The 114479-nt window shown below is 72.0% G+C and carries 100 protein-coding genes and 2 riboswitches (1 of these 102 running past the window's edge); of the genes, 35 read left to right on the top strand and 65 right to left on the bottom strand.

What is annotated here, in order from left to right; all coding sequences use genetic code 11:
• On the bottom strand, nt 1-1211 hold the 5' portion of the coding sequence (locus FHS34_RS36040) for an NYN domain-containing protein (RefSeq protein WP_184973533.1). Its footprint begins 13 nt before the window's first position; 1211 of the gene's 1224 nt are visible here — the first part of the coding sequence; the start codon lies at nt 1209-1211; the stop codon falls past the left edge of the window.
• Between the two features lie 223 nt (nt 1212-1434).
• Here FHS34_RS36040 and FHS34_RS36035 point away from each other — a divergent pair, with 223 nt between their 5' ends.
• The gene (locus FHS34_RS36035) at nt 1435-1605 is read left to right on the top strand and encodes a hypothetical protein (RefSeq protein ID WP_184973531.1); all 171 of its coding nucleotides are present in this window, start codon (nt 1435-1437) and stop codon (nt 1603-1605) included.
• 72 nt (nt 1606-1677) lie between these two features.
• Here the strand turns inward: FHS34_RS36035 and dnaE are convergent, their stop codons facing one another.
• Entirely contained in the window at nt 1678-5217 is a 3540-nt protein-coding gene (gene dnaE, locus FHS34_RS36030; RefSeq protein ID WP_184973528.1) for a DNA polymerase III subunit alpha, read from the bottom strand.
• A 248-nt stretch (nt 5218-5465) separates the two neighbouring features.
• Here dnaE and FHS34_RS36025 point away from each other — a divergent pair, with 248 nt between their 5' ends.
• The 4 genes from FHS34_RS36025 to FHS34_RS36010 all read left to right on the top strand — a co-directional run bounded on the left by FHS34_RS36025 (nt 5466) and on the right by FHS34_RS36010 (nt 10231).
• Nucleotides 5466-6791 carry a DUF2252 domain-containing protein gene (locus tag FHS34_RS36025; protein WP_184973526.1) on the top strand — a complete coding sequence of 442 codons (1326 nt, stop codon included), beginning with the start codon at nt 5466-5468 and terminating at the stop codon, nt 6789-6791.
• Between the two features lie 68 nt (nt 6792-6859).
• On the top strand, nt 6860-7546 hold the full coding sequence (locus FHS34_RS36020; protein ID WP_184973524.1) for a hypothetical protein: 687 nt from the start codon (nt 6860-6862) through the stop codon (nt 7544-7546).
• 120 nt (nt 7547-7666) lie between these two features.
• The gene (locus tag FHS34_RS36015; protein WP_184973522.1) at nt 7667-8479 is read left to right on the top strand and encodes a DsbA family protein; all 813 of its coding nucleotides are present in this window, start codon (nt 7667-7669) and stop codon (nt 8477-8479) included.
• Between the two features lie 81 nt (nt 8480-8560).
• Nucleotides 8561-10231 (top strand): alkaline phosphatase D family protein, encoded by a 1671-nt coding sequence (locus FHS34_RS36010; protein WP_184973519.1) that lies wholly within the window; start codon nt 8561-8563, stop codon nt 10229-10231.
• Between the two features lie 12 nt (nt 10232-10243).
• Here FHS34_RS36010 and FHS34_RS36005 read toward each other — a convergent pair whose 3' ends face one another.
• Nucleotides 10244-10813, bottom strand: coding sequence for a dienelactone hydrolase family protein (locus tag FHS34_RS36005; protein ID WP_184973517.1), 570 nt, complete (start codon nt 10811-10813; stop codon nt 10244-10246).
• A 105-nt stretch (nt 10814-10918) separates the two neighbouring features.
• On the opposite strand from FHS34_RS36005, the gene FHS34_RS36000 reads away from it, so the two are divergent.
• Complete coding sequence (locus FHS34_RS36000) at nt 10919-12025, top strand: mechanosensitive ion channel family protein (RefSeq protein WP_184973515.1); 1107 nt, start codon at nt 10919-10921, stop codon at nt 12023-12025.
• A gap of 25 nt (nt 12026-12050) precedes the next feature.
• On the opposite strand, the gene FHS34_RS35995 is transcribed toward FHS34_RS36000, so the two are convergent.
• Together FHS34_RS35995 and FHS34_RS35990 are read right to left on the bottom strand one after the other, a co-directional pair.
• Nucleotides 12051-12791, bottom strand: coding sequence for an SDR family NAD(P)-dependent oxidoreductase (locus FHS34_RS35995; protein WP_184973512.1), 741 nt, complete (start codon nt 12789-12791; stop codon nt 12051-12053).
• A gap of 151 nt (nt 12792-12942) precedes the next feature.
• The gene (locus FHS34_RS35990; RefSeq protein WP_184973510.1) at nt 12943-14529 is read right to left on the bottom strand and encodes a Na+/H+ antiporter; all 1587 of its coding nucleotides are present in this window, start codon (nt 14527-14529) and stop codon (nt 12943-12945) included.
• Nucleotides 14530-14771: 242 nt separating this feature from the next.
• Between FHS34_RS35990 and FHS34_RS35985 the strand changes: the two genes are divergently transcribed.
• Together FHS34_RS35985 and FHS34_RS35980 are read left to right on the top strand one after the other, a co-directional pair.
• A complete protein-coding gene (locus FHS34_RS35985; RefSeq protein ID WP_184973507.1) occupies nt 14772-15083 on the top strand; it encodes a trypco2 family protein in 312 nt (103 codons plus the stop codon).
• An 8-nt stretch (nt 15084-15091) separates the two neighbouring features.
• The gene (locus FHS34_RS35980) at nt 15092-20269 is read left to right on the top strand and encodes a S1 family peptidase (RefSeq protein ID WP_184973504.1); all 5178 of its coding nucleotides are present in this window, start codon (nt 15092-15094) and stop codon (nt 20267-20269) included.
• A 64-nt stretch (nt 20270-20333) separates the two neighbouring features.
• On the opposite strand, the gene FHS34_RS35975 is transcribed toward FHS34_RS35980, so the two are convergent.
• The 4 genes from FHS34_RS35975 to FHS34_RS35960 form a co-directional block, all read right to left on the bottom strand.
• Entirely contained in the window at nt 20334-20807 is a 474-nt protein-coding gene (locus FHS34_RS35975) for a GNAT family N-acetyltransferase (protein ID WP_184973502.1), read from the bottom strand.
• Complete coding sequence (locus FHS34_RS35970; protein WP_184973500.1) at nt 20798-21742, bottom strand: RluA family pseudouridine synthase; 945 nt, start codon at nt 21740-21742, stop codon at nt 20798-20800. The genes FHS34_RS35975 and FHS34_RS35970 overlap by 10 nt, the downstream gene beginning before the upstream one ends.
• 62 nt (nt 21743-21804) lie before the next feature.
• The gene (gene lspA / locus FHS34_RS35965; protein WP_184973497.1) at nt 21805-22449 is read right to left on the bottom strand and encodes a signal peptidase II; all 645 of its coding nucleotides are present in this window, start codon (nt 22447-22449) and stop codon (nt 21805-21807) included.
• A 67-nt stretch (nt 22450-22516) separates the two neighbouring features.
• Nucleotides 22517-23521, bottom strand: coding sequence for a TraR/DksA family transcriptional regulator (locus FHS34_RS35960; RefSeq protein WP_184973495.1), 1005 nt, complete (start codon nt 23519-23521; stop codon nt 22517-22519).
• Between the two features lie 606 nt (nt 23522-24127).
• On the opposite strand from FHS34_RS35960, the gene ileS reads away from it, so the two are divergent.
• On the top strand, nt 24128-27271 hold the full coding sequence (gene ileS, locus FHS34_RS35955) for an isoleucine--tRNA ligase (RefSeq protein ID WP_184973493.1): 3144 nt from the start codon (nt 24128-24130) through the stop codon (nt 27269-27271).
• A 246-nt stretch (nt 27272-27517) separates the two neighbouring features.
• On the opposite strand, the gene FHS34_RS35950 is transcribed toward ileS, so the two are convergent.
• The 16 genes from FHS34_RS35950 to rsmH all read right to left on the bottom strand — a co-directional run bounded on the left by FHS34_RS35950 (nt 27518) and on the right by rsmH (nt 45312).
• The gene (locus FHS34_RS35950; RefSeq protein WP_184973491.1) at nt 27518-28684 is read right to left on the bottom strand and encodes a DivIVA domain-containing protein; all 1167 of its coding nucleotides are present in this window, start codon (nt 28682-28684) and stop codon (nt 27518-27520) included.
• A 52-nt stretch (nt 28685-28736) separates the two neighbouring features.
• Nucleotides 28737-29027, bottom strand: a complete 291-nt coding sequence (locus FHS34_RS35945; RefSeq protein WP_161298001.1) for a YggT family protein — start codon at nt 29025-29027, stop codon at nt 28737-28739.
• Nucleotides 29028-29088: 61 nt separating this feature from the next.
• Nucleotides 29089-29730 carry a cell division protein SepF gene (locus FHS34_RS35940; protein ID WP_184973489.1) on the bottom strand — a complete coding sequence of 214 codons (642 nt, stop codon included), beginning with the start codon at nt 29728-29730 and terminating at the stop codon, nt 29089-29091.
• Nucleotides 29731-29858: 128 nt separating this feature from the next.
• The gene (locus tag FHS34_RS35935) at nt 29859-30578 is read right to left on the bottom strand and encodes a YggS family pyridoxal phosphate-dependent enzyme (RefSeq protein ID WP_184973487.1); all 720 of its coding nucleotides are present in this window, start codon (nt 30576-30578) and stop codon (nt 29859-29861) included.
• Nucleotides 30579-30584: 6 nt separating this feature from the next.
• Nucleotides 30585-31313, bottom strand: a complete 729-nt coding sequence (pgeF, locus tag FHS34_RS35930; protein ID WP_184973485.1) for a peptidoglycan editing factor PgeF — start codon at nt 31311-31313, stop codon at nt 30585-30587.
• Nucleotides 31310-32518, bottom strand: coding sequence for a cell division protein FtsZ (ftsZ, locus tag FHS34_RS35925; RefSeq protein ID WP_184973483.1), 1209 nt, complete (start codon nt 32516-32518; stop codon nt 31310-31312). Before ftsZ ends, pgeF begins: the two co-directional genes overlap by 4 nt.
• 279 nt (nt 32519-32797) lie before the next feature.
• On the bottom strand, nt 32798-33592 hold the full coding sequence (locus tag FHS34_RS35920) for a cell division protein FtsQ/DivIB (protein WP_184973481.1): 795 nt from the start codon (nt 33590-33592) through the stop codon (nt 32798-32800).
• Nucleotides 33593-33618: 26 nt separating this feature from the next.
• Nucleotides 33619-34707, bottom strand: a complete 1089-nt coding sequence (gene murG, locus FHS34_RS35915; RefSeq protein ID WP_184973479.1) for an undecaprenyldiphospho-muramoylpentapeptide beta-N-acetylglucosaminyltransferase — start codon at nt 34705-34707, stop codon at nt 33619-33621.
• Nucleotides 34708-34713: 6 nt separating this feature from the next.
• On the bottom strand, nt 34714-36075 hold the full coding sequence (gene ftsW / locus FHS34_RS35910) for a putative lipid II flippase FtsW (protein WP_184973477.1): 1362 nt from the start codon (nt 36073-36075) through the stop codon (nt 34714-34716).
• A 68-nt stretch (nt 36076-36143) separates the two neighbouring features.
• On the bottom strand, nt 36144-37580 hold the full coding sequence (gene murD / locus FHS34_RS35905; RefSeq protein ID WP_184973475.1) for a UDP-N-acetylmuramoyl-L-alanine--D-glutamate ligase: 1437 nt from the start codon (nt 37578-37580) through the stop codon (nt 36144-36146).
• Complete coding sequence (mraY, locus tag FHS34_RS35900; RefSeq protein ID WP_184973473.1) at nt 37562-38635, bottom strand: phospho-N-acetylmuramoyl-pentapeptide-transferase; 1074 nt, start codon at nt 38633-38635, stop codon at nt 37562-37564. Before mraY ends, murD begins: the two co-directional genes overlap by 19 nt.
• A complete protein-coding gene (locus tag FHS34_RS35895) occupies nt 38632-40047 on the bottom strand; it encodes a UDP-N-acetylmuramoyl-tripeptide--D-alanyl-D-alanine ligase (RefSeq protein ID WP_184973471.1) in 1416 nt (471 codons plus the stop codon). Before FHS34_RS35895 ends, mraY begins: the two co-directional genes overlap by 4 nt.
• A 4-nt stretch (nt 40048-40051) precedes the next feature.
• Nucleotides 40052-41572, bottom strand: coding sequence for a UDP-N-acetylmuramoyl-L-alanyl-D-glutamate--2,6-diaminopimelate ligase (locus FHS34_RS35890; RefSeq protein ID WP_184973469.1), 1521 nt, complete (start codon nt 41570-41572; stop codon nt 40052-40054).
• 164 nt (nt 41573-41736) lie between these two features.
• Complete coding sequence (locus tag FHS34_RS35885) at nt 41737-43698, bottom strand: peptidoglycan D,D-transpeptidase FtsI family protein (RefSeq protein ID WP_308288330.1); 1962 nt, start codon at nt 43696-43698, stop codon at nt 41737-41739.
• A gap of 5 nt (nt 43699-43703) precedes the next feature.
• A complete protein-coding gene (ftsL, locus tag FHS34_RS35880; protein WP_184973465.1) occupies nt 43704-44288 on the bottom strand; it encodes a cell division protein FtsL in 585 nt (194 codons plus the stop codon).
• Nucleotides 44289-44355: 67 nt separating this feature from the next.
• Nucleotides 44356-45312: a 16S rRNA (cytosine(1402)-N(4))-methyltransferase RsmH gene (rsmH, locus tag FHS34_RS35875; RefSeq protein WP_184973463.1), complete on the bottom strand. Its 957-nt coding sequence runs from the start codon at nt 45310-45312 to the stop codon at nt 44356-44358.
• 353 nt (nt 45313-45665) lie between these two features.
• Here rsmH and FHS34_RS35870 point away from each other — a divergent pair, with 353 nt between their 5' ends.
• From FHS34_RS35870 to FHS34_RS35855, 4 genes are all read left to right on the top strand, one after another.
• A complete protein-coding gene (locus tag FHS34_RS35870) occupies nt 45666-46214 on the top strand; it encodes a beta-class carbonic anhydrase (RefSeq protein ID WP_184973461.1) in 549 nt (182 codons plus the stop codon).
• 242 nt (nt 46215-46456) lie between these two features.
• Nucleotides 46457-47497: an AAA family ATPase gene (locus FHS34_RS35865; protein WP_184973459.1), complete on the top strand. Its 1041-nt coding sequence runs from the start codon at nt 46457-46459 to the stop codon at nt 47495-47497.
• Complete coding sequence (locus FHS34_RS35860; protein WP_184973456.1) at nt 47497-48858, top strand: DUF58 domain-containing protein; 1362 nt, start codon at nt 47497-47499, stop codon at nt 48856-48858. Before FHS34_RS35865 ends, FHS34_RS35860 begins: the two co-directional genes overlap by 1 nt.
• Complete coding sequence (locus FHS34_RS35855) at nt 48855-51239, top strand: transglutaminase TgpA family protein (RefSeq protein WP_184973454.1); 2385 nt, start codon at nt 48855-48857, stop codon at nt 51237-51239. The genes FHS34_RS35860 and FHS34_RS35855 overlap by 4 nt, the downstream gene beginning before the upstream one ends.
• Before the next feature lie 142 nt (nt 51240-51381).
• Here FHS34_RS35855 and FHS34_RS35850 read toward each other — a convergent pair whose 3' ends face one another.
• The 3 genes from FHS34_RS35850 to FHS34_RS35840 all read right to left on the bottom strand — a co-directional run bounded on the left by FHS34_RS35850 (nt 51382) and on the right by FHS34_RS35840 (nt 53638).
• The gene (locus tag FHS34_RS35850; RefSeq protein WP_184973452.1) at nt 51382-51765 is read right to left on the bottom strand and encodes an SCO2097 family morphological protein; all 384 of its coding nucleotides are present in this window, start codon (nt 51763-51765) and stop codon (nt 51382-51384) included.
• A gap of 276 nt (nt 51766-52041) precedes the next feature.
• Entirely contained in the window at nt 52042-52812 is a 771-nt protein-coding gene (locus tag FHS34_RS35845; RefSeq protein ID WP_184973450.1) for a methyltransferase, read from the bottom strand.
• 247 nt (nt 52813-53059) lie between these two features.
• The gene (locus tag FHS34_RS35840; protein WP_184973448.1) at nt 53060-53638 is read right to left on the bottom strand and encodes an SAV_6107 family HEPN domain-containing protein; all 579 of its coding nucleotides are present in this window, start codon (nt 53636-53638) and stop codon (nt 53060-53062) included.
• 161 nt (nt 53639-53799) lie between these two features.
• Here FHS34_RS35840 and FHS34_RS35835 point away from each other — a divergent pair, with 161 nt between their 5' ends.
• The 5 genes from FHS34_RS35835 (at nt 53800) to FHS34_RS35815 (ending at nt 59941) form a co-directional block, all read left to right on the top strand.
• Nucleotides 53800-54645: an ATP-binding cassette domain-containing protein gene (locus tag FHS34_RS35835; RefSeq protein WP_184973446.1), complete on the top strand. Its 846-nt coding sequence runs from the start codon at nt 53800-53802 to the stop codon at nt 54643-54645.
• Nucleotides 54617-56701 carry a YhgE/Pip domain-containing protein gene (locus FHS34_RS35830; protein WP_184973444.1) on the top strand — a complete coding sequence of 695 codons (2085 nt, stop codon included), beginning with the start codon at nt 54617-54619 and terminating at the stop codon, nt 56699-56701. The genes FHS34_RS35835 and FHS34_RS35830 overlap by 29 nt, the downstream gene beginning before the upstream one ends.
• A gap of 47 nt (nt 56702-56748) precedes the next feature.
• Nucleotides 56749-57378, top strand: a complete 630-nt coding sequence (locus FHS34_RS35825) for a TetR/AcrR family transcriptional regulator (protein WP_184973441.1) — start codon at nt 56749-56751, stop codon at nt 57376-57378.
• Nucleotides 57379-57774: 396 nt separating this feature from the next.
• Nucleotides 57775-58377, top strand: a complete 603-nt coding sequence (locus FHS34_RS35820; RefSeq protein ID WP_184973439.1) for a DUF4126 domain-containing protein — start codon at nt 57775-57777, stop codon at nt 58375-58377.
• Nucleotides 58378-58435: 58 nt separating this feature from the next.
• Complete coding sequence (locus FHS34_RS35815) at nt 58436-59941, top strand: phytoene desaturase family protein (RefSeq protein ID WP_184973437.1); 1506 nt, start codon at nt 58436-58438, stop codon at nt 59939-59941.
• A 61-nt stretch (nt 59942-60002) separates the two neighbouring features.
• Here FHS34_RS35815 and FHS34_RS35810 read toward each other — a convergent pair whose 3' ends face one another.
• From FHS34_RS35810 to FHS34_RS35785, 6 genes are all read right to left on the bottom strand, one after another.
• Nucleotides 60003-60938, bottom strand: coding sequence for an SCO2102 family sporulation regulator (locus FHS34_RS35810; RefSeq protein WP_184973435.1), 936 nt, complete (start codon nt 60936-60938; stop codon nt 60003-60005).
• Nucleotides 60939-60994: 56 nt separating this feature from the next.
• Nucleotides 60995-61918 (bottom strand): methylenetetrahydrofolate reductase [NAD(P)H], encoded by a 924-nt coding sequence (gene metF, locus FHS34_RS35805; RefSeq protein WP_184973433.1) that lies wholly within the window; start codon nt 61916-61918, stop codon nt 60995-60997.
• Nucleotides 61919-62044: 126 nt separating this feature from the next.
• Nucleotides 62045-62692: a thiamine phosphate synthase gene (gene thiE / locus FHS34_RS35800; protein WP_184973431.1), complete on the bottom strand. Its 648-nt coding sequence runs from the start codon at nt 62690-62692 to the stop codon at nt 62045-62047.
• A 91-nt stretch (nt 62693-62783) separates the two neighbouring features.
• Entirely contained in the window at nt 62784-63149 is a 366-nt protein-coding gene (locus tag FHS34_RS35795) for an Rv2175c family DNA-binding protein (protein WP_184973429.1), read from the bottom strand.
• Between the two features lie 64 nt (nt 63150-63213).
• Complete coding sequence (locus FHS34_RS35790) at nt 63214-64446, bottom strand: NAD(P)/FAD-dependent oxidoreductase (protein ID WP_184973427.1); 1233 nt, start codon at nt 64444-64446, stop codon at nt 63214-63216.
• 32 nt (nt 64447-64478) lie between these two features.
• The gene (locus tag FHS34_RS35785) at nt 64479-64829 is read right to left on the bottom strand and encodes an avidin-fold protein (RefSeq protein WP_184973425.1); all 351 of its coding nucleotides are present in this window, start codon (nt 64827-64829) and stop codon (nt 64479-64481) included.
• A gap of 53 nt (nt 64830-64882) precedes the next feature.
• A riboswitch (TPP riboswitch) is annotated at nt 64883-64994 on the top strand.
• On the opposite strand from FHS34_RS35785, the gene thiO reads away from it, so the two are divergent.
• The 6 genes from thiO to FHS34_RS35755 all read left to right on the top strand — a co-directional run bounded on the left by thiO (nt 64992) and on the right by FHS34_RS35755 (nt 70986).
• Nucleotides 64992-66170, top strand: a complete 1179-nt coding sequence (gene thiO / locus FHS34_RS35780; protein ID WP_184973423.1) for a glycine oxidase ThiO — start codon at nt 64992-64994, stop codon at nt 66168-66170. Its footprint overlaps the riboswitch before it by 3 nt.
• Entirely contained in the window at nt 66167-66379 is a 213-nt protein-coding gene (thiS, locus tag FHS34_RS35775; RefSeq protein ID WP_184973421.1) for a sulfur carrier protein ThiS, read from the top strand. Before thiO ends, thiS begins: the two co-directional genes overlap by 4 nt.
• Nucleotides 66380-66382: 3 nt before the next feature.
• On the top strand, nt 66383-67177 hold the full coding sequence (locus FHS34_RS35770) for a thiazole synthase (protein WP_184973418.1): 795 nt from the start codon (nt 66383-66385) through the stop codon (nt 67175-67177).
• 302 nt (nt 67178-67479) lie between these two features.
• On the top strand, nt 67480-69414 hold the full coding sequence (gene pknB / locus FHS34_RS35765) for a Stk1 family PASTA domain-containing Ser/Thr kinase (protein ID WP_184973402.1): 1935 nt from the start codon (nt 67480-67482) through the stop codon (nt 69412-69414).
• Nucleotides 69415-69471: 57 nt separating this feature from the next.
• A complete protein-coding gene (locus FHS34_RS35760; protein WP_184973400.1) occupies nt 69472-70350 on the top strand; it encodes a deoxyribonuclease IV in 879 nt (292 codons plus the stop codon).
• A gap of 78 nt (nt 70351-70428) precedes the next feature.
• Nucleotides 70429-70986 (top strand): DUF4396 domain-containing protein, encoded by a 558-nt coding sequence (locus FHS34_RS35755; RefSeq protein ID WP_184973655.1) that lies wholly within the window; start codon nt 70429-70431, stop codon nt 70984-70986.
• Nucleotides 70987-70998: 12 nt separating this feature from the next.
• On the opposite strand, the gene FHS34_RS35750 is transcribed toward FHS34_RS35755, so the two are convergent.
• A complete protein-coding gene (locus FHS34_RS35750) occupies nt 70999-71631 on the bottom strand; it encodes a sulfite oxidase-like oxidoreductase (protein ID WP_184973398.1) in 633 nt (210 codons plus the stop codon).
• A 172-nt stretch (nt 71632-71803) separates the two neighbouring features.
• Here FHS34_RS35750 and bfr point away from each other — a divergent pair, with 172 nt between their 5' ends.
• Nucleotides 71804-72289, top strand: coding sequence for a bacterioferritin (gene bfr, locus FHS34_RS35745; RefSeq protein ID WP_184973395.1), 486 nt, complete (start codon nt 71804-71806; stop codon nt 72287-72289).
• Nucleotides 72290-72305: 16 nt separating this feature from the next.
• On the opposite strand, the gene FHS34_RS35740 is transcribed toward bfr, so the two are convergent.
• Nucleotides 72306-72530 (bottom strand): (2Fe-2S)-binding protein, encoded by a 225-nt coding sequence (locus tag FHS34_RS35740; protein ID WP_184973392.1) that lies wholly within the window; start codon nt 72528-72530, stop codon nt 72306-72308.
• A gap of 151 nt (nt 72531-72681) precedes the next feature.
• The gene (locus FHS34_RS35735) at nt 72682-74034 is read right to left on the bottom strand and encodes a class II 3-deoxy-7-phosphoheptulonate synthase (protein ID WP_184973390.1); all 1353 of its coding nucleotides are present in this window, start codon (nt 74032-74034) and stop codon (nt 72682-72684) included.
• A gap of 106 nt (nt 74035-74140) precedes the next feature.
• Here FHS34_RS35735 and FHS34_RS44230 point away from each other — a divergent pair, with 106 nt between their 5' ends.
• Both FHS34_RS44230 and FHS34_RS35725 read left to right on the top strand, forming a co-directional pair.
• A complete protein-coding gene (locus FHS34_RS44230; protein ID WP_107440922.1) occupies nt 74141-74197 on the top strand; it encodes a trp operon leader peptide in 57 nt (18 codons plus the stop codon).
• A gap of 126 nt (nt 74198-74323) precedes the next feature.
• On the top strand, nt 74324-76237 hold the full coding sequence (locus FHS34_RS35725; protein ID WP_184973385.1) for an anthranilate synthase family protein: 1914 nt from the start codon (nt 74324-74326) through the stop codon (nt 76235-76237).
• A gap of 47 nt (nt 76238-76284) precedes the next feature.
• Here the strand turns inward: FHS34_RS35725 and FHS34_RS35720 are convergent, their stop codons facing one another.
• The 4 genes from FHS34_RS35720 to FHS34_RS35705 form a co-directional block, all read right to left on the bottom strand.
• Nucleotides 76285-77313 (bottom strand): 6-phosphofructokinase, encoded by a 1029-nt coding sequence (locus tag FHS34_RS35720; RefSeq protein ID WP_184973383.1) that lies wholly within the window; start codon nt 77311-77313, stop codon nt 76285-76287.
• Between the two features lie 108 nt (nt 77314-77421).
• Nucleotides 77422-78099, bottom strand: a complete 678-nt coding sequence (locus tag FHS34_RS35715) for a response regulator (protein WP_184973380.1) — start codon at nt 78097-78099, stop codon at nt 77422-77424.
• The gene (gene macS, locus FHS34_RS35710) at nt 78096-79379 is read right to left on the bottom strand and encodes a MacS family sensor histidine kinase (protein ID WP_372478617.1); all 1284 of its coding nucleotides are present in this window, start codon (nt 79377-79379) and stop codon (nt 78096-78098) included. The genes FHS34_RS35715 and macS overlap by 4 nt, the downstream gene beginning before the upstream one ends.
• A gap of 35 nt (nt 79380-79414) precedes the next feature.
• Nucleotides 79415-80152 carry a lysophospholipid acyltransferase family protein gene (locus tag FHS34_RS35705; protein ID WP_184973377.1) on the bottom strand — a complete coding sequence of 246 codons (738 nt, stop codon included), beginning with the start codon at nt 80150-80152 and terminating at the stop codon, nt 79415-79417.
• Nucleotides 80153-80254: 102 nt separating this feature from the next.
• On the opposite strand from FHS34_RS35705, the gene FHS34_RS35700 reads away from it, so the two are divergent.
• Together FHS34_RS35700 and FHS34_RS35695 are read left to right on the top strand one after the other, a co-directional pair.
• Nucleotides 80255-81034: an alpha/beta hydrolase gene (locus FHS34_RS35700; RefSeq protein WP_184973375.1), complete on the top strand. Its 780-nt coding sequence runs from the start codon at nt 80255-80257 to the stop codon at nt 81032-81034.
• Complete coding sequence (locus FHS34_RS35695; protein WP_184973373.1) at nt 81027-81710, top strand: hypothetical protein; 684 nt, start codon at nt 81027-81029, stop codon at nt 81708-81710. Before FHS34_RS35700 ends, FHS34_RS35695 begins: the two co-directional genes overlap by 8 nt.
• Before the next feature lie 78 nt (nt 81711-81788).
• Here the strand turns inward: FHS34_RS35695 and FHS34_RS35690 are convergent, their stop codons facing one another.
• From FHS34_RS35690 to FHS34_RS35665, 6 genes are all read right to left on the bottom strand, one after another.
• The gene (locus FHS34_RS35690; protein ID WP_184973371.1) at nt 81789-82535 is read right to left on the bottom strand and encodes an endonuclease/exonuclease/phosphatase family protein; all 747 of its coding nucleotides are present in this window, start codon (nt 82533-82535) and stop codon (nt 81789-81791) included.
• A 122-nt stretch (nt 82536-82657) separates the two neighbouring features.
• The gene (locus FHS34_RS35685) at nt 82658-83611 is read right to left on the bottom strand and encodes an ROK family glucokinase (protein ID WP_020939526.1); all 954 of its coding nucleotides are present in this window, start codon (nt 83609-83611) and stop codon (nt 82658-82660) included.
• A 67-nt stretch (nt 83612-83678) separates the two neighbouring features.
• A complete protein-coding gene (locus FHS34_RS35680; RefSeq protein ID WP_184973368.1) occupies nt 83679-84158 on the bottom strand; it encodes a DUF5304 domain-containing protein in 480 nt (159 codons plus the stop codon).
• Nucleotides 84159-84215: 57 nt separating this feature from the next.
• A complete protein-coding gene (locus tag FHS34_RS35675; protein WP_184973366.1) occupies nt 84216-85388 on the bottom strand; it encodes an ArsA family ATPase in 1173 nt (390 codons plus the stop codon).
• 206 nt (nt 85389-85594) lie between these two features.
• Complete coding sequence (locus tag FHS34_RS35670) at nt 85595-86035, bottom strand: SRPBCC family protein (protein WP_184973364.1); 441 nt, start codon at nt 86033-86035, stop codon at nt 85595-85597.
• A 122-nt stretch (nt 86036-86157) separates the two neighbouring features.
• On the bottom strand, nt 86158-86955 hold the full coding sequence (locus tag FHS34_RS35665) for a metallophosphoesterase family protein (RefSeq protein WP_184973362.1): 798 nt from the start codon (nt 86953-86955) through the stop codon (nt 86158-86160).
• A 297-nt stretch (nt 86956-87252) separates the two neighbouring features.
• Between FHS34_RS35665 and FHS34_RS35660 the strand changes: the two genes are divergently transcribed.
• Nucleotides 87253-89049 carry an AMP-dependent synthetase/ligase gene (locus FHS34_RS35660; protein ID WP_184973359.1) on the top strand — a complete coding sequence of 599 codons (1797 nt, stop codon included), beginning with the start codon at nt 87253-87255 and terminating at the stop codon, nt 89047-89049.
• A gap of 13 nt (nt 89050-89062) precedes the next feature.
• Here FHS34_RS35660 and FHS34_RS35655 read toward each other — a convergent pair whose 3' ends face one another.
• Both FHS34_RS35655 and FHS34_RS35650 read right to left on the bottom strand, forming a co-directional pair.
• Complete coding sequence (locus FHS34_RS35655) at nt 89063-90685, bottom strand: GMC oxidoreductase (RefSeq protein ID WP_446697041.1); 1623 nt, start codon at nt 90683-90685, stop codon at nt 89063-89065.
• A gap of 66 nt (nt 90686-90751) precedes the next feature.
• Nucleotides 90752-91894: a glycosyltransferase family 4 protein gene (locus tag FHS34_RS35650; protein WP_184973357.1), complete on the bottom strand. Its 1143-nt coding sequence runs from the start codon at nt 91892-91894 to the stop codon at nt 90752-90754.
• Between the two features lie 134 nt (nt 91895-92028).
• On the opposite strand from FHS34_RS35650, the gene FHS34_RS35645 reads away from it, so the two are divergent.
• Nucleotides 92029-93264: a glycosyltransferase 87 family protein gene (locus FHS34_RS35645; protein ID WP_184973356.1), complete on the top strand. Its 1236-nt coding sequence runs from the start codon at nt 92029-92031 to the stop codon at nt 93262-93264.
• Here FHS34_RS35645 and FHS34_RS35640 read toward each other — a convergent pair.
• Nucleotides 93225-94550: an MATE family efflux transporter gene (locus tag FHS34_RS35640; RefSeq protein ID WP_184973354.1), complete on the bottom strand. Its 1326-nt coding sequence runs from the start codon at nt 94548-94550 to the stop codon at nt 93225-93227. The genes FHS34_RS35645 and FHS34_RS35640 overlap by 40 nt on opposite strands.
• 87 nt (nt 94551-94637) lie before the next feature.
• Between FHS34_RS35640 and FHS34_RS35635 the strand changes: the two genes are divergently transcribed.
• Nucleotides 94638-95171: a PadR family transcriptional regulator gene (locus FHS34_RS35635; protein WP_184973352.1), complete on the top strand. Its 534-nt coding sequence runs from the start codon at nt 94638-94640 to the stop codon at nt 95169-95171.
• Here FHS34_RS35635 and FHS34_RS35630 read toward each other — a convergent pair.
• The 5 genes from FHS34_RS35630 to FHS34_RS35610 all read right to left on the bottom strand — a co-directional run bounded on the left by FHS34_RS35630 (nt 95152) and on the right by FHS34_RS35610 (nt 100495).
• The gene (locus tag FHS34_RS35630) at nt 95152-96339 is read right to left on the bottom strand and encodes a hypothetical protein (protein ID WP_225817738.1); all 1188 of its coding nucleotides are present in this window, start codon (nt 96337-96339) and stop codon (nt 95152-95154) included. The two genes, FHS34_RS35635 and FHS34_RS35630, sit on opposite strands and share 20 nt — an antisense overlap.
• Before the next feature lie 27 nt (nt 96340-96366).
• Complete coding sequence (locus FHS34_RS35625) at nt 96367-97380, bottom strand: C40 family peptidase (RefSeq protein WP_184973350.1); 1014 nt, start codon at nt 97378-97380, stop codon at nt 96367-96369.
• Between the two features lie 236 nt (nt 97381-97616).
• Nucleotides 97617-98651: a C40 family peptidase gene (locus FHS34_RS35620; protein WP_184973348.1), complete on the bottom strand. Its 1035-nt coding sequence runs from the start codon at nt 98649-98651 to the stop codon at nt 97617-97619.
• A gap of 212 nt (nt 98652-98863) precedes the next feature.
• Nucleotides 98864-100207: an NYN domain-containing protein gene (locus FHS34_RS35615; protein ID WP_184973346.1), complete on the bottom strand. Its 1344-nt coding sequence runs from the start codon at nt 100205-100207 to the stop codon at nt 98864-98866.
• A 48-nt stretch (nt 100208-100255) separates the two neighbouring features.
• Nucleotides 100256-100495: a hypothetical protein gene (locus FHS34_RS35610; RefSeq protein ID WP_184973344.1), complete on the bottom strand. Its 240-nt coding sequence runs from the start codon at nt 100493-100495 to the stop codon at nt 100256-100258.
• A gap of 153 nt (nt 100496-100648) precedes the next feature.
• Between FHS34_RS35610 and FHS34_RS35605 the strand changes: the two genes are divergently transcribed.
• Both FHS34_RS35605 and FHS34_RS35600 read left to right on the top strand, forming a co-directional pair.
• Entirely contained in the window at nt 100649-101440 is a 792-nt protein-coding gene (locus tag FHS34_RS35605) for a rhomboid family intramembrane serine protease (RefSeq protein ID WP_184973342.1), read from the top strand.
• Nucleotides 101437-101718 carry an Lrp/AsnC family transcriptional regulator gene (locus FHS34_RS35600; RefSeq protein WP_019522004.1) on the top strand — a complete coding sequence of 94 codons (282 nt, stop codon included), beginning with the start codon at nt 101437-101439 and terminating at the stop codon, nt 101716-101718. Before FHS34_RS35605 ends, FHS34_RS35600 begins: the two co-directional genes overlap by 4 nt.
• Nucleotides 101719-101781: 63 nt before the next feature.
• Here the strand turns inward: FHS34_RS35600 and FHS34_RS35595 are convergent, their stop codons facing one another.
• The 7 genes from FHS34_RS35595 to ctaE all read right to left on the bottom strand — a co-directional run bounded on the left by FHS34_RS35595 (nt 101782) and on the right by ctaE (nt 111292).
• Nucleotides 101782-104079, bottom strand: a complete 2298-nt coding sequence (locus FHS34_RS35595) for a serine/threonine-protein kinase (RefSeq protein ID WP_184973340.1) — start codon at nt 104077-104079, stop codon at nt 101782-101784.
• 113 nt (nt 104080-104192) lie between these two features.
• Complete coding sequence (locus FHS34_RS35590; protein WP_184973337.1) at nt 104193-105566, bottom strand: aminotransferase class V-fold PLP-dependent enzyme; 1374 nt, start codon at nt 105564-105566, stop codon at nt 104193-104195.
• A 161-nt stretch (nt 105567-105727) separates the two neighbouring features.
• A riboswitch (SAM riboswitch) is annotated at nt 105728-105844 on the bottom strand.
• A 77-nt stretch (nt 105845-105921) separates the two neighbouring features.
• Nucleotides 105922-106986, bottom strand: coding sequence for an anthranilate phosphoribosyltransferase (gene trpD, locus FHS34_RS35585; RefSeq protein ID WP_184973335.1), 1065 nt, complete (start codon nt 106984-106986; stop codon nt 105922-105924).
• A gap of 121 nt (nt 106987-107107) precedes the next feature.
• A complete protein-coding gene (gene qcrB / locus FHS34_RS35580) occupies nt 107108-108745 on the bottom strand; it encodes a cytochrome bc1 complex cytochrome b subunit (protein WP_184973333.1) in 1638 nt (545 codons plus the stop codon).
• Entirely contained in the window at nt 108742-109800 is a 1059-nt protein-coding gene (qcrA, locus tag FHS34_RS35575) for a cytochrome bc1 complex Rieske iron-sulfur subunit (protein WP_184973331.1), read from the bottom strand. The genes qcrB and qcrA overlap by 4 nt, the downstream gene beginning before the upstream one ends.
• Nucleotides 109797-110609, bottom strand: a complete 813-nt coding sequence (qcrC, locus tag FHS34_RS35570; RefSeq protein ID WP_184973329.1) for a cytochrome bc1 complex diheme cytochrome c subunit — start codon at nt 110607-110609, stop codon at nt 109797-109799. Before qcrC ends, qcrA begins: the two co-directional genes overlap by 4 nt.
• A 62-nt stretch (nt 110610-110671) precedes the next feature.
• Entirely contained in the window at nt 110672-111292 is a 621-nt protein-coding gene (gene ctaE / locus FHS34_RS35565; RefSeq protein WP_014672235.1) for an aa3-type cytochrome oxidase subunit III, read from the bottom strand.
• 154 nt (nt 111293-111446) lie between these two features.
• Here ctaE and FHS34_RS35560 point away from each other — a divergent pair, with 154 nt between their 5' ends.
• Nucleotides 111447-111848, top strand: a complete 402-nt coding sequence (locus FHS34_RS35560; protein WP_184973327.1) for a response regulator — start codon at nt 111447-111449, stop codon at nt 111846-111848.
• 80 nt (nt 111849-111928) lie between these two features.
• Here FHS34_RS35560 and FHS34_RS35555 read toward each other — a convergent pair whose 3' ends face one another.
• The 3 genes from FHS34_RS35555 to FHS34_RS35545 form a co-directional block, all read right to left on the bottom strand.
• Entirely contained in the window at nt 111929-113191 is a 1263-nt protein-coding gene (locus tag FHS34_RS35555) for a L,D-transpeptidase (protein ID WP_184973325.1), read from the bottom strand.
• Nucleotides 113192-113354: 163 nt separating this feature from the next.
• Nucleotides 113355-113753 carry a cytochrome c oxidase subunit 4 gene (locus tag FHS34_RS35550; RefSeq protein WP_184973324.1) on the bottom strand — a complete coding sequence of 133 codons (399 nt, stop codon included), beginning with the start codon at nt 113751-113753 and terminating at the stop codon, nt 113355-113357.
• The coding region (locus FHS34_RS35545; RefSeq protein WP_184973322.1) for a cytochrome c oxidase subunit I at nt 113750-114479 on the bottom strand (730 nt) is incomplete at its 5' end. The genes FHS34_RS35545 and FHS34_RS35550, both read right to left, overlap by 4 nt.

Here is a 114479-nt window from a genome sequence, read left to right as displayed (position 1 = left end):
GGCGCGTGCGGTTCGGCGGTCGCCGGGACGTCGAACTCCCGCCAGAAGCCCGCCCGAATGGCGTAACGGTCGTGCTCGTCGATCTGGTCGTCCTTGTGTGCGAGCAGCCCGAACCGTGCCGCGTACCGCAGCAGCTCCCCGTCGATCCGGTGCGGGACGCGCGGATACATCTGCGACAGCCGCTGCAGATGGCCCTGGTCGCCGAGCCGGGACATCCAGCGGCGGGCGAAGACCTGCCCCACCTCGTACGGGTCGCCGCCGACGGTGGTGATGTCCTCCTCCCGGTCCGCCCAGCGCTGTTCGGCGGTGGTGAGCTGGGCCAGCGTCGGCATGGAGGCCACCTCCGGCGGCTCGGAGACCGCGCCCGGCCGGTCGACCCAGCCCTTGTCGGAGGACCAGCGCAGGGTCGCGGTCGCCGGGTGCTGCACGGGCGGGGCACCGGGTGCGCGCAGGGCGGCCAGGTCCTTGGGGGTGGGGACGCCCTTGGGGGCGGGGACCCGCTCCGCGGCGCCGTTCTCCGCCGCCGGGGCGGCCGGCGGGTGCGCGGGCTGCTCGGCGGGCCGCTCGGGCGACGTGGTGGGCGCGGACTCCGGCAGCGGCGCGGAGAGGATCGCGGCGATCTCGGGGCGGGGCGCGGGCGGCGGGGCGCAGACGCCGGTCAGCTCCTTGGCGCGGACGGCCTGGGTGATCCAGGCGCGGTCGAGCACGCGCCGCTCGTCGGCCTCGGCGACCAGGTCCTCGGACTGGTTGTAGTCGCCGTCGGCGGCCTGGACGGCCCACAGGTGGACGGCGACGCCGTGCTCCTTGGCGGCCATCATGCCGGGCAGCAGATCGCCGTCGCCGGTGACGAGGACGACGTCGGAGCAGGCGCGGTTGCGGGCCAGCTCGGTCAGCTCGGCGTGCATGGCGGCGTCGACGCCCTTCTGGGCCCAGCGTCCGTCGCTGCGGGTGAGGGCGCCCAGCCGGACGGTGACCCGGGGCATCACGCGCAACCGGCGGTGCTCCGGCTGGGGGACCCGGTCGGGGGCGCCGTCGAACCAGTAGATGCGCAGCAGCGGGCGCTCGGTGTCGGACTCCGCGCGATCCCGCAGTGCCTGGATCAGCGCGGCGTGGTCGACGGTGATCCGGGATCGCGAGGGCTCACCGGCGAGGAGGCTGGCGGCGGCACCCAGCAGATACCCGGCGTCCACCAGGACGATGCAGCGGTCCACGCGACTCACCCTCTTCCCGGGAGGTTTTGCTTCGGACTTCCTTCGAGTCTGCCCGACCGCGCGGGGGTTAACGGCCCGAACTCGATCTTCGGCGTGGCGTTTCCGGTTCCCGTCCGCCCAGCCGCCCTGTCACACACGGTAATTATCCGAAATGCGCCTGTTGTCAGCGTATGTGAATCTGGTCCCGGCCCTGGCCCCTAGATCCCCCACAGGAGGCATCACCATGGCCAAGAACAAGAACCGTAAGCAGGCCGGCCCGCAGAACCGCGCTCAGCAGCCGGAGCACGCACAGCGTCCTTCGGCCGAGGAGCACGAGCCGCAGATGGCGCACGTCCCGGGCAGCCCTTCGGACGGTGCTCGCGGCAAGAAGCAGAAGAGCTTCGGCCACAACTAAAGGGCAGTTGAAGCCCAGGCACACGCAAGGGGCGCACCCGTCTCGGGTGCGCCCCTTCATGCCGTGGCGGGCTCAGCCGGCCAGGCAGGACGGGCCGAGCAGCACCTTCAGGTCGCCGAACAGGGCGGGGTCGGGCTTGACCCGGTGCCGGTCCAGGCGCAGCACGGTGGTCTTGCGCGGGCCCTGGAGCCTGATCCGGACCTCGCTGTCGCCCTTGTGGTGGCTGAGGATCTCGCCGAGGCGGCTGACCATCGGCGGAGTCACCTTCACCGCGGGGATGGTGAGGATCACGGGGGCGTTGGTGCCCGCGTTGGAGAGGTCCGGGACCATCAGCTCCATGGCGACGAGGCGGGGCACGTCCTCCCGCTTGTCGAGCCGGCCCTTGACGAACACCACGGCGTCCTCGACGAGTTGGGTCGACACCAGCTGGTAGGTCGCGGGGAAGAACATGCACTCGATGGAGCCCGCGAGGTCCTCCACGGTGGCGATCGCCCAGGCGTTGCCCTGCTTGGTCATCTTGCGCTGGAGGCCGGAGATGATGCCGCCGATGGTGACCACCGCGCCGTCGGCGTGCTCGCCGCCGGTGAGCTGGGCGATGCCCGCGTCGGCCTTGTCGGACAGCACGTGCTCCAGGCCGAAGAGCGGGTGGTCGGAGACGTACAGACCGAGCATCTCCCGCTCCTGGGCGAGCAGATAGGTCTTGTCCCACTCCTCGTCGGTGAACTGCACGTCGAGCCCGAAGCCGGGCTCGTCGCTCTGTTCCTCCCCCATGCCGCCGAAGAGGTCGAACTGGCCCTCGGCCTCCTTGCGCTTGACCGCGACCACGTTGTCGATCATCGGCTCGTACTGCGCGGTGAGCCCCTTGCGGGTGTGGCCCATGGTGTCGAAGGCGCCGGCCTTGATCAGCGACTCCGTGGTGCGCTTGTTGCACGCGACCGCCTCGACCTTGTCGAGGTAGTCGGGGAAGGAGGTGTACTTGCCCTTCGCCTTGCGGCTCTTGATGATCGACTCCACCACGTTGGTACCGACGTTGCGCACCGCTTCGAGGCCGAAGAGGATCACGTCGTCGCCCTGGGCGGCGAAGTTGTGCACCGACTCGTTGACGTTCGGCGGGAGCACCTTGATGCCCATGCGGCGGCACTCGTTGAGGTAGATCGCCGACTTGTCCTTGTCGTCCTTGACCGAGGTCAGGAGCGCGGCCATGTACTCGGCGGGGTAGTTCGCCTTGAGATACGCGGTCCAGTACGAGACCAGGCCGTACGCGGCGGAGTGGGCCTTGTTGAAGGCGTAGCCGGCGAACGGGACCAGCACGTCCCACAGGGCCTGGATCGCCTCGTCGCTGTAGCCCTTCTTCCGGGCGCCTTCCTGGAAGAGGACGAAGTTCTTCGCCAGTTCCTCGGGCTTCTTCTTGCCCATCACGCGGCGGAGGATGTCGGCCTCGCCGAGCGAGTAGCCCGCGATGATCTGGGCGGCCTTCTGCACCTGCTCCTGGTAGACGATCAGGCCGTAGGTGACGGCCAGGACCTCTTCGAGGGGCTCCTCCAGCTCCTTGTGGATCGGGGTGATCTCCTGGAGCTTGTTCTTGCGCAGCGCGTAGTTGGTGTGCGAGTCCATGCCCATCGGGCCCGGCCGGTACAGGGCCGACACGGCGGAGATGTCTTCGAAGTTGTCGGGCTTCATCAGACGCAGCAGCGAGCGCATGGGGCCGCCGTCGAACTGGAAGACGCCGAGGGTGTCGCCGCGCTGGAGCAGTTCGAAGGTCGTCGGATCGTCGAGCGGGAGGCTCAGCAGATCGATGTCGACGTCCTTGTTGGACTTCACCATCTTGACGGCGTCGTCCATGATCGTGAGGTTGCGCAGGCCCAGGAAGTCCATCTTCAGCAGGCCGAGCGACTCGCAGCTCGGGTAGTCCCACTGCGTGATGGTCACGCCGTCGGTGTGCCGGACCCAGACGGGGACGTGCTCGGTGATGGTCTCGCTGGACATGATCACGCCGGCGGCGTGCACGCCCATCTGCCGGACCAGGCCCTCGACGCCCTTGGCGGTGTCGATGACCTTCTTCACGTCCGGCTCGTTCTCGTACATCCCGCGGATCTCGCCCGCCTCGCCGTAGCGCGGGTGCGAGGGGTCGGTGATGCCGTTCAGGTCGATGCCCTTGCCGAGGACGTCGGCGGGCATCGCCTTGGTGAGCCGGTCGCCCATGGCGTACGGGTAGCCCAGCACGCGCGCGGAGTCCTTGATCGCGTTCTTGGCCTTGATCTTGCCGTAGGTGCCGATCATGGCGACCTTGTCGGCGCCGTACTTCTCCGTCACGTACCGGATGACCTCGACGCGCCGGCGCTCGTCGAAGTCGATGTCGACGTCGGGCATGGAGACGCGCTCGGGGTTGAGGAAGCGCTCGAAGATCAGGCCGTGCGGGATCGGGTCGAGGTCGGTGATGCCCATGGCGTAGGCGACGATCGACCCGGCCGCGGAGCCTCGGCCGGGGCCTACCGCGATGCCGTTGTTCTTGGCCCACATGATGAAGTCGGCGACGACGAGGAAGTAGCCCGGGAACCCCATCTGGATGATGACGTCCATCTCGTACTCGGCCTGCTTCTGGCGGTCGTCGGGGACGCCGCCGGGGAAGCGGCGCTCCATGCCGCGGCGGACCTCCTCCTTGAACCAGGTCACCTCGGTGTAACCGTCGGGGATGTCGAACTTCGGCATGAGGTTCTTCGCCTCGAACATGCCGGTGGTGTCGACCATCTCGGCCACCAGGAGCGTGTTGGCGCAGCCCTCCTGCCAGGCGTCCGAGGAGTCGATGGCGTACATCTCGTCCGTGGACTTCAGGTAGTAGCCGGTGCCGTCGAACTTGAAGCGGTCCGGGTCGGAGAGGTTCTTGCCGGTCTGGATGCAGAGCAGGGCGTCGTGGGCGCCGGCCTCGTGCGCGTACGTGTAGTGCGAGTCGTTGGTGACCAGCGGCGGGATGCCGAGCTTCCGGCCGATCTCCAGCAGGCCGTCGCGGACCCGGCTCTCGATCTCGATGCCGTGGTCCATCAGCTCCAGGAAGTACTTGTCCTTGCCGAAGATGTCCTGGTACTCGGAGGCGGCCTTCAGGGCCTCGTCGAAGTGGCCGAGGCGCAGCCGGGTCTGCACCTCGCCGGAGGGGCAGCCGGTGGAGGCGACGATGCCCTCGGACCACTGGGCGATGGTCTCCTTGTCCATCCGGGGCCACTTCTGCAGCCAGCCCTCGGCGTAGGCGTCGGAGGAGAGGCGGAAGAGGTTGTGCAGGCCGGTCCTGTTCACGGCCCACATCGTCTTGTGGGTGTAACCGCCGGAGCCGGAGATGTCGTCCCGCTTCTGGTGCGGCTGGCCCCAGAGGATCTTGCGCTTGTTCCGCCGGGACTCGGGGGCGACATACGCCTCGATCCCGATGATCGGGGTGATTCCGGCCTTCTTCGCGGAGTGGAAGAAGTCGTACGCGCCGTGGAGGTTGCCGTGGTCGGACATGGCGATGTGCGACATGCCCATCTCGTTGCAGGCCTCGAACATGTCCTTGAGCCGCGCGGCACCGTCCAGCAGCGAGTACTGGGTGTGGACGTGCAGGTGCGTGAAGGGCGGCTTCGACACGGTTTCGGCCTCCAAGGAAAACGGGCGTCGACGATCTTCCGACCGGCTGTGGACCGATTGCGGACGGTCTGGGGGACAGCGTCGAAGTCTATGCCCCGGCACTGACACTCGCGGGCGCCGGACGCGTACCTTCATCCGGGAACCGGGCACTCCCGCGCGGCGTCGCCCGTTGAAGACGGCGGAAGCGCTGTCGTACCCATTCACGCACATTCACGCACCACCCGTCCCGCACCAGGAGGCACCCCGCGATGTCGGTCCCCCAGCTCAACGACGAGCAGCGCGACGAGGAGATCCTCGCCGTCTTCGACACCGCCTTCGGCCGGCTCCTGGCCGCCGACCCGGCCGCGTTCCGGGTCAAGTTCCGCAAGATGGCGGCCTCCGCGTTCGCGTTCTACCGGGGCACGGCGTGCCTCTTCTACCACGACCTCGACGCCGAGAAGCGCGGCGGCCCGTACCTGGACGACCGCACCTCGCGCGTGTGGATCCACGGCGACCTGCACGCCGAGAACTTCGGCACGTACATGGACTCCAACGGCCGCCTGGTCTTCAACGTCAACGACTTCGACGAGGCCTACGTCGGCCCCTTCACGTGGGACCTCAAGCGCTTCGCGGCCTCCGTCGCGCTGATCGGGTACGCGAAGGCGCTCAGCGACGAGCAGATCACCGAGCTGGTGACGGTGTACGCCGCCGCCTACCGCGAGCGCGTCCACGCCCTGGCCACGGGCGCCAAGCGGGACGAGGTGCCGCCGTTCACGCTGGACACCGCGCAGGGTCCGCTGCTGGACGCGCTGCGTGACGCCCGCTCCATGACCCGCTTCGGGCTGCTGGAGTCGATGACGGAGATCCGCGACTTCGAGCGCCGCTTCGCACCGGGCGGCGGCTCCATCGAGCTGGACGCGGCCACCCGCTACAAGGTCCTCGCGGCCTTCGACGGCTACCTGGAGACGCTCCCGGACTCCTCCCTGGCCCGCCCGGACTCCTACCGGGTGAAGGACGTCGTGGGCCGCCGGGGCATCGGCATCGGCTCGGCGGGCCTGCCGTCGTACAACATCCTTCTGGAGGGCCACAGCGACGCCCTGGAGAACGATGTCGTGATCTACATCAAGCAGGCCCAGACCCCGGCGGTCTCCCGGCACATCACGGATCCGGCCATCGCGGAGTACTTCCAGCACGAGGGCCACCGCACGGTGATCTCCCAGCGCGCCCTGCAGGCGCACGCCGACCCGTGGCTGGGCTGGACCGAGCTGGACGGCGCGGGCCAGCTGGTCGCCGAGGTCTCGCCGTACGCCGTGGATCTGGACTGGGGCGACATCGACGACCCCGAGGAGATCGCCGCGGTCGTCGCCGACCTGGGCCGGGCCACCGCCACCATGCACGCGGCGGCGGACGACACCTCCGGCGAGTCCCTGGTGCCGTTCTCCACCGAGCGGGCCATCGACGCGGCGCTCGCCGCCGACGAGGAGGGCTTCGCGTCCCTGCTGGTGGACTTCGCGCACGGCTACGGCGCACGCGCGCGTGCGGACCACCAGATCTTCCTCGACCTGTTCCGCAACGGCCGGATCCCGGGGCTGTAGACCCCGCCGGTTCACAGGCACCCTTTAGGGGTCCCTTACCCGCGTACGTGACAGACTCTGCTCTCGCTATGGACATATCCGGGACTCCGCTCAGAGCCGTGCGCGCGGCGCTGTTCACGGCCTTCGTCGTGACGCTCAGCACCGCGTCGCACGTGCTGCTGTCCCGTGCCCCGCTGCCGGCGGCGACCGTGGGCGCCGTCGCCGCCGGGGTGTTCCTGACCGCGTACGCGCTGGCGGGCCGCGAGCGCGGCTTCGGCCGGATCGCGGCCCTGCTGGTCCCGCTGGAGCTGGCCGCCGACACGGTGTTCACCACCGGCCAGCACACCTGTTACGGCCGGGCGGGCGGCCCGGTCGCCGGACCGCTGCGCGCGGTCGGCCTGGACGTGCTGTGCGAGGGGCAGGTGGGCACCCCGCTGGCCCAGGTGACCAGCGATCCCGGGCACACCGGGGCGCTGCTCGCCCACGCCAGCCCGGCCGCCGCCTGGCTGCTGCTCGCCGCGCACGTCGGGGTGGGCCTGCTCGCCGCCGCCTGGCTGCGCCGGGGCGAGCGGGCATTGGCCCAGCTGCTGAGCGCGGTCGCCGCCGCCACCTTCCGGCCGCTGCTGCTGATGGTGGCCGTGGTCGCCGTGCCGCCGCTGCCGGCCCGCCGGCTGCCCCGTCCGGCTCCGCGCCGCGCCGCCACCCGCGACCGGCTCCTCGCGCACTCCCTGGGACGGCGTGGACCGCCCTGCTCCGCTGCCGCCGTCCTCGGCTGAGCGACGACCGCTCCCGGGGGAGCGACCACCGCTCCCCCACGGTCGGCGGCACTGAGCACAAGCAGTCCCCCACACGTATCCGCGTACGACGTGTGCGCGTCCCATATGGAGAACACCACTATGAGCAAGCGGAACAGCCAGGCGGCGAAGACGGCGGCCCGGGAGCGGCTGCGCGAGGAGCGCGAGCGGCAGGCCAAGCGCGACAAGGTCAAGCGGCAGCTGGTCGTCGCCGGCTCGGTCGTGGCCGTGCTCGCCGCGGCCGGCGGAATCGGTTACGCCGTCGTCCAGATGAACAAGCCCGCCTACTGGGAGGCCGCGAAGGACCACAAGCTCGTCAAGCCGGCCAACACCTCGGGCAAGGACGGCACGACGATCGTCCTCGGCAAGAGCAGCGCCGAGAAGACCCTGGTCATGTACGAGGACCCGCGCTGCCCGGTCTGCGCGACGTTCGAGCAGGCGGTCGGCCCGACGGTCAAGAAGGACCTCGACGCCGGCAAGTTCAAGATCCAGTACGTCGGTGCCACCTTCCTCGACAACAGCCTGCCGGGCGAGGGCTCCAAAAACGCGCTCAGCGCCCTCGGTGCCGCGCTGAACGTCAGCCCCGAGGCGTTCTCGGAGTACAAGTCCGCGATGTACTCGGCGAAGTGGCACCCCGCGGAGACCGACGACAAGTTCAAGGACGACGCCTACCTCATCAAGATCGCCGACACGGTCCCCGCCCTGAAGGGCAACGCGGCGTTCCAGAAGGCCGTGAAGAACGGCACCTACGACCGGTGGGCGCTGGAGGAGTCCAAGATCTTCGACAAGGACGGCGTCAGGGGCACCCCGACCCTGAAGATGGACGGCAAGAACCTGACGGGCGCCGACGGCAAGAACGCGCCGATGTCCGTCGCGGAGTTCAACACCGCGCTGGAGGCGGCCCTCAAGGGCTGAAACCGACATCACGTCGAACGGCGGGCGAACTTTTGCGGGTTCGCCCGCCTTGACGCGTACCGATCAGTAACCTGATCGTCCGTGACCAGTCGATACAGATCAGCCGAGGCCTCCAACGGCCTCGTTCCGTCCTCGCCCCGCCGCCGTACGGTCGTCAAGGCCGCGGCGGCGACCGCTGTCCTGGCCGGCCCGCTGGCCGCCGCGCTGCCGGCCCGCGCCGCCACGGACACCCCCGCCTTCCTGCACGGTGTCGCCTCCGGCGACCCGCTGCCCGACGGTGTCCTGCTGTGGACCCGGGTGACCCCGACCCCGGAGTCGATACCCGGCTCCGGGGCCGGCCCGGACACCGAGGTCAGCTGGGTCGTCGCCCGGGACAAGGCGCTGACGAACGTCGTCGCCAAGGGCTCCACCACCGCCACGGCCGCCTCGGACCACACCGTGAAGGCCGACATCCGCGGCCTGGCGCCGGCCACGGACTACTGGTTCCGTTTCTCGGCCGGCGGTACCGACTCCCCGGTGGCGCGCACCCGTACCGCGCCGGCGGCGGACGCGGCCGTGTCCGGACTCCGGTTCGGCGTGGTCTCCTGCGCCAACTGGGAGGCGGGCTACTTCTCGGCCTACCGGCACCTCGCCGCCCGCAACGACCTCGACGCCTGGCTGCACCTCGGCGACTACATCTACGAGTACAAGTCCGGCGAATACGCGGCCCGGGGCAAGGTCGTCCGTCCGCACGCCCCCGCCAACGAGATCCTCACCCTCGCCGACTACCGGATCCGGCACGCCAAGTACAAGACGGACCCCGACCTCCAGGCGCTGCACCTGAAGGCGCCGGTCGTCGCGATCTGGGACGACCACGAGTTCGCCGACAACGCCTGGTCGGGCGGCGCGGTCAACCACACCGAGGGCGCCGAGGGCACCTGGGCGGCCCGTCAGGCCGCCGCCAAGCAGGCCTACTTCGAGTGGATGCCGGTCCGCCCGGCCGTCGCCGGCACCACCTACCGGCGCCTGCGCTTCGGCAAGCTCGCCGACCTGTCGCTGCTGGACCTGCGTTCGTTCCGCTCCCAGCAGGCGTCCACGGCGAGCGGTTCGGTGGACGACCCGGACCGCACGCTCACCGGGCGCGCCCAGCTGGACTGGCTGAAGGCCGGCCTGAGGGCCTCCGACACCAGGTGGCGGCTGGTGGGCAACTCGGTGATGATCTCGCCGTTCTCCTTCGGCTCCCTCTCCGCCGACCTGTTCAAGCCGCTCGCCAAGCTGCTCGGGCTGCCGCAGGAGGGCATCGCCGCCAACACCGACCAGTGGGACGGCTACACCGACGACCGCCGCGAACTGCTGGCCCACCTGCGCTCCAACGCCATCGGCAACACCGTCTTCCTGACCGGTGACATCCACATGGCGTGGGCCAACGACGTGCCGGTGGACGCGGGCACCTACCCGCTGTCGGCGTCGGCGGCCACCGAGTTCGTGGTGACCTCGGTGACCTCCGACAACCTGGACGACATCGTGAAGGTGCCCGAGGGCACCGTCTCCGCGATCGCCTCCCCGGTCATCCGGGCCGCCAACCGGCACGTCCACTGGGTGGACACCGACCGGCACGGCTACGGCATCCTGGACATCACCGCCGACCGGGCGCAGATGGACTACTACGTCCTGGCCGACCGCACCGACCCGCAGTCCGGCTCCAGCTGGGCGCGCTCGTACCGCACCCGCTCCGGCACGCAGAAGATCGAGCGGACCTACGACCCGGTCTAGGGGGTTTCGCCGCTAGAGGCTGTCGAGGAAGCCGAGCGCCACCCGCCAGGTGGCCTCGGCGGCCTCGGCGTCGTAGTCCGGCAGTTCGGGGTCGGTGTAGAGGTGCCCGGCCCCGGCGTACCGGTAGACCTCCACGTCGGCCCCGGCCCGGCCCATCTGCAGATACCAGGCGCCGAGCCAGTCGTCCGTCTCGAACGGGTCCGGCTCGGCCACGTGCAGCTGCACCGGCAGCTCGTCCACGTGCGCGGTGGGCGCGATGTCCGACGTGCCGTGCAGGAGCAGCAGCCCGCGTGCCTTGGCGTCGCCGAGGGCGAGGGTCTGGGCGACGGAGGCGCCGAGCGAGAACCCGGCGTACACCAGCCCCCGGTCGGAGTACGGCGCCGCCGCCAGCACGGCCCGCTTCAACAGCTCCTCCTTGCCGACGGCCTCCTTGAACTCCATGCCGTCCTCGACGGTGCCGAACGTGCGCCCCTCGAAGAGGTCCGGCGTCCACACCTCGTGGCCGGCGGCGCGCAGCCGGTCCGCGGCGTCGCGCACCGCGGCCGTGAGCCCGTAGGTCGAGTGAAAGAGCATGATGTTCATGAGGCCATGGTGCCAGCAGGGCACCCGGGCCGTTCGCGGCCCGTACCCAGACGCGCGCCGAACTCACATGTTCATGCCCCGCCGAAGCCGGTTAGGTTCCGGGGCATGGAGAACGTACTCCGCCCCGTGACCGTGGTCGGCGTGGCCGTATTTCTGACCGTCCTCATCGGCTGGGCCACCGACGTACTGCTGCGCAAGGCCGACGCGCGCCACAGCGAGACCCCGCTGTGGGGCCTGCTGCGACGTGCCCGTGTGCCGTATCAGATGGTGCTGTGCGCGGCCCTGCTGAGAGGTTCCTACGACGAGGCCGAGCTGTTCCTGGAGCACCGCACCGGCATCGGCCGGACACTGACCCTGGTGCTCATCGGGGCTGCGGCCTGGCTGGTGATCCGGATCGCGGCGGCCGTGGTCGAGACGACGTACACCCGCTACGCGCGCGCCCACCACGACCCCGCCCGGGTCCGGCGGGTGCGCACCCAGGTGACGCTGATCATGCGCGTGGTGGCGGCGATCGTCGCGGTGGTCGCCGTGGCGGCGATGCTGCTGACGTTCCCCGCGATGCGCGCGGCCGGCGCCTCGCTGCTGGCCTCCGCCGGTGTCCTCGGCATCGTGGCCGGCGTCGCGGCCCAGTCCACGCTGTCGAACCTGTTCGCCGGGCTGCAGATCGCCTTCGGCGACATGGTCCGGCTCGGCGACACCGTCGTGGTGGACGGCGAGTGGGGCACGGTCGAGGAGATCACCCTGACCTTTCTGACGGTACGGACCTGGGACGAGCGCCGGATCACCATGCCGGTGTCGTACTTCACCTCCAAACCCTTCGAGAACTGGTCCCGCGGCACCCCGCAGATGACCGGGATCGTCTACTGGCACCTCGACCACAGCGCGCCGATGGAGGCGATGCGCGAGAAGCTGCGGGACGTCCTGCGCGCGTGCCCGGCCTGGGACGGCCGCGCCTGCAGCCTGCAGGTGACCGACACCACGCCGAACACCGTCCAGGTGCGGGCCCTGGTGACCGCGAAGGACGCGGACGACATCTGGACGGTCCGGGTCACGGTCCGCGAGCAGATGATCACCTGGCTGTCCACGGAGCACCCCTACGCGCTGCCCCGGGTGAACACGGCGGAGTCCGTGCTCCCGCCGCACCACATCCCCTCCCCCGACGGCGCCTCCCTCCGCAGGGCGTACGAGTTCCCGCGCACCGGAAGGCACTGACCGCCCGGCGCCGGCCGGCCGGGGTTCAGTGGCCGCGCTCGGCGCCTCCGTTCACCTGGATGACCTGCGAGGTGATGTGCCCGGCGGCGGGCGAGGCCAGCCAGTGCAGGGTCTCGGCCACGTCACCCGGTATGCCGGCGCGGCCGGTCGAGGTGCCGGCGACGAGCCTCGCCCGCCGGGCCTCGTCCATGGTGTCGCCGAAGAACTCGGTGTCCTCGATGTATCCGGGGGCGACCACGTTCACCGTGACACCGTGCGGGCCCAGCTCCCGGGCCAGGTCGTGGGCGTACGGGTGCAGGCCGGCCTTGGCCGCCGCGTAGGCTCCGGTGCCCGAGCCGCGGTAGGCGGCGATGGAACTGACGAAGAGCACCCGGCCGCCGGGCTCGGCGAGCCGGTGCTTCAGCGCCTCGGTGAGGAGCACCGCGGTCAGGGTGTTCTGCCGGAAGTTGACGGTCCAGCGGTGGGCCACCTGGTCGAGGGGGTCCTCGCTGCCGGCCGGCGGCTCCAGATGTCCGGCCCCGCCGGCACTGTGCACGAGCACGTCCACGGTGCCCAGCTCCTCGGCGACGAACCGGGCGACACCGCGGACCTGGCCGGGTTCGGAGAGGTCCGCGGCGTAGGTGAGCGCCCCGGCCACCCCGGCCTTCGCCAGCGCCTGCGCACGCCGCCCCAGCAACAGCACCCGGTCCCCGGCCGCGGCGAAGGCGTGCGCCGCCGCACGTCCGATCCCCGTGCCGCCCCCACTGATCACGATGTTGCGCGTCATGATCCGAGCGTAGGAGCGATCCACCGGTGAGGGCGGGAGTCATCCACAGGATCGACACATTCGTATGACCGATCGGGCACGGATGGACGCACCGCCCACCCGCTCACCCGCTCACCCGCTCACCCGCTCACCCGCTCACCCGCTCACCCGCTCACCGCAGGCTGCGCACGTCGAGGTGGCGCAGCACCCGGTCCACGACCTCCGGGTCCGCCCCGGGCTCGCTCCGCGCCGCCAGCACCTCGTGCCGCGCGGCGCTCAGCATCTCGCCCTGGATGCGCCGCACCCGCTTCAGCCGCTTCACCCGCTGCTGCTGCGCCTCCCGGCGTTCCGCCTCCCCCATGTCCGGGCTGATCCGGATCCCGATGTCGAAGGCGCGCCGCAGCATCTGCTCGGACAGCTCCTCGGGCAGCTCCTCCACCTGCTCGATCTCCCGCAGCCGGCGCTTCGCCGCCTTCGCGGCGCGTACCGCCAGCTCCTTCTCGAACTCCTTCTCCCGCTCGGAGTCGGCCTGCACCCCCAGCCGCTTCACCAGCCAGGGCAGCGTCAGCCCCTGCACCACGAGCGTGGCGACGATCACCCCGAAGGCGATGAAGATGATCTCGTCCCGGTCGGGGAAGGGAGAGCCGTCGCCGGTCTTGAGCGGCACGGCCAGCGCCAGCGCCACCGACGCCACCCCGCGCATCCCGGACCACCACATCACGACGGTCTCCCGCCGGCTCACGGGGATCTCCTCGTCGTAGTCCCGCCGCGCGTGCAGCCGCTGGGTCAGCCAGGCCGCCGGCAGCAGCCACACCAGCCGGACGACGACCACCACCCCCACGACGGCGGCCGCCCAGCCCAGCATCTCGCCCCACCGCCCCTGGGCCGTGCGGATGGCGTTGTGCAGTTCCAGACCGATCAGCCCGAAGGCGACGCCCGTGACGAGGGTGTCGATGATGTCCCAGAAGGTGTGCCCGGCGAGCCGGGTCATCACGTCGTCGGCGTCGGTGGCGTACTCGGCCAGGAAGAGCGCCGTGGTGAGCACGGCGAGCACCCCGGAGCCGTGCAGCTTCTCCGCGAGCACGTAGGAGGCGTACGGCACCAGCAGCGTCATGCCGATCTGCAGGGTCGGATCGCCCAGCAGGTCCATCACCCTGTTCGCGCCCCAGCCCAGCACCAGGCCCACGGCCACCGCGACGACGGCCGACAGCACGAGGTCCAGTCCGGCCCGCCAGGGCGAGAACGTGCCGCTCACGGCGGCGGCGATCGCCACGTGGTACAGCACGATGGCCGTGACGTCGTTGAAGAGTCCCTCGCCCTCCAGGATCGACACCAGACGGCGCGGCAGCCCCAGCTGTCCGGCGACGCTGGTCGCGGCGACCGGGTCGGGCGGCGCGATCAGGGCGCCGAGCGCGACGGCTGCGGCGATCGGCAGCCCCGGCACGATCGCGTTGGCGACGAACGCCACGCACACCGTCGTCACGAACACCAGGGCGACGGCCAGCAGGAAGATCGGGCGGATGTTGGCCGCGAACTGCCGCCAGGAGGTGCGTCGGACGGCGGCGTACAGCAGCGGCGGCAGCAGCCCCGGCAGGATCAGCTCGGGCGGGATGTTCACGTCGGGCACGAAGTCGGCCACGGCCAGAACCCCGCCGAACAGGGTCATCAGCACCGGCGCCGGCACCCCCAGCCGGTCCCCCACCGGGACACTCACCAGGGCCCCGAGCAGCAGTACGAACAACAGAGCCAGCTGATCCACGGACGGCGCTCCGGGGGTCGACGATCACACGGCAGACCTCAAGTCTGCCACCACGACCTGCGGATTCCCCACGAACCGCTTGGTCAGACCCGCGTGTTCGCATACACTGCTCGCCCACCACGGACACATCAGAGCACGGCCGCCAACACCCGTCGGTCCGCATAGGATTGACATCTTGTCAGCGGACTCGGGCAGTGTCCCGTCGCGCCGGTCGCCGTTCTCGGCACCCTCTGGAGGTCACAGTGGACATCGAACTCTCCGAGCTCCTCGCGTCCTTGCGAGCGGAGATCGAGACCGCCCGCACCGAGGCCGACGGCAAGGACGTGCGGTTCAAGATCGAGTCCGTCGACCTGGAACTCCATGTCGCCGTCGAGAAGACGAAGCAGGTCAAGGGCGGGGTGAAGTTCTGGGTGCTGTCCGGCGACCTCACGGGCGGATCCAAGAACACCCGCACCCACGTCATCAAGCTGCGCCTGTCCCCCGAGACGTACGACGCCCAGGGGCAGCCGACCACGGTGCTGACCGGCGACGACGTCTCCGACCTGATCGGCTAGGGACGGGCATGGGGGGCGGGGTCGAGCACGCGGACCGAGTGGCCGAGGTCCTCGTACGGCAGGGCGAGAAGACGGAGTACGGCTCGGGCTTTCTCATCAGCAAGAGCCTGGTACTGACGGCCAGGCACCTCCTGCAGACGACGGACGCCGCCCGGCCGCGCGCCGTCACCGTCCTGCTCGGCGTCCGGCCGCAGGAGCTGCCCGTCGACGTGGAGTGGTGCTCCACGTCGTACGACCTGGCACTGCTCAGGCTGCGTGATCCCGTACCCGGCGTGAAGGCGGTTCACTTCGGCAGCCTCCCCGCCGGGCCCGGCACCGTGCCGGTGTCCGGCATCGGTTTCCCCCGCTCCGCCCACCGCACGGAGACGCCGGGCCTCGCGGGGCGCGACAGCCTGGCCGCCCATGGGGTGATCCGGCTCGGTTCGAACCTCAAGTCCGGCCTGCTGGACATCGCGGTCTCGAATCCGCCCCCCGTCACCAAGCCCGGTGCAGATCCGTGGAAGGGCATGTCGGGTGCCGCCTTCTTCACCGAGGACCGGCACCACCTCGTCGGTGTGCAGAGCAGGCGCCTGACCGCGGCCGGAACGGGCAGCGTCGACGCGGAACCGGTCGCCCGGGCCCTGGCGGAGGAGCCCGACTTCAGGGCCGCGCTGCTGAAGGACCTCGTTTCGACCAGACCCCGTCCCCTCCTCGTCCAGCAGGCCGGCGACCTCTCCCTGGCCGCGGTCGTCGACCAGGAGGACCTGCTCGCCGGCCTGACGGGATTCAAGAGGAACCTGATCTCCGATCACCTGCCGTTCGTCTCTCCCGGGGCCGGGCACGACGCCCACCCCCGCATGATCATGAGCCGCGTCCTGGAAGGCGAGGAGACCGGACTGCTGCTCGTCGGCCAGGCCGGCACCGGCAAGACGCGCACCGGCATCGAGGTGGGCCGGGTGGCCCTCGAGGCCGGCTGGCGGGTGCTGCACGTCAGGCCCGGCGGGACGGCGTCACTCGTCGACGAGATCGCGGAGGCCGTCCTGGCCGGCTCCGAGGACGTCCTGGTCGTCATCGACTACCTCAATCTCTTCATCGCCGACAAGGAAGGCGAGTCACCGCTCGATCTGGAGGCGGTCAGGGGACGTCTGCTGCCCGATGCCGCGAAGAAGAACATCGAGGTGCGGTTCCTCGCCTCGGTGCGCCCCGGCTGGCTGCAGCAGCACAGGAGCCGGCTGCGGTCCTTCTTCGGCGAGGTGCATCTGCGGCAGGACGAGGAGTTCATGCGGGCCGTCGCCGACCAGGGCCTGCAGCACCTCGCCAAGACGGCCGTGGCCGAACTCGGCCTGCCCCACATGCGGCGCCTGTGCGGGCGCCGCCCCATCCTCACCCTGCTCATCGCCTCCGAGGTGGAACGCCGGGTGGCCCGCGGCCTCGACCCGCCCAGCATCGCGGGCATGCGCGAGGGCGGAGAGCTCGCCAAGTGGCTGCACGCCCGGCTGCACGAAGACGCTCTCACCGTGCCCGATCCCCCATCACCCCTCGACGGCGCGCACGCCACCGACGACCTCGTCGCCGCCGCTGCCGCCGCGGCGGCGTGCCCGCAGCCGGAGGCCGAGATCCGGGAGGCGGCCCGCGTGGCGCTGGCCTCGACGGCCAGCGGCGCCGGGCGGGCCGACACCGTCGTCGACGCCCTGATCGGCCTCGGCTGGCTGGAGGGCGAGGGCGGCCATCTGGAGGTGGCGCACGACATCGTCTGCGACCAGCTGACCGATTCGGTGATCCGCCCCGACGGCACCCGGGTCGACCGGCTCCGCACCCACGACCTGCTGTCCGGCTGCTTCACCGAGGCCCGCACCATCGGCCGCTACGCGACGAACCTCGCCCGGCTGCTCGACGACCTCGCACTGCGGCAACGGGACGCGGAGGTCGGCGATGTGCTGGCGGACTGGTTCGCCGGGAACGCGGCCGCCATCGGTGACGTCATGCAGCGGGACCCCGACGTCGGCGGCTACGCGCTGGGCGCGATCTGCTCGGGGCCGCCGTGGGCGGGCTCCCTGGCGGAGCACTGGACCAAGATCGTCGCCCCCTGGCTGGAGGAGTACGGCGACACCGTCAACGCCCGCCATGTCCTGCGCCGCGGCCTCAGGCACCTGCCGACCGACGCCGCCCAGCGCCTCGTGCCCACCGCGCTGCGCTGGCTCGAACTGCACCACCGGCGCCGCGAGGGAAGCTTCGTACTGACCATCCTGCTGGAGCGCGACGAGGTCGGCGCGCCGTTCCTCCCGGACGTCCTGCAGGCGACCGTGACCTGGCTCGCCGACAACTCCTCGCTCCCCGAGTCGAGTCACCTGCTCGCCAAGATGCTGACGCGCAGGGACCTGACCCCGCTCCAGGAGCAGCGGATCGTCGCCGCCACCCTCCGGTGGCTCGATCACCACAAAGGCAAACGCGAGGCCACGTACGTGCTCGCCCCCCTTCTCGAGCACCCGGCTCTGCGGCTGAGCGCGCGCAACGCCGTTCGGGCCGCCGAGCTGTGGCTGCGGGAGTTCTGCACATGGCCGGAGGCCTGGCGGGTGATCGCCAAGCTGCTCGCGCGCGACGACCTCGGCCGGGACATGCGGCAGACGACCTTCCGGCGCGCCGAGGAATGGCTCGGCACGAACGGCCACCGCCAGGAGGCCAGTCACGTGGTCGGCAGGCTGCTCACCCGCGGCGACCTGAGCGACACCGAGCTGCGCGGCGCGGTCCGCTCCGGCATCGCCTGGACCCGGGCCCAGCCGATCGAGGCCAACTGGACGTACGTACTGGAACTGCTGCTCAAGCGGCCCGATCTGACCGACGGCGAACGCGCGACCACCGTCCGGCTCGCCGACGAGTGGCTGGAGCATCACGTCACGGACACCGCCGCGGACTTTTTCATCCGCACCGTGCTCGAAAGGCCCGACCTGACGGACGGGGAGATCCGGCGGACGGTGGCCTACGCCGATGCCTGGCTGCGGCTGCACGCGCTGGAGCACAACGCGGACCGCATCATCAACTTCCTGCTCGGGTACGGCCACCTCACCGCGGACGAACGCGGTATGGCCACCCGGTACGCCGAGCGGCGGCTGGAAGGCCAACCGCACGACGAGGAGAACAGCTTCGCCCTGGTCAGGCTGCTGGGGCAGCGCGACATCTCCGACGAGGAGGCCGCGGGACACGTGTCGGCCGCGTTCGACTGGCTCGCGACCCACGGGACCAGCCCCTCGGCCAGCCATGTCGTCCGTGCCGTGCTGGACCGGCCGCACCTGACCTACGACGTCATGTCCCGGTCCTGCGTCGTGGCCCTGGCCTGGCTCGACCACCATCCGTCCAGCGCCGGCACCAGCTTCGTCCTCGGAGCCCTGCTGTCCCGGTCCGACCTGCCGGCGGAATTCGTCCCGGCCACGCTCTCCGGGGCGCTGACCTGGCTGACGTCGAACGGCCTCGAACCCACGGCGGGCATCGTCCTGTTCAACCTGCTCCTCCGGCGGGACGTGGACAGGCTGGACACGGGCGGCGATCAGCTGCGCACGCTCTTCGACATGTCCCTCGCGTGGCTGGACCTGCACGAGACCGACGTGCCGATGTCGGGGCGTGTCCTCGGCAGCCTGCTGTTCCGGACCGACCTCGAACCGCCCGAGATCGAGCAGGCCATCTCCCGGGCGCTGCCCTGGGCGCGGCACCATGTCGAGAACCACTGGTCGGAACGCACGGTGCGGGCCCTGCTGCGCCGCGACGAGCTCGACGAGGCCGGCAGCCGCACCGTGGTCGAACTGGCCACCCTGTGGGCGCACACGCACGGCGAGCACCCGATCGCGGCCAACGTCCTCATCGAACTGCTGGGCCGGACGGACCTCACCGACGAACAGCGGACCCAGGTCGAGGAGGCCGGTTCCCGCTGGGTGGCGGTGAACCCGGACAGCCCGAAGAACGCCGCCGTCCACGCGGCCAGGAACAGGGCCGCCGCCGCCGCGGAAGCCGCGGACTCCATCTCCGAGGCGCTTGCCCGGCTCGAACAGAGCAACGGCGAACTGCCCGCGTTCGACTTCTTCAGGGACCTGCTCGGCCGGCGGCAACTGAGCCAGGACGCCTTCGAGTCGATCGCCGCCGTCGTCCTGGAGTGGACGGAGTCCCACCCGGACAGCCCGGACAGCGCCTTCCACCTCGGCTTCCTCCTCAGCAGGCAGCGGCTCACCGGCCTGCCCCTGGACCGCGCCTTCGCCACGGCGGAGCGGTGGCTGCGGCGCCATGTCCCGGCCACCCAGGCCAGCACCGTGCTGGCCGGCCTGCTCGACCGGAAGGACCTCGGCGGAGAGCGGCTCCGGACGGCGCTGACCGTCACCGAACTGTGGCTGCGCGATCACGCCACCCTGGGCGACGCCCAGTACGTGCTCAAGAGGCTGCTCGCCCGCCGCGACCTGGCCCCGGCCGAACAGCGGAAGGTGGTGGACACCGCTCTGCGGTGGCTGGGGTCGCACGACGGCAGTGACCAGGCGGCACACGTACTGAGCCCGCTCAACGCCTCGCCCCGGCTGACCCGGCAGGACCTGGAGGCCCTGGTGGAGCACTCGCTGGCCTGGGTGAACGCCGAGCGCGGCGGCCGTGACATCCAGTCCGTTCTCGAACCCCTGCTGGAGCACTCCGAACTCACCCCCGACCAGCTGCGGCGCGTCGCCTCCTGCGCCCTGCGCTGGAGCGACGGCAATCTCGGGGAGATCAGTGCGCCCCGGCTGCTGAAGGCGGTCGTGTGCCGTGCGGAGATCCCGAGCCAGGTCTCGGCCGCCTCGGTCGACCTCGCCTACGACTGGATCCGGGCCGACCCCACCGTCTTCGACACCTGCTTCTTCCTCGACGCCCTGCTCCGCGTGCGCGATCTGCCGGCCGACCGGCTCACCTCCGTGGTGACCTGGTCCTTCGACTGGCTGGGCCGGCACATGCCGCAGTTCAAGTCCCGTCTGGTCCTGAGATCCCTGCTCGCGCTGGAGCAGCTCCCGGGGGACCAGGCGCGTCAGGCCGCGGGCCACGCGCTGTCGTGGCTCCGCAGATACGAGACGCGCCTCGTCTCCGACTCCTCCAAGGGCCACGGTCAGGAGATCGTCGAGCTGCTCCTGCTGCGCACCGACGTGGACGAGGACACGGCCGAGCAGGCACGGCACTTCGCGGCGCTGCTCCGCCGGGCCGGATGAGCCGGGGCGGCGGGCCGCTCCCCGAAAAGCGCCCGTCGTGCGTCCCGGCGGCAGCGCCGTGCCCCTACAGGGCCCGGCGCATCGCCCGGTGGGGTATGCCGGCGTCCGGGAACTCCGGGCCGTAGGCCGTGTAGCCGAGGCGCTCGTAGAAGCCCAGGGCCTGGGTCTGTGCGTGCAGGTCCACCCAGGCGAGGCCGCGCTCGCGTGCCGCGTCCTCGATGGCGCGCACCAGGGCCGCGCCCACGCCGAGCCCGCGCGCCGCCCGGGAGACGGCGAGCCGACCCAGCGAGCCGACCGCCGGGTCCCCGCCGGTCTTCTCGGCCGCGGACTCGCCGTACAGCAGCCGGCCGGTGCCCAGCGGCAGCCCGTCCTCGCGGACCGCCAGCACATGCACGGCCACCGCGTCGTGGGCGTCGTACTCGATGTCCTCGGCGACGCCCTGTTCGACCACGAAGACCTCCTTGCGGACCGCGAAGCACGCCTCGCGGTCGGCGGGGTCCTCGGCGATCCGGAGCGTGTAGGAGGGGCTCACGCCCATGTCTCCTCCCGGACCTGTTCGAGGGCCTTCTGCAGGTCCTCGGGGTAGTCGCTCCCGAACTCCACCCACTGGCCGTCCCCGGGATGCTCGAAGCCCAGCCGGACGGCGTGCAGCCACTGGCGGGTCAGGCGCAGCCGCTTGGCGAGGGTCGGGTCGGCGCCGTAGGTGAGGTCTCCGACGCAGGGGTGGCGGTGGGCGGCCATGTGGACCCGGATCTGGTGGGTGCGGCCGGTCTCCAGCTTCACGTCGAGCAGGGAGGCGGCGCGGAAGGCCTCGATGAGGTCGTAGTGGGTCACCGACGGCTTGCCCTCGGCCGTGACCGCCCACTTGTAGTCGTGCTGGGGGTGCCGGCCGATCGGGGCGTCGATCGTGCCGCTCGTCGGGTCCGGGTGGCCCTGGACGAGGGTGTGGTACCGCTTGTCGACCGTGCGCTCCTTGAACTGGCGCTTGAGCGACGTGTACGCGTACTCGGACTTCGCGACGACCATCAGGCCCGAGGTGCCGACGTCCAGGCGGTGCACGATGCCCTGGCGCTCGGCGGCGCCGGAGGTGGAGATCCGGTACCCGGCGGCGGCGAGACCGCCGATGACGGTCGGGCCGGACCAGCCCGGCGACGGGTGCGCGGCCACGCCGACCGGCTTGACGATGACGACCACGTCATCGTCGTCGTGCACGATCTCCATGCCCTCGACCGGCTCGGCGACCACCTGGACGGGTGCGGGCGCCTGCGGCATCTCGACCTCGAGCCAGGCGCCGCCGCGCACCCGCTCGGACTTGCCGACCACCGCGCCGTCGACCTGGACCTTGCCGGTCGCGGCCAGCTCCGCGGCCTTCGTGCGGGAGAAGCCGAACATGCGGGAGATGGCGGCGTCGACGCGCTCGCCCTCCAGGCCGTCGGGCACGGGCAGGGTACGGATCTCGGGAATCGTGCTCACCCGTCGAGTATGCCGGACGGCTCCGCCGCCCCCGAACGAGCCTGTGGACAAGTGCCCGGCGCTCAGTCCTTGTGGACCGTGCCGTCGGGGTCCAGGCCGCGGAAGGACAGCAGCACGATCAGGATGCCGCCGCACACGATCGCCGAGTCGGCGAGGTTGAAGACCGCGAAGCCCTTGGGGGCGATGAAGTCCACCACCTCGCCCTCGAAGACGCCCGGCGCGCGGAAGATCCGGTCGGTGAGGTTGCCGAGCGCACCGCCGAGCAGCAGGCCGAGCGCGACCGCCCAGGGGAAGCTGTACAGCTTGCGGGCCAGCCGGATGATCACCCCGATCACGGCCGCGGCGATGAGCGTGAAGATGATCGTGAAGGCCGCGCCGAAGCCGAAGGCGGCGCCCGGGTTGCGGATGGCGTGCAGCTCCAGCAGGTCCCCGACGAGCCGGATGGGCGCGTGGCCCTCCAGCCGGGAGACGACGAGCAGCTTGCTGACCAGGTCGAGGGCGTAGGCGAAGACGGCCACCGCGAACAGCACGGCGATGCGGCGCCCGCGGCCGGTCCGCGGCGGCTCAGGTGCCCGCCGCTCGTCCGCGCCGGCCTCCCCGGGGCCGCCGTCCGCGCCGGAGCCGGCGGGTGCTCCGGCCGCCGCCGTCTGCTCGTCGTCGCCGTCCGGGGTGTCCGGCGTACCGATGATGCGCTCCGCCTCTGCCACGTGAGTCCCTCAACCTAGGTGCCTGACTGGGGACGAGACTACGGCACGGCCGGGCGCCGCCTCACGCTCAGGAACGGCGTTCCTGCTTCTGCTTGCACTCCACGCACAGCGTGGCCCTCGGAAACGCCTGCATACGCGCCTTGCCGATGGGGTTGCCGCAGTTCTCGCACAGGCCGTAGGTACCCGCGTCCAGCCGTTCCAGGGCCCGTTCGGTCTGGGTGAGCATCTCGCGCGCGTTGGCGGCGAGGGCCAGCTCGTGCTCGCGCGTGATGTTCTTGGTGCCGGTGTCGGCCTGGTCGTCGCCGGCGCCGTCCCCGGAGTCCCGCATCAGGCCGACGAGGGACGCCTCGGACGAGCTGATCTCCTCCCGCAGCCGCTCCATCTCGGACTGCAGTTCCGCGCGGGCCTCGTCGACCTCCTTCTCGGTCCAGGGGTCCTCGCCGGGGCGCACCGCCAGCTCGCCGGGCTCCACCGCGGCGACCCGCGCCTTGGGAACGGCGGTCTGTTCCGCCGTGGCCGTGCCAGGAGTCTTCTTCGCAACCACCGTCGTGGCTCCCGTCTGCTCCGCGGCGTGCGCCGCGCCCGCTTTCTTGGCCGTGCTCTTCCCGGCCGCCCCCTTCACCGCGGCCTTCTGACCAGTGGCTTTCTCAGCGACGGCCTTCTTGGCCGCCGTCTTCCCGGCGGCCGTCCTCCCCGTGGCCGTCCTCCCCGTGGCCGTCCTCTTGGCGGCCGTCTTCCTCCCGGCCGTCCCCGCGAGCGCCGGCTCCCCGGCAGCGGCCGCGGCGGACCGGCCGGCGGCCTTCTTCCCGGCGGCCTCCTTCTTCCCGGCCGCCGGCGACTCGGCGGCCGGGATCTCCGCCGCCGCTTCCTTCCCGGCCGCCTTCTTGCCGACCACTTCCTTCCCGGCCGCCTTCTTGCCGAGGGTCTTCTTCCCCGCCGCCTCCGTGGCGACCGAGTTCCTGGCGGCCGGCTTCCCGGCGGCCGTCGTGCCCGGAGCCGTCTTCCCGGTGGCAGGCCTCGCGCCGGTCTTCCCGGTCGCCGGCTGCTGTACGGCGGTCTTCTTCGCCACCATGGCCGCGACCCCTTCACGCAGTGTGACGTTGCTCGCGAATCGTGCTGGGACGATAAATCGACTTGAGTCCCGCGGCAACGGGGCACACCGCCCGATTCGCCCGCCCGCACCCCCCGAGCCACGGGCCTGCATCCGTTGTGCCCCGCTCCCCGCCGGGTAATCCGCCGGGACCGGCCCGCGCCGATCCCGGGCCCCGGCCCCCTCGCCGTTCGGGTCACGCGGCCCGGTCACCCCCCGCCCGCCCCCGACCCGCGGAAAACCGGTCCGCCGCTGTCCGCGCGGCGCCGTACACTGGGCGGAGCGAGAAGCGTGGATGGGGACGAGTAGCGGCGTACGCGGCCGAGAGCGACCCGGGGACGGTGTGAGCCCGGGGGCGAGCGCGACGTGAAGATCACCCCGGAGCCGCCGGAAGAAAGCCGCAGCCGGAACGCTGGGGCGAGTAGAGCCGGCTTCGCGACCCCAATGAGGGGGCTCACCGGCGCGTAGGGCGCGGCGGAGGGCCAAGGAGGGTGGTACCGCGGGAGCGCGCCGCACACGGCGTAGACAGGAACGAAGGCTCTCGTCCCTCCGACGGAAGGCAGCAAGTCCGTTGGAGGATGCTCGCAGATGACAGCGCCGACGTACCGCCAGGTGCCCGCACAGGTCGACCTGCCCGCTCTTGAGCACGCCGTGCTCGACTTCTGGCGCGACCAGAAGATCTTCGCCAAGAGCCTGGAGCAGTCCGAGGGCCGCCCTGAATGGGTGTTCTACGAAGGCCCGCCCACCGCCAACGGCATGCCGGGCGCCCACCACATCGAGGCGCGCGTCTTCAAGGACGTCTTCCCCCGCTTCCGCACCATGCGCGGCTACCACGTGGCCCGCAAGGCCGGCTGGGACTGCCACGGCCTGCCCGTCGAGCTGGCCGTCGAGAAGGAGCTGGGCTTCTCCGGCAAGCAGGACATCGAGGCGTACGGCATCGCCGAGTTCAACGCCAAGTGCCGCGAGTCCGTGACCCGGCACACCGACGCCTTCGCCGACCTGACGACCCGCATGGGCTACTGGGTCGACCTGGACGACGCCTACCGCACCATGGACCCCGAGTACGTGGAGTCGGTGTGGTGGTCGCTGAAGGAGATCTTCAACAAGGACCTGCTGGTCCAGGACCACCGCGTCGCCCCCTGGTGCCCCCGCTGCGGCACCGGTCTGTCCGACCACGAGCTGGCGCAGGGCTACGAGACGGTCGTCGACCCGTCCGTTTACGTCCGCTTCCCGCTCACCTCCGGTCCGCTGGCCGGCGAGGCCGCGCTGCTGGTGTGGACGACGACCCCCTGGACCCTGGTGTCCAACACGGCGGTCGCCGCGCACCCCGAGGTGACCTACGTCGTCGCGACCGACGGCGAGGAGAAGCTCGTCGTCGCCGAGCCGCTGCTCGCCAAGGCGCTCGGCGAGGGCTGGGAGACCACGGGCCAGACCTTCACCGGTGCCGAGATGGAGCGCTGGACGTACCGGCGCCCGTTCGAGCTGGTGGAGTTCCCGGAGCCGGCGCACTACGTGGTGAACGCCGACTACGTCACCACCGAGGACGGCACGGGTCTGGTTCACCAGTCCCCCGCCTTCGGTGAGGACGACCTCAGGGTCTGCCGCTCCTACGGCCTGCCCGTGGTGAACCCGGTCCGCCCCGACGGCACCTTCGAGGAGGACGTCCCGCTGATCGGCGGCGTCTTCTTCAAGAAGGCGGACGAAAAGCTCACGGAGGACCTCCAGCGGCGCGGCCTCCTCTTCAGGCACCTGCCGTACGAGCACAGCTACCCGCACTGCTGGCGCTGCCACACCGCGCTGCTCTACTACGCGCAGCCCTCCTGGTACATCCGCACGACGGCGATCAAGGACCGCCTCATCCAGGAGAACGAGGGCACCAACTGGTTCCCGGAGACGGTCAAGCACGGCCGCTTCGGCGACTGGCTGAACAACAACATCGACTGGGCGCTGTCCCGCAACCGCTACTGGGGCACCCCGCTGCCGATCTGGCGCTGCGAGGACGACCACCTCACCTGCGTCGGCTCCCGCGCGGAGCTGACCGAGCTGACCGGCACGGACCAGTCGGACCTGGACCCGCACCGCCCGTACATCGACGAGGTCACCTTCGCCTGCCGCCACGACGGCTGCGGCAAGGCGGCCACGCGCGTGCCGGAGGTCATCGACGCCTGGTACGACTCGGGTTCGATGCCGTTCGCGCAGTGGGGTTACCCGCACAAGAACAAGGAGCTGTTCGAGAGCCGTTACCCGGCGCAGTTCATCTCCGAGGCCATCGACCAGACCCGCGGCTGGTTCTACACCCTGATGGCCGTCGGCACCCTCGTCTTCGACAAGTCGTCGTACGAGAACGTCGTCTGCCTCGGCCACATCCTCGCCGAGGACGGCCGCAAGATGTCCAAGCACCTGGGCAACACCCTGGACCCGATCCCGCTCATGGACCGGCACGGCGCGGACGCGGTGCGCTGGTTCATGGCGGCCGGCGGCTCCCCCTGGGCCGCGCGCCGGGTCGGTCACGGCACGATCCAGGAGGTCGTCCGCAAGACCCTGCTGACGTACTGGAACACGGTCGCCTTCCAGGCGCTGTACGCCCGTACGTCGCAGTGGGCGCCGTCCGCGGCGGACCCGGCGCCGGCCGAGCGCCCGGTCCTGGACCGCTGGCTGCTGTCCGAACTGCACGCGCTGACCGACCAGGTGACCCAGGCGCTGGAGGCGTACGACACCCAGCGCGCCGGCAAGCTGCTGTCCGCGTTCGTGGACGACCTGTCGAACTGGTACGTCCGCCGCTCGCGCCGCCGCTTCTGGCAGGGCGACAAGGCCGCGCTGCGCACGCTGCACGAGGTGCTGGAGACGGTCACCAGGCTGATGGCGCCGATCACCCCGTTCATCGCCGAGCGGGTGTGGCAGGACCTGGTCGTGCCGGTCACCCCGGGCGCGCCGGAGTCCGTGCACCTGGCCGGCTGGCCGGAGGCGGACCTGTCGGCGATCGACCCGGAGCTGTCGAAGCAGATGGTCCTGGTCCGCCGGCTGGTGGAGCTGGGCCGCGCCACGCGCGCGGAGTCGGGCGTCAAGACCCGTCAGCCGCTGTCCCGGGCCCTGATCGCGGCCGCCGGGTTCGAGTCCCTGGACCCGGAGCTGCACACGCAGATCACCGAGGAGCTGAACGTCGAGGGGCTGGCCTCGCTCAGCGAGGTCGGCGGCAGCCTGGTCGACACGACCGCCAAGGCCAACTTCCGGGCGCTCGGCAAGCGGTTCGGCAAGCGCGTCCAGGACGTGGCGAAGGCCGTCGCGGGCGCCGACGCGGCCGCCCTCTCCCTCGCCCTGCGCGAGGGCACGGCGTCCGTGGAGGTCGACGGTGAGACGGTCGCCCTCGCTCCGGACGAAGTGATCATCACGGAGACCCCGCGCGAGGGCTGGTCGGTGGCCTCCGACTCCGGTGCCACGGTCGCCCTGGACCTGGAGATCACCGAGGAGCTGCGCCAGGCCGGGCTGGCCCGTGACGCGATCCGGCTGATCCAGGAGGCCCGCAAGAACAGCGGTCTGGACGTGGCCGACCGGATCGCGCTGCGCTGGACGTCGACGGACGCCGCGGTCGTGGCGGCGCTGACCGAGCACGCGGGACTGATCGCCGACGAGGTCCTGTCGACCGACTTCGGGCAGGGCGAGGCCGACGGCGGCTTCGGTGAGCCGTTCACCGACGAGGGACTGGCGCTGACGTTCCGGCTGCGCAAGGCGTAACCACCGGACAGGCCGAAGGCCCGGTCCCCGTCAGGGGGCCGGGCCTTCGGCGTCAGGGAAGCCGGGGAAGCCGGCGAAGCACGGCCGGGCTCCCGGGCCGGGCCGGACGCGCACCGGAAACGCTCCCCGTGCGCACCGGAACGCTCCCCGCGCAACCCGCGTAAAAAGGGCGGGGCCCCGGATCACTGGATCCGGGGCCCCGCCCTTGGGCGCTGCCGACGCCGTTGTCGTACTAGTGCCCGGTGCTCAGTTGTCGTCCTCGTCGATCAGGAACCCACGCATCGGCGAGGGTGCCTGGCCCATCGAGGACGGGCCCTGCGGGCGGACCGGGGCCATCGGCTGGGTCATGGCCGGGGTCATCTGCTGCTGGCTGCCGTAGGACGGGGCGGACGGAGCGGGCGAGCCGCCCATCGTCTGGTTGCCGCCGTAGGACGGGGCGCTCGCGCCGGCCGGGGCCATGGAGGGCGCCGGGGACGGCGGCAGCGACGCGGTGGCCGGGGTGCGCGGCGGGGCCAGGGAGTCGTCGGCCTGGGTCTCCAGCTGACGCAGCTGGGACTCGAGGTACGACTTCAGGCGCGTGCGGTACTCGCGCTCGAAGCCGCGCAGGTCCTCGACCTTGCGCTCCAGCGTGGCGCGGGCGGACTCCAGGGAGCCCATGGCGACGCGGTGCTTCTCCTGCGCGTCCCGCTCCAGGGCGTCGGCCTTGGCACGGGCGTCACGCTCCAGACCCTCGGCGCGGCTGCGGGCCTCGCCGACGATCTTGTTGGCCTCGGAGCGGGCCTCGGCGATCGCCTGGTCGGCGGTCTGCTGGGCCAGCGAGAGGACACGGGCGGCGCTGTCGCCACCGGGGCCCTGACCGGGGCCGCCCATCGGACCGCCCATGGGGCCGCCCATCGGGCCACCCATCTGCTGCTGCATGGGCGGCTGGCCGCCCATCGGGCCCTGACCCATCGGACCCTGGCCCATCGGGCCGGGACCCTGCGGGCCGCCCTGACCGCCGGGGCCGGCGGGCAGCTGCGGGGCACCGCTCGGCAGCTGGGGCGGACCACCCATGGGGCCACCCATCTGCTGCTGCGGCGGGCCCGATATGCCGGCGGGCACCGGAGCGCCGGGACCTCGCATGCCCTGCTGCGGCATGCCCTGCTGAGGCATCCCCTGCTGCGGCATGCCCTGCTGCGGCATCCCCTGCTGCTGCTCCTGCTCCGGAGGCTTGCGCATGTTCTGCTGGTTCTGCGCGGCGGCTCGCGTCGCCGCGGCCAGCTTGGCGCGCAGGTCCTCGTTCTCGCGGAGCAGACGGGTCAGTTCGGCTTCGACCTCGTCGAGGAAGGCATCGACCTCGTCCTCGTCATAGCCTTCTCGGAGGCGGACGGTCGTGAACTGCTTGTTCCGCACGTCCTCGGGGGTCAACGGCATCTCTTCACCTCAACGTAGTCATCGGCAGTCGGCAAGACCGGATCGTCCACCCTCATCTCACGAAATTCTGCGCAATGGAGATGAGAATGTAGACGATGATCATCAGTACGAAGAAGGACAGGTCGAGCGCCACGCCCCCGAGACGCAGCGGCGGGATGAACCGCCGCAGAAGCTTCAGCGGTGGATCGGTGACAGTGTAGGTGGCCTCCAGTACGACCACCATCGCCTTGCCGGGTTGCCACGAGCGGGCGAACTGGAAGACGTAGTCCATGACCAGCCGGAAGATGAGGACGACGAGAAACACCATCAGCGCGATGTAGATCACCTGCGCGAACACGCTCATGGCCTGTCGTTCCCTCTCCCCTGTTCCCGTGCTCTTCCGTGCTTCGGTCCGGTCATGCGTCTCAGCTCTGGTTGAAGAACCCGCCCTCTGCGATGCGGGCCTTGTCCTCCGCCGTGACATCGACGTTAGCAGGAGACAACAGGAACACCTTCTGCGTCACCCGCTCGATGCTGCCGTGAAGACCAAACACCAAACCGGCCGCAAAGTCGACAAGTCGCTTCGCGTCTGTGTCATCCATCTCAGTCAGATTCATGATCACCGGGGTGCCCTCACGGAAGTGTTCCCCGATGGTACGGGCCTCGTTGTAGGTCCGGGGGTGAAGCGTGGTGATCCGGTACGGCTCTCGTTCCGACACGACCTTGGGCATGATCACCGGTGCGTTCTTCTCCAGGGACTGGCGTTCTTGTGTGATGGATGCCACGGGCGCGATGCGCGCCGGGCGTCCGGATTCCGCGCCGAGCGAAGTCGCACGGGCCACCGGTTCGCGCGGCGCGGGCGGTTGCACGATTCGCACCTCTTCGTCCCTTTGGGACTGATGTGCGCCGTGCAGCTGATGGGACGGCTCGTGCCGTCGGTGGTCCCGCTCGGGCTCCGGGTCCAGTTCGGGCTCGAAGTCGTCGTCGGGGTCGAATCCGCGGCCGTCGTACCCATCGTCCTCCACGAGGCCGAGGTAGACCGCCATCTTGCGCATCGCGCCGGCCATGCTCTGAGTCCTCCGCTCTGTGGTGGATCGACTGACGACTGCCAAGTGCCCGCGATCCACGTGGCCGTTGTGCCCAATTTCACGGGCATTGACCATATTTTCTGCTGTGGTCCGACTTCCTGGCGACGTTACCCGAGCCTGGGGCGGACTCCGAGTACCGCGGTGCCGACGCGCACATGTGTCGCCCCGGCTGCCACGGCCTGTTCGAGGTCCGCACTCATCCCTGCCGACACCATGGTTGCAGCCGGATGGGCTCGGCGCAGGTCAGTCGACAAATCCATGAGCCGCTCGAACGCCGCCCGCTCACGCCCCGCGTACTCCCCGGCGAGCGGAGCGACGGTCATCAGCCCGTCGATCCGCAGCCCCGGCGCGCCGGCGACGAGGTCGGCCAACTCTTCGATTCCGCCCGGGGCCACACCACCGCGCTCCCCCCGGCCGCTCGCGTCCGCGTCCAGCGCGACCTGGATCAGGCAGCCCACCTCGCGCCCGGCCCGCACGGCCTCCTTGGACAGCGCGCCCACGAGCCGGGACCGGTCGACGGACTGCACGACATCGGCGTACCCGACCACGGAGCGCACCTTGTTGGTCTGCAACTGCCCCACGAAGTGCCACTTCAGCGGCAGATCCGCACAGGCGGCGGCCTTCGGGGCCGCGTCCTGGTCGCGGTTCTCGGCGACATGGCGCACACCGAGTTCCGACAGGATCCGCACATCGGACGCCGGGTAGGTCTTGGTGACCACGATCAGGGTCACCTCCTCCCGCCGGCGCCCGGCCGCCGCGCACGCGGCGGTGATGCGCTCCTCCACCTTCGCCAGATTCGCGGCGAGTTCGGTCTTACGGTCCGTCATGTCCCATCAGTCCAGCCAGACGTAGCCGGCGAGCCGCCCGGTGGCGCGGTCGCGGCGGTACGAGAAGTGGTCGCCCGATTCCAGCGTGCACACCGGCGACTGCGCCCGGTCGTGCACCCCGAGCCGGTCGAGCTGCGCGTGCACTCCGGCGCTCACGTCGAGCGCCGGCGTACCCCAGCTCGTTTCGGCGTGCGCCGCCGGCTCGACGGCGGTCGCCTCGGCGCGCATCGTCTCCGGCACCTCGTAGCACCGGCCGCACACGGCCGGTCCGGTCCGGGCGACGATCCGCTCCGGATCGGCGCCGAGTTCGGCCATGGCCCGTACGGCGGCGGGGACGACCCCCTTGAGCATGCCGGGCCGGCCGGCGTGGGCCGCGGCGGCGACCCCGGCGACGGGGTCGGCCAGTAGCACCGGCACGCAGTCGGCGGTCAGGACCGCCAGGGCGAGGCCGCGCCGGGCGGTGACGATCGCGTCGACCTCCGGCACCGCGGTGCCGCCCCACGGCTCGTCCACCACGGCGACGTCGGCGCCGTGCACCTGGTTCATCCAGACCACCAGGCCCGGGTCCAGGCCGAGCGACTTGGCCGCCAGCTCCCGGTTGGCCCGCACGGCCTCCGGGGCGTCGCCGACCGCGCCGCCGAGGTTCAGCTCCTCATACGGAGCGGCGCTCACCCCGCCCCACCGGTCGGTGAAGGCGAAGTGCGCGCCGCTCACGCTCTCGCGCCGTCCTATCACTTGAGGAAGTCCGGGACGTCCAGTTCCTCGGCCGTGCTGTCCGAGTAGGTCCGGGGCGACGGCGTCACCGGCGGGGTGACCGGGATGTCGGCCACCGGCTCGGGCGCCGGCTCCGGCTCCTCCTTCGGCTTGACGCTGCCCAGCGAGCCGAAGGACGGACGGCTGGGCTCGCTCGGCCGGGCCGGGGCGGGCTCCTCGCGGCGGCCCGGGGCCGAACCGGAGGCCGAGCCGAGGACGTTGTCCCGGCGGGCCGGCGGCTGGCCGCCGTCGAAGCCGGCCGCGATCACGGTGACCCGGACCTCGTCGCCGAGGGCGTCGTCGATGACCGCGCCGAAGATGATGTTGGCCTCGGGGTGGGCGGCCTCGCTGACCAGCTGGGCGGCCTCGTTGATCTCGAAGAGGCCGAGGTCGGAGCCGCCGGAGATGGAGAGCAGCACGCCCCGGGCGCCGTCGATGGACGCCTCCAGCAGCGGCGAGGAGATCGCCATCTCGGCCGCGGCCACCGCGCGGTCGTCGCCGCGGGCCGAGCCGATGCCCATCAGGGCCGAACCGGCCTCGGACATGACCGACTTGACGTCGGCGAAGTCGAGGTTGATCAGGCCGGGGGTGGTGATGAGGTCGGTGATGCCCTGAACACCGGAGAGCAGGACCTGGTCGGCGGACTTGAAGGCGTCCAGGACCGAGACCTGGCGGTCCGAGATGGACAGCAGCCGGTCGTTCGGGATGACGATGAGGGTGTCGACCTCTTCGCGGAGCTCGGCGATGCCGTCCTCGGCCTGGTTCGCGCGGCGCCGTCCCTCGAAGGTGAACGGGCGCGTGACCACGCCGATGGTGAGGGCGCCGAGCGAGCGCGCGATGTTGGCCACGACGGGCGCGCCGCCGGTGCCGGTGCCGCCGCCTTCACCGGCCGTCACGAAGACCATGTCGGCCCCCTTGAGGACCTCCTCGATCTCCTCGCGGTGGTCCTCGGCGGCCTTGCGGCCGACGGCCGGGTTGGCTCCGGCGCCGAGTCCGCGGGTGAGTTCACGGCCGACGTCGAGCTTGACGTCGGCGTCGCTCATCAACAGCGCCTGCGCGTCGGTGTTGATGGCAATGAACTCGACGCCCTTGAGACCGACCTCGATCATCCGGTTGATGGCATTGACACCACCGCCGCCGACACCGATGACCTTGATGACTGCGAGGTAGTTCTGCGGTGCTGCCACGTCGAAGGCCTCTCGCCTCGAATTACGTTGCCGTCGCCGTGCGGTGCCCCGCGCCGGGACGACAGATGCCGAATGGGACGGTCCGTAGCGCCGACCCGAACCCTAACCTTGAAGTTTAGGGTTACCAGTGTGTCTGTTCCCTGGAGTCTTCTGAACAGGACACTAAGTCGACAAGTGGCGCCCGTTCAACGAACACGCCGAACCTCCCGTTTTTCTTTTCACCCTATGTGATCAGCCGTAGCAGTGCCCAACCAGGGTGCTGGCCTGCGCTGATGTGCGTCAACTCCCCGATGACGCAGGGGCGGTGGGAACGCTGACATCGAAGTGCCGCGCGCCGGGAGCTGCTTTCATGAGAGCCGTGAGGGCCCGTGCCTTGGCGCGGCCGTCCTCGCCGCTTCCCCATGCCACCGTGCGGCCGTCGCCCAGCTGCAGCGAGATGGCGTCGTAGGAGCGGACTTGGACGGTCCGGGTGGTCCGCGCGACGGACGGGGGCAGGTCGCCGGCGACCCGGACGGCCGCGCGCACCAGCCGGCCGGTGCCGAAGCGCCGGAAACTCGCGGCACCCGGCCCCTTGCGGGAGGCGGACAGTTCCAGCGTGGGAACGCCCTTCGGCGCCTGCGGAACCGTGGCGAAACGGACACCGTCGTCGTCGACTTCGATGAAGTTCCCGCCCTTTCGGACCAACAGCACCGGAGTGCGCTCGATCACTTTCAGTCCGATTCCATGAGGCCAGGAGCGCACCACGTCCACGGTGTCGATCCGGGGCAGTTTCCGGCGGAGTCGGGCTTCGATGGCGTCCGTGTCGACGGAGGCCATCGGCGCCCCGACGGGCACGGCAGCCGCCCGCCGGACCTCCGCGGGGGTCAGCACGAGCGTGCCCGACACGGAGACATGCCGCACCCGCAGCCACTGGGAGCCGTACAGCGCCCAGAACCCGCCGCCGCCCAGGAGCAGGACGAGCACGACCAGGATGACGATCCTACGAACGCGTGGCCTTCTGAGCCCGCGGACGAGCGGCGGGCCGGACGACTCCTGCTGGCGTTCACCGCGCTCGGCGGTAGTCGGTCCGGCCACCCTCACTGCCCCTTCGTCATACGGTCCTATCGGCGCGAGGCGATCGCCTCGTACACCATGCCGACGAGCAGGTCGTCGGCGTCCCGGCGGCCGAACTCGCTTGCCGCGCGGGACATCTCGTACAGCCGGTGCGGGTCGGCGAGCACGGGCAGCACGTTCTGCTGCACCCACTCGGGCGTGAGTTCCGCGTCGTCGACGAGGAGCCCGCCGCCGGCCTTGACCACCGGCTGGGCGTTCAGCCGCTGTTCGCCGTTGCCGATGGGCAGCGGGACGTAGGCGGCCGGGAGTCCGACGGCGGAGAGTTCGGCGACGGTCATCGCGCCCGCGCGGCAGAGCATCATGTCGGCCGCGGCGTACGCGAGGTCCATCCGGTCCAGGTAACTTACCGGGATGTAGGGCGGCATCCCCGGCATCTGGTGCACCTGCGGCAGTTCGTTCTTCGGGCCGACCGCGTGCAGGATCTGGATACCGGCCTGCTGGAGCCACGGGGCGACCTGCTGGACCACCTCGTTGAGGCGGCGGGCGCCCTGCGAGCCGCCGGAGACGAGCAGCGTGGGCAGGTTCGGGTCGAGACCGAAGCGGTGCCGGCCCTCCGGGCGGGCGGCGGCGCGGTCGAGGGTGGCGATGGAGCGGCGCAGCGGGATGCCGATGTAGCGGGCGTCGCGCAGCTTGCTGTCCGGGGTGGAGACGGCGACCCGGGCCGCGTACCGGGAGCCGATCTTGTTGGCCAGGCCCGGGCGGGCGTTGGCCTCGTGGATCACGATGGGTACGCCGAGGCGCTTGGCGGCCAGGTAGGCGGGCAGGGCGACATAGCCGCCGAAGCCGACCACGCAGTCGGCCTTGGTCCGCTCCAGGATCTGCTCGGCGGCCTTGATCGTGCCGCGCAGCCGGCCCGGGACGGTGATCAGCTCCGGCGTGGGCTTGCGGGGCAGCGGCACCGCCGGGATCAGCGCCAGCTCATAGCCGCGCTCCGGGACGAGCCGGGTCTCCAGACCGCGCTCCGTGCCCAGGGCCGTGATTCCCACGGTCGGGTCCTGCCTGCGCAGGGCGTCCGCGAGGGCGAGCGCGGGCTCGATGTGGCCGGCGGTCCCCCCGCCGGCGAGTACGACATGCACCGAAATTCACCGCTCTCCGGACGAACGCGCCGCCGAGGCACGCCGTCGCATCGTGTTCCATCTCCGAGGCCCCCGCTCGGCACCGGAGCCTCCCGCCCGCTTTTTACCAAAGCGAGGTTGCCGCATCGCAAGCGCTGCCCGCGCAGCGGGCTCGTCGCGCGCGAAGGCGATCAGCAGCCCGATGGCGAACATGGTCGGCAGCAGGGCGGACCCTCCGTAGGAGAACAGCGGGAGGGGGACGCCGGCGATCGGCAGCAGACCGAGCACCGCACCGATGTTGATCACCGCCTGGGCGGTGATCCAGGTGGTCACGCCTCCCGCGGCGTACCTCACGAAGGGGTCCTCCGTGCGTCCGGCCACGCGGATACCCGCATAGCCTAGAGCCGCGAACAGGGCGAGCACCGACAGCGTCCCCGCCAGGCCCAGTTCCTCACCGGTCACGGCGAAGATGAAGTCGGTGTGGGCCTCGGGCAGTTGACCCCATTTTTCCACACTCGCGCCGAGCCCGGAGCCGAAGAGTCCGCCCGAGGCCAGCGCGTAGATGCCGTGCACGGCCTGCCAGCAGTCGGCGACGCCCGTCTTGGGCTCGGTGGCGCCGATGCAGGAGAGCCGGGCCATCCGGTTGGGGCTGGTCTTGATCAGGAGCACGCCGATCAGGGCGGCGACCGAGAGCACGCCGGCGAACAGCCGGGTCGGCGCCCCCGCGAGCCACAGCAGGCCGAAGAGGATCGCTGTGAGAATGATCGCGGTTCCCATGTCGCCGCCGAGCATGATCAGCCCGAGCAGCAGGAAGGCGACCGGGACCAGCGGCACCAGCATGTGCTTCCACTGGGCCAGCAGCTTCCGCTCCTGCTTGCGGGCGATCAGGTCCGCGCCCCACAGCACCAGGGCGAGCTTGCCGAACTCGCTGGGCTGGATCTGGAAGGAGCCGCCGAGGGAGATCCAGTTCTGGTTGCCGTTGACCGCCATCCCTATCCCGGGCACCTGCACCAGGACCATCAGGAAGACGGCACCGGCCAGGATCGGGTAGGCCAGCGCCCGGTGCAGCTTCACCGGCATACGGGAGGCGACCAGCAGCAGTGCGCCGCCGATGAGCGCGGCGAGGGCCTGCTTGCGGAAGAAGTACGACCCGGGCAGCGACAGCTGGAGCGCGGTGATCTGGGAGGCCGAGTAGACCATCACCAGCCCCAGCACGATGATCAGCACGCTGCCGCCGAGGATCAGGTAGTAGGCCGTCAGGGGCCGGTCCCAGGCCTTGCGGGCGCGCGTGTAGAACCGCCGCACCGGGTTGTCGCGCGGGGTCCGGGCGACGGCGGGACGGCGGGACGCCCGCTGTACGGGCGGGCGGCCGGTACGGCTACCGGGCATCGGCGCCTCCACTGAACGTCGACCGTCCCACGCGTCCCTCCCAAGATCCGCCCGGCAGGCGGCCGGGGTCAGGCTCCGAGCTCGCGGACCGCCGCCGCGAACGCGTCACCGCGCTGGTTGTAGTTGGTGAACATGTCCATGGAGGCACAGGCCGGGGCCAGCAGCACCGTGTCGCCGGGCCGAGCCAGCCGCTTCGCCTCCGTCACCGCCTGAAGCATCGCCCCAGTGTCGGTCCGGTCGAGGTCGACCACGGGTACTTCCGGGGCGTGTCGCGCGAGGGCCTCGCGGATCAGGGCCCGATCGGCACCGATCAGGACCGCACCGCGGAGCCGCTTCGCCGACCTGGCGACCAGCTCGTCGAAGGCCGCGCCCTTCGCCAGGCCACCCGCAATCCATACAATCGGTTCATATGCCGCCAAGGAGGCCTCCGCGGCGTGGGTGTTGGTCGCCTTGGAGTCGTCCACGTACGCGACCCCGTCGATGTCGGCCACGTGCGCGATGCGGTGGGCGTCCGGGCGGAAGGCCCGCAGACCGTCCCGTACGGCGGAGGCCGGCACCCCGAAGGCGCGCGCGAGGGCCGCCGCCGCAAGGGCGTTGGCGATGTTGTGCGGGGCCGGCGGATTGACGTCGGAGACCTCGGCCAGCTCCTGCGCGTTCTTCTGCCGGTTCTCCACGAAGGCGCGGTCGACCAGGATGCCGTCGACCACACCGAGTTGGGAGGGGCCGGGCGTGCCCAGGGTGAACCCGACGGCCCGGCAGCTCTCTTCGACGTCGGCCTCGCGCACGAGGTCCTCGGTGGCCTCGTCGGCGACGTTGTAGACGCAGGCGACCTTGTTGCCCTCGTAGATGCGGCCCTTGTCGCGCGCGTACGCCTCCATGGAGCCGTGCCAGTCCAGGTGGTCCGGCGCGAGATTGAGGACCACCGCCGAGTGCGCCCGCAGGGAGGGCGCCCAGTGGAGCTGGTAGCTGGACAGCTCGACGGCGAGGACGTCGTACCGCTCCTCGCCGAGGACCGCGTCCAGCAGGGAGACGCCGATGTTGCCGACGGCGGCCGTGCGCAGGCCCGCGGCCGTCAGGATCGAGGCGAGCATCTGGACGGTCGTGGTCTTGCCGTTGGTGCCCGTCACGGCCAGCCAGGGGGCCGCGTCGGGCCCGCGCAGCCGCCAGGCAAGCTCCACGTCGCCCCAGACCGGCACGCCCGCCTCCCGGGCCGCCAGGAACAGCGGCTTGTCGGGCTGCCAGCCGGGCGCGGTGACGATCAGCTCGGTGCCCTCCGGCAGGGTCGCCCCGTCCCCCAGGCGCACGGTGATGCCGAGCGCCCGGAGTTCGGCGGCCTGCTCGCGCGCGCGTGCGTCGTCACCGTCGTTGACGACCGTGACGGCGGCCCCGCGCGCGTGCAGCACCTTCGCCGCCGGGACGCCGGAGACACCGAGCCCGGCGACGGTGACGTGCTTGCCCTGGAAGTCGAAGAGCTCCGAGGAGGAGGTCACTTGTCCGCTGCCCATCCCGCGTAGAAGAGGCCCAGTCCGACGATCACACAGATGCCCTGGATGATCCAGAAGCGGACCACCACCAGGACCTCGGACCAGCCCTTGAGTTCGAAGTGGTGCTGGAGCGGTGCCATCCGGAAGACGCGCTTGCCGGTGAGCCGGAACGAGCCGACCTGGATGACGACCGACATGGTGATGAGGACGAACAGGCCGCCCATGATGGCCACCAGCAGCTCCGTGCGGGAGAGGATGGCCAGGCCCGTGAGGACACCGCCGAGCGCGAGCGAACCGGTGTCACCCATGAAGATCTTCGCCGGCGAGGTGTTCCACCACAGGAAGCCGAGGCAGGCGCCCATCAGCGCGGAGGCGACCACGGCGAGGTCCAGCGGGTCGCGCACCTCGTAGCAGGCACCCGGGTTGGTGAGGGTCTGCGCGTTGGCGCAGGACTCCTGGAACTGCCAGACGCCGATGAACGTGTAGGCGCCGAAGACGAGGACCGAGGCTCCGGTGGCGAGACCGTCCAGACCGTCGGTCAGGTTCACGCCGTTCGACATCGCGAGGATCATGAACAGCGCCCAGACCACGAACAGCACCGGGCCGATCGACCAGCCGAAGTCGGTGATGAACGACAGCTTCGTGGACGCCGGGGTATTGCCGCGCGCGTCGGAGAACTGCAGGGACAGCACGGCGAAGGCGATGCCGACGATCAGCTGGCCGGCCATCTTGGCCTTGGCCCGCAGACCCAGCGAACGCCGCTTGACGATCTTGATGTAGTCGTCGAGGAAGCCGACCAGGCCCATGCCGAACATCAGGCCGAGGACCAGGACGCCCGAGTACGTCGGCGTCTGACCGGTGATCACCTTGGACAGGAAGTACGCGACGATCGTCGCCAGGATGAAGGCGATACCACCCATGGTGGGCGTACCGCGCTTGCTGGCGTGTTCCCGGGGGCCGTCGTCACGGATGTACTGGCCGTAGCCCTTGCGGGCGAGCAGCTTGATCAGCAGCGGGGTGCCGATCAGTGTCAGGAAGAGGCCGATGACACCCGAGAACAGGATCTGCTTCATCATCGGGCATCAACCCCACGCCCGGTACCGGCCTCGACGAGCGCCTGGCCGACGCTCTCCAGCCCCACCGAACGGGACGCCTTCACGAGTACGACGTCCCCCGGGCGCAACTCGCTGCGCAACAGGTCGATCGCCGCCTGTGCGTCGGACACGTGCACCGACTCCTCACCCCACGAACCCTCGTTATATGCGCCCAGTTGCAGCCAGGAGGCCTCAACCCCCCCGACGGCGACGAGCTTGCTGACGTTGAGCCGGACGGCGAGCCGTCCGACGGCGTCGTGCTCGGCGAGCGCCTCGTCCCCCAGCTCGGCCATCTTGCCGAGCACCGCCCACGTGCGGCGCCCCTTGCCCATGGCCGCGAGCGCCTTGAGGGCGGCCCGCATGGACTCGGGGTTGGCGTTGTAGGCGTCGTTGACGATGGTCACGCCGTCCGGGCGCTCGGTGACCTCCATGCGCCACCGGGAGAGGGTGCCCGCCTCGGAGAGCGCCAGGGCGATCTCTTCCGCGGACATGCCCAGCTCATGGGCGACGGCGGCCGCGGCGAGCGCGTTCGACACGTGGTGCTCACCGTACAGGCGCATGGTCACATCGCTTGCACCGGAGGGTGTGTGAAGCCTGAAGGAGGGCTGTCCGCTGTCCGTGAGTCGCACGTTCTCGGCGCGTACGTCCGCTTCGGCCGACTCTCCGAAAAGGACCACCTTCGCCTTGGTACGGGAGGCCATGGCCCGGACCAGCGGGTCGTCGGCGTTGAGGATCGCCGCACCGCCGTCCTGCGCGGAGGGCAGCGCCTCGACGAGTTCGCCCTTCGCCTGGGCGATCTGCTCGCGTCCGCCGAACTCGCCGATGTGGGCGGTGCCGACGTTGAGGACGAGGCCGATCCGCGGCGGGGTCAGCTCGGTGAGGTAGCGGATGTGGCAGATGCCGCGGGCGCCCATCTCCAGCACGAGGAAGCGCGTCTCCTCGGTGGCGGACAGGGCGGTCAGCGGCAGGCCGATCTCGTTGTTGAGCGAGCCGGGCGTGAACACCGTCGGCGCCTTGTGCCGGAGCACCTGGGCGATGAGGTCCTTGGTGCTGGTCTTGCCGGCCGAGCCGGTCAGGGCGACGAGGGTCGCGCCGAGCCGGCGTACGACGTGCCGGGCCAGAGCGCCGAGGGCGGTCTGGACGTCGTCCACCACGATGGCGGGGACACCGACCGGCCGGGAGGCCAGCACGGCGACCGCGCCGGCCTCGACGACCTGCGGTGCGTAGTCGTGGCCGTCCACGCGCGCGCCGACGAAAGCGGCGAACAGGCTGCCCGGCACCACCTCGCGGGAGTCCCGGACGACCGGTCCCGTCACCTGCGTGGACGGATCCGGTATGTCGTGCGTCTGCCCGCCGACGACTGCTGCGATCTCGGCGAGAGAGAGGGCGATCACAAGTTCATCCCTGGGTCTTCTGGATAGCTTCGCGAAGCACCTGGCGGTCGTCGAAGGGACGGACCACGCCGGCGATGTCCTGGCCCTGCTCGTGGCCCTTGCCCGCCACCAGCACGGTGTCCCCGGCCTGGGCGCGGCCCACGGCGGCGGCGATGGCGGCGGCCCGGTCCTCGAAGAGGAGCACCTCGCCGCGCTCGTGCGCGGGCACCGAGGCCGCGCCCTTGAGCATGCTCGCGAGGATCGCCAGGGGGTCTTCGGAGCGGGGGTTGTCGGAGGTCAGTACGGCCGTGTCGGACAGCCGGGCCGCGGCGGCGCCCATCGGGGCGCGCTTGGTCTGGTCGCGGTCGCCGCCGCAGCCCAGGACGACGTGCAGCCGGCCCTTGGTGACCTTGCGCAGTGCCTTGAGCACGGACTCGACCGCGTCGGTCTTGTGCGCGTAGTCGACGACCGCGAGGTAGGGCTGCCCGGCGTCGACACGCTCCAGCCGGCCGGGGACGCCCGGGACGGCGGCGATGCCGTCGGCGGCGGCCTGCGGGTCGAGGCCGGCCGCGGCGAGGGCGACCACGGCGGCGAGGGTGTTCGCCACGTTGAAGGGGCCGGCGATCGGCGACCTGGCGTGGATCCGCTCGCCGTTCGGGCCGAGGACGGTGAACGTCGAGTCCATGGGGCCGACCTGCACGTCCTCGGCGCGCCAGTCGGCGTCGGGGTGGCCCTCGGCGGAGAAGGTGACGACCGGGACGGTCGCCTCCTCGGCGAGCCGGCGGCCGTACTCGTCGTCGGCGTTGACCACGCCGAGTCTGCTGCGTTCCGGCGTGAAGAGCTGTGCCTTGGCCCGGAAGTAGTCCTCCATGTCGGAGTGGAACTCCATGTGTTCCGGGCTGAGGTTGGTGAAGACGGCGATGTCGAAGACGCAGCCGTCGACCCGGCCGAGGACCAGGGCGTGGCTGGAGACCTCCATGGCGACCGCCTCGACGCCGCGCTCGCGCATGACGGCGAACAGGGCCTGCAGGTCGGTGGCTTCGGGGGTGGTGCGCTCGGACTTGATGCGCTCGTCGCCGATGCGCATCTCGACGGTGCCGACGAGACCGGTGGCGCGGGCGGTCCGCAGGCCGCCTTCCACCAGGTAGGCGGTGGTGGTCTTGCCGGAGGTGCCGGTGATGCCGATCTGGAGCAGATCCCGGCCGGGGTGGCCGTAGATCGTCGCCGCCAGTTCGCCCATCCGCGCGCGCGGGTCGTCCAGGACCAGGACGGGCAGGCCGGTCGCGGCGGCGCGCTCGGCGCCGCTCGGGTCGGTGAGCACGGCGACCGCGCCGAGGCCGGCGGCCTGGGTGACGAAGTCGGCGCCGTGCAGCCGGGCGCCCGGCAGGGCGGCGTACAGGTCGCCGGGGCGGACGGCGCGCGAGTCGTGGGTGATCCCCGTGATCTCGGCGGAGCCGGCCGGAGCGGCGGCACCCAGCTGATCGGCGAGTTCCGCCAGGGGTGTGGCGGAGACCTGAACCGGTCGCGGCGGTCCCGGATATGTCACGGAAGCGCCCTTCTGGGTGGTTTGGGACTGATCAGCGTGTGGCACGGCGGTGAGCGTACCGGGCGTACCCGCTCCGGGGCGAAGTGAGGGGCTCTCGGCCCCGTGGTCCCCGGCGCCGGGGGTGATCGTTGTCACGAGCTCGTTCCTGGTGATTCCGTGGCTGATCAGGGCTTGTAGTCGACGGGCAGGCTGGCGGGCTTCGCCCCGGTCGGGGGGACCTGGAGGGTCTTCAGGGCGAACTCCATCACCTGCTTGTAGATGGGACCGCAGATCTGGCCGCCGAAGTAGCTGCCCGAGGTGGCGTTCTGGATGGCGCAGTAGACGGTGATCCGCGGGTTGTCGGCGGGGGCGAAGCCGGCGAACGACGAGGTGTAGCCGCGGTAGCGGCCGGTGGCCGGATCCACGCGGTTGGCCGTGCCGGTCTTGCCCGCCACCCGGTACCCCGGGATGCGGGCCTTGATGCCGGTGCCCTGCTCGTCGTCGACCACGGACTCCAGCATCTGGGCGACGCTCTTGGCGGTCTTCGCGCTGACGACCCGTGTCTGCGGGGGCTTCGGCGCCGGGGTGAAGCGCCCGTCCGCGTCCCTGGTGCCGCGCACCAGGGACGGCTCGACGCGGACGCCGCCGTTGGCGATGGTCGAGTACACGGAGGCGGCCTGCATCGCGTTGATGGAGAAGCCCTGGCCGAAAGGGATCGTGTACTGCTGCGAGGTGGACCACTTCTGCGGCTGCGCGAGGATGCCGGGGGTCTCCCCCGGGAAGCCGAGGCCGGTGTAGCTCCCGATGCCGAACTTGCGCAGGTAGGAGTGGAGGACCTTGTTGGCCTCGGGCTGGCTCCTGCCGAGCTCGCCGGTGGCCAGGATGGTGCCGATGTTGCTGGACTTGGCGAGCACGCCGTTGAGGGTGAGGTACCAGGTGGCGTGGTCGATGTCGTCCTGGAAGAGCCGGTCGCCGCGGTGCAGCCGGTTGGGTACGACGACATGGGTGAGCGGGGTCGCCGCCTTCCGCTCCAGCACGGCCGCCATCGACATCACCTTCGCGGTGGAGCCGGGCTCGTAGGCGTCCTGGAGGGCCGCGTTGCCCATGGCGTCGCCGTCGGCCTTCGACAGGTCGTTCGGGTCGAAGCCGGGTGAGTTGGCCATGGCCAGGATCTGGCCGCTGCGGGTGTCCTGGACGATGACGTAGCCGCGGTCCGCCCGGGACTTCCTCACCTGCTCGCTGATCGCGTTCTGGGCGGCCCACTGGATGTCGCGGTCGATGGTCAGCTCGATGTCGGAGCCGGGCACGGCGGGCGTCTCGGTGGAGCCGGCCGTGGGCACCTCGCGCCCGCCGGACTGGGCGTACCGGAGCTTGCCGTCCTTCCCGGTGAGCTGCTTGTTCAGCTGCTGCTCGACACCGCCGCCGCCCTGGCCGTCGGCGTTGACCCAGCCCAGTATCCCGGCGGCCAGGTCGCCGTTGGGGTACACGCGCTGGCTGCTGGGGTCGGCGAAGACCCCGGCCAGCACGTTGACGGTGGACCGGTCCGTCTCGCCCTTCTTGGTGAGCGCGGTCTTCAGGTCCCTGATCTGCTTCCAGACCTGGGGGGTCTGCCGGGCGGCGAGCCGGGTGTAGCGGGAGTTCCGGTTCTCGGGCCGCAGCTTCTTGAGGAGCGCGGCCTGGTCCTGGCCGAGGATCGGGGCGAGCAGCGCGGCGGCGCGCTCCGGACCGTCCTGGATCTTCAGCTGCTTGACGCCGAACATGGTCGGGTCGGCCGTGATGTCGTACGCGTCCTCGCTGACGGCGAGGGCGACGCCGTTGCGGTCGGTGATCTCGCCGCGCTCGGCGGCGAGGGTGTGGACGACGTACCGGTTCTGCTCGGCCCGGGCCGCGTAGGCGCTCGCGTCGACGGCCTGGACCTGGAGCAGCCGTACGACGAAGACGAGCAGCACCAGGGTCAGGGCGAGGCCGACCAGGCGCAGCCGGGGCCGGGGGCTGCCGAGCCGGAGCGGGCGCGGGGGCATGGGCCGGGATCCGGCCGGGCGGCGGGCCGGCCGGGCACCGGGCCCGGGCTGCCGGACGGCGCTCCGCGGCCGGGGAGGCCCCGCGGGCCCGGGCACACGGCGGCGCGGCGCTTGCCTGTCGGACACTTCCGTCACCTGCCGGGGGTCGGGGTGGCAATGGGCTGGGGTGCGGCGGGCGGCGCGGAGGCCGCGGGGGGCCCCTGGGGCCGGGCCGGCGCGACGGTGGGCGGCGGCGTGCCGGGGGCGGTGGGTGCCGCGGTGCCGGGGGCGGTGGTGGGGGCCGCGGTGGCGGAGGCGCCGGCGGGCGGGAGCAGCCCCCCGGGGGCGGCCGGGCCCGAGAGGGCGGCGGTGCGGGGGGCGGCGCCGGGGACGCCCTTGATCCGGCCGTCGGGGCCGAGGAAGGCCGGGTCACCGCCGGGGACCATGCCGAGTTCGCCGGCGCGGCGCTGGAGGGCGTCGGGCGCCGAGTAGGCGTCGATGTCGCGCTGCAGGGCCTGTTGCTCGTCGGTGAGGGCCTTCGTCCGCTTTCGCAGGTCGTCGAGTTGGAACGAGCCTTCGCTGAGCGCGGAGTTGAGCACCAGCAGGCCGATGAGGCCGCCGCCGAGGAGCACGACGACGAGGAGGACGAACGGGGTGCGGGCCGCCTGGGCGCGGCCGGCCGGGAGGAGCCGGGCGAGCCGGGCGGCCCTCCCCTTCAGCTCGGGTTTCCTGCTCACTGCTCCCCCGGTGCGTGGGGGATGCCGCTCCCCCGGTGCGCGGGGGGAACCCTCCGACCCGTCTCGCTCACTCGACGTCCTCCCTGATGCGCTCGGCACCCCGCAGTCTGGCCGGTGCGGCCCGGCGGTTCTCGGCGATCTCTTCCTCGGTGGGAAGTTCGGCACCGCGGGTGAGCAGCTTGAGCCGCGGCTGGTAGCGCTCGGGCACGACCGGCAGTCCGGGTGGCGCGGTGGAGGCGGCGCCGGCCGCGAACACCTGCTTGACGAGCCGGTCTTCGAGCGAGTGGTACGACAGGACGGCGATCCGCCCGCCGACGTCGAGGGCCTTCACCGCGGCCGGGATCGCCCGCTCCAGCACGGACAGTTCGCCGTTGACCTCGATGCGCAGCGCCTGGAAGGTCCGCTTGGCCGGGTTGCCGCCGGTGCGCTTGGCGGCCTGCGGCAGGGAGTCCCGGATCAGCTCGACGAGCCGCGCGCTGTTGTCGAACGGCTCCTTCTCGCGCTCGCGGACGATCGCGGAGACGATCCGCTTGGCCTGCTTCTCCTCGCCGTACGCGCGCAGGATGCGCACGAGTTCGCCCGCCGGATAGGTGTTGAGGACCTCGGCGGCGCTGATGCCGGTCGTCTGGTCCATGCGCATGTCCAGGGGCGCGTCCTGCGCGTAGGCGAAGCCGCGGTCGGCCTCGTCCAGCTGCATGGAGGAGACCCCGAGGTCGAACAGCACGCCCTGCACGCGCGCGAGGCCGAGCCGGTGGAGCACCTCGGGCAGCTCGTCGTACACGGCGTGCACGAGGGTGGCGCGGTCGCCGTGGGACGCCAGCCGCTCGCCGGACAGGCGCAGCGCCTCCTTGTCCCGGTCGAGGCCGATCAGACGTGCGCCGGGGAACCGGGTGAGCAGCGCCTCGCTGTGCCCGCCGAGGCCGAGGGTGCAGTCGACGACCACCGCGCCCGGCTGCTCCAGGGCGGGCGCCAGCAGGTCCAGGCACCGCTGGAGCATCACCGGGACGTGTCGACTCTGGCTCAAGGGGGCCTCTCAGTTCCGGCGGGCCGTACGCACCGTCGGTCCCCCGAGCCGTACGTACGCGCCGCGCGCGCGAGGAGGCGGGTCCGGGCGTGCGCCGGGGCCTCCGGGGGTCTCACCAGCGGGGAGAGACTCGTCTCCCGCTTTCGCGCCACTTTAGTCCACGCTGTCCCCTGGTCAATCAACCGCACTGCGCGTCGCGGACCGCAACCCGACGGGAACCTCCATTCGCACCGATCCACCCGTTCGGCTCACCTTTGCCCTCCCTGTGGGTTAGCTCACAACGCGCCACGCTGACGCTCTTTGTCCCCTCTCACAGCAGGCCGGACCGCTGCGTGACCAGTAACGTCGTCGGCATGACGACTTCCGCAGCTGCACCCACTGGAACCGAAGGCGCCATAACCACCGGCGGCACCGTGACCGGCCGCCTCGTGGAGGCCAACCGGCGGTACGCCGAAGCGTTCACGGACCCCGGCATGGACGCCCGCCCCGTGCTGCACGTCGCCGTGGTCGCGTGCATGGACGCCCGCATCGACCTGCACAAGGCCCTCGGCCTGCAGCTGGGCGACTGCCACACCATCCGCAACGCCGGCGGTGTGGTCACCGACGACGTCATCCGGTCCCTGACCATCAGCCAGCGCAAGCTGGGCACGCGCAGCGTCGTGCTCATCCACCACACCGGCTGCGGCCTGGAGTCCCTCACCGAGGACTTCCGCACCGAGCTGGAGATGGAGGTCGGGCAGCGGCCGGCGTGGGCGGTGGAGGCCTTCCAGGACGCGGACCAGGACGTGCGCCAGTCCATGCAGCGGGTGCGCACCTCGCCCTTCCTGCTGCACACCGACGACGTCCGCGGCTTCGTCTTCGACGTGCGCACCGGCCTGCTGCGCGAGGTCGACCCGGCCTGACGGGGGGTACCGGCCGCTCCGGGACGCGTCCCGCCGTCCGTGCCGGGAACGCGGTCGGAAACGTCGTAAGACCGACATCGCGGGGGCAGTTGTCCCAGGCGAGTGACACGAATCGGTAACGGCGGCAAGAATGCGGGGTGTGGCGTCACGCGGAACCTTTCCCGCGTGGTGTCCGTGTTTCGGGGTGGGCCGGTTTCGCACGAAGAGCGTCGGCCCGGAAAGAACGGGCCGAGGAGGGCCGGGTGACGACCTATGACGATCGAGCGAGCCTCACTGATCTGACCGCCACGGTGGAGCGGGTACGCGATTCGGTGGAGGGCGTGATCGAGGGCAAGCCCGAGGTCGTACGACTCGCGCTGACCGTACTGCTCGCCGAGGGCCACCTGCTGATCGAGGACGTCCCCGGAGTGGGCAAGACGATGCTCGCCAAGACGCTGGCGCGGTCCATCGACTGCTCGGTGCGGCGCATCCAGTTCACGCCGGACCTGCTGCCCTCGGACATCACGGGTGTGTCCATCTGGGACCAGCAGCGCCGGGACTTCGAGTTCAAGCCGGGCGCCATCTTCGCGCAGATCGTGATCGGTGACGAGATCAACCGCGCCTCGCCCAAGACGCAGTCCGCGCTGCTGGAGTCCATGGAGGAGCGGCAGGTCACCATCGACGGGCAGACGTACGAACTGCCCAGCCCCTTCATGGTCGTGGCCACCCAGAACCCGGTCGAGATGGAGGGCACCTACCCGCTGCCCGAGGCCCAGCGCGACCGCTTCATGGCCCGCGTCTCCGTCGGCTATCCGAGCGTGGAGGCCGAGCTGCAGATGCTCGACGTCCACGGCGGGGTCAGCCCGCTGGAGGACCTCCAGCCGGTGGCCCACGCGCACGAGATCGTGAAGCTCATCGAGGCGGTGCGCGGGGTGCACGTCTCCGAGCCGGTCCGGCGGTACGCGGTCGAACTGGTCGCCGCCACCCGCACCCACCCCGACCTCAGACTCGGCGCCTCCCCGCGTGCCACGCTGCACCTGCTGCGCGCGGCCAAGGCGTCCGCGGCCCTCGCCGGCCGGGAGTACGCGCTGCCGGACGACGTCCAGGCGCTCGCCGCCGCCGTGCTCGCCCACCGCCTGCTGCCCACCGCACAGGCCCAGCTCAACCGCCGTACGGCCGAGCAGGTCGTGCTGGAGATCCTGCAGCGCACACCGGTGCCCGCGGCACCGGGCCAGCAGCACGGCCTCGGCGGCCTCGGCCGGAACATCCCCGCCTATCCCCAGCAGCCTCCGCGGAGTCTGTGATGGGCCCCGGGGGGGCCGGGCCGGCGGAGGACGACCGCGGGGAGACGGGCGGAGTCCGCACGGCCCTGGCGGGTCTGACCACCCGCGGCCGCTCCTTCTTCGCGGCCGGGATCGCCGCCGCGGTCTGCTCGTTCGTGCTGGGCCAGAGCGAACTGCTGCGGGTCGGCCTGCTGCTCGCCGTGCTGCCCCTGGTCTGCGCGGCGGTGCTGTACCGCACGCGCTACCGGGTGGCCGCGAGCCGCCACCTCTCCCCCGCGCGCGTCCCGGCCGGCAGCGAGGCCCGGGTGCACCTGCGCATGGACAACGTCTCCCGGCTGCCCACCGGGCTGCTGATGCTCCAGGACCGGGTGCCCTACGTCCTCGGGCCGCGGCCGCGGTTCGTGCTGGACCGGGTGGAGCCGGGTGGCCGCCGTGAGGTGTCCTACCGGGTCCGCTCCGACCTGCGGGGCCGTTATCCGCTGGGCCCGCTGCAGCTGCGGCTGACGGACCCGTTCGGCATGTGCGAGCTGACCCGCTCCTTCTCCACGTACGACACCCTGACGGTCGTCCCGCGCGTGGAGCCGCTGGCCCCGGTCCGCTTCGGCGGCGAGGCCTCGGGGTACGGCGACGGGCGGCAGCGCTCGCTGTCCCTCGCGGGCGAGGACGACGTGATCCCGCGCGGGTACCGCTACGGTGACGACCTGCGCCGGGTGCACTGGCGCTCCACCGCGCGCTACGGCGAGCTGATGGTGCGCCGCGAGGAGCAGCCCCGGCGCTCCCGCTGCACCGTGCTGCTGGACACCCGGGGCGGGGCCTACGAGGGCGCCGGCCCCGACTCGGCCTTCGAGTGGGCCGTGTCCGGCGCCGCCTCGGTGCTGGTGCACATGCTGGAGCGCGGCTTCTCGGTACGGCTGCTGACCGACAGCGGAAGCGCGGTGCCCGGCGAGGGCGGCGACGGCTTCGCGGGCAGCGGCCAGGAGACGGCGGACGCGGCCGGGCTGATGATGGACACCCTCGCGGTGATCGACCACTCCGACGGCACCGGCCTGTCCCGGGCCTACGACATGCTGCGCGGCGGAAACGAGGGCTTGCTCGTCGCCTTCCTCGGCGACCTGGACGAGGAGCAGGCCACGACGGTCGCCAAGATGAGCCGGCGCAGCGGCGGTGCCGTCGCCTTCGTGCTGGACCCGGACACCTGGGTGCGGGAGCCGACCGACGTGCCCCGGCCGAACGACCGGCATGCGGAGCGGCTGCGCCTGCTGCGCGAGGCGGGCTGGACGGCACTGAGCGTGCCGCGCGGCGGCTCGCTGGACGAACTGTGGCGGCAGGCGGACCGGGAACGCTCCGGCCTCGCCTCGGTGAGCGGGGAGGCACTGGGATGAGCGGGCGGGCACGACTGGCGCTGTGCGCGGCGGCGGCCACGCTGATGGCCTCCTGCTCGCTGCTGCCGCTGGTCGCCGAGCCGACCTGGCTGCTGCAGCTGGTTCCGCTGCTGGCCGTGCAGACCGGGGTGGGCGCGGCGGCCCGGCGAGTGCCGCTGGGCCGTTCGCTGACCGTGGCGGCGCAGGCCCTGGTGACCCTGATGCTGCTGACCCTGGTGTTCGCCCGGCAGCACGCGATCGCCGGACTGGTCCCCGGCCCGGACACCTTCCGGTACCTCGCCGAGCTGCTCCAGCAGGGCGGCGACGACGTCAACCGGTACGCGATACCGGCGCCGGTCACCGACGGCATCAAGCTGATGCTGATCGGCGGCGCGCTGCTGATCGGGCTGCTGGTGGACGTCCTCGCGGTGACCTTCCGCAGCGCGGCCCCGGCCGGGCTGCCGCTGCTCGCGCTGTACTCGGTGGCCGCGGGCCTGTCCGACGGCGGTGCCGAGTGGCTGTGGTTCCTGCTGGCGGCGGCCGGCTATCTGATGCTGCTGCTCGCGGAGGGCCGGGAGCGGCTCGCCCAGTGGGGCCGGGTGTTCGGCGGCGCGGCGCGCGGGCCGGGCCACCCCGAGCCGGGTGCCCTGGCACCGGTGCGCACCGGCCGCCGGATCGGGGCGGTCGCGCTCGGCGTGGCCCTGATGGTGCCGCTCGCGCTGCCCGCGATGCACGGGGGCCTGCTGGACGCCGCGGGCGCCGGCGTGGGGGCGGGCAACGGCCACGGGGGCACGATCTCGGCGGTCAACCCGCTGGTGTCGCTGCGGGACAACCTGAACACGAACGACGACCGCCAGGTGCTGTCCCTGCGCACCACCACGACCGACATCTCGGACCTGTATCTGCGGATCGTCTCCCTCGACGAGTTCGACGGCACCACCTGGACGCCGGCCCAGCGGCACGTCGTCGGTGTGCCGGACAGGCTGCCCACGCCCATGGGCCTGGGCGCGGACGTCGGACGCGGCGAGGTGCGCACGACCGTCACGGCGGCGGACACGTACGCCCAGAACTGGCTGCCGATGCCCTACCCGCCGAGCGCTGTACGGGTCAGCGGCCGGTGGCGCTACGAACCGGTCGGGATGACCCTCGTCGGTGACCACGGCCAGACCACGCGCGGCGAGACCTATCAGGTGACCAGCCTGTCCGTGCGGCCGACGGCGGATCAGCTGGCCGCCGCGCCGCAGCCGCCGGCCTCGCTGCGGAGCGAGTACACCAAGGTGCCGTCCTCGCTGCCGCAGGTGGTGGCCGAGACGGCCAAGGAGATCACCGCCGGCGCGAACAGCCACTACGACGAGGCCGTCAAACTGCAGGACTACTTCGCCGTCACCGGAGGCTTCCAGTACGACACCTCGGTGAAGGTGGGCCGCGGTCCCGAGGCCATCGCGAACTTCCTGAAGCAGAAGGAGGGCTTCTGCGTCCACTTCTCCTTCGCGATGGCGGCGATGGCCCGCACGCTCGGCATCCCGGCCCGGGTCGCGGTGGGCTTCGCGCCCGGCACCCCACAGGCCGACGGCACGATCTCGGTGAACCAGAAGGACGCGCACGCCTGGCCCGAGCTGTACTTCGAGGGGGTGGGCTGGACCCGCTTCGAGCCGACGCCCACCCGCGGCACCACCCCGTCCTACACCCAGTCGGACACCCCCGGCACCTCGCTGCCGGACGAGGCGCTGCCCTCCAGGGGCGCGTCCTCGGCGCCCTCGGCCGCGGCCTCGCCGAGCGAGAGCTGCGCCGGTGAGCTGCGCAGGCTCCAGGCCTGCGGCAGCCCGTCCGCGGCGGCGGCCCCGCACCACGACGACGACGGCACGGGCCCGTGGTGGTGGCTGCTGATCGGGCTGGGCGCGCTGCCGGTCCTGGCGGTTCCGCTGTCGCCGCTGCTGTGGCGGGCGCGGGTGCGCGCGCTGCGGCTGGGCGGGCACGCCCGGACCGCGCAGGGGGCGGCGGTGCACACGCTGGCCGTCTGGCAGGAGCTGACGGACAGCGCCTGGGACCACGGCATCACGCCGGACGAGTCGCTGACCCCGCGCAAGGCCGCCGCCAGGATCGTCCGGCTCGGGCGGCTGGATCCGGCGGCCGGGGCGGCCGTGCACCGGGTGGCGGACGCGGTGGAGCAGGTGCTGTACGCGCCCCGGCCGAGCCCGGCGACGGGAGCGGCTCAGGACGTGCGCCGGGTGGTCGAGGGGCTGCGGGGCACGGTGAGTGCCGGGGCACGGCTGCGGGCGCTGCTGCTGCCCCGCTCCTCGGTCCGGGTGCTGTGGACGGTCTCGGCCCGCTGGTCGGCGCTGCGGGCCAGGGTCACGGCGGCCCGTCCGACGCTGCGCCGGACGTCCGGTCAGCGGGGCTGAGCGGACGCGGCGGCGGGGCCGGACGCGCACGTGAGGGGCGGCCACCGGGTGGTGGCCGCCCCTCACATATGTCTGCTGCCGTCGGCGTGGGGCCGCGTGATCGGCGTTGTTCCGGGGTGACCGGCGCCGGGGCGCGGAGCGGTCAGCGGCCCTGTTCGTCCCTGCGGCGCTGCCAGCGCTGTTCGATCCGGTCCATCACGGAGCGTTTCGGCCGCGCCTGCCGTCGGGCGGCGCCCTGCGGCTGCTCGCCCGGCTTCGGGGCCTTGCGCCAGCCGGTGACGGCGAGCACGGCACATCCCAGCATGACGAGGAAGCCCACCACGCTGACCCAGATCTGCTGCATGACCATGCCGGTCATGAGGAGCGCGATACCGATGAGAAAGCCCGCGACCGCCTGGTAGACCCGCCGCCGGGTGTACGTCCGCAGCCCGTTTCCCTCAAGCGCCGACGCGAACTTGGGATCTTCGGCGTACAGCGCTCGCTCCATCTGCTCGAGCATGCGCTGCTCGTGCTCCGAGAGCGGCACGGAGTCCTCCTCATCGTGCAGTCGCCGGGGCGACCCGGGGGGTCCCTTCAGGATAGGCAGGGAATCGCCCCCGTGAAACCCGCCCCTCTACGCCAATTGGCCAACCGGAGTCCGTCATGGGCGTCCGGTTCGCTGAGGCTTCCATTCCCCGACGACCGACCTGTCATGCCGGAAGGTGTACCTCGATCATACGGCGCAAACCCCTCGTTCGGGGGGCTTGTGGCGTACTCCATGTGCGGCCGAGCCGCTGATCAGCGGCTCGCCACGGCGGTGCGCTCAGGCCTCGGCGGCCTCCGCCGTCTCGCCGAGCACGTGCAGCTGGGTGGCGACGGAGTGGAACGCGGGCAGTTCGGCCGCCGCGGCCTCCAGCTTCAGCAGCGCGTCCACGGCGCCGGGCTCGGTGTCCACCAGGACGCCGGGCACGAGGTCGGCGAAGACGCGCACGCCGTGCACGGCACCGACCCGCAGGCCGGCGTTCTCGACCAGCGCGGTGAGCTGTTCGGCGGTGAACCGGCGGGGCATCGGGTCGCCGGTGCCCCAGCGGCCGTCGGGGTCCTCGAGCGCCTGCCGGGCCTCGGTGAAGTGGCCGGCGAGGGCGCGGGCGAGCACGGCCCCGCCGAGGCCGGCGGCGAGCAGGCTGAGGACGCCCTCGGAGCGCAGCGCGGCGACCGCGTTGCGGACGCCCTCGGCCGGGTCGTCCACGTACTCCAGGACGCCGTGGCACAGGACGGCGTCGTAGCCGCCGCGCTCGACCACGTCGAACAGGCCGTGGGCGTCGCCCTGCACGCCCTTGACCCGGTCCGCGACGCCGGCCTCGGCGGCGCGGCGCTCCAGCGCGAACAGCGCGTTGGGGCTGGGGTCGACCACGGTGACCCGGTGGCCGAGGAGGGCGACGGGCACGGCGAACTTGCCGCTGCCGCCCCCGGTGTCGAGGACGTCCAGCGAGTTGCTGCCCGTGGCCTTGACCCGGCGGTCGAGGGCGTCCTGCAGGACCTCCCAGACCACGGCGGTACGGAGGGAGGCGCGGGGGCGCGACGGGTCCGACACGGCAGTTGACTCCTCGGCAGGACTGGAGGGCTTCAGGCGACTCCACCCTATTGCCTCCCGCACGGCACCAGGTCATCCCTCCTTCCTCCCGCGCCGTGCCGGAGCGTCCCTCCCTCCTCTCTCTCCTCCCTCCCTCCTCCGCGCCGCACTCGGTCGTCCCTCTCGCCTCCCTCTCGCGTCCCCGTGCCGTCCCGGGTCGTCGCGCCGGGGTCCGGCCGTCACGGCGCGCGGTGCGAGGAGGCGGTGGTCAGCCCGCGTCCGGCAGGTCGCCGCGCGTTCCCGTGGTCCGCGCCGCCGGGCCGTCCGGACCTCCGGTGTCCTGGCGGGGCTGGGGCAGGACCGGCTGGAGGACGAGCATGCGTTCCACGATGCGGAGGAACATCGCCACATCGCGTATCAGGTCGTCGGCGTCCCTGGAGCCGGCCGCGCCCTGGATGCCCGCCTCGGCGCGGGCTCGGCGCGCGGCCCCGGAGGCGAACAGCGCGCTCCACTCGGTCAGCTCGGGGGCGATCTCGGGCAGTACCTCCCAGGCGCTGCGGATCCGGGCCCGCCGGCGCGGTGAGGTCTCGGGGCGGCCCCGGGCGGCGAGCACGGCGGCGGCGGTGCGCAGGGCGGCGAGGTGGGCCGTCGCGTAGCGCTCGTTCGGTGTTTCCAGGACGGCGGCCTCTGCCAGTGCGGCGCGGGCCTGGGCGAGCAGGTCGAGGGCGGCGGGCGGGGCCGTGGCCCGGCGGAGCACGGGGTGCACGTCGCCTGCCGGGCCGGTCAGTGAGGGGGCAGGGCCGGTGGCGCGGCGCCGGGGGGTGGCGGCTGCGGACGAGTGGGCCATGACGAACCTCCTGTCGTCTGGGTGACGGCACGAATGCCGTATGTGCCCATCGTGCGGTATGCCACTGACAATCCGTTCTGACCTCGGGCTTTGCCTCGAGCGAAGGTTCGGGCGTATTTTTGCACTGACCAGTCAGTTCAAATCAGCCCCAGGGGGAACCTGTGGACGGCACGGACGGCACCGGCGACACGGCCGGCGCGGGCGTCAGGACCGAGGGGCTCGGCCTCAGGGGCCCACGGGGGTGGGCCTTCCGCGGCGTCACCCTCGACGCGGATCCGGGCTCGCTGATCGCGATCGAGGGACCGTCCGGCTCGGGCCGCACCTGCCTGCTGCTCGCGCTCGCGGGGCGGATGAGGCCCAGTGAAGGAGTCGCCGTTGTCGGCGGTCTCAAACTTCCCCGCCGCATGGCGGCGCTGCGCCGGATCAGCGCGGTGGCCAACGTGGCCGGCGTGACCGACCTGGAGCCGGCCCTGACCGTCGGCGAGCACCTGCGCGAACGGGCCCTGATGCAGCGGCGCTTCGGCGACTCGCTGCGCGAGCTGCTGCGGCCCGGGCCCCGGCGGGTCCACGAGGCCCGGCTGCGCGTCGACGCGGCACTGGCCGCCGCCGGACTGGACCCGGAGACGCTCCCCAAGGGCTCCCGGACCGCCGTGCGCGACCTCGAACGGCCGCAGGAGGTACGGCTGTCCGTCGCGCTGGCCCTGCTCGGCCGGCCCCGGCTGCTCGGCGTCGACGACGTCGACATGTTGCTCTCCGAGGCCGAGCGGGCCGAACTCTGGGACGGCTTGCGGTCCCTGACGCGCGCGGGGACGACGGTGGTGGCCGTCTGCCGCACCGCGCCGGAGGGCTGCGTGTCCGTGTCCACCGCGCCCGGCGCCGGCACCACCGCCGGCACCGGCGCCACCACCGGCGCCACCACCGGCGGCGCCGGCGAGAACGACGACGAGAACGACGAGAGCGACCCCGAGGAGGAGACCGATGCGCTCACCGAGGCTGGCCGCGCTTGAGCTGAGGCGCTTCGGGCGCGGGAGGCTGCCGCGCGCGGCACTGGTCGCGCTGCTCGTGCTGCCCCTGCTGTACGGCGCCCTGTACCTGTGGTCCTTCTGGGACCCGTACGGCCGTCTGGACCGCGTCCCGGTGGCCCTGGTGAACGACGACGAGGGCGCCACGGCGGGCGGGAAGAAGATCCACGCCGGTGACGACATCGTCGACGGGCTGCGCGACAGCCGGACCTTCGAGTGGCACGAGGTGAGCGACGAGGAGGCCCGCAGGGGCGTCGAGGACGGCACCTATTACCTGTCGCTGACCATGCCGGCCGACTTCAGCAGCCGCATCGCGTCCAGTTCGGGCGACTCGCCGGAGACCGGCGCCCTCCGGGTGCGCACCAACGACGCGAACAACTACATCGTCGGCCAGATCTCCCGCACCGTCTTCAACGAGGTGCGCTCGGCCGCGTCCACGAAGGCCTCCCGGACCTTCCTGGACAAGATCTTCGTGTCGTTCTCCGACATCCACGACAAGACCGTCACGGCGGCCGCCGGCGCCGACCGGCTGAACAGCGGCATCGGGAAGGCGGAGAAGGGCTCCAAGGACCTCGCCGACGGGCTGAAGGACGCCAAGAGCGGCAGCGGCAAGCTGGCCAAGGGCCTGAAGAAGCTCGACACCGGCGCCGGCGACCTGCAGAAGGGTTCGCGGCAGGTCGCCGACGGCACCCAGGAGCTCGCCGACAAGGTCAACGGCGTCAATGCCGACGCCGGCCCGTTCATCAAGGACAACGAGAAGACCATCGGGGACACCGCCCGGCTGGTCTCCGACTCGGCCAAGACGGTCAAGGACAACCTGGACGTGCTGGTGGAGCACGCGCCGGGCGCCGCCAGGGCCGCCCACGCCTCCTCCGCCCTCCTGGACAGGATCTACGAGAGGCGGTGCGAGCCCGCGACCCTTCCCGACCCGGTCTGCCCGGACCTGAAGCGGGCCAGGACCGCGGCCGCCGACGTGGCCGTCGTCGCCGACGACCTCAACACGCTGATCGCGGACCAGGACGGCGACCTGAAGACGATGCGGGACAACCTGGACACGCTCCGGGAGAAGGCCGACGACCTCGCCGAGCGCGCACCGCACCTCTCCGAGGACGTCGAGGACGCCGTCAAGAAGATCAACAAGCTGAACACCGGCGCGCAGAAGGTCGCCGCCGGCGCCGAGAAGCTGCACACCGGACTCGGCACCGCCCACACCGGCGCGGACACGCTGGACAAGGGCCTCGGCACCGCCAAGTCGGGCGCCGAGACACTCAGCGGCGGCCTGTACAAGTTGTCCGACGGCTCCGGGAAACTGGCAGGCGGACTGCACTCCGGCGCCGGGAAGATCCCGGACTACGACAAGCGGGACCGCGACCGGCGCACCGGCGTGATGGCCGACCCGGTCCAGCTGGCCTCCCAGGACCTGCACAAGGCGCCGAACTACGGCACCGGCTTCGCCCCCTACTTCATCCCGCTGTCCCTGTGGGTCGGCGCGATGGTGGCCTACATGCTGATCCCGCCGCTGAACCGGCGTGCCCTGGCGGCCGGCGCACCGGCCTGGCGGATCGCGCTCGCCGGCTGGCTGCCGGTGGTCGCCGTGGGCGTGCTCCAGGTGGTGGCCCTGATGACCGTGCTGCACTGGGCGGTCGGTCTGCAGCTGACCAGGGCGGCCGGCACGATCGGTTTCCTGTGCCTGGTCACGGCCTGTTTCGCGGCGCTCGTGCAGTGGCTGAACGCCCGCTTCGGCGCGGCGGGCCGGATCCTGGTCCTGGCGCTGCTGATGCTCCAGCTGACCTCGGCGGGCGGCACCTACCCCGTGCAGACCAGCCCGGCGTTCTTCCGCGCGATCCACCCGTTCCTGCCGATGAGCTACATCGTGGAGGCGCTGCGCCGGCTGATCACGGGCGGCGGGCTCGGCCCCGTGTGGCAGGCGTGCGGGGTGCTCGCCGCGTTCACCGCCGGCGCCCTCGCGCTGACGGCACTGTCGGCGCGGCGCCGCCAGGTGTGGACGCTGGACCGGCTGCACCCGGAGCTGAGCCTGTGATCCCCGGGAAGCGCCCGCACGCGCGCGTACCTGTGAGAATCGGGGCCATGGAAAGCAGCAGCGCCAGGTCCGGCGGCAGCACGCGCCGCGAGGCCACCCGGCAGAAGCTCTACGAGGCGGCCGTCACGCTCATCGCCGAGCAGGGCTTCTCCGCGACCACGGTGGACGAGATCGCCGAGCGGGCCGGGGTCGCGAAGGGCACCGTCTACTACAACTTCGCGAGCAAGTCCGTTCTCTTCGAGGAGCTGCTGAGGCACGGCGTCGGCCTGCTCACCGCCTCACTCAAGGACGCGGCCGAGGGGACGGCACGCGCGGGCGGCGGCAAGGTGGACGCGCTGGACGCGATGATCCGGGCGGGCCTGGTCTTCATCGACCGCTACCCGGCCTTCACCCAGCTGTACGTCGCCGAGCTGTGGCGCACCAACCGGGCCTGGCAGTCCACCCTGATGGTGGTGCGCCAGGAGGCGGTCGCGGTGGTCGAAGGAGTGCTGCGCGAGGGCGTGGCGGCCGGTGAGTTCAGCGACGAGATCGACGTCCAGCTGACGGCGGCGGCGCTGGTCGGCATGGTTCTGGTGGCCGCCCTGGACTGGAAGTCCTTCCAGCCGGAACGCTCCCTGGACGACGTGCACGCGGCCCTGTCCCGGCTGCTCCAGGGGCGGGTCAGCGGCAGGGTCTGAGGCCCCGGGCGCACCCCCGGCACACGAGGAAGGCGCCGGTCCGCTCCGGACCGGCGCCTCTCCTTCCCCCGTGCTCCCCCCGCGTTCCCCCGTACTTCCGTCCCGTACTCCCCCGTACGGGTTCCCCCGTGCGGACCCCCGTGGTGGTCTTCCCCGAGGCCCCCGTGTCTCGCTTCCGCCGACGGATCGGCGGAAGGAGCGGCCGGCGGGCGGGCTCCGTTCCGCCGCCCCGTGTCGGCGGTGCCGGGGCACGCCCCCTGCCGTGCCCCCACTCTCTCGTTCCGGCGCCCGTCGTCCCATCCGCGCGGATACTCATCCCGCGGGCTGAGTACGCGTACTCAGCCGTCCGCGCGCGTGCCCACGACGGCGGCCCGGCGGCTGGTTACGATCGCCTCCGTGTCCGTACTCCCTCTCGTCTTCACCAGCGGCTGGGCCAGCGGCATCAACGCCTACGCGGTGGTGCTGCTGCTCGGCCTCTTCGGCGCGACGGGGGTCAGCGACGACGTTCCCCAGACGCTGCAGCGCCCCGAGGTGCTGATCGCCGCGGGCGTGCTGTTCCTGTGCGAGGCCGTCGCCGACAAGATCCCGTACGTCGACTCGCTGTGGGACTCCGTGCACACGGTGGTCCGTCCGCTGGCCGGTGCCTGGGTGGGCGCGCTGCTCGCCGGGCAGAGCGGCTCGCTCTCCGACGTGGCGGCCGGTCTGCTCGGCGGTTCGACGGCGCTGGCCAGCCACACGGTCAAGGCCGGGACGCGGATGGCGGTCAACACCTCGCCCGAGCCGTTCAGCAACTTCGTGCTGAGCCTCGCCGAGGACCTCGGGGTCGCGGGCGTCGTGACGTTCGCGATGTTCCATCCCGTGGCGGCCGCGGTCGTCGCGGGTCTGCTGCTGGCCGGCGGGCTGCTGGCCCTGCTGTTCCTGGCCTCGCGGATCCGGCGCTTCCTGCGCCGCAGGGCCCAGCGGCGCGAGGAGCGGCGTCTGGCCTCGCGGTCCCCCTGACCTGCGCCGGAGCCACCCGGCAGCCGGAATGTCGGTGGCGGTCGATAAAGTCGCCGGCATGGCACGGATTGCGGTGATCGGCGCCGGGATGGGCGCGATGGCGGCTGCCGCCCGGCTGGCCGTCGCGGGCCACCGGGTGGTGGTGTACGAGCGTACGGAGACGTACGGCGGCGCGGTGCGCCGGTTCGAGCGGGACGGGTTCGGCTTCGACACCGGACCGGGACTGCTGACGCTGCCCGCCGTGTACCGCGACCTGTTCGTGAAGACCGGCAAGGAGCCGCTGGAGGACCGCGTCGAGCTGGTCCAGGTCGACCCGTCGGCGCGGCACGTCTTCCCGGACGGCAGCGAGGTCCTGCTCCCGAACGCCTCGCGCGCGGGTGTCGTCTCGGCCCTGGACGAGGCGCTGGGCGCGGGGGCGGGCGGGCGCTGGGGCGACTTCCTGGTGCGCGCCCGCGAGGCGTGGGACCGCACGCGCCGGCCGCTGCTGGAGGAGCCGCTGTGGCCCGACTGGCAGGTGCTGGCCGGGAAGGAGCCGTATCCGGCGGTCCCGCACAAGCGGCTGCTGCGCACGCGGCGCGCCCGGACGCTGGCCGAGATCGGTTTCTGGGAGCTGCGGGACGACCGCCTCGAGGGCATCCTGATGAGCCACGCGCTCGCGTACGGCCTCGCCCCCTGGTCGGCTCCGGCGAGCGCGGCCGTGCTGCCGTACATGGAGCACGCCTTCGGCACCTGGTACGTGCGCGGCGGCATCCGCGAGCTGGCGCGCGCGGTGTACGAGCGCTGTCTGCAGCGGCGGGTGGAGTTCGTCTTCGGCGCCGAGGTCACCCGGGTCCTGGAGAAGGACGGCCGGGCCGCCGGGGTGGAGCTGGCCGACGGGAGTGTCGCCGAGGCGGACCATGTCGTGGCGGACGTGCACCCCGCGCTGCTGCGGACCCTGACGGAGCGTCCGCTCGACGACGAGGGCGATGTCCGGGCCGACCCCGGCGCCGCCCCGCCCACCCGGTTCACGCTGCTGCTCGCCCTGCGCGGCGGCCGGGAGCCGGGAGCCGCGCACCGCACGGTCGTCCATCCGGCGGCCCCCGAGTCGGAGTGGGACTTCCTGGCCTCGCCCGGTGGCGACGAGCCCCGCTGTCCGACGGTGACCGTGCTGCGCCCGGGCGACCCCGCCCTGCGGCCCGACGGCGATCACGAGTCCGTGGTGCTGTCCGCGACGGTGTCCGCCGAGGCCGCCTGGGACGAGGACGGCACGGTCCGGCGGTACACGGACTTCCTCCTCGCGGCGGCCGAGAGCGCGGTACCCGGTCTGCGCGAGCGTCTGCTGTGGCACGAGGTGCGCACACCCGCACACGTCGAGGACGAGACGGGCTCCGGGTCCGTGCCCGCGCCCGCGCTCGCCGCCGGTCAGGGGCGCTTCCTGCACCCTGCCAACACCACGCGGCTGCCCGGGCTGTACCGGGTCGGTGGCTGGTCCCACCCGGGCGGCGGCCTCCCGCACGCCGGGATGTCGGGCGCGCTGGTAGCCGGACTGATCGTGGAGGGGCCGGACTTCCGCGGCTCACAGTGAGCGGACCCCCGCCGGCGGGTGGCCCGGAGCTCGGCGGCCCGGGGCCCGGTGCTCCGGGCCGTCAGAAGCGGTACTGCTCGTCGTACCCGGCGCCGGGCTGCGGCTGCTGCCCGCCCTGCTGGTGCGGATACGGCTGCTCCTGCGGGAGTTCGCCGCCGTAGGTCTCGTCGGTGCGCTGCTGCGGCACCCACACACCGCCGGACGGGGTCTCGCCGTAGCCGCCGGTGGCGTACGGGTCCTGGGCGTAGCCGGGCTGTCCGTACTGCTGGGCGTATCCCTGGTCGTAGGAGCCGTAGGACTGGCTGCCGATGTACGGGTCGGAGTAGTTGGCGTAGCTCTGCTGGCCCGCGGACTCGTAGCCGTAGCCCTGCTGGGCGTAGCCGGAGTAGTCGTAGGCGTAGTTCTGCCCGCCGGTGTCCGTGGTGGCGGTCTCGGCGTAGACGCCGTAGTTGCCGGTGTCCTCGGGGAGGGGCTGCGGCGCGTAGACGGCGGTGGCCTCGGCGGCGGTGGGCTCCATCGTGCGGGCCCCGGCCGGGGTGAAGACGTCGTCGCGGTCGTAGTCGTCGTCGAAGCCGCCGTACGCCTGACCGTGCCCGTTCGGGTCGTGGACGTCGTCGTGATCGGCGCCCCGGTCGTCGGCGGTCCCGGCGAACTCCGGGTCGGTGTCCTGGCCGCCCGCCTCGTGCCGGTCCGCCCTGCCGCGGCGGCGCTTGCTGCCGCCGGCGGCCTCGGTGCCGGCGTCGGGCCGCTTGACCGCCCAGCCGGCGGCGAAGCCGCGGCGGAACGACAGCGTGACGTAGGTCTGGCCGGTCGCGAAGGCGATCGCGCCCAGCCCGATCACGATGACGGAGGGCATCAGCACGCCGAGCACGACGCCGAGGAACCCGGCGAACGCCAGAAGCCGCCAGCGCAGCCGTGCCTTGTACTGCAGCAGTACCTCGCCGAGCAACCACAGCGCGACGACGCCGAACGCGATGTAGAGGACCGTCCAGCCCATGTACGCCCCTCTCCCAGTGACCGCTACGCAGTGTGTCGTACTGCGGTGCGGCCGGTCTAGGCCCGCGGGGGGTGGTGCAGGCCCAGGTTCTCGTAGATTTCCAGGGTCGCCGTGGAGTTGTTGAGCGTGATGAAGTGCAGTCCGGGCACTCCCTCGGACAGCAGCCGCGCGCAGAACTCCGTGGCGAACTCGATACCGATGGAGCGTACCGTCGCCGGATCGTCCTTCGCTGTGAGGATCCGCTCTTTCAGGGCATCCGGGAAATGCGCGTTGCTGAGTTTAGGCAGCCGTTCCAGCATCTTCACGCTCGTGACCGGCAGGACCTCCGGGATGACCGGGGTGGCACAGCCCGCGGCGGCCACGCGGTCGCGCAGCCGCAGATACGACTCCGGCTGGAAGAACATCTGTGTGATGGCGTAGTCGGCGCCCGCACGGCACTTGTCCACGAAGTGGGCGACGTCGGTGTCCCAGTCCTCGGAGCGCGGGTGCATCTCCGGGAAAGCGGCGACGCCCACGCAGAAGTCGCCCGACTCCTTGATGAGCCGGACGAGTTCGGCCGCGTAGGCCAGGCCCCGGGGGTGCGGGACCCACTCACCCATGGGGTCGCCGGGCGGGTCGCCGCGCACGGCGAGCATGTTGCGGATGCCCGCGTCCGCGTACTGGCCGATGATGTTGCGCAGTTCGGCGATGGAGTGGTCGACCGCGGTGAGGTGGGCGACCGGGGTCAGCGTGGTGTCGGCGACGATCTGCTGGGTCTCCTTGACCGTGCCCGCGCGAGTGGAGCCGCCGGCTCCGTAGGTCACGGAGACGAAGTCGGGAGCGACCGCCTCGACCCGCCGGAGCGCACTCCACAGGTTCCGCTCACCCTTGGGGGTCTTCGGCGCCGAGAACTCGAACGAGTACGTCGCCTTGCCGGTGGCGAGCATGTCGCGCACGGTGCGTGCGCGGTCGGTCCTGGTGGACGGGGTTCCGAGGGCCATACCCGCAGGTTAGCCAGGGGCGGGCGGTCCCCCAACCATACATAGGAAATTTGCCCGAATTGTCGGCTTCCTGTCCACCCCTTGGACAAAAACCCGGGACAGTGGATCACCTCCACCGCCCCTGCTCTAGCCCTGTCGCAGCCGCTTCGTGAACTCCGCCGCCGCCGCGCCCGGGTCGTCCGCCTCGGTGATCGCGCGGACCACCACCACCCTGCGGGCACCGGCGTCCAGCACCTGGTCCAGGTTGCCGAGGTCGATGCCGCCGATGGCGAACCAGGGACGGTCGGTGCCGAGGCCCGCCGTGTGGCGGACCAGGTCGAGGCCGGGGGCGTGGCGGCCGGGCTTGGTGGGGGTGGGCCAGCAGGGGCCGGTGCAGAAGTAGTCCACGCCCTCCTGGACGGCGGCCGCGGCGGCCTCCGCCTCGGCGTGCGTGGAGCGGCCGATCAGCACCCCGTCACCGAGCACCGCACGGGCCGCGGGGACCGGCAGGTCGCCCTGTCCGAGGTGCAGCACGTCGGCGCGGGCGGCGTGGGCGACATCGGCCCGGTCGTTGACCGCGAGCAGCTTGCCGTGCCGGGCGCACGCGTCGGCGAAGACCTTCAGGTGCTCCAGCTCCTCGGCGGCCTCCATGCCCTTGTCCCGCAGCTGCACGATGTCGACACCGCCGGCCAGGACCGCGTCCAGGAACTCGGGCAGGTCGCCCTGGCGCCTGCGGGCGTCCGTGCACAGGTACAGACGGGCGTCGGCGAGCGCGGCGCGGGCGGTGTCGGACATGCGTGGGTCCCCCCTGGTCGGTGTCCCCGGTGGTGCGGGGCGGTGGCGTGCGGGCGCCGGGCCCGCACGCCACCTCCTGCTGCGGGTCGGCTCAGACGGCGAGCGCCTGGGCGCGGCGCTTCACCTCCGTGCCGCGATTCTCGCTCAGGGCCTGCGCGGGGGTGCCGGGCAGGGTCGGGTCAGGGGTGAAGAGCCATTCGATCATCTCTTCGTCCGTGAAGCCGTCGTCCCGCAGGAGCGTCAGGGTCCCGGACAGGCCCTTGACCACCTTGTCCCCGTCGATGAAGGCGGCGGGGACGTGCAGCGCCCTGTTCTCACCTCGGCGTACGGCGATGAGCTGGCCGTCCTTGACCAGCTGCCGCACGCGCGTCACCTCGACGCCGAGCTGTTCGGCGATGTCGGGGAGGGTGAGCCAGGCGGGGACGAGAGCATCGATCTTTGCGTCAATCTCGGTCACGAGGACAAGCCTGCCATCCCCCGCTGACAGTCGGAAGCCGGGCAGGTCCACCCGGGACGGCCCGCTAGTCCGCCGTCGCGCCTTTCAGGGGCCTGGCCGGGTCGGACAGGGCCTCGGCGTCCATGTGCCGGCCCGCCTCGATCAGGCGCCGGCCCTGGGCCAGGTCACGCGGACGGCCGACGGCCAGCAGGGCCACCAGACGGCCCTCACGCAGCCAGCACACCGTCCAGGACGGCCCCGCCGGATCGCCGCGCCACACCATGCGGTCGGCCGCCGCGTGGTGGCCCGCGTACTGCACGAACCGGCCGAACTGCTCGGACCAGAAGTACGGCACCGGGTCGTAGACCGCCGGGGTCTCGCCGAGGATGTTCGCGGCGACCGTGCGCGGGCCCTGCAGGGCGTTGTCCCAGTGGTGGACGAGGAGCCGTTCGCCGTAGCGGGCCGAGGGGAAGGAGGCGCAGTCCCCGACCGCGTACACGTCCGGCAGGGACGTGCGCAGGCGGGCGTCGGCGAGGACCTCGCCGTGCGCGCCCAGTTCGACGCCGGAGCCCGCCAGCCAGCCGGTCGCGGGGCGGGCGCCGATGCCGACGACGACGGCGTCCGCGGGCAGCCGGGTGCCGTCGGCGAGGACCACCACGCCGGGCTCGACGCGCTCCACGCGCGCGTGGGTGCGCAGCAGTGTGCCGCTGTCGGCGTACCAGGCGGCCATGGGCGCGGCCACCTCGGCGGGCAGGGCACCGGCGAGCGGGTGGTCGGCGGCCTCCACCACGGTCACCGCGCAGCCGGCCTCACGGGCGGCGGTGGCGAACTCGGCGCCGATCCAGCCGGCGCCGACGACCACGATGTCGTGCTGCCGGGCGAGGACGGGCCGCAGCCGTTCCGCGTCGTCCAGGGTGCGCAGCAGATGGACCCCGGGCACGCCGTCGGTGCCCGGCAGTGTGATCGGTTCGGCGCCGGTGGCGAGGACCAGGACGTCGTACGGCACCGGGCCCGTCTCGGTGTCCAGCTCGCGCGCGGCGGGCCTGAGGCCGTGCACCTCGCAGCCGAGCCGCAGCTCGACCCCGAGGGCCTCGAAGTCCACGTCGAAGGCGGAGTCCTCGGCCTTGCCGAGCAGCACGGCCTTCGACAGCGGCGGCCGGTCGTACGGCTGGTGCGGCTCGGCGCCGATGACGGTCACACGGCCCCGGAAACCCTGTTCCCGCAGGGCGACCGCGGTCTGCACCCCGGCCATGCCCGCACCGGCGACGACCACGTGCCGCCCCGGCGACGTGCCCTCTTCCGCTGTCTGCTCGCTCACCCGATCACCATAGACACATGACGAACCGTCAGTCAGGGGGCGTGCTCGATGACCTGCTCCACAACGCTCGTGCCGGAGCCCGGCCGGGACTCCCACTCCCAGGTCTCCTCCAGCCGCAGCCGCCCGTCCGCCGGCTCCACCACCGTGGACACGCAGTGCCCCGAGGCGGTCGTCCCGTCGGTCCTGAGCTGCACGTACCGGAAGTCCAGCCGGTCCCCCTCGCGGGTGCCGACCAGATAGCCGCGCACCACGTCACCGCCCGCGTACTCGGCCCAGATCCCGCCGGCCTCCTCGTGGTAGGCGAACCGGGTGCGGGTACCCACCTGACCTGGGGCTTGGTCCGACACCGGGGCGAAGGTCAGTCCGTCGAGCGACCGGGCCATGAGGCGGGGCTCCCTTACGAGTGACGAGGACGGCGAGCTAGGGTGGCCACCGTACAAGCACTCGCGGGAGCCCGGACGCACCGGGCTGAGAGGGAGGCTGGCGGCCTCCGACCGTACGAACCTGATCCGGGTCATGCCGGCGAAGGGAGGGGCTGGACGCCCATGTCGTCACGTACGTCCGACGTCCTCGTGATCGGGGGCGGAATCATCGGCCTGGTCACGGCCTGGCGGGCCGCGCAGCGCGGGCTCGCCACGGCCGTGGTGGACCCCACGCCCGGGGGCGGGGCCGCGCAGGTGGCGGCCGGGATGCTGGCCGCGGTCACCGAACTGCACTACGGCGAGGAGACCCTGCTCGCCCTGAACCTGGAGTCGGCCCGCCGCTACCCGGCGTTCGCGGCCGAGCTGGCCGAACTGACCGGCCACGACCTCGGCTATCGCCGCTGTGGCACCCTCGCCGTCGCGCTCGACGCCGACGACCGTGCCCACCTGCGGGAACTGCATGCGCTCCAGCATCGCTCGGGCCTCGAGTCGGAGTGGCTGTCCGGGCGGGAGGCCCGGCGGCTGGAGCCGATGCTCGCGCCGGGGGTGCGCGGCGGCCTGCGGGTCGACGGCGACCACCAGATCGATCCGCGCCGGCTGGCGGCGGCCCTGGTGGCCGCCTGCGAGCGGGCGGGCGTGGTCTTCCACCGCGTCTGGGCGGAGCGGCTGGACGTGGTGCGGGACCGGGCCGTCGGGGTCACCACGGCGGACGGCACCGGGCTGCGCGCCGAGCAGGTGGTGCTCGCCGCGGGAAGCTTCAGCGGGCGTCTCGCGGGCGTGCCGGACGAGCTGCTGCCGCCGGTGCGGCCGGTCAAGGGGCAGGTGCTGCGGCTGACCGTGCCGCGCCGGTACGCGCCGTTCCTGAGCCGGACCGTGCGGGCCGTGGTGCGCGGCAGCCATGTCTACCTGGTGCCCCGGGAGAACGGTGAGCTGGTCGTCGGCGCCACCACCGAGGAACTGGGCTGGGACACGACGGTCACGGCCGGCGGCGTGTACGAGCTGCTGCGCGACGCCCACGAGCTGGTGCCCGGCATCACCGAGCTTCCGCTCACCGAGACCCGGGCCGGGCTGCGCCCCGGCTCCCCGGACAACGCGCCGCTGCTCGGCCCGTCCGGCCTGGCCGGGCTGCTGCTGGCCACCGGGCACTACCGCAACGGCGTGCTGCTCACCCCGGTCACCGGCGACGCGCTGGCGCACGCGCTGGTCACCGGCGGGCTCCCGGAGGAGGCGCGCCCGTTCACCCCGCGGCGGTTCGGCGCCGCGCCCCTGGACCGGACGGAACACCTGGAGCAGCCCGTATGAACCTCTCCGTCACCATCTCCGTCAACGGCGAACCCCGCCGGGTCGCCGCCGGCACCGCGCTGGACTCCCTCGTCCGGACCCTGACCGCGGCGCCGCGCGGGGTGGCCGCCGCCGTCAACGAGACCGTCGTCCCGCGCACGCAGTGGGCGACGACCGCCCTGGCCGAGGGCGACCGCGTCGAAGTCCTCACGGCCGTGCAAGGAGGCTGAACCATGGCTGACGATCCCCTGGTCCTCGGTGGACTGACCTTCTCGTCCCGGCTGATCATGGGCACGGGCGGGGCGCCCAGCCTGGAGGTGCTGGAGCGGGCGCTGATCGCCTCCGGTACGGAACTGACGACGGTCGCCATGCGCCGGGTGGACCCCTCCGTGCACGGCTCGGTGCTGTCGGTGCTGGAGCGGCTCGGAATCCAGGTGCTGCCGAACACGGCGGGCTGTTTCACCGCCGGTGAGGCCGTGCTGACCGCGCGGCTGGCCCGGGAGGCGCTGGGCACGGACCTGGTCAAGCTGGAGGTCATCGCCGACGAACGGACGCTGCTGCCGGATCCGGTGGAGCTGCTGGAGGCGGCGGAGACACTGGTCGACGACGGGTTCACGGTGCTGCCGTACACCAACGACGATCCCGTGCTCGCGCGGAAGCTGGAGGACGTGGGCTGTGCGGCGGTCATGCCGCTCGGTTCGCCGATCGGTTCCGGGCTCGGCATCCGCAACCCGCACAACTTCCAGCTGATCGTGGAGCACGCGCGCGTGCCGGTGATCCTGGACGCGGGGGCCGGTACGGCGTCCGACGCGGCGCTGGCGATGGAGCTGGGCTGCGCGGGGGTGATGCTGGCGTCGGCGGTGACGCGGGCGCAGGAGCCGGAGCTGATGGCCTCCGCGATGCGGCACGCGGTGGAGGGCGGCCGGCTGGCCCGGCTGGCCGGGCGGATCCCGCGGCGGTACCTCGCGGAGGCGTCGTCTCCCGCGGAGGGCCTGGCCGTGCTGGATCCCGAGCGCCCCGCGTTCTGACCGGCACCGGAACCGCCCTCCCGCCCACGCCCCGCCCGTCACGGTCACCTGACGGAGGGGGCTCTCCCGTAGAACCCCTTCACCAGAACCTCTTCACCACCGGCGGCCGCCGGGCAGGGGAGGGCCCGGCCGTGCCTTCGCCGTCGGCGGCCGACGGGGTCGGGGCGGGTGCGGGGCGTGGGGCCGGGTCGTCGCCTCCGGTGCGTGCCGGGCGTGGGAAGCGTCACAGGTCGGCTTCAGTCGCGCTCCAATGCCGGTGAGCGGGGCGGTGGTGTCGGTACTCCCTCGTAGACTCGCCTCTCGTGGATACGACCCTTTCGGACCCCCTCGTCGGGCAGCTGCTCGACGGCAGGTATCGCGTCGACGCGCGGATCGCGGCCGGCGGGATGGCCACGGTCTACCGGGCCCTGGACACCCGCCTGGACCGCGTTCTCGCGCTGAAGGTGATGCACCCGACGCTCGCCTCCGACGGGTCCTTCGTCGAGCGGTTCATCCGGGAGGCGAAGTCCGTCGCCCGGCTCGACCACCCCAACGTGGTGCAGGTCTTCGACCAGGGCACCGACGGGTCGTACGTCTACCTGGCGATGGAGTACATCGCCGGCTGCACCCTGCGGGACGTGCTGCGGGAGCGGGGCGCCGTACAGCCGCGGGCCGCGCTCGACATCCTGGAGCCGGTGCTCGCCGCGCTCGGTGCCGCGCACCGGGCCGGGTTCGTGCACCGCGACATGAAGCCCGAGAACGTGCTGATAGGCGACGACGGCCGGGTCAAGGTCGCCGACTTCGGGCTGGTGCGCTCCGTGGACACGGTGACCAGCACGACCGGTGCGGTGCTCGGGACCGTCTCCTATCTCGCGCCGGAACAGATCGAGCAGGGCACCACGGACCCGCGTGTCGACGTGTACGCGTGCGGAGTGCTGCTCTACGAGATGCTCACGGGCACGAAGCCGCACTCCGGGGACTCCCCGGCCCAGGTGCTCTACAAGCACATACACGAGGACGTACCGCCGCCCTCGGCGCTCGTGCCCGGGCTGCCGTACCAGCTGGACGAGCTGGTCGCGTCGGCCACCGCGCGCACCCCGGACCTCCGGCCGCACGACGCCGTGGCGCTGCTCGCCCAGGTGCGCGAGGCCCGCCGGCCGCTGACCGACGAGCAGCTGGACGCGCTGCCGCCGCAGGCGCTGACCGCGGAGCACGACAACGGCGAGGACCGGACGAGCGTGATCCCGCGCGCGCTGACCGTGCCCCGGCCGCTGCCGGTCGACGAGGACGTCCCGGACGGCGCCGGGGACGGCATCGACCGCACCGCCCGCTTCCAGAGCCCGCCGGTGCCCGGCCGCCTGCGCCCGGCCCGCCCCCGGCACGCGGTGCTGGCGCTGATCACGGCCGTGCTGGTGGTGTTCGGCGTGGGCGCCGGGATCTGGTACATCAACTCCGGTCAGTTCACCAAGGTGCCGCCCCTGCTGACGAAGACCGAGACGCAGGCGAAGGCCCGGCTGAAGTCGGCCGGGCTCGACGTGGGCCAGGTCAAGCGTGCCTACAGCGACACCGTGAAGCGGGGCACGGTGATCGGCAGCGACCCGGCGCCGGGCGCGCGTATCCGGGACCACGACTCGGTGACGCTGACCGTGTCGCTGGGCCCGGAGACGGTGAACGTGCCGAACGTGGAGGGAAAGCCGCTCGCGAAGGCGCAGGCGCGGCTGACGGCGGACGGCCTGGAGCCGGGCATGGTCACCCGCGAGTTCAGCGAGGACGTCGACAAGGGCTCGGTGATCCGTACGACGCCGGACGCGGGCACCAAGCGGCACGCGGGCTCGGCGATCGCGCTGGTCGTCAGCAAGGGCAGCCCCATCGACGTGCCGGACGTCACCGGTGACGACCTGGACAGCGCGAAGGAGGAGCTGACGAACGCCGGCCTGAAGGTGCGGATCGCCGCCGGGCGGGTCAACTCCGAGTTCGACGACGGCAAGGTCGCCCGGCAGAGCCCGGGCGACGGGAGCCAGGCCGCGGAGGGCGACACGGTGACGCTGACGCTGTCCAAGGGCCCGGAGATGATCGAGGTCCCGGACGTGGTCGGGGACAGCGTGGACGACGCCCACGACGCCCTGGAGGGCGCCGGCTTCGAGGTGGACGAGGACCGCGGTCTGCTGGGGCTGTTCGGCGACACCGTGAAGGAGCAGTCGGTGGAGGGCGGCGACCGGGCGCCCAAGGGGTCGACGATCACGATCACCATCCGGTGACCGGGTTCACCGGGGACCGCGGCCCGGTTGCGGGGGCGGACATGACACCCTGAACGGGTGAGTCCCGTTCAGTCCTCCCTCCCCCGCAACCCCGTCGGCGGCCATGTGCCCGTGGCCGGCGGACTGCACTCCGTCGGGCTGTCCTACGCCCGTGACCTGAAGGCGGAGACCGTGCAGGTCTTCGTCGCCAACCCGCGCGGCTGGGCCACCCCCGCCGGCAACCCGCGGCAGGACGAGGCGTTCCGCGCGGCGTGCGCCGAGGAGTCGGTCCCGGCGTACGTCCACGCCCCCTACCTGATCAACTTCGGCTCGCACACCGAGGCGACCGTGGAGCGGTCGGTGGAGTCGCTCAGGCACTCGCTGCGGCGCGGCCGGGAGATCGGCGCCCTGGGTGTGGTCGTGCACACCGGGAGCGCGACCGGCGGCCGGGCCCGGGACGTGGCGCTGAAGCAGGTGCGCGAGCACCTGCTTCCCCTGCTGGACGAGCTGAGCCACGACGACGACCCGTTCCTGCTGCTGGAGTCGACCGCCGGGCAGGGTGCCTCGCTGTGCTCGCGGACCTGGGACTTCGGGCCGTACTTCGAGGCGCTGGACGCCCATCCGAAGCTGGGCGTGTGCCTGGACACCTGCCACATCTTCGCCGCCGGGCACGACCTGACCGGGCCGAGCGGCATGCACCAGACCCTGGACCTGCTGGTGGACACCGTCGGCGCGGGCCGGCTGAAGCTGATCCACGCCAACGACTCCAAGGACGTGGTGGGCGCGCACAAGGACCGGCACGAGAACATCGGCGCCGGTCACATCGGCGAGGATCCGTTCCGCGCGCTCATGACCCATCCCGCGACCGAGGGCGTCCCACTGATCATCGAGACGCCCGGCGGCAAGGAGGGGCACGCGGCGGACGTGGAGCGGCTGAAGAGACTCCGGGATTCCTGAATCCCCGTTGAGGAATACCCCTGGGGGGTATACGGTTCCTGTCAGACGCAGGAACCGCCACTCGGCATGGGGGAAACCATGGAGCACTCGGCGCAGACCCACCACCAGCACCACGAGACGCACGAAGGACACGGGCAGGACGGGCACGAGCAGCACTCGGAGCACGGCGGGCACCACCAGCACCACGGCCACGCGCCCGCGGCCACCTGGCAGGCGGCCGCTCAGGCCACCCTGCACTGCCTCACCGGCTGCGCCATCGGCGAGGTGCTCGGCATGATCCTGGGCACCGCCTTCGGCTGGGGCAACCTGCCCACGATGGTGCTGGCGATCGTCCTGGCCTTCGTCTTCGGCTACTCGCTCACCCTGCGCGGGATCCTGCGCGCCGGCGTGGACTTCCGCACGGCCTTCCGGGTCGCGCTGGCCGCCGACACCCTCTCCATCGCCGTGATGGAACTGATCGACAACGGCGTGATCCTGGTCTGGCCGTCCGCGATGGACGCGATGCTGAGCGACGCGCTGTTCTGGATCTCGCTGGCGATCTCGCTCGTGACCGCCTTCGTGGTGACCACCCCGGTCAACAAGTGGATGATCGGCCGGGGCAAGGGACACGCGGTGGTGCACCAGTACCACCACTGAGCGGGCCGGGGGTCAGAGCTCGGGGCCCTCCCCGGGCCCTTCCTGGTAGGAGTAGCGCTGTTCCTTCCAGGGGTCGCCGATGTTGTGGTAGCCGCGCTCCTCCCAGAAGCCGCGGCGGTCGGCGGTCATGTACTCCACGCCCCGGACCCATTTGGGCCCCTTCCAGGCGTACAGATGGGGCACGACCAGGCGGACCGGGAAGCCGTGCTCGGCGGTGAGGAGCTCGCCGTCCTTGTGGGTGGCGAAGATGGCGCGGTCGGAGGAGAAGTCCCCCAGGCGCAGGTTCGAGCTGAAGCCGTACTCCGCCCAGACCATGACATGGGTGACGTCCGGCGCCGGCGGGGCCAGGTCCAGGATCACGCGGGCCGGGACCCCGCCCCACTCCGCGCCGATCATGCTGAACTTGGTCACGCAGTGCAGATCGGCCACCACGGTGGTGTACGGCAGGGCCGTGAACTCCTCGTGGTTCCAGGTGTGCTTGTCACCGTCGGCGGTGGCCCCGAAGACCCGGAACTCCCAGCGCTCGGGCCGGAACTTCGGGACGGGCCCGTAGTGCGTGACCGGCCAGCCGCGCTGGAGCCGCTGACCCGGCGGAAGCTCGGACCCTGCCACTGCCCCAGACTCTCGCTCCACCGGATGACCCATGTATCCATCCTGACAGACCTCGGGCAGTGCCCTTGACCACCATTCGACCAATAGGACAACTAGGGCAAGTCAGCACTAACTTACTAAGTATGCACTTACTGGACGATCTTCACGGGCGGTGCCATCATGCGGCGCTAACGACCGACACAGTCGTCCGGAAGGAGCCCGTCGCATGCAAGGCGACCCCGAGGTCATCGAACTGCTCAACGAACAGCTGACCGCCGAGCTGACCGCGATCAACCAGTACTTCCTGCACTCCAAGCTCCAGGACCACAAGGGGTGGACCAAGCTCGCCGAGTACACCCGGCGCGAGTCGTTCGACGAGATGCGGCACGCGGAGGTGCTCACCGACCGCATCCTGCTGCTGGACGGCCTGCCGAACTACCAGCGACTGGGCCACGTCCAGGTCGGGCAGACGGTGACGGAGATGTTCCAGGCCGACCGGCAGATCGAGGTCGAGGCCATCGACCGGCTGCGCCGCGGCGTCCAGATCATGCGCGACAAGAACGACATCACGTCGGCGAACATCTTCGAGGTGATCCTGGCCGACGAGGAGCACCACATCGACTACCTGGACACCCAGCTGGAGCTCGTGGACAAGCTGGGCGAGGCGCTCTACCTCTCGACCCTGATCGAGCAGAGCCAGCCCGACGCCTAGGGAGCGGCCGCGGGCGCTAGGCGGCGTCGTCCAGCGCTTCGAGAGCCGGGGCGCGCCGCTCGATCAGCTCCCGGCGGGGGCAGGCACCGCGGCCCAGGAGGGCCTGGATGCGGCGCACGCACGAGCCGCAGTCCGTACCGGCCTTGGACGCGGAGGCTATCTGGCGCGGGGTGCAGGCGCCGTTCTCCGCGTGCCGGCGGACCTGCTGCTCGGTGATGCCGAAACAACTGCAGACGTACACGCGGTTCACCTCCCGACGGGATCGCTGTCTCTTGCCGTCCCGTTCCCGGTGAGGCAAACCTAACCTTACCCATCCCGCGGCACCCGGAAAAGTGGGCGGGGCGCGGATCCGGTGTGATCCGCGCCCCAGGACGCTCAGCGGTACCGGGTGATCACTGGTCCCGGTACATCTCCGCCACGAGGAACGCCAGGTCGAGCGACTGGCTGCGGTTCAGCCGCGGGTCGCAGGCCGTCTCGTAGCGCTGGTGCAGGTCGTCGACGAAGATCTCGTCGCCGCCGCCCACGCACTCGGTGACGTCGTCGCCGGTCAGCTCCACGTGGATGCCGCCCGGGTGCGTGCCGAGCGCCTTGTGGACCTCGAAGAAGCCCTTGACCTCGTCGAGCACGTCGTCGAAGCGGCGGGTCTTGTGCCCGGAGGCCGCCTCGAAGGTGTTGCCGTGCATCGGGTCGGTCACCCAGGCCACCGTGGCACCGGACGCCGTGACCTTCTCGACCAGCTCGGGGAGCTTGTCGCGGATCTTGTCGGCGCCCATGCGGACGATGAAGGTCAGCCGGCCCGGCTCCCGCTCGGGGTCGAGGCGGTCGATGTACTGCAGCGCCTCCTCGGCCGTGGTGGACGGGCCGAGCTTGATGCCGATCGGGTTGCGGATCTTCGAGGCGAACTCGATGTGCGCGTGGTCCAGCTGCCGGGTGCGCTCACCGATCCACACCATGTGCCCGGAGACGTCGTACAGCTTGCCGGTGCGGGAGTCGACCCGGGTCAGGGCGGACTCGTAGTCCAGCAGCAGCGCCTCGTGCGAGGAGAAGAACTCGACGGTCTTGAACTCCTCCGGGTCGGTGCCGCACGCCCGCATGAAGTTCAGCGCGTTGTCGATCTCCCGCGCGAGCTGCTCGTAGCGCTGGCCCGACGGCGAGGTCTTCACGAAGTCCTGGTTCCAGGCGTGCACCTGGCGCAGGTCGGCGTAACCGCCGGTGGTGAAGGCGCGCACCAGGTTCAGCGTGGAGGCCGACGCGTGGTACATGCGCTTCAGCCGCTCGGGGTCCGGGATCCGGGCGGCCTCGGTGAAGTCGAAGCCGTTGACGGAGTCGCCCCGGTAGGTCGGAAGCGTCACGCCGTCGCGGGTCTCGGTCGGCTTGGAGCGGGGCTTGGAGTACTGACCCGCGATGCGGCCGACCTTGACCACGGGCACGGAGGCCGCGTAGGTCAGGACGGCGCCCATCTGGAGCAGCGTCTTCAGCTTGTTGCGGATGTGGTCGGCGGACACGGCGTCGAAAGCCTCGGCGCAGTCGCCGCCCTGGAGGAGGAACGCCTCTCCCTTGGCGACGGCCGCCATCCGGGCGCGCAGCTGGTCGCACTCGCCCGCGAAGACGAGCGGCGGATACGACTCGAGGTCCGCGATCACTGCGCGCAGAGCCTCGGCGTCGGGGTACTCGGGCTGCTGCGCCGCGGGCAGGTTTCGCCAGGTGTTGCCAGCGCTCGGGCTGGTCTTAGCGTTCACGGTCACCCCGTAAACATTACGGGGTCGTGTGCGATGTTTTTTCCCCTTGCTCGAAGGGTGAGACGGGGTGACTGACGGGTGGACGGGCGACGGGTGGGGTAGGGTTTCCGGCATGTTCGCGCTTTCGATCCAGAACTGGTGGTGGACCGCTTCTCCGGCGGCCCGCTGATCGCGCGTACGACAAGACTTCGCGAAGGCCGCCCGAGGGGCGGCCTTCGGCGTTTCCCGGGGCCGTTCCTCTCCGTCAGCACATCCGCCGGACGTTCCGTCGGACGATCGAGAAGGAGCCCGACCCGTGGACCTGCAGGACCTGCTCACCGACCCCCGCCCCTTCGCCCTGCTGCGCCGCCGCACCCCCGGCCGCGACGAACAGCTGGTGGAGGTGCTGCTCGGCCCGGTGACCAGCCGTGACCGGCTGGCCGACCTGCCCGAGGAGGGTCTCGCCCTCGTCCCGTTCCGGCAGATCCGCGAGCGCGGCTTCGACGTCCGCGACGACGGCACCCCCCTGCTGGTGCTGACGCCCGAGGAGTCGTACGCCGTCCCGCTCGCCGAGGCGCTCGACCGGCTCCCGGCGCACGAGGTGCGGGTGGAGGGCGGCCGCTTCGACGTCGGGGACGAGGAGTACGGCGAGATCGTCGGCCGGGTGCTGCGCGAGGAGATCGGCCGGGGCGAGGGCGCGAACTTCGTGATCCGGCGCACCTACGAGGGTGAGATCCCCGGGTTCGGCCGCGCCGACGCGCTGGCCCTGTTCCGGCGGCTGCTCGAGGGCGAGCGGGGCGCGTACTGGACGTTCGTGGTGCATACCGGAGATCAAAAAGGGCCCGAAGGGCCTTCCACGGAAGGGCGGCGGTGGGAGACGGGTGGGCGGACGCTGGTGGGCGCCAGCCCCGAGGTGCATGTGCGGATGTCCGGCGGCACCGTCGTGATGAACCCGATCAGCGGGACCTACCGCTATCCCGCCGGGGGCCCGTCCCCCGAGCACCTGCTCTCCTTCCTGGCCGACGGCAAGGAGATCGAGGAGCTGTCGATGGTCGTCGACGAGGAGCTGAAGATGATGTGCACCGTCGGCGACATGGGCGGCGTCGTCGTCGGTCCCCGGCTCAAGGAGATGGCGCACCTCGCGCACACCGAGTACGAGCTGCGCGGCAAGTCCTCCCTGGACGTGCGGGAGGTGCTGCGGGAGACCATGTTCGCGGCGACGGTGACCGGGTCTCCGGTGCAGAACGCGTGCCGGGTGATCGAGCGGCACGAGGCCGGCGGGCGCGGGTACTACGCCGGTGCGCTCGCGCTGCTCGGGCGGGACTCCGGAGGCGCGCAGACCCTCGACTCCCCGATCCTGATCCGCACCGCCGACATCGGCGCCGACGGCCGGCTGCGCGTTCCCGTCGGGGCGACGCTGGTGCGCGGCTCCGACCCGGCGGGCGAGGTCGCGGAGACCCACGCGAAGGCGGCGGGCGTGCTGGCCGCCCTCGGGGTACGGCCGTCCCGGCCGCTTCGGGAGCGGGAGCGGCCCCGGCTGGCCGACGACCCGCGGGTGCGGGCCGCGCTGGACGGCCGGCGCGCCGCGCTCGCGCCGTTCTGGCTGCGGATGCAGGAGCGGACCGGGGCCCTCGCGGGCCACGCCCTCGTCGTCGACGGCGAGGACACCTTCACCGCGATGCTCGCGCACGTCCTGCGGTCGGCCGGTCTCGACGTGACCGTCCGGCGGTACGACGAGCCCGGGCTGCGGGAGGCGGTGCTCGCGCACGAGGGGCCCCTCGTCCTCGGGCCCGGTCCGGGCGACCCCGCCGACCTCGGCGACCCCAAGATGCGGTTCCTGCGGGACCTGGCCGCCCAGGTGATCCGGACGCACCGGCACGGCGTGCTCGGCGTCTGCCTCGGGCACGAGCTGATCGCGGCGGAACTGGGCCTGGAGATCGTCCGCAAGGAGGTGCCGCACCAGGGCGCGCAGACGGAGATCGACCTGTTCGGGCGGAGCGAGACGGTCGGCTTCTACAACAGCTTCGTCGCGCGCTGCGACGAGGAGTCGGCCCGGGAGCTGGCCGCGCACGGCGTAGAGGTGAGCCGGGCGGCGAACGGTGAGGTGCACGCGCTGCGCGGCCCCGGTTTCGCCGGTGTGCAGTTCCACCCCGAGTCGGTCCTCACGGTGAACGGCGCGGCGGTCGTCCAGGAGCTGATCGGCCGGCTGCGGGCGAGCACGGTGCGGTGAGGCGACGGGCCTGGGGGCCGCTCGGTCCCCAGGCCCGGGCCGGGGTGTCAGCCGAAGAACACCCCGACCTCCTCGTACAGCTTCGGGTCCACCGTCTTCAGCCTGGCCGTCGCCTCGGAGATCGGGACGCGGACGATGTCGGTGCCGCGCAGGGCGACCATCTTGCCGAAGTCGCCGTCGCGCACGCAGTCGATGGCGTGCAGGCCGAAGCGGGTGGCGAGCCAGCGGTCGAAGGCGCTGGGGGTGCCGCCGCGCTGGATGTGCCCGAGGACCGTGGTGCGGGCCTCCTTGCCGGTGCGCCGCTCGATCTCCTTGGCCAGCCACTCACCGACGCCGGACAGCCGCACATGCCCGAAGGAGTCCTGCGACTGGTCCTTGAGCACCATGTCACCGTCCTTCGGCATGGCGCCCTCGGCGACGACGACGATCGGGGCGTAGGACGCCTTGAAGCGGGAGGTGATCCACGCGCACACCTGGTCGAGGTCGAAGCGCTGTTCGGGGATGAGGATGACGTTGGCGCCGCCGGCCAGGCCCGAGTGCAGCGCGATCCAGCCGGCGTGCCGTCCCATCACCTCGCAGACGAGGACCCGCATGTGGGACTCGGCGGTGGTGTGCAGCCGGTCGATGGCCTCGGTGGCGATGTTGACGGCGGTGTCGAAACCGAAGGTGTAGTCGGTGGCGGACAGGTCGTTGTCGATGGTCTTCGGCACGCCGACGCAGGGCATGCCGTACTCGTCGGCGAGGCGCGCGGCGACGCCCAGGGTGTCCTCGCCACCGATCGCGACGAGTGCCTCGACCTCCTGCTTGGCGAGGTTCTCCTTGATGCGGCGGATACCCCCCTCCACCTTGAGGGGGTTGGTCCGCGAGGAGCCGAGGACGGTGCCGCCGCGGGGCAGGATGCCGCGCACCGCGGGGATGTCGAGGCGGACCGTGTCGTTCTCGAGCGGACCCCGCCAGCCGTCCCGGAAGCCGACGAAGTCATAGCCGTACTCCTGCACGCCCTTGCGCACGATGCCCCGGATGACGGCGTTGAGCCCGGGGCAGTCGCCGCCTCCGGTCAGTACTCCGACTCGCATGAAATGTCCCTTCACCATGCTGGCCTGACGCTCAGTCACGCTAATGGTGATCCGCGTCACATCGGGAGAGGCGGGAAGGGTGATTCGGGCGCGTTGCCGGAATCCGGGCTACTCGTCGTCGAGTCCACGCTCTATCGCGTACCGCACCAGCTCCACCCGGTTGTGCAACTGGAGCTTGCCGAGGGTGTTCTGGACGTGGTTCTGGACCGTGCGGTGGGAGATGACGAGGCGTTCGGCGATCTGCTTGTAGCTCAGGCCCTTCGCCACCAGCCGCAGCACCTCCGTCTCCCGGTCCGTCAGCCGGGGGGCGCCCGGCTCGTCGGTGTCGGGGGCGGGGACGGGCTCGGCGGCCAGCCGCCGGTACTCGCCGAGGACCAGTCCGGCGAGGCCGGGCGTGAACACCGGGTCGCCGACGGCGGTCCGGCGCACCGCGTCCAGGAGTTCCTCGGTGGAGGCCGACTTCAGCAGATAGCCGGTCGCGCCGGACTTCACGGCCTCCAGCACGTCCGCGTGCTCGCCGCTCGCCGAGAGGACGAGCACGCGCAACGCCGGGTTGTGGCCCACCAGTTCCTTGCACACCTGGACGCCGGGCTTGGCGGGCAGGTTGAGGTCCAGCACGAGGACGTCGGGGGCGGCGGCCTTGGCGCGGCGGACCGCCTGCTCGCCGTCGCCGGCGGTGGCGACCACGTCGAAACCGGACTCGGCCAGGTCACGGGCGACCGCGTCACGCCACATGGGGTGGTCGTCCACCACCATGACCCTGATCGGGTCCTGCTGCTGTGTCATCGCTGCTCCGCCTTCTTCCCCCGCGCCCCTGCGGCGCCCTTCGGTACCTTCAGTTCGACTTCCGTGCCCTGCCCGGGCACCGAGAAGATCTCGGTGCTGCCGCCGAGGTCGCGCAGCCGGCCCCGGATCGACTGGGCCACCCCGAGCCGGCCCTCGCCCTCGGCCTGCGCCAGCCGGCCCTCGGGGATGCCGGGGCCGTCGTCCCGGACGGTGACGACGATCTCGTCCGGCTCGTCCTCCACCAGGATCCAGGCGCGGGCCCCCTCCCCCGCGTGCCGGCGCACATTGTCCAGGGCCGCACCGACGGCGGCGGCCACCTCGCGGGCCGCGGCCGGCGGCAGCAGCACCGGCGCGCCGGGCTCGGCGAGGCTGAACCGGGCGCACGCGTAGGGGGCGAGCAGCAGGCGCAGGTCGACCGGGCCGGCCGGTTCGTCCTCGGCGGGCTCCTCCACCACCCGGACGACGGCACCCTCGGCCAGGTCCTCCGAGACCCGGGACACCGGCACCAGACCGCCCGACACCAGCGTCCGCAGGGCCACTTCCTGCTCCCCGGCCAGCCGGCCCAGCTCGGCCGCCTCGCCGCCGAGGGCCGTGCCCCGGCGCTTCACCATCGCCAGCACCTGCAGCACGCTGTCGTGGATGTCCCGGGCCAGCCGCTCCCGCTCCCGGGTCGCGGCCTCGATCTCCAGCGCGCGGGCGAGGGTGCGCTCGGAGGCGCGGGCCACCTCCACCACGTAGCCGATGGCGATGGAGGCCACCCAGACGAGGATCACGTTGTGCACGGTGTCCCGGGCGGGGTGGCCGCGCTCGACCAGGTTGACGACGGCCACGGCCGTGGAGGCGACGGCCGCCCAGCGCCAGCCGCCCTTGACGGCGAAGGCCAGCACCGCGCCGGCGGTCCATATCGACGGCAGGGTGGGGCCGCCGCCCGCGATCCGCTCGTGGCTGTCGGCGAGCGGGGTGAGCAGGATGCCGGCGAGGGCGACGGACAGGTCCGCGGCCAGGAAGCGGCGGGTGCAGCTCGCCGCGTTGGCCACCCTGGGCAGGGTGGCGAGGGTCCATACGGCGAGGACGGCGTAGTAGGCGACGGCGACCCAGGGCCGCACGAAGTGGTCGTACGCGGTGGCACACAAACCGATGGCGTACAGCATGGTCAGGACGCGGTAGCCGGCGAGCGCGCGCCACAGCGGCAGCTCGACCGACATCCGCAGGACGACCGGTTTCCTGACGCGTGCGGCACCGGCGCGCCCCACGGCTCCCTCACGCTCGCGCTTGGGCATCTCCCCCGGTCCCCCCGGCCCTCGAGTTCCCCCGTCTAGGAGTCGGCCTGCTTCTTCTCCGCCTTCTCCGCTTCCCTGGCCGCCTTGGCCGCCTCCGCGATCTGCCGCTTGGCCGCGGTGGCGTAGATGTCGACGTACTCCTGGCCGGAGAGCTTCATGATCTCGTACATGACCTCGTCGGTCAGGGCGCGCAGCACGAAACGGTCGTGCTCCATGCCCTGGTAGCGGCTGAAGTCCATGGGCTTGCCGATGCGGATGCCGGGCCGCATCAGCTTCGGCATCACCTTGCCGGGCGGCTGGATCTTCTCCGTGTCGATCATGGCGACCGGGATGACGGGCGCGCCGGTGGCGAGCGCCACGCGGGCGAGGCCGCCGGGCTTGCCCCGGTACAGCCGCCCGTCGGGCGAGCGGGTGCCCTCCGGGTAGATGCCGAACAGCTCACCGCGCTCCAGCACCTCTATACCGCTCTTGATCGCCGCCTCACCCGCGCCGCGCGCCCCGGAACGGTCGACCGGGAGCTGCCCGACGCCCTTGAAGAAGGCCGCGGTGAGACGGCCCTTCACGCCGGGAGTGGTGAAGTACTCGGCCTTGGCGATGAAGGTGACCTTGCGGTCCAGCATCGTGGGCAGGAAGAACGAGTCCGAGAAGGACAGATGGTTGCTGGCCAGGATGGCGGCACCCGTGTCCGGAATGTTCTCCAGGCCCTCCACCCAAGGCCGGAAGGCGACCTTCAGTGGTCCGCCGATCGCGACCTTCATCGTGCCGTACAACACCCTTGTGCCTCCTGTTTCCGTCGAGGAGACCTTAACCCGGAGGACCGCCAATGGGTCCGACGACCCTGGTCGGTGTCAGTGCGGTCGCGTACGGTGAGGCACATGCCAGTTCTCCCCGGAGCCGAGCCGTACCGCCACGAGGGCGGGAAGACGGGGGTCCTCCTCTGCCACGGCTTCACCGGCTCGCCCCAGTCGCTGCGCCCGTGGGCGGAGCATCACGCGGCGCACGGACTGACCGTGTCCGTGCCGCTGCTGCCCGGGCACGGCACCCGCTGGGAGGACATGCAGCTGACGGCCTGGCAGGACTGGTACGCGGAGGTGGACCGCGAGCTGCGGGTACTGACCGCGCGCTGTTCCCGGGTGTTCGTCGCCGGCCTGTCGATGGGCGGTGCGCTGGCGCTCCGGCTGGCCGCCCGGCACGGTGAGCGGGTCATCGGCGCGGTGGTCGTCAACCCGGCGAACAAGGTGCACGGGCTGTCGGCGTACGCCCTCCCGGTCGCCCGGCATCTGGTGCGGACGACGAAGGGCATCGCCAGTGACATCGCCAAGGAGGGCGCGGCGGAGCTGGGGTACGACCGGGTGCCGCTGCACGCGGCGCACTCCCTGCGGGTGTTCCTGCGCCGGCTGGACGGCGAGCTGCCCCAGGTCACCCAGCCGTTGTTGCTGCTGCGCAGCGCTCAGGACCATGTCGTCCCGGCGGCCGACTCGGCACGGGTGCTGAGCCGGGTGTCGTCGACGGACGTCACGGAGATCGTGCTGGAACACAGCTACCACGTGGCGACGTTGGACGTGGATGCGGACCGGATCTTCGAGGAGAGCCTCGCCTTCATGGGCCGGCTCGCACCCAGTGTCGGCAAGGAAGGGACGGCCTCAGTTGGCTGAGCACGACTCCGACCGTGAGGACCTCGGGGGCCGTGAGGACCGCGAGGGAAGCGAGCCGGACAAGCAGGAGGTGCCGTTCGACGAGGACGCCGCCTGGCGGGCCATCGTCGCCGGGTACGGCGCGGAACCGCCGGACCCGCCGGGTTCCCGGCCCTTCAGGGCGGTGGAGGATCTCGCGCTGCCGGAACCGGACCCGGCGACCGACCCGGGGAAGGATGCGAGGAAGGGCCCGGTGAAGGACCCGGCGACCGACCCTGGGAAGGACCCGGTGAAGGACCCGGAGAGCGAGTCCCGGCCCGGCCCGGACGACTCCGCGGGCCGCCGGCCCGGCCGTCCGCTGGGCGGCTCGGTCTCCTTCGCGCCCGGTGTCGGCCCGCGCGACTACTCGGTGTCCGTGCCCTCCGACGACGACTTCGACGAGGACGACGAGGGCCACTTCGTACCGCCGGAGCCGCCGCCGCTGCCGACCACGGACACGACGGCCAGGTTCGCCTGGCTGGGGGTGGTCGGCGGTCCCGTCCTGATCCTGCTCGCGGTGGTACTCGGCTGGGACATGACCTGGTGGCTGACGACCCTCGGCATCGGCGGCTTCCTGGGCGGCTTCGCGACGCTGGTGACGCGGATGCGAACGGACGACGACGGTGACGACGACCCGGGGCGCGGCGCGGTGGTCTGACCCGCGGGGGGGACCTCGATCGCGCACCCGGTGTCTCCGCGCCGGCCGGTGCCGCCCGTGAGGGGACCAGGTGGTCGTTCAGGCGGCCGGCACCCTCAGGGCCGCCAGCACCGGCAGGTGGTCCGTGGCCGCGGTCAGATCGGCCCGGGTCACGCCCGGCAGGTCCGACGGGACGCCGCAGCCGAGCACCTCGATGCCCTGGGTGGCGAAGATCGCGTCGATCCGCTGGTGGGGGTCGGCGGGGGTGGAGGTGTACTCGCCGCCCCAGGGCGCGGCCGTACGGCAGTCCTGGAGACCGGCGGCCAGACGGCGGAAGGTACGGCCGTCGGGGCGTTCGTTGAGATCGCCGCCGGCGACGGCGTGCTCCACGCCGAGCCCGGACAGCCGGTCGAGGAGCAGGGCGCCCTGCTCATGGCGTTCGTCGCGCTGGAGGCTGAGGTGACAGCTGAGCACGCCGAGGCGGGCGCCGCCGAAGCGGACCACCGCGGTGGCGAAGCCGCGGCGGTGCAGGCCGGGGGTGAGCGGCAGGAGGACGTCCTCCGTGCGCTCGACGGTGGCGCGCAGGTCGCACAGGATCGCCGGTCCCGCCGCCGTGGCGCCGCCGGTGAGGATCACCTGGCCGCAGGCGGCGGCGAGCCGGGCGAGTTTCTTGCGCCAGCGGAAGAAACGGGGGGCCTCCTGGACGAGCACCAGGTCGGGGGCGCAGGCGGTGATGACACGAGCGAGGGCGTCCGTGTCGTCCCGCATCGAGCGGATGTTGTAGCTCAGGACGCGGATGACGGCCGAACCGTCGGGCTCTGTCGTGGAGTTGGGGAGCAGCGCCATGTGGATCAATGTACGCCCAACAGCTCGGGGCGCGAGGAGCGTGCGCGGCCGCCGGTGCGTCGTGGCCGGCCGCGCGGCTCCCCGCGCCCCGAGGCCGCGCAGGTGTGCTCACGAAGTGGGCGTCACATGATCGGGTCCGGCTCGCGGGCCAGGTCGGCCGCTCCGACCATGCCCGCCTTGTTGCCGAGCTGGGCCGCGATCACATCGGCCACCGGACGCCAGTTGCCGCCCACCAGCCAGCGCTTGTAGGACTTGCGGATCGGGTCCAGGACCAGGTCGCCCTCGTCGGAGAGACCGCCGCCGACGATGAACGCGGACGGGTCGAACAGGGAGGCCAGGTCGGCGAGGCCCGCGCCGGCCCAGCGGGCCAGCTCGCGGTAGGAGTCGACGGCGACCGGGCAGCCCTGGCGAGCGGCCATGGAGATGTGCTTGCCCTCGATCCCGTCGGGGGTGCCGTCGCCGAGCGCGAGCAGCACCTCGGCGCGCTCGGGGGTGGCGTTGGCGCGCTGCTTGGCGTAGCGGACCAGGGCGCGGCCGGAGGCGTACTGCTCCCAGCAGCCCTGCGAGCCGCAGCCGCACAGCAGGCCGTCCGGGACCATCCGGATGTGGCCGAACTCGGCGGCCACGCCGAAGTGGCCGCGGCGCAGCTTGTTGCCGATGATGATGCCGCCGCCGAGGCCGGTGCCGAGCGTGATGCAGATGACGTTGCGGTGGCCCTTGCCGGCGCCGAACCTGTACTCGCCCCAGGCGGCGGCGTTGGCGTCGTTCTCGACCACGACCGGGAGGCCGGTACGGGCCTCGACCTTCTCCTTGAGCGGCTCGTTGCGCCAGTCGATGTTGGGCGCGAAGTACACCGTGGAACGCTGCCGGTTGACGTAGCCGGCCGCGCCGATGCCCACGCCGACGATCTCGTGCCCGGCCCGCGCGCCCTCCACCGCCGAGGCGATGGCGTCCACGATCGCCTCGGGCGTGGTGGGGGTCGGCACCTTGAAGGTCGAGAGGATGTTGCCTTCCTCGTCGACCACGCCGGCCGCGATCTTCGTGCCGCCGATGTCGACGCCGATGGTGAGTCCCATGAATCCCTCAGTTCCGGTCGAGCCCCGCTACGGCCAACCGTACCCGAGGCCCCGCCGCGGAAGGGCTTCAGTCCAGGTCGATGCGCTCCCCCGGACCGGTGCCCTCACCGCGGTCCCGCCGGTCCGGCCGGTCGTCCGCCGGGTCGGCCGTACGGGCGGTCCAGCGCTGCTCCTGGCCCTGGACGGCGGAGCGGTAGGCGGCGAGCAGCTCGCCGCCGGCCGCGGCCAGATGGTCGAAGACGTCCGGGTTGCGGTCCATGACGGGCTCCACGGCGGCCTTCGCCTGCTGGACGACCTGCCGCACCACCTGCTGGGCGGCGGGTCCGGCGAGACCGCCGAGGAGCGGTGACCGGAGGCCGGAGAGCTTGTCGGCCACCGTGTCCACGAGCTTCTTCAGCTCCTCGGCCGCGGAGCCGGGCGGCGGGCCGTGCTCGGCACGGCGGCGGGCCTTCTCGGCGGCGAGGTCCTCGGCGCAGGCCGTGGCCCAGGCGTCGGCGTCGGCCGCCCGCTCCTCTTCGGGTTCGGGTGCGGGGCGCTCTTCGCTCATGGCGGACTCCTGACTACGGTTCGCCTTTACGACGGTACCCGAACGGGCGTGTCCCCTTCACCGTCCGGTGCTGGGCCACAGGGCCGGGTCCGGGGCGAACCGGATGCGCAGTTCGCCGTCCCTGAGTCCGGCCCCGGCGACCGTGCAGCGGCGCAGGGCGGAGGGGAGCGGGACGATCCGGCGGAAGGGGCCCGCGGTGATCAGGAGTTCGTCGCCGCGCCGGACGAGGTCCAGCTCCTCCCGTATGGCACCGGGCAGCGGCAGGTGCCAGACCAGCACACCGTCCTCGGCGATCCGGTCGCCGACGGGCCACTCGACCGGGTCGGGCGCCGGGTTGACGGCGGGCACGGCGAGAGCGGTGAGGTCGTCGGGGCCGTGCGGGTCGCGGCCGAGGTGCGGGACGGGACGGACGTCGTACGACTCCCGCCAGTCGGCGAGCGTCTTGCGCTGCTGGGCGAGGAGCCCCGCGAGCCAGCCGTCGGGGGCGGCCTCGGGCAGGGTCCGGTTGGCGATCAGGGCCTCGGTGCGCAGTCCGCGCAGGGCGAGGCCGAGGGTGGCGGCGCGGACGGCGTCGGCGCCGGCCGGGCCGGGTTCGGCCACCAGGCGCACGGCGGTGTTCCGGTCGGTGAGGACGGCCTCCACGGCGGCCAGTTCGACGTCCCAGCGGGCCGCCGTCTCGTACAGCCAGTCGGCGGGCATGGGGACGCCGGCCAGCCGGCCGAGGACCGGGCGCAGGGCGCGGGCGGCCTGCCGTTCGGGCGGCAGGAGGCGGCGCAGATAGCGGCGCAGCTGCTCGGGCAGGCCGAGCAGGGCGAGGGCGCCCGCGAGGGGCGGGAGGTCGACGACGAGGAGGTCGTACCGGTCGGAGAGGGCCGCGTCCCGCAGCGCGCGCAGGAAGGAGAGCTCCTCGGCGCCGGGCAGCGGGGTGACCTCCTCGGCGTCCAGCCGGGCGGCGCCGAGCAGGTCGAGCACGTTCGCGGCGCGGTCCTGGAAGGCGGTGAGGTCCTGCCGGAACCGTTCCGTGGCGTCGGGCCGCCAGGCGGTGAGGTTCGGGGCGGCTTCCGCCGGGACCGGTCCTGTTCCGGTGCCCAGCGCCACGCCCGGGGTGTCGGTGTGGTCGGCGCTGAGGAGGAGGGTGCGGGTGCCGTCGGCCGCGGCGCGCAGTGCGGTGGCGGCGGCGATCGTGGTACGCCCGCTGCCGCCCGGGCCCGTGATCAGGATGGTGCGCATGAGGGTGAACGCTACCGGGGCGTGCCGCGGGCCGGAGGCGGCCCGGCGGCGGACGTCCGCGCCCGGGGGCCGCGCGCCCCCGGACGGCTTGGGCCTCGTCCTCGGTCGCGCCGCCGGCCCGAGGCGGCCCGGCACGTCCGCGCCCGGGGACCACGTTCCGCGGCCCGGCCGCGGTTCGCGGTCTGTCCCGCGTGCCGCCGGCCGGACTAGCTCTCCTCTTCCACCCTCTTCTTCAGGCCGGCCAGGGCCCGGTCGATGATGACCTTCTCGGCCTTGCGCTTGATCATGCCGAGCATCGGGATCTTGACGTCGACCGTGAGGGAGTAGGTGACCTCGGTCGCGCCCCGGCCCGCCGGCTTCAGGAGGTAGGAGCCGTCGAGGGAGCGGAGCATCTGGGACTTCACCAGGGTCCAGGAGACCTCGTGGCCGCCGGTCCAGGTGTAGGCGAGGGTCTGGTCGTCCTTGATGGCGCCGGCGTCCATGACGAGGCGGACCTGCTCGGCGCGGCCCTGCGCGTCGGTGGCGAGGACCTCCGCCTCCTTCACCTCGCCGGTCCAGTCCGGGTAGCGCGCGAAGTCGGCGATCACCGCCATGACGTCGGCCGGAGCCGCCTCGATCGTGATGCTCGAACTGGTGTGTTCCGCCATCGCCGTGGCTCCTCCAGATGCGGGCCGTGTTGAGAGGTCTGTGTGCGCCGGTCTGCGCACGTGTGTGCAGCGTGAAGGCTACCGCGCCGCCGACCTGCCGACTTCACCCCGTCTCCAGGGCCTCACCATTCGAGCGCCCAGGGGGTGCCGGTGCCGGCGAAGTGCCCCACGTTCACACACTCGGTGACGCCGATGCGCATGCGGCGCGCCAGCGGCTGGTGCACATGCCCGAACAGCGCGTACCGCGGCCGGGTGCGGCGGATGGCGTCCAGCAGGGCGCGGCTGCCGCGCTCGAAACGGCGGGCCACGGTGTCGTAGACCAGTTCGGGCACCTCCGGCGGGATGTGGGTGCACAGCACGTCGACCTCGCCGACGGCCTCGATCTTCGCCGCGTACTCCTCGTCGCCGATCTCGTAGGGCGTGCGCATGGGGGTGCGCAGGCCGCCGCCGACGAAGCCGAAGGTGCGCCCGCCGATCTCCACCCGCTGGCCGTCGAGGACCGTGGTGCCGGGGCGGGCGTACTCCGGCCACAGCGCCGGCATGTCGACGTTGCCGTAGGTGGCGTACGTCGGTGTGGGAAACGCTGCGAACAGCTCGGCGTACTGCTTGCGGACCGCCTTCTCGATGGCCGCGGCCCGGTCGGTGCCGATCCCGGCCCACAGCCGGGCGCCGAATTCGCGGGCCTCGGCGAACCGGCGGGCGGTGCGCAGCTCGACGATGCGGTCGGCGTTCTCCGTGCCGAAGAGGTCGGGGAAGATTCCGCGCGAGTGGTCGGCGTAGTCGAGGAAGAGGACGAGGTCGCCCAGGCAGACCAGGGCGTCGGCGCCTTCGCCGGCCCGGGCCAGGTCACGGGCGTTGCCGTGCACGTCGCTGACCACGTGGACGCGGGTCCGCCGGCTGCCGGAGCGTGTGAATGCCATGGCGATCAAGGGTAGGCGTGTGCGGTCCAGGTGAACAGTGCCGGCCGGGGCTGCGGTTACTGGCCGGTCGGTTCGGCCGTGGACTACTGTGCGCGAAGGAAAGCCCACGTGTGTGACGCAGCGAACATCTCGCCGGGACCCCCTGTCCTGAACGCCATACCGGCGGGTAACGTCCGGGCAGTCCAGTCGTGCTCTGGATTTCAACCACCGAAGTTCCCGAGCACTTGCCCGAGCCTTGGACCGCACCGTCGCATCGCACAACGTCGTGGCGCCGGCGCCCTATGAGGAGCAGCAGTCTTGCGCGAGTTCAGCCTTCCGGCTTTGTACGAGGTCCCTGCGGACGGGAATCTGACCGACATCGTCCGCAGAAACGCCGCGCAGCACCCCGACGTCGCCGTCATCGCCCGCAAGTCGGGGGGTGCCTGGCAGGACGTGACCGCCCGGGAGTTCCTGGCCGAGGTACGCGCCGCCGCCAAGGGCCTCATCGCCTCCGGGGTGCAGCCGGGCGACCGGGTGGGCCTGATGTCCCGGACGCGGTACGAGTGGACGCTGCTCGACTTCGCCATCTGGAGCGCGGGCGCGATCACCGTGCCGGTGTACGAGACCAGCTCGCCGGAGCAGGTGCAGTGGATCCTGTCCGACTCGGGCGCGACCGCCTGCGTCGTGGAGCTGGACGCCCACACGGCGGCCGTGGAGTCGGTGCGCGAGTCGCTGCCCGCGCTGAAGCACGTCTGGCAGATCGAGGCCGGGGGCGTGGCGGAGCTGGGCCGGCTCGGGCAGGACGTGTCGGACGCGACGGTGGAGGAGCGCAGCTCGATCGCGCGGGCCGACGATCCGGCGACCATCGTGTACACCAGCGGCACGACCGGGCGCCCCAAGGGCTGTGTGCTCACCCACCGCAGCTTCTTCGCCGAGTGCGGCAACATCGTGGAGCGGCTGCGCCCGTTGTTCCGCACCGGTGAGTGCTCGGTGCTGCTCTTCCTGCCGCTCGCGCACGTCTTCGGACGGCTGGTGCAGATCGCGCCGATGATGGCGCCGATCAAGCTGGGCTGTGTCCCGGACATCAAGAACCTGACGGACGAACTGGCCGCGTTCCGGCCGACCCTGATCCTCGGTGTGCCCCGGGTCTTCGAGAAGGTCTACAACTCGGCGCGGGCCAAGGCGCGGGCGGAGGGCAAGGGCGGGATCTTCGACAAGGCGGCGGACACGGCGATCGCCTACAGCAAGGCGCTGGACAGCCCGTCGGGCCCGTCCTTCGGTCTGAAGGTCAAGCACAAGGTCTTCGACAGGCTGGTCTACAGCAAGCTGCGCGCGGTGCTGGGCGGCCGGGGCGAGTACGCCATCTCCGGCGGCGCCCCGCTGGGCGAGCGGCTCGGCCACTTCTTCCGCGGCATCGGCTTCACCGTGCTGGAGGGCTACGGCCTGACGGAGTCCTGTGCGGCGACCGCGTTCAACCCGTGGGACCGGCAGAAGATCGGCACGGTCGGGCAGCCGCTGCCCGGCTCGGTGGTGCGGATCGCGGACGACGGCGAGGTGCTGCTGCACGGCGAGCACCTGTTCAAGGAGTACTGGAACAACCCGGGCGCGACCGCGGAGGCGCTGGCCGACGGCTGGTTCCACACCGGTGACATCGGCACCCTCGACGAGGACGGCTACCTGAGGATCACCGGCCGGAAGAAGGAGATCATCGTCACGGCGGGCGGCAAGAACGTCGCCCCGGCCGTGATCGAGGACCGGATCCGGGCGCACGCGCTGGTCGCGGAGTGCATGGTGGTGGGCGACGGGCGGCCGTTCGTGGGCGCGCTGGTCACCCTCGACGAGGAGTTCCTGGACCGGTGGGCCGCCGAGCACGGCAAGCCGGCGGGTTCCACCGCGGCGTCGCTGCGTGACGACGCGGATCTGCAGACGGCGATCCAGGCGGCCGTGGACGACGGCAACGCCGCGGTGTCGAAGGCGGAATCGGTGCGGAAGTTCCGCATTCTGTCCTCCCAGTTCACGGAGGAGTCGGGCCACCTCACCCCGTCGCTGAAGCTCAAGCGGAACGTGGTGGCGAAGGACTACGTGGACGAGATCGAGGCGCTCTACGCCAAGTGACCCCGGCGGTGCCTCATGGCGCGGTGTCCTCGACGAGGACCCGCGCCATCGTGCGTTCGGCCAGGGCCGTGATGGTGACGAACGGGTTCACCCCGATGTTGCCGGGCACGAGCGAGCCGTCGGTGACGTAGAGGCGCCGGTAGCCCTTCACCCGGCCGTAGTCGTCGGTCGCCTTCCCGAGGACGCACCCGCCGAGGGGGTGGTAGGTGAAGTCGTCGGCGAAGACCTTGCTCTTGGAGCCGAACAGGTCGTAGCGGTAGATGGTCGCGTTGGCCAGGTTGATCCGGTCGAACAGCTTCTTGGCCATGCGCACCGACACCGCGCTCTGTGCGGCGGTCCAGCCGAGCTTCACCCCGCCGGAGGCGGAGTCGTAGGTGAAGGAGGCCCGCTCGGGGTTCTTGGTGATCGCCAGGTAGAGACTGATCCAGTGCTCGAACCCCATGGGCAGCGGGGCGATCTCGGCGAAGACCGGGTTGTCGGTGTTGGCCCAGTCGTCGATGCCCATCACCGGCATGGTGGACTCGTTGGCGCCGACGGTGTCCCAGACGTGGTTGGCGCGGCCGAGCATGGTGTTGCCGTTGGTGCCCCAGCCCGCGCCCACGGCGGCGTCCAGGTCCGGCAGGGTCCCGGTGTCCCGGGCCCGGACGAGGAGTTCGGTGGTGCCGATACTGCCGCCGCCGAGGAAGAGGTAGGTGCAGCTGTACTCCTTGGTCTCGACGACCGCGCCGGTGGTGTCGATCCGGTCGGCGGTCAGGACGTACGACCCGTCGCTCGCCCGGCTGACCGACTTCACCCTCTCCAGGGTGTGGACGGTGACGTTGCCGGTGCCGATGGCGGCGGCCAGGTAGGTCTGGTCGAGGCTGCGTTTGCCCTGGTTGTTGCCGTAGATGACCTCGCCCGCGAGCGCGGACCTCGGGGCCGTGCCGGCGGCCTCGCGCTGCATGTGGCCGAAGTCGTAGACGTTCGGCACGAAGGTGGTCCTCAGGCCCGCGTTGCCGGCGGCCTTCCGCGAGGTGCGGGTGAACCGGTACCACTCGGTGGACTCGAACCACGCCGGGTCGATCGTGTTGACGCCCAGCATGGCGCGGGCGCGCGGGTAGTAGGTGCCGTACATCTCCTCGGCGTCCACGGTCGGGAACTGCTCGGTGAAGTACGACCTGAGGGGTGTGACGGCCATGCCGCCGTTGACGAGGGAGCCGCCGCCGACGCCACGGCCGACGTAGACGGACATGTTGTCGTAGTGCACGCGGTCGAGGACGCCCGGGTAGGGGCTGATGTCCTTGTTGACCAGGTCCAGCCAGAGGAAGGTGGCCAGCGGGGCCTCGGTGCGGGTGCGGAACCACATGGCGCGCTGGTCGGGGGCGGTGGTGGAGCAGAACACCTTGCCGTCGGTGCCGGCGGTGTTCCACAGCCGGCCCATCTCCAGGACGAGGGTGCGGATGCCGGCCTGGCCGAGGCGGAGGGCGGCGACCGCGCCGCCGTAGCCGGAACCGACCACGATCGCCGGGGAGTTGTCGGTGGGGGCGGGTTCGGCGGCCCGGGCGGACTGGAGGCCGATGCGGGTGAGGCCGAGGGAGGCCGCGGTCTGGAGCGCGGCCATTCCGAGTATGTGACGTCGCGTCAGCTGACGTTGCATCAGTTTTGCTGCCATGCGCGCAGCATGTGCGGATTTTCCGGTTCCGCCTAGGGTCCCCGTCAGGTTTCAGAGCAACGCGTCGAGCTTCTCCGCCAGCAGGTCCCAGCGCCACTTCTCCTCGACCCACCGGCGGCCCCGCTCGCCCATCCGGCGGCGCAGCCCGGCATCGCCGAGGAGGACGGTGATCCGCTCGGCGGTCTGCTCCACCGAGCCGCCCCGGACCACCCAGCCGGTCTCGCCCTCCAGGACCGCGTCCGGGGCCCCGCCCGAGTCGCCCGCGACGACCGGCAGACCGGTGGCGGACGCCTCCAGGTAGACGATGCCGAGGCCCTCCACGTCCAGGCCGCCGCGGCGGGTGCGGCAGGGCATGGCGAAGACGTCCCCGGCGCCGTAGTGCGCGGGCAGCTCCGACCAGGGCACGGCACCGGTGAAGCGGACCGAGCCGGCGACCCCCGTCTCGCGGGCGAGGCGGCGCAGGTCCCGCTCGTAGGGGCCGCCGCCGACGATCAGCAGCACGGCGTCCGGTTCGGCGGCGAGGACGCGGGGCATGGCCCGGATCAGGGTGTCCTGGCCCTTGCGCGGCACCAGCCGGGAGACGCAGACCACGACCGGCCGGTCGGTGAGCCCGAGCCGCGCGCGGATCTCGTCACCGCCGGAGCCGGGGTGGAAGGTCTTCTCGTCGACCCCGGGCGGCAGCCGCACCATGCGGCCGGCCGCCTGTGGCGTCAGGGCCTCGGCGATCCGGGAGCGGGTGTACTCGCCCAGATAGGTGATCGTGTCCGTGGACTCGCCGATCCGGCGCAGCAGCTGCCGGGCGGCGGGCAGCTGGGCCCAGCCGGCCTCGTGCCCGTGGGTGGTGGCCACCAGCCGCGTCGCCCCGGCCCGCCGCAGCGCGGGCGCCATCAGGCCGAGCGGGGCCGCCGCGCCGAACCACACCGAGGTGCAGCCGTGCTCGCGGAGCAGCCCGGCCGCCCGCCGGGTGGCCCCCGGGGTGGGCAGCAGCATGGTCGTACGGTCGCGCACGACGGTGAAGGGCTGCTCGGCGTCGAAGGCGGCGGTGGCCTCGGCGCCCTCCCGGCCGCGCTTCCAGGTGGAGGCGTAGACGACCAGCCGGCCGGGTTCCAGGCGGAGGGCCATGTTGTGCAGGAAGGCCTGGATGCCGCCCGGCCGGGGCGGGAAGTCGTTGGTGACGATCAGGGTCTTGTGCATCGCCGCCGACCCTACCGAATGGCCCCCGCCCGGCCGGGCGCGGCCGAGTCCCTGGCTCCCGCACAGGGTCCCGGGACATCATGGTCGCTCGAAGCGTATTCGAACGACATGGAAATCGGACGGCAGGGGATCACGTGGACACGAAGGGCACCGGGCGGTCGTCGGCATGGCTGCTCGCGACCTGGGGCGTCACCCGCGTGATGCTGCTGCTGTTCGTGTTCCGGGTGTACGCCTTCCCGGGCCCGGACGTCACCTCGGACGTGTCGGTGATCTACCGCGGCTGGTACGAGGTGCTACGGCAAGGAACGTTTCCGCTGGACGACGTGACCTGGCAGTACCCGCCCGCCGCCGCGCTCGCGGTCCTCTCCCCCGCCGCCCTGCCCTTCCTGTCCTACGCGCACGCCTTCTTCGTGCTGGCCTGCCTGGCCGACGCCGTCGTGCTGGCCCTGCTGCGGTACGCCGGCCGCGGCCCGGGACGGTCGCCGCGCGGGGCCTGGGTGTGGGTGGCGGGCGTGCCGCTGCTCGGGCCGACCGTGTACGCCCGCTACGACGTGATGGTGACCGCGGTGGCCGTGGCGGCGCTGCTGGCCGGGGTCCGGCACCCGCGGGTGATGGGTGCGCTGACCGCGCTCGGGGCGCTGGTGAAGGTGTGGCCGGCGCTGCTGCTGGTCGGTGCCGTGCGCCGGCGGGCCTGGGCGTCGGCGGTGGTGACCGCGGCGGGCGTCGCGCTGCTGTTCACGGTGTCCATGCCGGGTGCCTTCGCGTTCCTGACCTTCCAGCGGGACCGGGGCACCGAGGTGGAGTCGCTGGGCGCCCTGGTCTTCCACGTGGGCCGGCACTTCGGCTGGGACGGCGCGGTGCTGCTGAACTACGGCTCGATCGAGTTCCTGGGCCCGCGGGTGGACCAGGTCAGCACGGCCGCGCTGGCGCTGACCGGGGTCGCGTTCGGCTGGCTGCTGCTGTGGCGGCTGCGCGCGACCCGTCTGGACCCGCACGTCCTCGCCGACGCGGCGCTGACGGCGGTGCTGCTGTTCACGGTGACCAGCCGGGTGATCAGCCCCCAGTACCTGGTGTGGCTGGTCGGCCTGGCGGCCGTGTGCCTGTCGCACCGGGCGAGCCGCATGGGCCCGCCCGCGGTGCTGGTCCTGCTCGCGTCCTTCGTGACGGTCCTGGAGTTCCCGCTCGGCTTCTCGCACGTGGTGCTGAGCGACTGGTACGGCATCACGCTGCTGGTGCTGCGCAACGGCCTGCTGGTCGCGGCCTCGGTCACGGCGGCCCGCCGGCTGTGGCGGGCGACCGTCCCGCAGGGCGCGGCCGCCCCCTTCCCGCCTCAGGCGGCCCGGGCCGAGGAGACCCCGGTCTCCTCCTGACGCCCGGTCCGGCGGGGCAGCAGCACCACGGCCGCCGCGCACTGGACGGCCATCGCGAGCGTCAGCGCCAGGCAGACGCCGGGCAGGCCGAGGCCGGCGAGGACGTACGCCAGCGGCAGCTGGACGGCGGTGCCGAGCAGGGTGACCCGGAGCAGCGCGGGCGCTGCGCCGCCGCCCTCGAAGACGCCGCCGAGCGCGATGAAGCAGGCCATCAGCAGCAGGCAGGGGCCGATGCAGCGCAGGAACAGCACGCCCTGGCGGGCGACCTCGGGGCCGGCGCCGAAGGCGGCCGTGATCCAGGGGGCGGCCACGGCGAACAGCAGGGCGGACAGCAGGCCCAGCGCGCCGGAGAGGAGCACCGCCTGGCGGCCGATGTCCCGGCGCGCGTCCCGTCCCGTGCCGCGGGTGTGCGCGGTGTGGATGGCCGCGGCCTGGCGCACCGAGTAGAAGGCCATGGTGGCGACGTACAGCACCTTGTAGGCGATCGAGTACCCGGCCACCGCCGTCACCCCGAGCCGGGCCACGATCGCCACCAGGACCAGGGCGGAGCCCTGCCGCACGGTGAAGTCGGCGGACATGGGCAGCCCGGTGGCGAGGGTGCGGCGCAGGGCGGCGCGGACGCCTTCGGCGGGGCGGGTCCCGGCCGCCGCGCGCAGGGGGGCGCAGCGGCCGAGGGCGCGCAGTCCGACGGCCAGGGCCACGCCGCGGCACAGCACGGTGGAGGCGGCGGCGCCCGGGACGCCGTAGCGGTGGATCAGGAGCGGGTCGCAGAGCAGGATCAGCCCGCCTGCCAGCAGGGCGAGCCGCATCGGGGTGCGGGTGTCGCCGGCGCCCTTGAGGATGCCGTCGACGAGCTGCTGGGCGAAGAAGACGGCCATGCCGGGCAGGGAGATCGCGAAGTAGGCCGCGGCCAGGTCCCGGGCCGTGCCCTCGGCGCCGCCGAGCACCAGGGCGGCCAGCGGCTCGCGCAGCAGGAATCCGGCCACCGCGACCACGGGGGTGACCAGCGCGCACAGCGCCCGGCCCCCGTGCACGGCGGACCGCAGGGCCGCCGGGTCGCGGGCCCCGCGGGCGTGCGCCACCAGCACCGTCGTGCCCGAGGCGAAGACCAGCGCGACGCCGAGCAGCACGTTCTCGGTGTTGGTCGCGACGGCGACGGCGGCCACGGCGGCGCCGCCGCAGCGGGAGACCCAGACGGTGTTGATGATCCCGGACGCGACCGAGGCGAGGAGCGAGAGATAGACGGGGCGGGCGAGCGAGACGAGCTGTGCGCGGTGGGCGTTCACGAGGTCCCCCTTGTCGAGCTACCTCGAATCGAGGTAGCTCGATAAGAGCTAGCATGAGACCCTCGCCCGCTGCAAGGAGGAGTCCGCGTGCTGGAGTTGTCGATCCTGGGCTTCCTCGCCGAGGAACCGCTGCACGGCTACGAGCTGAAGGAGCGGATCAAGGCGCTGAGCGGACACGTCCGCCCCGTCAGTGACGGCGCGCTGTACCCGGCCATCAACCGGCTCGTCGCCGCCGGCCTGCTCGACCAGCACACCGAGGACGGCGCGAGCGCCGCCCCGCGCCGGGTGCTGTCCCTGACCGGGAAGGGCCGGGCCGAACTGCTGGCGCGGCTGCGCTCCCCCAAGCAGGCGGAGATCACCGACCAGGTCCGCTTCAACACGGTCCTGGCCTTCCTGCGCCACCTGGACGACCCCGCGGAGCAGGCCGCCGTGCTGCGCCGCCGGCTGGACTTCCTGGAGACTCCGGCGAGCTTCTTCTACCGGGCGGGCGAGCCGGTGCGCGCGGAGCGGGCCGGGGACCTCTTCCGGGAGGGCATGCTCCGGGTCGCGCGGGCCACCGGGCAGGCCGAACGGGAATGGCTGCGGGAGGCCGTCGACACGCTCAGCCGAGCTGCGTCGTGACGTAGTCCCGCCAGCGCCCGGTGAACTCCTCCGGGGTCGTCCCCAGCACCTTCCTCAGTGCCGCCTCCACCGCGCCGGCCCGCTTCCCGTGGGCGCCGACGGCCCGGTAGAAGGCGCCGAGCCGGTCCGGGCCCCACTGGTCGGCGATCATCCGGCAGGCCAGCCAGCCGCTCTCGTAGGCCTGCGCCAGCTTCGTGGGATCGCTGGTGAAGCCGAAGTCCGCGTCGGCGGGGAGCGCCTCGGGCGGCTCGCCGTCGCGCACGGCCCGGCCGAGTTCCGGGGCGGCCTCCCGCGCGGTCCGGCCGGTGCCGAGGTAGCCGATCCAGTCGGCGTAGCCCTCGGAGAGCCACAGCGGGGTGGCGGCGGTGGTGTCCGGCCGCGTGGCGACATGGGTGGTCTCGTGGGTGAGGACGACCTGCTTGCCGACGTCGCCGAGCACGGCGTACGCCTCCGGGTTGACCACCACCCGGTCCGCGGGCGCCCGGCCCGAGCCGCCCGCCTCTCCCGTGGTGACGGCCGCGATGCCCCGGTACTCGGCGGCGGGCGAGCCGAGCAGGGCCGCCATCCCCGCCAGGGTCCGCGGGACGAGGACGACGACCCGGCGGCTCCAGTCCGTGCCCCACACCCCGGAGACGGCCGGGACCGCGCGGTCGGCGAGCCGGGCGAACTCCTTCAGTCCGGCGCCGGATCCGCCGGTGCCGAGCACCAGACTGCGCGCGCCCCGGGCCGCGGTCACCGTGCCCTGGTCCCACAGCTGCTGCCCGGCCTTCCGCGCGGGCCGGTCGGCGGTGACGTACCAGCCGCCGTCGGCGGTGCGGCCGAGGGTGAGGGTGCGGCGGGCGTCGACGGGGGCCCGGTCGTAGCCGGCGACGCGGTAGCGCAGGTGGGCGTCGGCGGTGGCGCCGGAGGCGGTGCGGTGCAGCGCGGTGACCCGGTAGCTCCAGGAGGCCAGCGGGAGGGCGCGCAGCCGGGTGTACTCGATGCGGGTGCCCGTGGCGCCGTAGGCCGTCTCGTCGTGGCCGAGCAGGGCCGCCGAGCGCCGGTCCAGCACGTGCTGCACCTCGGAGCGGGCCGGGTCGCCGGCCGTCCCGGCGCCACAGCCTGCCAGGGGCAGCAGCAGACCGAGCCCCACGGCCCCGATGCTCCACGCCCGTCTGCGACCAGCCACTTCCCGATCGTACGGCGAGCGGCGCGGTCAGGGCCGGGTGACCGAGGAGACCGGCATCATCCCGACCGGGTCGTAGCGCACCGGGGCGCCGGGGTAGGGGGCGTGGATGACCTGGCCGTGACCGGCGTACATGGCCACATGGCTGGCGTCGGAGCGGTACACGACCAGGTCACCGGGGCGGGCCTGGGAGAGCGGGACCTGCCGGCCGGCGAACCGCTGCTCCTGCGAGGTGCGCGGCAGATGGACCCCGGCGTGCCCGTACGCCCACTGCATCAGGCCCGAACAGTCGAAGCCGGAGGGACCGTCGGCGCCCCACACATAGGGCCGGCCCAGGGCGGAGCGGGCGGCGGCCAGGGCCGCGGCGGCGCGGCCGTCGGGGACGTCGGCACCGGACGGGGCGGGCAGGTCCGCGCGGCTGCCGCGGGAGGCCCGGTCGTAGGCGGCGCGTTCGGTCGCGGGCAGGGCGTTGATCAGCTGCCGGGCCCGGGCGAGCTTGCGCTCCACGGTCCGTTTGTGGGCGGCCACGGCCTTGCGGCTCTTCTCCAGCTCGGCGAGCTTCCCGGCCGCCTCCGCGCGCTCCTGGGCGAGTTCCCGCAACTCGGACCGCAACTCCCTGAGCCGGCCCGCCTGGCGGGCGCCGATGCGGTCGAGCGTGGCCGCCTTGTCCAGGTAGTCGTCGGGGTCGGCGGAGAAGAGCAGGGCGACCGCCGGGTCGATGCCGCCGGCGCGGTACTGGGCGCCGGCCAGCGAACCGAGCTGCTCGCGCAGGTCGTTGACGCGCTGCTGCTGCCGGGCGATGTGGTCCTGGGCGGCGCGGACCTCCCGGCGCAGTTCGCCGGCGCGCTCGTCGGCCTTGTCGTAGGCCTGGGTCGCCTTCTCGGCCTCCACGTACAGGCGGTCCACCTCGGTGCGGGTGTCGGCGCCGGGTGCCGCCTGCGCCGGTACGGCGCCGAGCGCGGCCGCCGCGGCGGACAGCACGCACAGGGCAGCGGCGGCGCCCCGGTCGAATCCGGACGGTGCAAGGCGGCGATGGGACCCCACGGCAGTCCTTCTGCTGGCGGACACAGACCGTTCCCCGGCGCCGGGGACGGGGAGGCCCCGGCGTCGGGGAAACGCGGCAGACAGTAGCCGTGCGGACGGGCGCGGACCAAAGACCTCGGAGTCAACACACGCTGACGCCCCGCCGCTGACGCAGGTCACCGGCGGGGCGTGGAGTCAGTTTCGGTTCCGGCGATTCGCCCGTTCGGGCGCCATCGTGTCCGGGTGCCAGGGGCGTGTCAGACCCGGACGCCGAACTGGAACGGCATGTTGTTGATGGACTCGTAGCGGACCACGGCACCGGTGTGCGGGGCGTGCAGCACCTGGCCGTTGCCGGCGTACAGACCCACGTGGTGCAGGTCGCCGTAGAAGAAGACCAGGTCGCCGACCTGCAGCTGGCTGGACGAGCCGATCCGGGTGCCGATGCCGGCCTGCGCCTCCGAGGTGCGCGGGATGGAGACCCCGGCCTGGGCGTAGGCCCAGGAGGTCAGGCCCGAGCAGTCGAAGGAGGACGGGCCGGAGGCGCCGTAGACGTAGGGCGTGCCGATCTTGCTCTGGGCGGCGGAGAACGCGGCCGCGGCGCGGCCCGAGGCGGGCGGGGTGTCGCCGAGGTCCACCCGGTCGGTGGAGGAGCGGTTGGCGCGCTGCTGCTCCTGGGCGAGCTGCTCCTTCTCCTTGGCGGTCAGGGTGTTCAGGATCTTCTGCGCCTCGGCGAGCTTGCCCTGGACTTCCTTCTTCTTGTTGCCCAGTTCGGTGCGGGTGGCCGAGAGGTCCTTGAGCTTCTCGGTGGCCTCTGCCCGCTCCTGGGCGAGTTCGCGCTGTTTGTCCTGAATCTTCTTCAGCGCGTCGACCTGCTGACTGCTCAACTGGTCCAGCGTGGACGCCTTGTCGAGGAAGTCGTCCGGGTCGGAGGACAGGAACAGCTGGACCGAGGAATCTATGCCGCCCGAGCGGTACTGGGCGGTGGCCAGCGAACCCAGGCCGTCGCGCAGCTTGTTGAGCTCCTCCTGGCCGCGGGCGACGTTGTCCTGGATCGTGGAGATTTCCTTCTGCAGCTTCTGCTGCTTCTCCTTGGCGCCGTTGTACTTCTCGGTCGCCTGCTCCGCCTGCTCGTAGAGCTTGTCCACCTTCGCCTTGACCTCGCTCTTGCTGAGCTTCTCGCTCGGCGCGGCGTTGGCGGCATTGGCGCTGAGCGCGACGGCAGCTGCGGCAGCGGTGGTGAGCACGGTCACGCGCGTGCGGCTCGGCTGCTTGGGTCGACGGTGGGACGCCACGGAGGACGAACTCCTTCTTGTGAGTGATCACCCGTTCGGAGGTTCGAGCCCAGACCCTAGTGACCTAGCTGTGATCAGTTCAAATCCTCACAGCGAAAAATCCCGTCACGCAATGCATTCTTTGCACACAACTCACATGCAGTGATGCCCGCCTGACGCTACGTTGCGTGACGATCCGACCAATTCGGGCATTACCTATGCCCGTTGGACCTTCAGGACAGTCGCTTCAGAAGCACCGCAGAGGCCACGGGTCGGGCACCCGCCTTGGCGACGCCGTCGGCGACCTCCCGGTCGGTGGACGCGACGATGACCGGACGCCCCGGCGGCTCCGCGCGCACCAGTTGGCGGATCAGCTCGTCGGCCGTGACGCCCGGCTTGGAGAACAGCACCCGCACCCCGCGCGGCGGCGCGAGCAGCACCGGCGCGGCCAGTTCGGCGCCGTCGAAGACACACGTCACCTCGGCCCCGGTCTGCGCGGCGAGCGCCGAGAGCTGCCCCAGCAGCCGCAGCCGCTGCTTCTCCAGCGGCATCTGCGGATAACCGGTCTTGGTCACGTTGTAGCCGTCGACGACCAGATGTGCCTGCGGCAGCGCCAGAAGCTGGTCGAGGATGGCCGGATCGTTCTCCGACAGGGCGCGCGCCGCGATGTCCTTCGGGGTCATTCGTCCCGGTTCGACCGCGTCCACGGTCTCGGCCGGCCGCACCGACACCGGCGGCAGGGCGAGTTCGCGCCGGAGCCCCTGGGTCGCGTCCAGCAGGGTGTCGAGCAGCAGCCGCACCCGCATGTCCTCCACGCTGCGGCCCTCCCGGGCCGCCCGGCGGGTGGCCTCCAGCGCGGCCTCGGCCTCGCCCAGGCGGGCCTTGAGCCGCCGGGACTCGCTCTCCGCCGCCGACACCTGCGCCTGCGTCTCGGCGCGCACGGCGTCGGCCTCCCCCTGCGCCTTGCGCAGCGCGGCCTCGCCGCGCTTCACGTCACTGAGCGCCGAACGCAGCTTGCGGTGAAGCGATTCCGCTTCCCGCTTCGCCGACTCCAGCTCCCCCCGCAGCCGTTCGGTCTCGGCGCGGGTGTGGTCACGGGCCTGCGCCAGCTCCTCGCGCAGCCGCTCCAGCTCGGCCCGGCTCTCCTCGTCGGCCCGCTCGGCGTCCGCGCGCTGGGCCTCCTCGCCGGCCGCGGTCACCAGCTTCACCCAGCCCGCCGGGCGCAGCACATAGGCCGCGGCCGCCACATCGAGCGGGTCCGCGGCCGGGGGCGGGGAGCCGGAGTCCAGGGCACCGGCGAGTTCCTGCTGCGCCTCTCTGAACTTCTCCCCGATCCGCTGCCGGAACAGCGCATCGGTCTCCAGGGCCGCCGCCATCGCGTTCCCGGCGAACTTCGCCCGGCGATTGGGGGCGAACCGGGCGTACTGCCTCAGCTGTGCGGGCAGTTCCGTCACGGTCAGCCCGCCGAAGCCGTCCGAGACGATCTGGACGACCCGTCGGCGCACGCCGTCGGGCAGCGGACGGTCAAGCACCTCAGCGGTGCCGTCGCCCGGCCCCCCGCCTGCGGTCTCCACCATCCGTCACACCCCAATACCGGAAAAGAGCCTCTCCGGGGGCCGCTCCGCTCAGGAGTCGGCGCCCGGCCTGTCCACGAGTTCCACCTGGTCCACCGCGTTGCACCAGCGGCACCGCACCGACTCGATGGTCTCACTGACCACCTCGCGCTCCTCCACCGTCGGTTCCCCGGCAAGATCGAGGTGCATGTACTCGACGACCTTCGACGAGCGGGTCACGTCGAACCGGGTCAGATTGCCGCACAGGGTGCAGCGCCAGCGTGTCGTGGCCGTCGGCAGAGGAACCGTCATGGTGACTGTTCGCTTCCTTCTCGTGTCCGTCCGCGTCGCTACCCGACGCGTGTGGGTCGTAACCCTACGGCCTGGCGGGGACTCGCCGCCCGTCCGTCCACGGCGGCGAGGCGGTCTGTCAGCTTGCGTCCCGTTACGTCATGCTCTGTAGTCATGATCAGCACCTGGAGCACGGCGGCCGGCAGGACACTCAGGACGGTCCGGGGCACCCCGGCGCCCGTGACGTACGGCCTCATCGCCCTGTGCTGCCTGCTGTTCGCCCTCGGCCCGGCCTCCGGGCTGGTCCCCGGATACGGCTCCGGGGACGCCCTGCTCGCCGCGCAGCGGGCGTACTTCCGGCACTGGGGCGTGGTCCCGGCCCAGCTCTTCGACGGACCGGCCGCAGCGGCGCTCACCCCGGCCACCGCGCTGTTCGTGCACGGCAGCTGGGTACATCTGCTCGGCAACATGCTCTTCCTCTTCGTCTTCGGGGTGATGACCGAGGAACGGATGGGCCGGGTGGAGTTCACCCTGTTCTACGTCGGCTGCGGCTGTCTCGCCCTGCTGGGCTACGCGGCGGCCAACGCCGCCTCCGAGCAGTCGCTGGTCGGTGCCTCCGGGGCCATCTCGGCGGTCCTCGGAGCGTTCCTCTACCTGTTCCCCCGCGCGCGCGTGACCAGTCTCCTGCCGTTCCTGTTCTTCCTGCCGCTGCGCTTCCCCGCCTGGGTCGTGCTGCCGTTCTGGGCGGCCCTGCAGTGGCTGGCGGCGGGGCGCGCCTCCGACGGCCCCGGGGTGGCGTACCTGGCGCACCTGGTGGGCTTCGGGCTGGGCTTCGGCTACGCGTGGACGCGCTACGGCAGGAGGAAGGGCCGCGAGGGCGGCCTCGGAGGGAAGGCCGGGGGAGACGGGAGGGCTAGAGTGAAAGCCGCCCCAGCTCCGGTCACCGAGGGAGAGAAACAGCCGTGATCACCGCGATCGTTCTGATCAAGACCAGCGTGGACCGGATCCCCGAGATCGCGGAGCAGATCGCCGCACTGGACAGCGTCAGCGAGGTCTTCTCGGTCACCGGCACCTACGACCTCATCGCCATGGTCCGGGTCCGGGAGCACGAGGACCTCGCCGAGGTCATCCCGGGCCGCATCAGCAAGATCCCCGGCGTCGAGGGCACCGACACGCACGTGGCCTTCCGCACCTACTCCCAGCACGACCTGGAGGCCGCGTTCGCGATCGGCCTCGACAACTAGGGCCGCGCAAGCACGCCGGGCCGGGTGGCGCACGCCGGGCCGGCCCGGTCCGGACGGCAGGCCTCAGCCGCTCAGCTCCACCGCCGCGATGCCGGTTCCCGAGGGCACGTAGAGGCGGCCGCCCCGCACGACCGGGAGGTGCTGGTCGTCGCCGGGATCCTGGCCCAGGCTCTCGCTCCAGCGCTTGCGGCCGTTCAGGTCCAGGGCCCAGACCCGGTCGGCGGCACGGACGTACACGGTGCCGCCGGCCACCACCGCACGGGCGTCGCCCGCGAGGCCGTACTCCCAGGCCCGGGAGCCGTCGGCCGCCCGGACGGCGAACACGGTGCCCGAATCCGTGCCGACGGCCAGCGCGCGGCCGCCCCCGGTCAAGACCGCGGAAGCGGCCTCACGGCGCCACAGCCGCCGGCCGTCCGCCACCCGGAAGCCCTGGAGCAGGGCGGGGGCGTCCGCGAACAGGGTGGTGCCCGCGAGGGCGACGGCGGTGACGTCGGTGCCCGCGGGCACCTGCCACTTGCGCGAGCCGTCCCGCGCGTCCAGCGCCAGCAGGGTGTCGCCGTAGCTGCCCGTGCAGACCACGTCGCCCGAGACGAGGGGCGTGCCGGTGGGGCCGGCCGGGGTCTTGGCGGTCCACACCTCGGCGCCGTCGGGACCGTACCGGCGCAGCCCGCCGGCGTCCGTGCCGCCGACGGTGACGAGCACGTCCGAGCCGAGCGGCACCGGGACGGCGTACGACAGGCCGCCGAGGGTGCGGGTCCACAGCGGGCTGCCGGACGGGCTCACCGCGGTCAGCCGGCGCTCGTCGTCGGCGTGCAGGCCCACCACGCAGTAGACCGCGTCCCGGGTGACCACGGGGCTGGAGACGTCGTCGCCGAGCCGGACCTTCCAGCGCCTGGAGCCGTCCCGGGAGATCGCGTGCAGCACGCCGCCCGAGGTGCCGGCGTAGACCACGGAACCGTCCGGGGAGAGCGCGCAGCAGGGGCCGTCCAGGCCGCCCACGCCCCCGAGGTCGTACTGCCAGCGCAGCACGGCGGACCGGGCGGAGGCCCGGCTCTCCGTCGTGGCCGGGCCGGAGCCGTCGGGCGACCGGTAGGTGCCGGTCATGTCCTCGGTGCCGGTCCCCCGCCGCCACAGCCAGCCGCCGGCGCCCACGCCCGCCACCGCGACGGTCCCGCCGGCGAGGGCCGTCAGCAGACGGCGGCGGCCGGGGGCGACGGGGCCGGACCGACGGACGGAACCCGTGGCATCGGCGGGGCCGGCACGGTCGAGGGGACCCGTGGGATCGGCGGGACCGACACGGTGGAAGGGGCCCGTGGGACCGGCCGGGCCGGGGCGGTCGAGGGAGCCGGGACCGGCGGGGCCGGGGCGGTCCACGGAGCCGGTGCGGTCGACGGGGTCCGTGGGGGCGGCGGAGGTGTCCGTGGGGGCGGCGGGGGCGGGTACCGGGGCGGGCGCCAGGTACTCCACGCCGCTGGGGCGGTCGTCGGGGGCCGGGCGCGGCCGCGCCGCCGGGCCGTACCAGCCCGGGCGGATGCCGGCGCGCAGGGTGTCCGGGGCGAAACCGGCGCTCGCCACCACCTCCGCCGGCTCCGGGCGCCGCAGCGGGTCCTCGCGCAGACAGGCCGTCACCAGCGGCCGCACCCCCTCCGGCACGCCGGACAGGTCGAAGTCGCGGGTGAGGATGCGCAGCAGGACCACCGAGTCCTGGCCCTCGCCGAACGGCTCCCGGCCCGCCGCCGCGTAGGCGAGGACCGCGCCGAGGGAGAAGACGTCGCTCGGCGGGCCGACCTGGCCGCCGTTGCGGATCTGCTCCGGCGAGACGTAACCCACCGAGCCGACGACCGCGCCGGTGCGGGTCAGCGAGGTGGCCTCCAGGGCCCGGACGATCCCGAAGTCGATGACCCGTGGCCCGTCCGGGCCCAGCAGGATGTTCGACGGCTTCAGGTCACGGTGGACCAGGCCCTTGGCGTGGATGGCGGCCAGCGCCTCGCCCAGCGCGGCGGCGAGGATCCGCACCGCGGGCTCGGGCAGCGCGCCGTGGTCCAGCACGGCGTCCCGCAGATTCGGGCCGGGCACGAACTCCGTCGCCATCCAGGGACGTTCGGCCTCGGTGTCGGCGTCCACGACCCGCGCGGCGTAGGTGCCCGCGCCGCCGACTGTCTGCGCGGCGCGGACCTCGTGGCGGAAGCGGGCGCGGAAGGTGCGGTCCTCGGCGTGCTCGGTCCGCACCACCTTCACGGCGAGCCGCAGTCCGGTGCGGGACCGGGCGAGGTAGACCTCGCCCATGCCGCCCGCGCCCAGCCGGTGCGTGACGTCGTACGGGCCGATGAGGCGCGGGTCGGTTGCGCGCAACGGCTGCACTCCGGGATCCCCCTGTCCGATGTGGTGTCAGAGGGAGGTTATATGCGCCCCGTAGCCCGCCCGCGCGGCGGATCCGCCCGGCGGCACGGCCCCGTGTCCCTGAGGGGCGCCGCTCACACCACCGGGACGCAGCGGCCCTCCTCCGTGCGGTACTCCCACCGGGCGCCGTCCCGGACCAGTTCCGCGACGGCGGTCACGAACCGCTCGACGTGCTCGTCCGGGGTGCCCGCGCCGAAGCTCACGCGGATGGCATTGAGGGACTTCTCCCCCGGCGCCGCCTCGGGGGCGCCGCACTCGCCCTGGGCCTGCGGGCCGGTGCCGAGCAGGGTGCGGACCAGCGGGTGGGCGCAGAACAGGCCGTCGCGGACGCCGATGCCGTACTCGGCGGAGAGCGCGGCGGCGAAGTGGGAGCTGTTCCAGCCCTCCACGACGAAGGAGATGACGCCGACCCTCGGGGCGTCGTCGCCGAAGAGGGACAGGACGCGCACCTCCGGGACCGCGGCGAGGCCCGCGCGCACCTTGGCGATCAGATACTCCTCGCGGGCGATCAGGGCGTCCCAGCCGGCCTCGGTGAGCGCCTTGCAGGCCGACGCGATGGAGTAGGCGCCGATGACGTTCGGGGAGCCGGCCTCGTGGCGGGCGGCGCTCTCGTGCCACTCCACGTCCACCCCGCCGTCCTGCCGCCGGGTGACCTTGCGGCTGGCGCCGCCGCCCGCGAGGTACGGCTCGGCCGCCCGGAGCCAGTCGGCGCGGCCCGCGAGGACACCGGAGCCGAAGGGGGCGTACAGCTTGTGGCCGGAGAAGGCGACCCAGTCGACGTCCAGACCGGTGATGTCGACCGGGTGGTGCGGGGCCAGCTGGGCGGCGTCCAGGACGATCCGGGCGCCGTGCGCGTGCGCGGCGGCGGCCAGTTCCCGCACCGGCCACAGCTCGCCGGTGACGTTGGAGGCGCCGGTGACGCAGACCAGTGCCGGGCCGTGGGGGTCACGGTCGGCGAGGGCCCGCTCCAGGGTCTCCACGGCCTGCCGGGGGCTGCGCGGGGCGTCGAGGCAGGTGACGTCCGCGTCCTGCCAGGGCAGCAGGGAGGCGTGGTGCTCGGTCTCGAAGACGAAGACCCGGCAGCCGGCCGGGAGCGCGCGGGCGAGCAGGTTGAGGGAGTCGGTGGTGGAGCGGGTGAACACGACCTGGTCGTCCGGGCGGCAGCCGAGGAACCCGGCGACCGCCTCGCGGGCGTTCTCGAACAGGTCGGTGGAGAGCTGGGAGAGGTAGCCGGCACCGCGGTGGACGCTGCCGTAGTACGGGGCGTACGCGGCGACGTCGTCCCAGACGCGCTGGAGGGCGGGGGCGCTGGCCGCGTAGTCGAGGGCCGCGTAGGTGACCTCGCCGCCCGTCACGAGCGGGACGGTGACGTCCCGGCCCAGAACGGGCAGCGCCTCCGGGACGGCACGGCAGACGGTCCGGTCGGCGGCAGCGGTGGTGGCAGACATGGCGAACTCCTGTGAGAGGCACAGCGGATCACCGTGCGAGCGGGTACGGCTCGAGCACGGGAAAAGGTGAAAGGGGTACGCGGAGGCGGGGCTCTACGCCCTATCGCATTCGCTTGCTCACAGAAGGCTCCCTCGACGACCAGGACCCCTGGTGTGTGAGGGGTCCGCGCTTGCCGTAGACCTCGCTGCCTACGACCTGGTCTTCACCCGGGGCACCCCGCCACGGACGGAGGGTTGCCGGACAGTCGGCCGGGGCCTCATGACTGTCACTCATGACCTGTACAGGAACGTACGTGAACTGATCGCCGTCCCGCAACCCGTGTCCGGATCGCGGGACGACCACCGGTCACTCACGTCACGCGTTGCTGGCCGCCACCCAGCGCTCCAGCGTCCGCTTCGCCGCCCCCGAGTCGATCGACTCCGCGGCCTTCGCCATGCCCGCGCGGAGCTGCTCGGCCAGCGGCGCGTCCGCCGGCTCCAGCGCCACCAGCGCCGCCGCCGAGTTCAGCAGCACGGCGTCCCGTACGGCCCCCTGCTCGCCGTCGAGCAGCCGGCGGGCCACCTCGGCGTTGTAGGACGCGTCGGCGCCGCGCAGGGCCTCCACGGGGACCAGGGCGATACCGGCGTCCCGCGGGTCGAAGACCTCCTCCGCGACCTTGCCGTCACGGACCACCCACACCCGGGAGGTGGCGGTGACGGTCAGCTCGTCCAGGCCGTCGTCGCCCCGGAAGACCAGGGCGGAGTTGCCGCGCTCGGCGAGGACCCCGGCCACGATCGGCGCCATGCGCGGGTCGGCCACGCCGACGGCCTGCGACCGCACCTGAGCGGGGTTGGTCAGCGGACCGAGCACGTTGAAGGTGGTGCGGATGCCCAACTGCGAGCGGGCCGGGGCGACATGGCGCAGGGACGGGTGGAACCGCACCGCGAAGCAGATGGTGATGCCGGCTTCCTCGGCGACCTCGGCGACCCGCCGCGGGGTCAGGTTCAGGTTGATCCCGAGCTTCTCCAGCACGTCGGAGGAGCCGGAGGCGGAGGACGCGGCGCGGTTGCCGTGCTTGACGACCTTCGCGCCCGTGCCCGCGACGACGATCGAGGACATGGTGGAGATGTTCACGGTCTTGGCGCCGTCGCCGCCGGTGCCGACGATGTCGACGGCCGGGCCGGGCACCTCGATGACGTTCGCGTGGGCGTACATGGTCCGCACGAGGCCGGTGATCTCCTCGACCGTCTCGCCCTTGGCCCGCAGCGCCACCATGAACGCGGCGATCTGGGCGTCGGTCGCCTCCCCGCGCATGATCAGGTCCATCGCCCAGGCGGTGTCGTCCGCGGTGAGGTTCCGGCCGTCCAGCAGGCCGTTCAGCAGGGCGGGCCAGGAGCGGCCCGCCGCGGTGTCGCCTCCAGCGGGGTTCACAGCGCTCATCAGCCGCTCCTCGTAGACAGTCCCGAAACGTCGTACACCACCCTATCCAGCCCGGGGCATGACGAAGGGCCCCGTCCGGGGTACGGACGGGGCCCTTCGGCGTGGCGTGGCGACGCGGGGATCAGTGGTGGCCGTGGCCGCTCGTGATCTCCTTGAACTCCTCGACGGTCGGCTTCGGGATCTGGCTGTCCTCGCCGTAGTAGGCGTCGGACAGCTTGGCCCGCAGCTTCTCCGAGGCCGGCACCTTGCGCTCGACACCGTTCTCGTCGACGGTCGGGCCGATCTCGGCCGGCTCGTACTGGTGGTGAGACGTGAGGGTGTGCAGCTGCTCCTGGCTGAGCGGCTCGTGCACCTCGATGAACTCACCGTGCGGCAGGCGCTTGATGATGCCGGTCTCGCGACCGTGCAGCACCTTGTCGCGGTCGCGGCGCTGCAGACCCAGGCAGATCCGCTTGGTCACGATGTACGCGATGACCGGTCCGGCGAAGAAGAAGATCCGGACGAACCAGGTGACGGCGTTGATCGACAGGTGGAAGTGCGTGGCCCACAGGTCGTTGCCGCCGCCGACCAGGGTGATCATGTAGATCGTCACCCAGGCGACACCGAACGCGGTACGGGTCGGGGCGTTGCGCGGGCGGTCCAGGATGTGGTGCTCGCGCTTGTCGCCGGTGACCCAGGACTCGATGAACGGGTAGACCGCGATCACCGCGAGGACGCCCGGGAAGAGCACCAGCGGGATGAACACGCCCAGGACGAGCGTGTGACCCCAGAGGTTGATCTCCCAGCCCGGCATGAAGCGGATCAGACCCTCGGCGAAGCCCATGTACCAGTCGGGCTGGGCGCCGGTGGACACCTGGTCCGGACGGTAGGGGCCCATGGCCCAGATCGGGTTGATCTGGGCGACCGCCGCGATGGCCGCGATGACACCGAAGACCAGGAAGAAGAAGCCTCCGGCCTTCGCCATGTACACCGGCAGCAGCGGCATGCCGACGACGTTCTTCTCGGACTTTCCGGGACCCGCGAACTGCGTGTGCTTGTGGTAGAAGACCAGGATCAGGTGCGCCACCATCAGGCCGAGCATGATGCCCGGCAGCAGCAGGATGTGGATCGAGTAGAACCGGGCGACGAAGTCGTGGCCGGGGAACTCGCCGCCGAACAGGAAGAACGACAGGTACGTGCCGACGATCGGCACGGACAGGATCGCGCCCTCCATGAAGCGGACACCGGTGCCGGAGAGCAGGTCGTCCGGGAGCGAGTAACCGGTGAAGCCGGTGAACATGCCGAGGACGAACAGCAGGAAGCCGAACAGCCAGTTGATCTCACGCGGCTTGCGGAACGCGCCGGTGAAGAACACGCGCATCATGTGCACGAACATGCCCGCGAGGAAGATCAGGGCGGCCCAGTGGTGGATCTGCCGGACGAGCAGACCACCGCGCACGTCGAAGGAGATGTGCAGGGTCGAGCTGAACGCCTCCGACATCAGCTGTCCCTGGAGCGGGACGTAGGAGCCGTGGTACTCCACCTCGTTCATCGACGGGTGGAAGAACAGCGTCAGATAGACACCCGTCAGGATGATGATGATGAAGCTGTAGAGGCAGACCTCACCCAACATGAACGACCAGTGGTCGGGGAAGATCTTGCGCATGTTGGCCTTGGCCAGGGAGTAGATCCCGAGCCGGCCGTCGGCCCAGTCGGCGATCCGCTCGCCGGCCGGGGCCTTCCCGCGAGAGCGGGCCTCTTCGGTGGGTGCAGTACTCATCCGCGCTCCCAGAATGCAGGACCGACGGGCTCCTCGAAGTCGCCGAGCGCCTGGAGGTAACCCTCACTGTCCACACCGATGCGCAGCTGCGGCAGGGCGTGGCCGGCGGGGCCGAAGATCACTCGGGCACCGTCGGAGAGGTCGAAGGTGGACTGGTGGCACGGGCACAGCACGTGATGCGTCTGCTGCTCGTACAGCGAGATCGGGCAGCCGACGTGGGTGCAGATCTTCGAGAAGGCGACGATGCCCTGGTGCGACCAGTCGAGCTCGCGCTTGTCCTTGATGTTGCCCGGCTGCAGCCGGACGATCATCAGCGCGGCCTTGGCAATCTCCGTCTGGAAGTCCTCGTCGTGCTCCTCCAGGCCGTCCGGCATGGCGAAGGTCAGCGAGCCCACCGCGACGTCCTCGGGACGCAGCGGCTCGTTCGTGTTCATGTTGACCAGGCGCTTGCCCTTGGTCCACATGGTGTGGCGCAGCTTGGAACCCGGCGCCGGGCCGAGACCGCCGAGCAGCATGACACCGGAGAGCGGCACCAGGGCCAGCGCGCCGAACATGGTGTTGCGGATCAGCTTGCGGCGGCCGAGCGCCGACTCCTTGGCGCCCTCGCGGAAGTCCGCGTGGACCTTCGCCCGGACCTCGGGAGAGGCCTCGATCGGGTGACGGTCGTCGGCGACCTCCACATCGGACATCAGGGTGCGGGCCCAGTGGACCGCGCCCGCGCCGATGCAGAACAGCGCCACACCGAGGGTGAGACCCAGCGCGAAGTTCATCGCGCTGAGGTGCCCGATCGGGAAGACGAAGATCGACTTGTCGTTCGGGATCACCAGGTACGAGACGATGAAGGCGATGGTCGCCAGCATCGACACCGTGAACAGCAGGGCGACCATGCGCTCGGACCGCCTGGCGGCCCGCTCGTCGACGTCCTGGATCCGGTGCTCGTGCGGCGGCAGTCCCGGGTCGGCGAACGGGTTCTCCTCGTCCGCGATCCCTACCGCGCCGTGTGCGTGGTCCTGCTCAGCGGGCAGGTTCTCTTCTGGAATGTCTTGGCTACTCATGACTTCTTGGCCTTTGCGGTCCGAGCGGCGACCCAGACGGCGACCGCGATCAGCACGCCGAGGCCGAAGATCCAGGCGAACAGACCCTCACTGACCGGCCCGAGGCCGCCCAGCTCCAGACCGCCGGGGTTCTCCGTCTTGCTGCCGTCGACCGCGTTCAGGTACGCGATGATGTCCTTCTTGTTCTTCTCCGACATCGTGGTGTCGGGGAAGGACGGCATGTTCTGCGGGCCCGTCTGCATGGCCTCGTAGATGTGCTTCGGGTCGACACCCTCAAGGCTCGGCGCGTACTTGCCCTTGGTCAGGGCGCCGCCCTTGCCGGTGAAGTTGTGGCACTGCGCGCAGTTGGTGCGGAACAGCTCGCCACCCGCGGCGATGTCTGCGCCTTCGGGACCGTACTGCTGCTTGGTGGGCACACTCGGGCCGGCGCCCAGCGACGCGACGTACGCGGCGAGCTGGTCGATCTGGGCCTGCGTGTAGATGGTCTTCTTGCTCGGGACCTGGGCGCCCTGCGAGGTGGCGGCGGGCATACGGCCGGTGCCGACCTGGAAGTCGACAGCGGCGGCACCCACGCCGACGAGGCTCGGACCGTCGGAGGAGCCCTGGCCACCGGTGCCGTGGCAGCTGGCGCAGCCGACAGCGTAGAGCTTCTTGCCCTCCTTGATGGTCAGGGACTGGGAGGTCTCATCGGCCTGCGCCTTGCCCGCGGGCGCGAACGCGGCGTACAGCCCCCCAGTGGCCGCCAGCGCGAGGAGTAGGACGACGACCGCCGCCAGCGGATGGCGTCGTCGTGCGGAGAGCTTTTTCACGGATTACCCCGGTGTCAGGATCTTCTGCGTCGGTGCTTCTGGATGTGCGGGAGCGGTCCCGGCTACTTGATCAGGTAGATCGTGGCGAAGAGGCCGATCCAGACGACATCGACGAAGTGCCAGTAGTAGGACACGACGATGGCGGCGGTCGCCTGCTCGTGAGTGAACCTCTTGGCCATGTAGGTACGGCCGAGGACCAGCAGGAAGGCGATGAGGCCGCCCGTCACGTGCAGGCCGTGGAAGCCGGTGGTCAGGTAGAACACCGAGCCGTACGGGTCGGAGGACAGCGAGATGCCGTCCTTCTTCACCAGCTCCGTGTACTCGTAGATCTGACCGCCGATGAAGATCGCACCCATGATGAAGGTGAGGATGAACCAGCCACGGAGCTTCTTCACATCGCCGCGCTCGGCAGCGAACACGCCGAGCTGGCAGGTGAGGGAGGAGAGCACCAGGATCGTGGTGTTCGTGGCGGAGAAGGGCACATTCAGTGCCTCCGCCATCTCCTTCCAGTGGGCCGGTCCGGTCACCGACCGGAGGGTGAAGTACATCGCGAAGAGGGCCGCGAAGAACATCAGCTCGGAACTCAGCCAGATGATGGTTCCGACGCTGGTGAGGTTCGGCCGGTTGACCGACGGGTGCGCGTGCCCGGTTTCTACTGTCGTTGCTGTCGCCACGACCGACATTATGTCGGTCGCTTATCCCGCCCTCACTCCGGGGGGTGCCGTTCGGAGTGTTGCCGCCCGCCGAACCGGTGCTGACGTGGTGTTCATGGGAGTAACATCCGCCCAAACGGCCCTGTCCGTCCCGTCCGTACGACGCCGACGTCCCGGAGGAACAATGCAGCCGACCGCCACGGTGCTGGTCTACAGCGACGACTCCAACACCCGCGAGCAAGTACGGCTGGCCACCGGACGCCGGCCGGCCGCGGACGTGCCCCTGGTGGAGTTCGTGGAGTGCGCGACTCCCGAGGCGGTGCTGCGGGAGCTGGGCGAGGGGGGCATCGACGTCTGCGTGCTGGACGGCGAGGCCGTGCCGATGGGAGGCATGGGGGTGTGCCGGCAGATCAAGGACGAGGTGTTCAACTGCCCGCCCGTGCTGCTGCTGATGGGGCGCCCGCAGGACGCCTGGCTGGCCACGTGGAGCCGCGCCGACGCCGCTGTGACGCTGCCGGTGGACCCGGTGGAGTTCGCCTCCGCCCTGGCCTCTCTGCTGCGGCGCAAGAGGCTGCTGAGCGCCTAGCGGGGAAGGGCGCGCGGGTCCTGCGCGGCCGCCGGTCCTTCGCGGCCCGCCGCGCAGTTCCCCGCGCCCCTTCACGCGCGTCACACGGCCGTCGGCTGGAGGCGCACCGCGTCCCCGGGAGCCTGGCCGTCCGGGGTGCCGTTCGACAGTGAGCTGCCCTTGCGCCACTTCGCCCAGTCGACGTTCCAGTCGCCGAAGCCGTTGCCGAACGGCTCCATGGCGGCGCCGTTGGAGTTGACGACCTTGACGACGTCGCCCGCCCGGATGTTGTCGAAGAACCACTCGGCGTTGGACGTGCTCATACCGGTGCAGCCGTGGCTGACGTTCTCGTACCCCTGGGACCCGACGGACCAGGGGGCGGCGTGGACGTACTCGCCGGACCAGGTCACCCGGGTGGCGTAGTAGACCGGCAGGTCGTAGGAGTCCGAGCTGCCCTCGGCGATGCCGACGGTGGCGCCGCGCATCCGTACGAAGTACTGCTTCTCCAGTACGACCTTGACACCGTTGCGGGTCTCGAATCCGGACTTGCCGGTGGTGACCGGGATCTGCTCGACCTGCTGGCCGTTCTTGTAGTAGGTGAGCTGGTGCGCGGCGGCGTCCGTGACCACCTCGATCCGGTCACCGATGGTGAGCTTCAGCGCCTTGGACTTCCCGCCCCACAGCCGGTCGCTGATCCTGACGCCGTCCAGGTTGCTGTGCACCTGGACGGTCGCGTGGGCGGGCCAGTAGTCCTTGGGGCGGTAGTGGAGTTCCTTGGCGCTCACCCAGTACCAGGAGCCCTGCACGGCCGGCACGGAGTCCACCCTCAGGGCACGCTCCACGACGGCGCGCTGCGCCTTGTCCTTGATCTCCTGGTCGAGTTGGGCCGTGACGGGCTGTCCGACGCCGTAGGTGCCCGTGCCCGGTCCGAACGTGACGCCCAGGCGCTTCTTGCTGGTGGGTCTGCTGGTGTCGAACGTGAGGACCTTGCGGCCGGGCGCGCCGTCCTCGTCCTCGGTGCTCACCGTGAGCGTGTAGTGGGCGTTGGCGGCCAGCGGGGAGGTGCTGTGCCAGCGACTGCCGTCGGCGGCCAGTTCGCCCGTCACGTAGCGCCCTGTGGAGTCCCGGGCGGTGACGTCCGTGATGCGGCCCTCACCGCTGTTCGCGGTGACCTCCAGGGGCTTGTCCGGATCGGCCCGTTTCCCCGGTTCGGTGGGGCCGTTGAAGGAGATCAGGTCCGCTGCGTCGTACGGCCTGGCCGACAGGGGGTTGCCGTCCGAACCGCAAGCGGTGACGCCCGCACCGAGGGCGGTCACCAGCAGGGTGCAGCTGACGACGGTGCGGGTCCGCGCAGTGTGGTTCATATGATCACGCTATGAGATGAAGAGCTCACTGGCGCGGTGAGTGACTCGTACGAGGGAACGGCGTTCCGGCAACGGAGGGACCCGCTCCGGGCCGCCGGGAAAAGCCGGGAGCCCGGACCCTCCGTCAGGAAGGTCCGGGCTCCCGGTGCGTTCGGCGCGCGCCCTACTGGGTGCGGTTCTCGCCGTGGTAGTACTCGAACACCCAGCCGAACAGGCCGACCACGATGAACGGCGCGGAGAAGTAGATCAGCCACCAGCCGATCGCGATGCTGAGGAAGGCGATCGCGCCGCCGAAGCCCAGCATGAGCGGCTGCCAGCTGTGCGGGCTGAAGAAGCCCAGCTCGCCCGCGTCGTCCGCGACGTCGGCCTCCTTGTCGTCCTGGGCGCCCGCGTCGACCCGCCGGGCGGTGAAGCCCAGGTAGAAGCCGATCATGACGCTCAGGCCGAAGGCCAGGAAGAGCGCGGTGGTACCGGCAGGCTCCTTCGACCACACGCCATACACGATGGCCATGATCAGGATGAAGACGCTCAGCCAGATGAACATCCGACCCTGGATCTTCACTTGCCGGCCTCCTTGCTGCCCGCGACGGCGGTGCCGTGACCGGCGTGCTCGAGCTGCTCGAGCGCGGCGATCTCAGGGTGGTGCAGGTCGAACGCCGGGGATTCGCTGCGGATCCGCGGCAGGGTGAGGAAGTTGTGCCGGGGCGGCGGGCAGGAGGTCGCCCACTCCAGCGAGCGGCCGTAGCCCCACGGGTCGTCGACGCCGACCGGCTTGCCGTACTTGGCCGTCTTCCACACGTTGTAGAGGAACGGCAGGATCGACAGGCCGAGCAGGAAGGAGCTGATCGTCGAGATCGTGTTCAGGGCGGTGAAGCCGTCGGCCGCCAGGTAGTCGGCGTACCGGCGGGGCATGCCCTCGGCGCCCAGCCAGTGCTGGACCAGGAAGGTGCCGTGGAAGCCGACGAACAGCGTCCAGAAGGTGATCTTGCCGAGGCGCTCGTCGAGCATCTTGCCCGTCATCTTCGGCCACCAGAAGTGGAAGCCGGAGAACATCGCGAAGACGACCGTACCGAAGACCACGTAGTGGAAGTGGGCCACCACGAAGTACGAGTCGGAGACGTGGAAGTCCATCGGCGGCGAGGCCAGGATGACACCGGTCAGACCACCGAACGTGAAGGTGATCAGGAAGCCGACCGCCCAGAGCATCGGTGTCTCGAAGGACAGCGAGCCCTTCCACATCGTGCCGATCCAGTTGAAGAACTTCACGCCGGTCGGTACGGCGATCAGG

The organism is Streptomyces echinatus (assembly GCF_014203595.1).
GTDB classification, from domain to species: domain Bacteria; phylum Actinomycetota; class Actinomycetes; order Streptomycetales; family Streptomycetaceae; genus Streptomyces; species Streptomyces echinatus.
The sequence above is the reverse complement of the archived record's forward strand: the minus strand, read 5'-3'. Positions and strand labels throughout refer to the sequence as shown.

What these genes read in the sequence shown, in the direction of transcription:
- FHS34_RS36035 (WP_184973531.1), top strand. Translation starts at nt 1,435, where the DNA reads ATGGCCAAGAACAAGAACCGTAAGCAGGCCGGCCCGCAGAACCGCGCT.
- FHS34_RS35960 (WP_184973495.1), bottom strand. Translation starts at nt 23,521, where the DNA reads ATGGTGGCGAAGAAGACCGCCGTACAGCAGCCGGCGACCGGGAAGACC.
- FHS34_RS35675 (WP_184973366.1), bottom strand. Translation starts at nt 85,388, where the DNA reads ATGCGCACCATCCTGATCACGGGCCCGGGCGGCAGCGGGCGTACCACG.
- FHS34_RS36020 (WP_184973524.1), top strand. Translation starts at nt 6,860, where the DNA reads ATGGACATATCCGGGACTCCGCTCAGAGCCGTGCGCGCGGCGCTGTTC.
- ctaE (WP_014672235.1), bottom strand. Translation starts at nt 111,292, where the DNA reads ATGTCGGTCGTGGCGACAGCAACGACAGTAGAAACCGGGCACGCGCAC.
- thiS (WP_184973421.1), top strand. Translation starts at nt 66,167, where the DNA reads ATGAACCTCTCCGTCACCATCTCCGTCAACGGCGAACCCCGCCGGGTC.
- FHS34_RS35615 (WP_184973346.1), bottom strand. Translation starts at nt 100,207, where the DNA reads ATGGTGGAGACCGCAGGCGGGGGGCCGGGCGACGGCACCGCTGAGGTG.
- FHS34_RS35655 (WP_446697041.1), bottom strand. Translation starts at nt 90,685, where the DNA reads ATGCAACGTCAGCTGACGCGACGTCACATACTCGGAATGGCCGCGCTC.
- FHS34_RS35855 (WP_184973454.1), top strand. Translation starts at nt 48,855, where the DNA reads ATGAGCGGGCGGGCACGACTGGCGCTGTGCGCGGCGGCGGCCACGCTG.
- FHS34_RS35870 (WP_184973461.1), top strand. Translation starts at nt 45,666, where the DNA reads ATGACGACTTCCGCAGCTGCACCCACTGGAACCGAAGGCGCCATAACC.
- FHS34_RS36015 (WP_184973522.1), top strand. Translation starts at nt 7,667, where the DNA reads ATGAGCAAGCGGAACAGCCAGGCGGCGAAGACGGCGGCCCGGGAGCGG.
- ftsW (WP_184973477.1), bottom strand. Translation starts at nt 36,075, where the DNA reads ATGCCCGGTAGCCGTACCGGCCGCCCGCCCGTACAGCGGGCGTCCCGC.
- FHS34_RS35650 (WP_184973357.1), bottom strand. Translation starts at nt 91,894, where the DNA reads ATGCACAAGACCCTGATCGTCACCAACGACTTCCCGCCCCGGCCGGGC.
- trpD (WP_184973335.1), bottom strand. Translation starts at nt 106,986, where the DNA reads ATGAGCGCTGTGAACCCCGCTGGAGGCGACACCGCGGCGGGCCGCTCC.
- metF (WP_184973433.1), bottom strand. Translation starts at nt 61,918, where the DNA reads ATGGCCCTCGGAACCCCGTCCACCAGGACCGACCGCGCACGCACCGTG.
- ileS (WP_184973493.1), top strand. Translation starts at nt 24,128, where the DNA reads ATGACAGCGCCGACGTACCGCCAGGTGCCCGCACAGGTCGACCTGCCC.
- FHS34_RS35785 (WP_184973425.1), bottom strand. Translation starts at nt 64,829, where the DNA reads ATGGCCCGGTCGCTCGACGGACTGACCTTCGCCCCGGTGTCGGACCAA.
- FHS34_RS35680 (WP_184973368.1), bottom strand. Translation starts at nt 84,158, where the DNA reads ATGAGCGAAGAGCGCCCCGCACCCGAACCCGAAGAGGAGCGGGCGGCC.
- FHS34_RS35995 (WP_184973512.1), bottom strand. Translation starts at nt 12,791, where the DNA reads ATGACGCGCAACATCGTGATCAGTGGGGGCGGCACGGGGATCGGACGT.
- FHS34_RS35825 (WP_184973441.1), top strand. Translation starts at nt 56,749, where the DNA reads ATGGAAAGCAGCAGCGCCAGGTCCGGCGGCAGCACGCGCCGCGAGGCC.
- murD (WP_184973475.1), bottom strand. Translation starts at nt 37,580, where the DNA reads ATGGGCAGCGGACAAGTGACCTCCTCCTCGGAGCTCTTCGACTTCCAG.
- FHS34_RS35685 (WP_020939526.1), bottom strand. Translation starts at nt 83,611, where the DNA reads ATGGGACTCACCATCGGCGTCGACATCGGCGGCACGAAGATCGCGGCC.
- thiO (WP_184973423.1), top strand. Translation starts at nt 64,992, where the DNA reads ATGTCGTCACGTACGTCCGACGTCCTCGTGATCGGGGGCGGAATCATC.
- FHS34_RS35810 (WP_184973435.1), bottom strand. Translation starts at nt 60,938, where the DNA reads ATGGGCTGGACGGTCCTCTACATCGCGTTCGGCGTCGTCGCGCTGTGG.
- FHS34_RS35555 (WP_184973325.1), bottom strand. Translation starts at nt 113,191, where the DNA reads ATGAACCACACTGCGCGGACCCGCACCGTCGTCAGCTGCACCCTGCTG.
- FHS34_RS36000 (WP_184973515.1), top strand. Translation starts at nt 10,919, where the DNA reads ATGGAGAACGTACTCCGCCCCGTGACCGTGGTCGGCGTGGCCGTATTT.
- FHS34_RS35940 (WP_184973489.1), bottom strand. Translation starts at nt 29,730, where the DNA reads ATGGCCGGCGCGATGCGCAAGATGGCGGTCTACCTCGGCCTCGTGGAG.
- mraY (WP_184973473.1), bottom strand. Translation starts at nt 38,635, where the DNA reads ATGATGAAGCAGATCCTGTTCTCGGGTGTCATCGGCCTCTTCCTGACA.
- FHS34_RS35815 (WP_184973437.1), top strand. Translation starts at nt 58,436, where the DNA reads ATGGCACGGATTGCGGTGATCGGCGCCGGGATGGGCGCGATGGCGGCT.
- FHS34_RS35830 (WP_184973444.1), top strand. Translation starts at nt 54,617, where the DNA reads ATGCGCTCACCGAGGCTGGCCGCGCTTGAGCTGAGGCGCTTCGGGCGC.
- FHS34_RS35690 (WP_184973371.1), bottom strand. Translation starts at nt 82,535, where the DNA reads ATGGCGCTGCTCCCCAACTCCACGACAGAGCCCGACGGTTCGGCCGTC.
- FHS34_RS35945 (WP_161298001.1), bottom strand. Translation starts at nt 29,027, where the DNA reads ATGAGCGTGTTCGCGCAGGTGATCTACATCGCGCTGATGGTGTTTCTC.
- qcrA (WP_184973331.1), bottom strand. Translation starts at nt 109,800, where the DNA reads ATGAGTAGCCAAGACATTCCAGAAGAGAACCTGCCCGCTGAGCAGGAC.
- qcrB (WP_184973333.1), bottom strand. Translation starts at nt 108,745, where the DNA reads ATGAGTACTGCACCCACCGAAGAGGCCCGCTCTCGCGGGAAGGCCCCG.
- FHS34_RS35770 (WP_184973418.1), top strand. Translation starts at nt 66,383, where the DNA reads ATGGCTGACGATCCCCTGGTCCTCGGTGGACTGACCTTCTCGTCCCGG.
- FHS34_RS35670 (WP_184973364.1), bottom strand. Translation starts at nt 86,035, where the DNA reads ATGGCGGAACACACCAGTTCGAGCATCACGATCGAGGCGGCTCCGGCC.
- FHS34_RS35975 (WP_184973502.1), bottom strand. Translation starts at nt 20,807, where the DNA reads ATGGGCGTGAGCCCCTCCTACACGCTCCGGATCGCCGAGGACCCCGCC.
- FHS34_RS35935 (WP_184973487.1), bottom strand. Translation starts at nt 30,578, where the DNA reads ATGACGGACCGTAAGACCGAACTCGCCGCGAATCTGGCGAAGGTGGAG.
- FHS34_RS35605 (WP_184973342.1), top strand. Translation starts at nt 100,649, where the DNA reads ATGATCAGCACCTGGAGCACGGCGGCCGGCAGGACACTCAGGACGGTC.
- FHS34_RS35610 (WP_184973344.1), bottom strand. Translation starts at nt 100,495, where the DNA reads ATGACGGTTCCTCTGCCGACGGCCACGACACGCTGGCGCTGCACCCTG.
- FHS34_RS35700 (WP_184973375.1), top strand. Translation starts at nt 80,255, where the DNA reads ATGCCAGTTCTCCCCGGAGCCGAGCCGTACCGCCACGAGGGCGGGAAG.
- macS (WP_372478617.1), bottom strand. Translation starts at nt 79,379, where the DNA reads ATGCCCAAGCGCGAGCGTGAGGGAGCCGTGGGGCGCGCCGGTGCCGCA.
- FHS34_RS36005 (WP_184973517.1), bottom strand. Translation starts at nt 10,813, where the DNA reads ATGAACATCATGCTCTTTCACTCGACCTACGGGCTCACGGCCGCGGTG.
- thiE (WP_184973431.1), bottom strand. Translation starts at nt 62,692, where the DNA reads ATGTCCGACACCGCCCGCGCCGCGCTCGCCGACGCCCGTCTGTACCTG.
- bfr (WP_184973395.1), top strand. Translation starts at nt 71,804, where the DNA reads ATGCAAGGCGACCCCGAGGTCATCGAACTGCTCAACGAACAGCTGACC.
- FHS34_RS35560 (WP_184973327.1), top strand. Translation starts at nt 111,447, where the DNA reads ATGCAGCCGACCGCCACGGTGCTGGTCTACAGCGACGACTCCAACACC.
- FHS34_RS36025 (WP_184973526.1), top strand. Translation starts at nt 5,466, where the DNA reads ATGTCGGTCCCCCAGCTCAACGACGAGCAGCGCGACGAGGAGATCCTC.
- FHS34_RS35980 (WP_184973504.1), top strand. Translation starts at nt 15,092, where the DNA reads ATGGGGGGCGGGGTCGAGCACGCGGACCGAGTGGCCGAGGTCCTCGTA.
- FHS34_RS35720 (WP_184973383.1), bottom strand. Translation starts at nt 77,313, where the DNA reads ATGCGAGTCGGAGTACTGACCGGAGGCGGCGACTGCCCCGGGCTCAAC.
- FHS34_RS35665 (WP_184973362.1), bottom strand. Translation starts at nt 86,955, where the DNA reads ATGGCATTCACACGCTCCGGCAGCCGGCGGACCCGCGTCCACGTGGTC.
- FHS34_RS35750 (WP_184973398.1), bottom strand. Translation starts at nt 71,631, where the DNA reads ATGGGTCATCCGGTGGAGCGAGAGTCTGGGGCAGTGGCAGGGTCCGAG.
- FHS34_RS35860 (WP_184973456.1), top strand. Translation starts at nt 47,497, where the DNA reads ATGGGCCCCGGGGGGGCCGGGCCGGCGGAGGACGACCGCGGGGAGACG.
- FHS34_RS35715 (WP_184973380.1), bottom strand. Translation starts at nt 78,099, where the DNA reads ATGACACAGCAGCAGGACCCGATCAGGGTCATGGTGGTGGACGACCAC.
- FHS34_RS35950 (WP_184973491.1), bottom strand. Translation starts at nt 28,684, where the DNA reads ATGCCGTTGACCCCCGAGGACGTGCGGAACAAGCAGTTCACGACCGTC.
- FHS34_RS35755 (WP_184973655.1), top strand. Translation starts at nt 70,429, where the DNA reads ATGGAGCACTCGGCGCAGACCCACCACCAGCACCACGAGACGCACGAA.
- FHS34_RS35840 (WP_184973448.1), bottom strand. Translation starts at nt 53,638, where the DNA reads ATGGCCCACTCGTCCGCAGCCGCCACCCCCCGGCGCCGCGCCACCGGC.
- FHS34_RS35590 (WP_184973337.1), bottom strand. Translation starts at nt 105,566, where the DNA reads ATGTCTGCCACCACCGCTGCCGCCGACCGGACCGTCTGCCGTGCCGTC.